The sequence below is a fragment of the Salinicola endophyticus genome, assembly GCF_040536835.1.
Classification (GTDB): domain Bacteria; phylum Pseudomonadota; class Gammaproteobacteria; order Pseudomonadales; family Halomonadaceae; genus Salinicola; species Salinicola endophyticus_A.
The window spans coordinates 2560513-2675363 of record NZ_CP159578.1 but is presented as its reverse complement, the minus strand read 5'-3'; the positions used below and the strand labels follow the sequence as shown (position 1 = coordinate 2675363).

The 114851-nt window shown below is 67.3% G+C and carries 99 protein-coding genes and 1 riboswitch (2 of these 100 only partly in view); of the genes, 67 read left to right on the top strand and 32 right to left on the bottom strand.

From position 1 onward, the window contains the following. Positions 1–1158: the 5' portion of a transglycosylase SLT domain-containing protein gene (locus ABV408_RS11955; RefSeq protein ID WP_353979176.1), read on the bottom strand. Its footprint begins 822 nt before the window's first position; the window shows 1158 of its 1980 coding nt (coding positions 1–1158); its start codon is at positions 1156–1158; the stop codon falls past the left edge of the window. Positions 1159–1351: 193 nt separating this feature from the next. Between ABV408_RS11955 and ABV408_RS11950 the strand changes: the two genes are divergently transcribed. The 18 genes from ABV408_RS11950 to ABV408_RS11865 all read left to right on the top strand — a co-directional run bounded on the left by ABV408_RS11950 (position 1352) and on the right by ABV408_RS11865 (position 24443). Then, a complete protein-coding gene (locus ABV408_RS11950) occupies positions 1352–1696 on the top strand; it encodes a DUF1232 domain-containing protein (RefSeq protein ID WP_353979175.1) in 345 nt (114 codons plus the stop codon). Positions 1697–1810: 114 nt separating this feature from the next. Then, positions 1811–3709 carry a molecular chaperone HtpG gene (htpG, locus tag ABV408_RS11945; protein ID WP_353979174.1) on the top strand — a complete coding sequence of 633 codons (1899 nt, stop codon included), beginning with the start codon at positions 1811–1813 and terminating at the stop codon, positions 3707–3709. A gap of 334 nt (positions 3710–4043) precedes the next feature. Beyond that, on the top strand, positions 4044–4910 hold the full coding sequence (locus ABV408_RS11940) for a glucosaminidase domain-containing protein (RefSeq protein WP_353979173.1): 867 nt from the start codon (positions 4044–4046) through the stop codon (positions 4908–4910). Positions 4911–5151: 241 nt separating this feature from the next. Continuing rightward, positions 5152–6612, top strand: a complete 1461-nt coding sequence (locus ABV408_RS11935; protein WP_353979172.1) for a protein adenylyltransferase SelO — start codon at positions 5152–5154, stop codon at positions 6610–6612. Positions 6613–7179: 567 nt separating this feature from the next. Further along, positions 7180–8751, top strand: coding sequence for a Re/Si-specific NAD(P)(+) transhydrogenase subunit alpha (locus tag ABV408_RS11930; RefSeq protein WP_353979171.1), 1572 nt, complete (start codon positions 7180–7182; stop codon positions 8749–8751). A 16-nt stretch (positions 8752–8767) separates the two neighbouring features. Beyond that, positions 8768–10210, top strand: a complete 1443-nt coding sequence (locus ABV408_RS11925) for an NAD(P)(+) transhydrogenase (Re/Si-specific) subunit beta (RefSeq protein WP_207037026.1) — start codon at positions 8768–8770, stop codon at positions 10208–10210. Between the two features lie 111 nt (positions 10211–10321). Next, positions 10322–11419: an NAD(P)H-dependent glycerol-3-phosphate dehydrogenase gene (locus tag ABV408_RS11920; RefSeq protein WP_353979170.1), complete on the top strand. Its 1098-nt coding sequence runs from the start codon at positions 10322–10324 to the stop codon at positions 11417–11419. After that, on the top strand, positions 11416–11889 hold the full coding sequence (gene sixA, locus ABV408_RS11915; protein ID WP_353979169.1) for a phosphohistidine phosphatase SixA: 474 nt from the start codon (positions 11416–11418) through the stop codon (positions 11887–11889). Before ABV408_RS11920 ends, sixA begins: the two co-directional genes overlap by 4 nt. Positions 11890–11904: 15 nt before the next feature. After that, on the top strand, positions 11905–12936 hold the full coding sequence (locus ABV408_RS11910) for a LacI family DNA-binding transcriptional regulator (protein ID WP_353979168.1): 1032 nt from the start codon (positions 11905–11907) through the stop codon (positions 12934–12936). 209 nt (positions 12937–13145) lie between these two features. Further along, positions 13146–14276, top strand: coding sequence for an L-talarate/galactarate dehydratase (locus tag ABV408_RS11905; protein WP_353979167.1), 1131 nt, complete (start codon positions 13146–13148; stop codon positions 14274–14276). A 59-nt stretch (positions 14277–14335) separates the two neighbouring features. After that, positions 14336–15664 carry an enolase C-terminal domain-like protein gene (locus ABV408_RS11900; RefSeq protein ID WP_353979166.1) on the top strand — a complete coding sequence of 443 codons (1329 nt, stop codon included), beginning with the start codon at positions 14336–14338 and terminating at the stop codon, positions 15662–15664. Between the two features lie 285 nt (positions 15665–15949). Continuing rightward, positions 15950–17890: a GGDEF domain-containing protein gene (locus tag ABV408_RS11895; protein WP_353979165.1), complete on the top strand. Its 1941-nt coding sequence runs from the start codon at positions 15950–15952 to the stop codon at positions 17888–17890. A gap of 213 nt (positions 17891–18103) precedes the next feature. Beyond that, on the top strand, positions 18104–19105 hold the full coding sequence (locus tag ABV408_RS11890) for a TRAP transporter substrate-binding protein (RefSeq protein WP_353979164.1): 1002 nt from the start codon (positions 18104–18106) through the stop codon (positions 19103–19105). Between the two features lie 85 nt (positions 19106–19190). Next, entirely contained in the window at positions 19191–19709 is a 519-nt protein-coding gene (locus tag ABV408_RS11885) for a TRAP transporter small permease (protein WP_353979163.1), read from the top strand. Positions 19710–19711: 2 nt separating this feature from the next. Next, a complete protein-coding gene (locus ABV408_RS11880) occupies positions 19712–20992 on the top strand; it encodes a TRAP transporter large permease (protein WP_207037038.1) in 1281 nt (426 codons plus the stop codon). Between the two features lie 59 nt (positions 20993–21051). Continuing rightward, entirely contained in the window at positions 21052–21852 is an 801-nt protein-coding gene (locus tag ABV408_RS11875; protein ID WP_353979162.1) for an NAD(P)-dependent oxidoreductase, read from the top strand. A gap of 138 nt (positions 21853–21990) precedes the next feature. Further along, complete coding sequence (locus ABV408_RS11870; protein ID WP_353979161.1) at positions 21991–22728, top strand: FadR/GntR family transcriptional regulator; 738 nt, start codon at positions 21991–21993, stop codon at positions 22726–22728. A gap of 134 nt (positions 22729–22862) precedes the next feature. Then, positions 22863–24443, top strand: a complete 1581-nt coding sequence (locus tag ABV408_RS11865) for an aldehyde dehydrogenase (NADP(+)) (protein WP_353979160.1) — start codon at positions 22863–22865, stop codon at positions 24441–24443. A 45-nt stretch (positions 24444–24488) separates the two neighbouring features. On the opposite strand, the gene ABV408_RS11860 is transcribed toward ABV408_RS11865, so the two are convergent. Further along, on the bottom strand, positions 24489–25436 hold the full coding sequence (locus tag ABV408_RS11860) for an AEC family transporter (RefSeq protein ID WP_353979159.1): 948 nt from the start codon (positions 25434–25436) through the stop codon (positions 24489–24491). Between the two features lie 302 nt (positions 25437–25738). Here ABV408_RS11860 and ABV408_RS11855 point away from each other — a divergent pair, with 302 nt between their 5' ends. The 3 genes from ABV408_RS11855 (at position 25739) to ABV408_RS11845 (ending at position 28612) form a co-directional block, all read left to right on the top strand. After that, positions 25739–26542 (top strand): alpha/beta hydrolase, encoded by an 804-nt coding sequence (locus tag ABV408_RS11855; RefSeq protein ID WP_353979158.1) that lies wholly within the window; start codon positions 25739–25741, stop codon positions 26540–26542. Next, the gene (locus ABV408_RS11850; RefSeq protein ID WP_353979157.1) at positions 26533–27438 is read left to right on the top strand and encodes an alpha/beta hydrolase; all 906 of its coding nucleotides are present in this window, start codon (positions 26533–26535) and stop codon (positions 27436–27438) included. Before ABV408_RS11855 ends, ABV408_RS11850 begins: the two co-directional genes overlap by 10 nt. 100 nt (positions 27439–27538) lie before the next feature. Continuing rightward, positions 27539–28612: a patatin-like phospholipase family protein gene (locus ABV408_RS11845; RefSeq protein WP_353979156.1), complete on the top strand. Its 1074-nt coding sequence runs from the start codon at positions 27539–27541 to the stop codon at positions 28610–28612. A 109-nt stretch (positions 28613–28721) separates the two neighbouring features. On the opposite strand, the gene ABV408_RS11840 is transcribed toward ABV408_RS11845, so the two are convergent. Continuing rightward, on the bottom strand, positions 28722–29318 hold the full coding sequence (locus ABV408_RS11840; RefSeq protein ID WP_353979155.1) for a Smr/MutS family protein: 597 nt from the start codon (positions 29316–29318) through the stop codon (positions 28722–28724). Between the two features lie 188 nt (positions 29319–29506). Between ABV408_RS11840 and prmB the strand changes: the two genes are divergently transcribed. Then, positions 29507–30451 carry a 50S ribosomal protein L3 N(5)-glutamine methyltransferase gene (gene prmB / locus ABV408_RS11835; RefSeq protein WP_353979154.1) on the top strand — a complete coding sequence of 315 codons (945 nt, stop codon included), beginning with the start codon at positions 29507–29509 and terminating at the stop codon, positions 30449–30451. Between the two features lie 38 nt (positions 30452–30489). Next, the gene (gene aroC / locus ABV408_RS11830) at positions 30490–31581 is read left to right on the top strand and encodes a chorismate synthase (protein WP_353979153.1); all 1092 of its coding nucleotides are present in this window, start codon (positions 30490–30492) and stop codon (positions 31579–31581) included. A gap of 153 nt (positions 31582–31734) precedes the next feature. On the opposite strand, the gene ABV408_RS11825 is transcribed toward aroC, so the two are convergent. Continuing rightward, positions 31735–33366 carry a hypothetical protein gene (locus tag ABV408_RS11825; protein ID WP_353979152.1) on the bottom strand — a complete coding sequence of 544 codons (1632 nt, stop codon included), beginning with the start codon at positions 33364–33366 and terminating at the stop codon, positions 31735–31737. 251 nt (positions 33367–33617) lie between these two features. Then, positions 33618–34517 carry a LysR family transcriptional regulator gene (locus ABV408_RS11820; RefSeq protein ID WP_353979151.1) on the bottom strand — a complete coding sequence of 300 codons (900 nt, stop codon included), beginning with the start codon at positions 34515–34517 and terminating at the stop codon, positions 33618–33620. Positions 34518–34717: 200 nt separating this feature from the next. On the opposite strand from ABV408_RS11820, the gene leuC reads away from it, so the two are divergent. The 17 genes from leuC (at position 34718) to ABV408_RS11735 (ending at position 53953) form a co-directional block, all read left to right on the top strand. Beyond that, the gene (gene leuC / locus ABV408_RS11815) at positions 34718–36178 is read left to right on the top strand and encodes a 3-isopropylmalate dehydratase large subunit (protein ID WP_353979150.1); all 1461 of its coding nucleotides are present in this window, start codon (positions 34718–34720) and stop codon (positions 36176–36178) included. A 31-nt stretch (positions 36179–36209) separates the two neighbouring features. Further along, positions 36210–36854, top strand: a complete 645-nt coding sequence (gene leuD, locus ABV408_RS11810) for a 3-isopropylmalate dehydratase small subunit (RefSeq protein WP_353979149.1) — start codon at positions 36210–36212, stop codon at positions 36852–36854. 54 nt (positions 36855–36908) lie between these two features. After that, positions 36909–37988: a 3-isopropylmalate dehydrogenase gene (leuB, locus tag ABV408_RS11805; RefSeq protein ID WP_353979148.1), complete on the top strand. Its 1080-nt coding sequence runs from the start codon at positions 36909–36911 to the stop codon at positions 37986–37988. A 222-nt stretch (positions 37989–38210) separates the two neighbouring features. Next, entirely contained in the window at positions 38211–39326 is a 1116-nt protein-coding gene (gene asd, locus ABV408_RS11800) for an aspartate-semialdehyde dehydrogenase (RefSeq protein WP_353979147.1), read from the top strand. 180 nt (positions 39327–39506) lie between these two features. Beyond that, a complete protein-coding gene (locus tag ABV408_RS11795) occupies positions 39507–42230 on the top strand; it encodes a hypothetical protein (RefSeq protein WP_353979146.1) in 2724 nt (907 codons plus the stop codon). A 23-nt stretch (positions 42231–42253) separates the two neighbouring features. Beyond that, a complete protein-coding gene (gene truA / locus ABV408_RS11790; protein ID WP_353979145.1) occupies positions 42254–43234 on the top strand; it encodes a tRNA pseudouridine(38-40) synthase TruA in 981 nt (326 codons plus the stop codon). 58 nt (positions 43235–43292) lie between these two features. After that, the gene (locus ABV408_RS11785; RefSeq protein ID WP_353979144.1) at positions 43293–43958 is read left to right on the top strand and encodes a phosphoribosylanthranilate isomerase; all 666 of its coding nucleotides are present in this window, start codon (positions 43293–43295) and stop codon (positions 43956–43958) included. Continuing rightward, positions 43912–45183, top strand: a complete 1272-nt coding sequence (trpB, locus tag ABV408_RS11780) for a tryptophan synthase subunit beta (RefSeq protein WP_353979143.1) — start codon at positions 43912–43914, stop codon at positions 45181–45183. Before ABV408_RS11785 ends, trpB begins: the two co-directional genes overlap by 47 nt. Positions 45184–45197: 14 nt before the next feature. After that, positions 45198–46025: a tryptophan synthase subunit alpha gene (gene trpA, locus ABV408_RS11775; RefSeq protein ID WP_353979142.1), complete on the top strand. Its 828-nt coding sequence runs from the start codon at positions 45198–45200 to the stop codon at positions 46023–46025. A gap of 106 nt (positions 46026–46131) precedes the next feature. Continuing rightward, entirely contained in the window at positions 46132–47061 is a 930-nt protein-coding gene (gene accD / locus ABV408_RS11770; protein ID WP_353979141.1) for an acetyl-CoA carboxylase, carboxyltransferase subunit beta, read from the top strand. Position 47062: 1 nt separating this feature from the next. After that, entirely contained in the window at positions 47063–48334 is a 1272-nt protein-coding gene (locus ABV408_RS11765; RefSeq protein ID WP_353979140.1) for a folylpolyglutamate synthase/dihydrofolate synthase family protein, read from the top strand. 85 nt (positions 48335–48419) lie between these two features. Continuing rightward, complete coding sequence (locus ABV408_RS11760; RefSeq protein WP_353979139.1) at positions 48420–49151, top strand: SPOR domain-containing protein; 732 nt, start codon at positions 48420–48422, stop codon at positions 49149–49151. Beyond that, positions 49151–49762, top strand: coding sequence for a CvpA family protein (locus ABV408_RS11755; RefSeq protein WP_207037077.1), 612 nt, complete (start codon positions 49151–49153; stop codon positions 49760–49762). The genes ABV408_RS11760 and ABV408_RS11755 overlap by 1 nt, the downstream gene beginning before the upstream one ends. Before the next feature lie 28 nt (positions 49763–49790). Next, entirely contained in the window at positions 49791–51320 is a 1530-nt protein-coding gene (gene purF, locus ABV408_RS11750) for an amidophosphoribosyltransferase (RefSeq protein WP_353979138.1), read from the top strand. Positions 51321–51389: 69 nt separating this feature from the next. Next, positions 51390–52592 carry an O-succinylhomoserine sulfhydrylase gene (locus tag ABV408_RS11745; RefSeq protein ID WP_353979137.1) on the top strand — a complete coding sequence of 401 codons (1203 nt, stop codon included), beginning with the start codon at positions 51390–51392 and terminating at the stop codon, positions 52590–52592. 151 nt (positions 52593–52743) lie between these two features. Then, positions 52744–53298, top strand: a complete 555-nt coding sequence (locus ABV408_RS11740; RefSeq protein ID WP_353979136.1) for a cytochrome b — start codon at positions 52744–52746, stop codon at positions 53296–53298. 73 nt (positions 53299–53371) lie between these two features. Continuing rightward, positions 53372–53953: a YceI family protein gene (locus tag ABV408_RS11735; RefSeq protein WP_353982234.1), complete on the top strand. Its 582-nt coding sequence runs from the start codon at positions 53372–53374 to the stop codon at positions 53951–53953. 124 nt (positions 53954–54077) lie between these two features. Here ABV408_RS11735 and ABV408_RS11730 read toward each other — a convergent pair whose 3' ends face one another. Continuing rightward, positions 54078–55199, bottom strand: a complete 1122-nt coding sequence (locus tag ABV408_RS11730) for an FAD-dependent oxidoreductase (RefSeq protein ID WP_353979135.1) — start codon at positions 55197–55199, stop codon at positions 54078–54080. Positions 55200–55325: 126 nt separating this feature from the next. Here ABV408_RS11730 and dkgB point away from each other — a divergent pair, with 126 nt between their 5' ends. Both dkgB and ABV408_RS11720 read left to right on the top strand, forming a co-directional pair. Further along, positions 55326–56138, top strand: coding sequence for a 2,5-didehydrogluconate reductase DkgB (dkgB, locus tag ABV408_RS11725; RefSeq protein WP_353979134.1), 813 nt, complete (start codon positions 55326–55328; stop codon positions 56136–56138). 113 nt (positions 56139–56251) lie between these two features. Then, positions 56252–56698: a hypothetical protein gene (locus tag ABV408_RS11720; protein WP_353979133.1), complete on the top strand. Its 447-nt coding sequence runs from the start codon at positions 56252–56254 to the stop codon at positions 56696–56698. A gap of 97 nt (positions 56699–56795) precedes the next feature. On the opposite strand, the gene ABV408_RS11715 is transcribed toward ABV408_RS11720, so the two are convergent. Both ABV408_RS11715 and ABV408_RS11710 read right to left on the bottom strand, forming a co-directional pair. After that, positions 56796–57986 carry an amino acid aminotransferase gene (locus ABV408_RS11715; protein WP_353979132.1) on the bottom strand — a complete coding sequence of 397 codons (1191 nt, stop codon included), beginning with the start codon at positions 57984–57986 and terminating at the stop codon, positions 56796–56798. A 191-nt stretch (positions 57987–58177) separates the two neighbouring features. Continuing rightward, positions 58178–59164, bottom strand: a complete 987-nt coding sequence (locus ABV408_RS11710; RefSeq protein ID WP_353979131.1) for an aldo/keto reductase — start codon at positions 59162–59164, stop codon at positions 58178–58180. 251 nt (positions 59165–59415) lie between these two features. Between ABV408_RS11710 and ABV408_RS11705 the strand changes: the two genes are divergently transcribed. From ABV408_RS11705 to ABV408_RS11685, 5 genes are all read left to right on the top strand, one after another. Then, entirely contained in the window at positions 59416–59676 is a 261-nt protein-coding gene (locus ABV408_RS11705) for a helix-turn-helix transcriptional regulator (protein ID WP_353979130.1), read from the top strand. Between the two features lie 54 nt (positions 59677–59730). Then, positions 59731–61416: a SulP family inorganic anion transporter gene (locus ABV408_RS11700; RefSeq protein WP_353979129.1), complete on the top strand. Its 1686-nt coding sequence runs from the start codon at positions 59731–59733 to the stop codon at positions 61414–61416. A gap of 29 nt (positions 61417–61445) precedes the next feature. Then, positions 61446–62144, top strand: a complete 699-nt coding sequence (locus tag ABV408_RS11695; protein WP_353979128.1) for a YafY family protein — start codon at positions 61446–61448, stop codon at positions 62142–62144. Between the two features lie 36 nt (positions 62145–62180). Further along, the gene (locus tag ABV408_RS11690) at positions 62181–62816 is read left to right on the top strand and encodes a glutathione S-transferase (protein WP_353979127.1); all 636 of its coding nucleotides are present in this window, start codon (positions 62181–62183) and stop codon (positions 62814–62816) included. 218 nt (positions 62817–63034) lie between these two features. Next, entirely contained in the window at positions 63035–63379 is a 345-nt protein-coding gene (locus ABV408_RS11685; protein ID WP_353979126.1) for a hypothetical protein, read from the top strand. A gap of 44 nt (positions 63380–63423) precedes the next feature. Here the strand turns inward: ABV408_RS11685 and ABV408_RS11680 are convergent, their stop codons facing one another. From ABV408_RS11680 to ABV408_RS11670, 3 genes are all read right to left on the bottom strand, one after another. Beyond that, entirely contained in the window at positions 63424–63693 is a 270-nt protein-coding gene (locus tag ABV408_RS11680; RefSeq protein ID WP_353979125.1) for a hypothetical protein, read from the bottom strand. Positions 63694–63832: 139 nt separating this feature from the next. Continuing rightward, positions 63833–64120 (bottom strand): hypothetical protein, encoded by a 288-nt coding sequence (locus ABV408_RS11675; RefSeq protein WP_353979124.1) that lies wholly within the window; start codon positions 64118–64120, stop codon positions 63833–63835. Continuing rightward, on the bottom strand, positions 64117–64449 hold the full coding sequence (locus tag ABV408_RS11670; protein ID WP_353979123.1) for a hypothetical protein: 333 nt from the start codon (positions 64447–64449) through the stop codon (positions 64117–64119). Before ABV408_RS11670 ends, ABV408_RS11675 begins: the two co-directional genes overlap by 4 nt. Before the next feature lie 813 nt (positions 64450–65262). On the opposite strand from ABV408_RS11670, the gene ABV408_RS11665 reads away from it, so the two are divergent. Genes ABV408_RS11665 through ABV408_RS11655 form a run of 3 tightly spaced genes read left to right on the top strand, consistent with a single transcriptional unit; the run spans position 65263 to position 72556 of the window. After that, positions 65263–66675, top strand: coding sequence for a hypothetical protein (locus ABV408_RS11665; RefSeq protein WP_353979122.1), 1413 nt, complete (start codon positions 65263–65265; stop codon positions 66673–66675). A gap of 2 nt (positions 66676–66677) precedes the next feature. Continuing rightward, a complete protein-coding gene (locus tag ABV408_RS11660) occupies positions 66678–67661 on the top strand; it encodes a hypothetical protein (RefSeq protein WP_353979121.1) in 984 nt (327 codons plus the stop codon). Beyond that, positions 67658–72556 carry a hypothetical protein gene (locus ABV408_RS11655; RefSeq protein ID WP_353979120.1) on the top strand — a complete coding sequence of 1633 codons (4899 nt, stop codon included), beginning with the start codon at positions 67658–67660 and terminating at the stop codon, positions 72554–72556. The genes ABV408_RS11660 and ABV408_RS11655 overlap by 4 nt, the downstream gene beginning before the upstream one ends. An 87-nt stretch (positions 72557–72643) precedes the next feature. Here the strand turns inward: ABV408_RS11655 and cfa are convergent, their stop codons facing one another. Beyond that, positions 72644–73795, bottom strand: coding sequence for a cyclopropane fatty acyl phospholipid synthase (gene cfa / locus ABV408_RS11650; protein WP_353979119.1), 1152 nt, complete (start codon positions 73793–73795; stop codon positions 72644–72646). 609 nt (positions 73796–74404) lie between these two features. Between cfa and ABV408_RS11645 the strand changes: the two genes are divergently transcribed. After that, complete coding sequence (locus tag ABV408_RS11645; RefSeq protein WP_353979118.1) at positions 74405–74725, top strand: MTH1187 family thiamine-binding protein; 321 nt, start codon at positions 74405–74407, stop codon at positions 74723–74725. Between the two features lie 141 nt (positions 74726–74866). On the opposite strand, the gene ABV408_RS11640 is transcribed toward ABV408_RS11645, so the two are convergent. Together ABV408_RS11640 and ABV408_RS11635 are read right to left on the bottom strand one after the other, a co-directional pair. After that, entirely contained in the window at positions 74867–75247 is a 381-nt protein-coding gene (locus ABV408_RS11640; protein ID WP_353979117.1) for a hypothetical protein, read from the bottom strand. Between the two features lie 172 nt (positions 75248–75419). Beyond that, positions 75420–76334: a LysR family transcriptional regulator ArgP gene (locus tag ABV408_RS11635; protein ID WP_353979116.1), complete on the bottom strand. Its 915-nt coding sequence runs from the start codon at positions 76332–76334 to the stop codon at positions 75420–75422. Positions 76335–76427: 93 nt separating this feature from the next. On the opposite strand from ABV408_RS11635, the gene ABV408_RS11630 reads away from it, so the two are divergent. Continuing rightward, a complete protein-coding gene (locus ABV408_RS11630; protein ID WP_353979115.1) occupies positions 76428–77078 on the top strand; it encodes a LysE/ArgO family amino acid transporter in 651 nt (216 codons plus the stop codon). Between the two features lie 52 nt (positions 77079–77130). On the opposite strand, the gene ABV408_RS11625 is transcribed toward ABV408_RS11630, so the two are convergent. Both ABV408_RS11625 and ABV408_RS11620 read right to left on the bottom strand, forming a co-directional pair. Then, positions 77131–78498: a TrkH family potassium uptake protein gene (locus tag ABV408_RS11625; RefSeq protein WP_353979114.1), complete on the bottom strand. Its 1368-nt coding sequence runs from the start codon at positions 78496–78498 to the stop codon at positions 77131–77133. Positions 78499–78541: 43 nt separating this feature from the next. Next, positions 78542–79198, bottom strand: coding sequence for a TrkA family potassium uptake protein (locus ABV408_RS11620; RefSeq protein WP_353979113.1), 657 nt, complete (start codon positions 79196–79198; stop codon positions 78542–78544). 236 nt (positions 79199–79434) lie between these two features. Here ABV408_RS11620 and ABV408_RS11615 point away from each other — a divergent pair, with 236 nt between their 5' ends. After that, on the top strand, positions 79435–80886 hold the full coding sequence (locus ABV408_RS11615) for a sodium-dependent transporter (protein ID WP_353979112.1): 1452 nt from the start codon (positions 79435–79437) through the stop codon (positions 80884–80886). A gap of 83 nt (positions 80887–80969) precedes the next feature. Here the strand turns inward: ABV408_RS11615 and ABV408_RS11610 are convergent, their stop codons facing one another. Further along, positions 80970–81773, bottom strand: coding sequence for an SIMPL domain-containing protein (locus ABV408_RS11610; RefSeq protein ID WP_353979111.1), 804 nt, complete (start codon positions 81771–81773; stop codon positions 80970–80972). A gap of 275 nt (positions 81774–82048) precedes the next feature. Between ABV408_RS11610 and ABV408_RS11605 the strand changes: the two genes are divergently transcribed. Continuing rightward, entirely contained in the window at positions 82049–82906 is an 858-nt protein-coding gene (locus ABV408_RS11605; RefSeq protein WP_353979110.1) for a cobalamin-binding protein, read from the top strand. A 62-nt stretch (positions 82907–82968) separates the two neighbouring features. On the opposite strand, the gene cobO is transcribed toward ABV408_RS11605, so the two are convergent. From cobO to ABV408_RS11585, 4 genes are all read right to left on the bottom strand, one after another. Then, entirely contained in the window at positions 82969–83568 is a 600-nt protein-coding gene (gene cobO, locus ABV408_RS11600; protein WP_353979109.1) for a cob(I)yrinic acid a,c-diamide adenosyltransferase, read from the bottom strand. Between the two features lie 57 nt (positions 83569–83625). Beyond that, a complete protein-coding gene (locus ABV408_RS11595) occupies positions 83626–83946 on the bottom strand; it encodes a winged helix-turn-helix domain-containing protein (protein WP_353979108.1) in 321 nt (106 codons plus the stop codon). A gap of 77 nt (positions 83947–84023) precedes the next feature. Next, positions 84024–85007 carry an SDR family NAD(P)-dependent oxidoreductase gene (locus ABV408_RS11590; protein ID WP_353979107.1) on the bottom strand — a complete coding sequence of 328 codons (984 nt, stop codon included), beginning with the start codon at positions 85005–85007 and terminating at the stop codon, positions 84024–84026. Positions 85008–85044: 37 nt separating this feature from the next. Continuing rightward, on the bottom strand, positions 85045–86673 hold the full coding sequence (locus ABV408_RS11585; protein WP_353979106.1) for a glycosyltransferase family 39 protein: 1629 nt from the start codon (positions 86671–86673) through the stop codon (positions 85045–85047). A gap of 264 nt (positions 86674–86937) precedes the next feature. Between ABV408_RS11585 and ABV408_RS11580 the strand changes: the two genes are divergently transcribed. Together ABV408_RS11580 and ABV408_RS11575 are read left to right on the top strand one after the other, a co-directional pair. Continuing rightward, positions 86938–87600, top strand: a complete 663-nt coding sequence (locus tag ABV408_RS11580; protein WP_353979105.1) for a response regulator — start codon at positions 86938–86940, stop codon at positions 87598–87600. Next, complete coding sequence (locus ABV408_RS11575; RefSeq protein WP_353979104.1) at positions 87597–89006, top strand: ATP-binding protein; 1410 nt, start codon at positions 87597–87599, stop codon at positions 89004–89006. Before ABV408_RS11580 ends, ABV408_RS11575 begins: the two co-directional genes overlap by 4 nt. A 23-nt stretch (positions 89007–89029) precedes the next feature. On the opposite strand, the gene ABV408_RS11570 is transcribed toward ABV408_RS11575, so the two are convergent. From ABV408_RS11570 to ABV408_RS11530, 9 genes are all read right to left on the bottom strand, one after another. Beyond that, complete coding sequence (locus ABV408_RS11570; protein ID WP_353979103.1) at positions 89030–89524, bottom strand: GNAT family N-acetyltransferase; 495 nt, start codon at positions 89522–89524, stop codon at positions 89030–89032. 219 nt (positions 89525–89743) lie between these two features. Beyond that, positions 89744–91477, bottom strand: a complete 1734-nt coding sequence (locus tag ABV408_RS11565) for a glycosyltransferase family 39 protein (RefSeq protein WP_353979102.1) — start codon at positions 91475–91477, stop codon at positions 89744–89746. Positions 91478–91493: 16 nt separating this feature from the next. Then, the gene (locus tag ABV408_RS11560) at positions 91494–91787 is read right to left on the bottom strand and encodes a lipid-A-disaccharide synthase N-terminal domain-containing protein (protein ID WP_353979101.1); all 294 of its coding nucleotides are present in this window, start codon (positions 91785–91787) and stop codon (positions 91494–91496) included. Further along, positions 91784–92563, bottom strand: coding sequence for a glycosyltransferase family 2 protein (locus ABV408_RS11555; RefSeq protein WP_353979100.1), 780 nt, complete (start codon positions 92561–92563; stop codon positions 91784–91786). The genes ABV408_RS11560 and ABV408_RS11555 overlap by 4 nt, the downstream gene beginning before the upstream one ends. Before the next feature lie 269 nt (positions 92564–92832). Next, entirely contained in the window at positions 92833–93930 is a 1098-nt protein-coding gene (locus ABV408_RS11550) for a PA0069 family radical SAM protein (protein ID WP_353979099.1), read from the bottom strand. 156 nt (positions 93931–94086) lie between these two features. After that, a complete protein-coding gene (locus ABV408_RS11545) occupies positions 94087–95931 on the bottom strand; it encodes a TonB-dependent receptor domain-containing protein (protein ID WP_353979098.1) in 1845 nt (614 codons plus the stop codon). A 439-nt stretch (positions 95932–96370) separates the two neighbouring features. Continuing rightward, positions 96371–96488: riboswitch (cobalamin riboswitch) on the bottom strand. A gap of 31 nt (positions 96489–96519) precedes the next feature. After that, complete coding sequence (locus ABV408_RS11540) at positions 96520–97368, bottom strand: OmpA family protein (protein ID WP_353979097.1); 849 nt, start codon at positions 97366–97368, stop codon at positions 96520–96522. Next, positions 97365–98183 carry a MotA/TolQ/ExbB proton channel family protein gene (locus ABV408_RS11535; protein WP_353979096.1) on the bottom strand — a complete coding sequence of 273 codons (819 nt, stop codon included), beginning with the start codon at positions 98181–98183 and terminating at the stop codon, positions 97365–97367. The genes ABV408_RS11540 and ABV408_RS11535 overlap by 4 nt, the downstream gene beginning before the upstream one ends. A gap of 105 nt (positions 98184–98288) precedes the next feature. Continuing rightward, positions 98289–99098, bottom strand: a complete 810-nt coding sequence (locus tag ABV408_RS11530) for a glycerophosphodiester phosphodiesterase family protein (RefSeq protein ID WP_353979095.1) — start codon at positions 99096–99098, stop codon at positions 98289–98291. Positions 99099–99397: 299 nt separating this feature from the next. On the opposite strand from ABV408_RS11530, the gene ABV408_RS11525 reads away from it, so the two are divergent. The 10 genes from ABV408_RS11525 to ABV408_RS11480 all read left to right on the top strand — a co-directional run bounded on the left by ABV408_RS11525 (position 99398) and on the right by ABV408_RS11480 (position 110680). Then, on the top strand, positions 99398–101530 hold the full coding sequence (locus ABV408_RS11525; RefSeq protein ID WP_353979094.1) for a TonB-dependent receptor: 2133 nt from the start codon (positions 99398–99400) through the stop codon (positions 101528–101530). A 52-nt stretch (positions 101531–101582) separates the two neighbouring features. Next, the gene (locus tag ABV408_RS11520; protein ID WP_353979093.1) at positions 101583–102500 is read left to right on the top strand and encodes an iron-siderophore ABC transporter substrate-binding protein; all 918 of its coding nucleotides are present in this window, start codon (positions 101583–101585) and stop codon (positions 102498–102500) included. After that, positions 102497–103483, top strand: coding sequence for an iron ABC transporter permease (locus tag ABV408_RS11515; protein WP_353979092.1), 987 nt, complete (start codon positions 102497–102499; stop codon positions 103481–103483). Before ABV408_RS11520 ends, ABV408_RS11515 begins: the two co-directional genes overlap by 4 nt. Next, positions 103476–104504, top strand: a complete 1029-nt coding sequence (locus ABV408_RS11510; RefSeq protein WP_353979091.1) for an iron ABC transporter permease — start codon at positions 103476–103478, stop codon at positions 104502–104504. The genes ABV408_RS11515 and ABV408_RS11510 overlap by 8 nt, the downstream gene beginning before the upstream one ends. A 4-nt stretch (positions 104505–104508) precedes the next feature. Further along, on the top strand, positions 104509–105297 hold the full coding sequence (locus ABV408_RS11505; RefSeq protein WP_353979090.1) for an ABC transporter ATP-binding protein: 789 nt from the start codon (positions 104509–104511) through the stop codon (positions 105295–105297). Further along, on the top strand, positions 105297–106115 hold the full coding sequence (locus ABV408_RS11500) for an IucA/IucC family C-terminal-domain containing protein (RefSeq protein ID WP_353979089.1): 819 nt from the start codon (positions 105297–105299) through the stop codon (positions 106113–106115). The genes ABV408_RS11505 and ABV408_RS11500 overlap by 1 nt, the downstream gene beginning before the upstream one ends. Positions 106116–106271: 156 nt before the next feature. Continuing rightward, the gene (locus ABV408_RS11495) at positions 106272–106847 is read left to right on the top strand and encodes a hypothetical protein (RefSeq protein WP_353979088.1); all 576 of its coding nucleotides are present in this window, start codon (positions 106272–106274) and stop codon (positions 106845–106847) included. A gap of 197 nt (positions 106848–107044) precedes the next feature. Then, a complete protein-coding gene (locus tag ABV408_RS11490) occupies positions 107045–108022 on the top strand; it encodes an NADPH:quinone reductase (protein ID WP_353979087.1) in 978 nt (325 codons plus the stop codon). A gap of 160 nt (positions 108023–108182) precedes the next feature. Further along, the gene (locus ABV408_RS11485) at positions 108183–109976 is read left to right on the top strand and encodes an SLC13 family permease (protein WP_353979086.1); all 1794 of its coding nucleotides are present in this window, start codon (positions 108183–108185) and stop codon (positions 109974–109976) included. 254 nt (positions 109977–110230) lie between these two features. Then, positions 110231–110680, top strand: a complete 450-nt coding sequence (locus ABV408_RS11480; RefSeq protein WP_353979085.1) for a septal ring lytic transglycosylase RlpA family protein — start codon at positions 110231–110233, stop codon at positions 110678–110680. Positions 110681–110810: 130 nt separating this feature from the next. Here ABV408_RS11480 and ABV408_RS11475 read toward each other — a convergent pair whose 3' ends face one another. Next, complete coding sequence (locus tag ABV408_RS11475) at positions 110811–113279, bottom strand: acyl-CoA dehydrogenase (RefSeq protein ID WP_353979084.1); 2469 nt, start codon at positions 113277–113279, stop codon at positions 110811–110813. 432 nt (positions 113280–113711) lie between these two features. Between ABV408_RS11475 and ABV408_RS11470 the strand changes: the two genes are divergently transcribed. Next, positions 113712–114761 carry a GGDEF domain-containing protein gene (locus ABV408_RS11470; RefSeq protein ID WP_353979083.1) on the top strand — a complete coding sequence of 350 codons (1050 nt, stop codon included), beginning with the start codon at positions 113712–113714 and terminating at the stop codon, positions 114759–114761. Between the two features lie 30 nt (positions 114762–114791). Here ABV408_RS11470 and ABV408_RS11465 read toward each other — a convergent pair whose 3' ends face one another. After that, a protein-coding gene (locus tag ABV408_RS11465; protein WP_353979082.1) for an efflux RND transporter permease subunit crosses the window boundary here: on the bottom strand, positions 114792–114851 show its 3' portion. 3033 nt of this gene lie beyond the right edge of the window; the window shows 60 of its 3093 coding nt (coding positions 3034–3093); its start codon lies beyond the right edge, outside the window; it ends in the stop codon at positions 114792–114794.

The window sequence follows — 114851 nt, the reverse complement described above, 5'->3', positions numbered from 1 at the left end:
GGCGGCGAAGCCGAAGAAGCTGCGCTCGTTGGCCGCGGTTGCGTAGGCGCGTCGCGCAGCCTCATCGTTGCCCAGTGCCGCCTGGGCGCGCCCCAGCCAGTACTGCCAGTGGGCGTCGCCGCGCGCCTCGGCGGGCAGCGCCTGGGTCCAGCGCACCACGTTCTGCCAATGGCCCGAGGTCACCGCATTGCGGATGCGCAGTTCGATCAGGTTGGCATCGGCGAGCCGCGGCAGGTTGGCGTCGACCCAGCCCTGGTTGTTGGCGACATCGCGGACCATGGAGTAGAACGCCAGGTCGCGCTCGATGCGCTGACGCTGGGTGTCGCTCAGCACGGCGTGCGGCGCGATCTTGCGCCACGCCTCCAGCGCGGCCTCGGTGTCGGCGCGGGTAAAAGCGTGCATGGTGGCAGCGGTCAGCGCGCCGGCGGCGCCTTTTCCGGGCCCCAGGTCCTGCGGGATCTGGGTGACCGCGGCATAGTTGGCGCTGACGCGCTCGAACTGGGTGATGGCGGGCTGCCAGGTATCTCCCAGGCTGCGCTCGAGGTAGCTCACCAGGCCGCTCTGGCCGTTTTCCCAGGCCAGCATCATGCGCTCCCAGGTGTCCTCGGCGGTGAGCACGCCACGCTGGGTCAGGGTGGCGAAAAGGGCATCGCAGGCGTCCGGTTGGGAGGCGCCGACATGCCACAGTGTCTCGCCGCCGGCTGCGGCGCGGGCGGGGTCACGGTCGAGCAGGGCGGTATAGTAGTAGCACTGGCGAATGGCGCCATCGGGCTCGCCGTCGCTGATCGCCAGCAGGTCGGCGAAGCGACCCTGCTGGCCGAAGCGCGTCTGCGCCGTGCCGCGCATCCATTCCGCCAGCGGCGAGTCGCCGTAGCGCGTGATGAAGGCGTTGACCTCGGCCGCGGAAGCGGTGCTCAGCCGTGCACGCAGGCGGTGGTACTCGACGTAGCCGGCGAGCACGTGATCCTGGATCGCGGCCTGGTCGATGGCGTCCCAGCGCTGGTCGCGCGCGGCGTCCAGGGCCTGCTTCATCACCAGGTCGTCGCTCGATGTGGCGGCCAGCGCCGGAGCGACCAGGGCCAGGCCCAGGGCACCGGCGAAACAGCGGCGCAGCCAGGGTTGGCGCTTGCCGAGACTACGCTGAAGAAATGCGGGCATCGCGAACTCTCTCGTCGGGTCGGTGCATCTCACGCCGGGGTAAATCGCCGGCATGGATGTCGTGCGCCGGGGGCGGTATGGCCGCGCCACCGTCCCCGGCGTTGAATCCAGGCACAATCGTAACCATCTATACCCTCAGGGCGCCATTGCCCATCGACCGATAAGCGTCGCTTTTCTCAAGGAGGCCGAGCGTATGACACCTTGGCGTTGGTTGACTCAACTCTCGCGGCTCAAGCAGCGCGGCGGCGCGCTGGCGCGCATCGGCCGGGCTTTTCGGGTATTCGGCCCGATGACCGCCGACGTGGTGCGCGGACGCTACCGCCCGGTGCCGTGGGCGGCCTTCGCCTGGATGGCCGCGGCGCTGGTCTATCTGGTCTCGCCGCTCGACCTGATTCCCGACTTCCTGATGGTGATCGGCCTGGTCGACGATGTCTTCATCGTCGGCTGGCTGCTCACCCGGGTCGATCACGCGCTCGACGGCTACCGGCGCTGGAAGGGCTGGGACGACGATCCCGCCGCGCCGCAGCGCGGTGCCTGAGAATCGCAGGGCCTGAAACGGCAGTGGTTGAAAAGCCACCGGCCACCCCCATATCGCTGATCGTCTTCATTTCCTTGGTCTTTTTACTTCGCAACCGTGTCAAGAGGCTCACCGATGACCACTGCCACTCAAGAAGAAACGCTCGGTTTCCAGACCGAGGTCAAGCAGCTGTTGCACTTGATGATCCACTCCCTGTACTCCAATCGGGAGATCTTCCTGCGTGAGCTGATCTCCAACGCCGCCGACGCCTGCGACAAGCTGCGTTACGAAGCGCTGGAGAACGACGCGCTCTACGGTCAGGACCCAGAACTCAGGATCGAGATCGAACATGACGCCGACGCCGGCACGGTTACCGTGCGCGATACCGGCATCGGCATGAGCCGCGATGAGGTGATCCAGAACCTCGGCACCATCGCCAAGAGCGGCACCGCCGAATTCCTCAAGCAGCTCTCCGGCGAGAAGCAGAAGGACGCCAAGCTGATCGGCCAGTTCGGGGTCGGTTTTTACTCCGGCTTCATCGTCGCCGATGAGATGGTGGTGCGTACCCGCCGTGCCGACAGCGAGCAGGGCGTGGAGTGGCGCTCCAAGGGCGAGGGCGAGTTCACCATTGCCGATATCGAGCGCCCCGAGCGCGGCACCGAGATCGTGCTGCACCTCAAGGAGGACGCCAAGGAGTTCGCCGACGACTTCCGCCTCAAGAATCTGGTGCGCAAGTACTCCGACCACATCGATGTGCCGGTGCGCATGCCCAAGGTCGAGAAGGCTCGTGACGAAGAGGGCAACGAGATCGAAGGCAGCGAGACCGTCAGCTGGGAGACGGTCAACGAGGCGACCGCGCTGTGGGTACGGCCCAAGGCCGAGATCAGTGACGACGAGTACAAGGCGTTCTACAAGCACATCGCGCATGACTTCAGCGACCCGCTGACCTGGAGCCACAACAAGGTCGAGGGCAAGCTCGAGTACACCAGCCTGCTCTATGTACCTGAGCGCGCGCCGTTCGACCTGTATCAGCGTGACGGCGTGCGCGGGCTCAAGCTCTACGTCCAGCGCGTCTTCATCATGGACGACGCCGAAGCCTTCCTGCCGCTCTACCTGCGTTTCGTCAAGGGCGTGCTCGATTCCAAGGATCTGCCGCTCAACGTCTCGCGCGAGCTGCTGCAGAAGTCGCCCCAGGTCGACTCGATGAAGTCGGCGCTGACCAAGCGCGCGCTGGACATGCTCAAGAAGCTGGCCAAGGACAAGGAGGCCTATCAGACCTTCTGGAACACCTTCGGCAGCGTGCTCAAGGAGGGCCCGGCGGAGGACTACGCCAACCGCGACAAGATCGCCGAGCTCCTGCGCTTCTCGACCACTCATACCGACAGCAGCGTGCAGGACCAGTCGCTGGCGGATTACGTCGAGCGCATGAAGGCAGGCCAGCAGAAGATCTACTACATCGTCGCCGACAGCTTCAACGCCGCGCGTCACAGCCCGCACCTGGAGATCTTCCGCAAGAAGGGCATCGAGGTGGTGCTGCTGCACGACCGCATCGACGAGTGGCTGATGAGCCATCTCACCGAGTTCGACGGCAAGTCGCTGGCCGATGTGGCCAAGGGCGACCTGGACCTCGACGACATGGCCGACGAAGCCGAGAAGCAGGCTCAGGAGGAAACCGCCAAGGCCAAGGAAGATCTGGTCAAGCGGGTCAAGGAGGCGCTGGGCGAGGATGTCCAGGAGGTCCGTGTGACGCATCGCCTGACCGACTCGCCGGCCTGCGTGGTGCTGCCCGAGCACGAGATGGGCTTCCAGATGCGCCGGCTGATGGAGGCCGCAGGCCAGACCCTGCCCGAGGTCAAGCCGATCCTCGAGCTCAATCCCGAGCATGCGCTGGTAGCGCGGCTGGAGTCTGCCGACGGCGAGCGCTTCAGCGATCTGTCGCGCATTCTGCTCGATCAGGCGGTGATCGCCGAGGGCGGTCATCTCGATGATCCGGCTGCCTACGTCAAGCGGCTCAATGCGCTGCTGAGCGCCTGACCGGCCCGGCGTCGACCTCGCTCGGCGCTACGTCCGCTGGCTCGGCCGGCCCCGTTTCGGGGCCGGCCGAGTGCTTTTCGGGGCCTGCGAAGGAAGTGCTGAATAAATCGCCGAACGAGATGAAGGGCAAGGCGCACGGAACGCAGAAGGCGAGACATAACATGGGGTTAGGCGAGCCTTCGAGTACCGCGCAACGCAGCCATTCGCTCGTGCAGGCATTTATGCAGTGGTTCCCGAATTCACGGCCTGTCCGAAGACTTTGCACGATATTTACTCAACTTGGCGGCGAATTGCTGTTAGCCTGCTGCCATCTTTCCATACGAGGAGCGCCACCATGTCGCGATCCTTTCCCCCGGCCGATGGGCGATCGACCCGTCGGCCGGGGCTCAGTCGTCGTACCACTGCTCTGGCCTTGACTGCCGTACTGACCCTGGCGCAAGCCCCGTTTCCGATGTCGGCTCAGGCCGAACCGGCATCCGAAACTGCGCCCACCCTCTACAGTAGCGTCACCCAGCCAGCCCTGGATCCGGTCAGCGAGCTGCCCGATCTGCGCGAGTACAAGGCCGGCGCCAAGCGCAAGGCGGCCTTCCTCGGACTGCTGGTGCCGCTGGTCCAGGCCGAGAATGCGCAGATCCAGCGCGACCGCAACTGGCTGTTCGCGATCAGCACCCGGGTCAATCCGCTGCGTGACGACGAGAAAGCGCGTCTGGCGCGGCTGTGCGACGCCTATGGGGTGAGCTGCAAACCGGGCCAGGTCAGCCCGGAGCTGCTCAGCCGGGTCAATACCATTCCGCTGGAGATGGTGGTGATCCAGGCCGTCGAAGAGTCCGGTTGGGGCACCTCGCGTATTGCCCGCGAGAGCAACAACCTGTTCGGCATGCGCTGTTTCTCGCCCGGCTGCGGTATTGCCCAGAACGGCACCTCGCGGCGTTTCCAGGTGTTCGACAGCGTGCGTGACGGCGTGCGCGCCTATCTGCACAATCTCAATACCCACCGCGCCTATTCCCAGCTGCGCCAGGAGCGCATGACGCTGGCCACGCGCGGACGCTCGATCTCGGCCGAGCGGCTGATCGGCAAGCTGCACAACTACTCCACCTCGCCCGACTATCAGCAGCAGCTGCTGGCACTCCTGCGCACCAATGGTGAGCTGATCCGCGATCACGGTCTGGATGCCAGCGACAGCGACGCCAGCCCCGCCTGATCTCGCCTTTCGCGCTTGCCCGGCCTTTTCCGCCTGATCCGGCCTTTACCACTGTGTCTTGCCACATCACCGTCTCGCCACGCCTCGCGCCTGTCCTCGGGCAGCGCCCGGCGGGGTCTGCCTGCGGTGCCGGCTGGTGGCAGGGCTGGCTGGTGTGCAGGACCGCGGGGTGAGGGTGTAAGCTAGAGCGTCATTCCCGCCACGATCTCGCCACTACCCACCCCGCTTCGAGGAGGACGGCATGACGGCTGACAACGGTCTCGACGCGCTGGTTTTCGATAACGTCTGGTCGCGCTTCCCGGAAGACTTCTTTACCCGGGTCACGCCCAGCGTATGGGCCGAGACGCGGGTGCTCGACCTGAGCCCCACCGCGGCGCTGCGCCTCGGCCTCGACCCCGAGGCGATCGACCACGACCAGCTCACCGCGCTGATGAGCGGTGCCACGCTGCTGCCGGGCATGGACTCGTTGGCACAGAAATACACCGGGCATCAGTTCGGCACCTACAATCCGGCGCTAGGCGACGGCCGCGGGCTATTGCTGGGCGAGGCACTGACCCCGCAGGGGCCGTGCGATCTGCATCTCAAGGGGGCCGGGCAGACGCCGTATTCACGCTTCGGTGACGGCCGCGCGGTGCTGCGCTCGTCGATCCGTGAATATCTCGCCGGTGAAGCGATGTCCGGTCTGCGCATTCCCACCACCCTGGCACTGGCGGTGGCGGTCAATGGCGAGAAGGTGATGCGCGAGCGGGTCGAGCCCGGCGCCACCCTGCTGCGGCTGGCCGAGAGTCACGTGCGCTTCGGCCACTTCGAGTGGCTCTACCAGCAGAAACGCAGCGATGATCTCGCGCGCCTGATGCACCACGTGATCGAGCGTCATCGGCCGCAGCTCGCGACCCAGCCGGCGCCGCTGGAGGCGCTCTATCAGGACGTGGTGACCCGCTCCGCGGAGCTGATCGCGCGCTGGCAGGCCTATGGCTTCGTGCACTCGGTGATGAACACCGACAACATGTCGATCCTGGGGCTGACGCTGGACTACGGCCCCTACGCCTTCATGGACCGCTACGACCCCCAGCTCACCCCCAACCACACCGACGCCAGCGGGCGTTACGCCTTCGACCAGCAGCCCGGCGTCGCGCTGTGGAATCTCACCGTACTGGCCCAGTGCCTGACGCCGCTGATCGCCCCCGAGCGCCTGCGCGAGATCCTCGACAGCTACGAGCCGACGCTGCAGGCGGCCTACGCCATCCTGATGCGCGCCCGGCTGGGGCTGGAGGTCGAGCGCGAGGAGGATGGGGCGCTGATCGACGACTGGCTGGAGATGCTGGGTCGGGCGGGCGCGGATTTTCACCGCAGCTTCCGCGCCCTGTCCGAGAGCGATGTCGCCGGGGGCCTGGTGCTCAGCGAAGAGGTCGCTGATGCCCAGCTCGATGAGTGGCTTGCGCGCTACCGGGCACGTCTCGCGCATGAATCTCGCGGCGAGACCGAGCGGCTGGCGGCGATGCGCCGGGTCAACCCGCTCTACGTGCTGCGCACCCACCTGGCGCAGCAGGTGATCGAAGCGGCCCAGGCCGGCGATGCCGAGCCGCTGCGCACCTTCCGCGAGCTGCTGGCGTCGCCGTTCGAGGCACGCCCCGGCATGGCCGCCTGGGCCGAAGCGCCGGCCGCCAGCGCGCCACCGGTGTGCCTCTCCTGCTCCTCCTGAGCCGATCGCGAGCGCTTCCTGAGTCTGTCTTTAGTCCGCCTGCGCCAGGTCCCGCCCGGGACCTGGCGCAGAGGCTTCCCGTACCGGTACTTCTCGCCTGACCCTTCCTCTCGGTGATGGCGGCGCGCAGAAAGCCGCCAATTGGGACGAATAAGGAATGCGTTATGGCATTGATAACTCATGCCCAAGGTCTGTTTTTTGTATTGTTAATCAATGGCTTGGGAAGGGTTTTAGGCATAACGATTCGGTTATGGTCACCATAAAATATTGAGCGGGTTGGTTTTTCTGCGTGCGTCTTGATCCCGCCGTCGGCTTTATCGAACACTTGGGCTCATTCAGGCGCTCTCCCTCGCGCGGGTGGCGCTGCCGGACGGCCGTTGATCGGCGTTCGGTGGCTCTGCTGGTGCCGGGGGAGGGCGCCCTTATCTCGACCCCACAGGAGAACCGACGCATGGCCGATCGAGCGATGCCGTGTCCGTTTTGGCGCTGCGCAGGGCTTGCCCCGCGCGGCCTGGCCGAATCCGACCTGAGCGGCGGCGTGGCGCCGTCGCTGCGCGAGGTGGCGGCATGAGAATTGGCGCCCCCAAAGAGATCGCCAAGGGCGAAGCGCGGGTCGCCCTGACCCCGGAGAGCGCGCAGCAGATCCAGAAGCTCGGGCACGAGTGCCTGCTCGAGCGCGGTGCGGGCGTCGCCGCCGGTTTCAGCGACGACGCCTATCAGGCGGCCGGGGTGACCCTGGTCGACGACGCCGAAGCGCTGTGGGAAACCGCCGAGGTGGTGATCAAGGTACGCGAACCCCTCGATGCCGAGATCGAGCGGCTGCGCGACGGGCAGACGTTGATCGCCTTCTTCTGGCCGGCGCAGAACGAGGCGCGCCTGGCGCGCTGCCGCGAGAAGGGCGCCACCGTGGTGGCGATGGACATGGTGCCGCGTATCTCGCGGGCGCAGAAGATGGATGCGCTCTCGAGCACCGCGAACATCGCCGGCTACCGCGCGGTGATCGAAGCCGGCAACCAGTTCGGGCGCTTCTTCACCGGCCAGGTCACCGCCGCCGGCAAGGTACCGCCGGCCAAGGTGCTGGTGCTCGGCGCCGGCGTGGCCGGGCTTGCCGCCATCGGTACCGCCACCAGCCTGGGGGCGGTGGTGCGCGCCTTCGATGTGCGCCCGGAGGTCGCCGAGCAGATCGAGTCGATGGGCGCCGAGTTCCTGTTCCTCGACTTCGAGGATAGCCAGGATGGTTCGGGCAGCGGCGGCTACGCCTCGCCCTCGAGCCCGGAGTTCCGCGAGAAGCAGCTGGCGCTGTTCCGCGAGCAGGCCCCTGAGGTCGATATCGTCATCACCACCGCGCTGATCCCCGGGCGCCCGGCGCCCAAGCTGTGGCTCGAGGAGATGGTGGCGGCGATGAAGCCTGGCTCGGTGATCGTCGATCTCGCCGCCGAGAAGGGCGGCAACTGTGATCTGACGGTGATGGACGAGCGGATCGTCACCGACAGCGGCGTGATCGTGGTGGGCTATACCGACTTTCCCTCGCGCATGGCGACCCAGGCATCCCTGCTCTACGCCACCAACATTCGCCACATGCTCACCGATCTGACGCCGGAGAAGGATGGCGTCATCGTCCATGACATGGAAGATGACGTGATCCGCGGCGCCACCGCCACGCATGCCGGCGAGATCACCTTCCCGCCGCCGCCGCCTAAGGTGAAGGCGATCGGTGCGGCCAAGCCCAAGGCCAAGCCCAAGGAGCCGACGCCGGAGGAGAAGCGCGCCGCCGAGCACGCAAGCTTCCTCGCCCAGACCAAGCGCCAGGTCGGCCTGCTGGCGGCCGGAGGCGTGCTGATGTGGTTGCTGGGCATGGTCGCGCCGGCCTCGTTCATGCAGCACTTCATCGTCTTCGCGCTGGCCTGCTTCGTCGGTTTCCAGGTGATCTGGAACGTCAGCCACTCGCTGCACACGCCGCTGATGGCGGTGACCAACGCCATCTCGGGGATCGTGATCCTCGGGGCGATCCTGCAGATCGGCTCGGGCAGCTGGCTGGTCGGGCTGCTCGCGGGCATTTCGGTGCTGATCGCCTCGATCAATATCGTCGGGGGCTTCCTGGTCACCCGACGCATGCTCGCCATGTTCCAGAAATCCTGACCCGCGGAGAGAGATGATGTTGCAACATGAGTTCGTTTCCGCCGCGGCGATCGCGGCGAGTGTTTTGTTCATCCTGTCGCTGGGCGGGCTGAGCAATCAGGAGAAAGCCAAGCGGGCGGTCTGGTATGGCATCGTGGGGATGGCGATCGCGGTGGTGTTCACCGCGCTCGGCCCCGGCGTCGGCGGGCTCGGCTGGCTGATTCCGCTGATGCTGATCGGCGGCCTGGCCGGCGCCTGGCTGGCGCGCCGGGTCGAAATGACCGAGATGCCGCAGCTGGTTGCCGCGCTGCACAGCGTGGTCGGCCTGGCGGCGGTGTTCATCGGCTTCAACGCCGAGATGGAGCGCGCTCGGGTGGTGGCTACCCGCGTCGCCGGGATCGATGTCGAAGGGTTCTCGGCGTTCGCCGCGACCCTGGCCCACAAGACCCCGCTGGAGCTGACCTTCCTGCAGATCGAGGTGGTGCTGGGTGTGTTCATCGGCGCGGTGACCTTCACCGGTTCGGTGGTGGCGTTCGGCAAGCTGGCCGGCAAGATCGGCGGCAAGCCGCACAAGCTGCCGGGCGGGCATCTGCTCAATGCCGGCGCCGCGCTGCTCTGCGTGCTGCTGGCGGTGGGCTACTTCAATGGTGCCGGTGCCTGGACCCTGGTGCTGCTGGCGCTGCTCGCCTTCTTCATCGGCTGGCACCTGATCATGGGGATCGGCGGCGCTGACATGCCGGTGGTGGTGTCGATGCTCAACAGCTACTCGGGCTGGGCCGCGGCGGCGATCGGCTTCACCCTCTCCAACGACCTGCTGATCGTCACCGGGGCGCTGGTCGGCTCCTCCGGTGCGATCCTCTCCTACATCATGTGCAAGGCGATGAACCGCAACTTCGTCAGCGTGATCCTGGGCGGCTTCGGTGCGACCCAGAGCGAGGCCGCGGAGATCGAGGGCGAGCAGGTGTCGATCGACACCGGTGGTGTCGCCAGTGCGCTCAACGACGCCGACAGTGTGATCATCGTGCCGGGCTACGGCATGGCGGTGGCCCAGGCCCAGAACGCGGTGAGCGAGCTGGTGCGCAAGCTGCGCGCCGCGGGCAAGAACGTGCGTTTCGGCATCCACCCGGTGGCGGGGCGCCTGCCCGGACACATGAACGTGCTGCTGGCGGAGGCGCGGGTGCCCTACGACATCGTCATGGAGATGGACGAGATCAACGACGACTTCGCCAGCACCGACGTGGTGATCGTCATCGGCTCCAACGATATCGTCAATCCCGCGGCGCAGGAGGATCCGGGCAGCCCGATCGCCGGCATGCCGGTACTCAAGGTGTGGGAAGCCAAGCAGGTGTTCGTGTGCAAGCGTGGCCAGGGTACCGGTTACTCGGGTATCGAGAACCCGCTGTTCTTCAAGGAGAACACGCGCATGCTCTACGGCGACGCCCGCGGCAGCATCGACGCCCTGGTGCCGATGATCGACTGAGGCGGCGCCACGCGCGACCCTGATCCGAGCGCATTTCGCCCCGCGACGGCACCCCCGTCCGGGGCGATTTTCGTTACACTGTCTGTATCGTTCAGTGGCCACGGATCGACCATGTCAGAATCCCCCTCGCAGTCAGCTTCCCGCTCTTCGGAGCCCATGCGGGTCGCCGTGCTCGGCGGCGGCAGTTTCGGTACCGCCATCGCCAGCATCGCTGCCGACAATGGCGCCACGGTACGCCAGTGGCTGCGCGATGCGGCGCTGGTCGACCAGATCAATCACGAGCACCGCAACGGCCGCTATCTGCCCGACTACCCGATCAACCCGGCGGTGGTGGCCTCCACTGATCTGGCCGCCACCGTGGCCGAGGCCATGGTGGTATTCATCGCCATCCCCTCCAAGGCGTTTCGCAGCGTGCTCGAGCAGGCGCGCGAGCACCTGCGCCCGGAGCAGATCCTGGTGACCACCACCAAGGGGATCCAGGCCGAAGGCTTCAAACTGATGAGCCAGTTGATCGAGGAGGCGACCGGCTCGTCGCACATCGGCGTGCTTTCGGGGCCCAACCTGGCCGCGGAGATCGCCCAGAAGCAGCTCACGGCGACGGTGATCGCCAGCGACGATGCGGTCACCCGGGCCTATGTCCAGGCCGCGCTGGGCTGCGGCTACTTCCGTGTCTATGCCGGCAACGACCGCTACGGCGCCGAGCTGGGCGGCTCGCTCAAGAACATCTATGCCATCGCCGCGGGCATGGCGGCGGCGCTGGGCATGGGCGAGAACACCCGCGCCATGCTGATGACCCGCGCGTTGGCCGAGATGAGCCGCTTCGCGGTGGCTCTGGGTGCCAATCCCATGACCTTTCTCGGGCTTTCCGGCGTCGGCGATCTGATCGTCACCTGCTCGTCCAAGCTCTCGCGCAATTACCGCGTCGGCTATGCGCTGGGCGAGGGCGCCACCCTCGACGACGCGATCGCGGCCCTGGGCCAGGTGGCCGAGGGCGTCAATACGGTCAAGCTGGTGTGTGCCAAGGCGCGTGAGGAGGGCATCTACATGCCGCTGGCCCAGGGGCTGCACCATGTGATGTTCGACGGCGTGCCGGCGCGTGACATGGCGCGGGCGCTGATGGAGAACGAACAGAGCAGCGACGTCGAGTTCATGCTCTCGCGCGAGGCGGTTTCGCAGGCCCATCAGTTGGCACCGGACGGTGACGCATGAGCTGGCTGGCGATCGTGCGCCACGGCGAGGCGGGGCCCGGCATACCCGATGCCGAACGTCGCCTGACCGCGCGTGGCGAAGGCGAGGCGCAGTCGGCGGCGCGCTGGCTTGCCAGCCGCCCGGAACTGGCGGCGGCGACCCTGTGGGCGAGCCCGTATCGGCGCGCGCAGCAGACTGCGCTGCCCATCGCCGCGGCGTTGGGCGTCTCCCTCGACACCTGCGACGGCATGACCCCGGAGGATGACGTCGACGCCCTGATCGAGCGCCTGAGCGCGCTGGGGGCGTCGCCGTCACCGCTGATCCTGGTCAGCCACATGCCGCTGGTCGGCACCCTGGCCGGACGTCTGGTCGATGGCGGGCCGCTCGCGGCCATGGGCTTTCCCACCGCCGGGGTGGCACTGCTCGAAGGCGAGGTGTGGGCGGCGGGCTGCGCCAGCCTCGGCGCCTTCGTCGCGCCACCCCATGGCTGAGGCGCCCGCCCCGCAGTGAGTGAGCATGATGCCAAGCCGCGCTCGGCCCGGGCCACCGGCAGCGCCCGTCTGACCGATGTGGCGCGGGTCGCCGGCGTGGCACCGATGACCGTGTCGCGGGCGCTCAATCGTCCCGAGCTGGTCAGCGAGGCGACCCGTGAGCGGGTGCGCCGCGCGGTCATCGAGACCGGCTACGTGCCCAATCAGGTCGCTGGCGCGCTGGCCTCCAGTCGCAGCCGTCTGGTGGCGCTCATGGTGCCGACGGTGGCCCACGCGCTGTTCGCCGAGGTGGTGCAGACGGTCACCGGCTTGCTGGTGCCGCGCGGCTACCAGGTGCTGTTGGGGCTGGTCGGCTATACCCCCGACGAAGAGGAGGGCGTGGTCGAGACGGTGCTCAGCCGCCGCCCCGACGGTATCGTGCTCACCGGTTGCCACCACTCGACCCTGACCCGGCAGCGGCTGGCGGCCAGCCGGGTGCCGCTGGTCGAGATCTGGGACATGAGCGACGACCCCATCGACATGCTGATCGGGTTCTCCCATCACGCCGTGGGGCGCGCCGTGGCCGATCACCTGCTGGCGCGGGGTTACCGCCGCCTCGGGGTGATCAGTGCCGATGACACCCGCGCCGAACGGCGTATCGATGGCCTGCGCGAGCGCCTGGCCGAGGCGGGGCAGCAGGCGCTGCCGCTGCGTCGGGTGGGAACCCCTTCGAGCATGCCCTGGGGGCGCGAGATGGCGGCCGAACTGCTCGATCACCATGCCCTCGAGGCGATCGTCTGCAGCTCCGATATCCTCGCCCTGGGGGTGATCGCCGAGGCCCAGAGTCGCGGCCTGGCGATCCCCGATGATCTGGCCATCATGGGCTTCGGCGACAGCAGCTATGCCGCGGCCAGCTTTCCCGCCCTGAGCACGGTGCGCATCGATGGGGCCACCATCGGCCGCCGCGCCGCCGAGCAGCTGCTCGAACGCATGGCGCGACCCCAGTTCGAGCGCAGCGGGGTGGTGGAGGATGTCGGTTTCAGCCTGGTCGACCGCGCTACCACCTGAGCTGTCGCAGTGTGCAAACCCTAGTGCTTTGGTCGTAATTTGCCTGTCAGCATCTTTGTCATACAAATGCTCCGCGCTACTATCCGTGTCCAACGACCTCTCTAGGGTGGCTGAATGATAGCGCAATCATTCACGTCGCCAACGAGCCCGAGAACGTCGCCGCGGCCAAATCTCTCCCCCTGCGACGACCCACGAGACAAGGTGACGCGATGAACAACGACGCCATCAGCTGGATCCGTTTCTCCCACGTGCTGTTGCCCCTGGCGACGCCGATCAGCGATGCCAAGGTGCTGACCGGACGCCAGAAACCGATGACCGAGGTGTCGTTTCTGTTCACCGAGATCGAGACGCGTGATGGTCATCGCGGCATCGGCTTCAGCTATTCCAAGCGTGCCGGGGGCTACGGCCAGTTCGCGCATGCCAAGGAGATCGCGCCGGCGATTCTCGGCGAGGACCCCAACGACACCGACAAGCTGTGGCACAAGCTGGTATGGGCCGGCGCTTCGGTGGGGCGCAGCGGGCTCTCGACCCAGACCATCGCCGCCGTCGACGTCGGCCTGTGGGATCTCAAGGCCAAGCGCGCGGGCCTGTCGCTGGCCAAGCTGATCGGTGCCCATCGCGACTCGGTACAGTGCTACAACACCTCCGGTGGCTTCCTGCATACGCCGATCGAGGAGGTCAAGGAGAACGCCACCCGCTCGCTGGAGAACGGTATCAAGGGGGTCAAGATCAAGGTCGGCCAGCCCGATATGAAGGCTGACCTGCAGCGCGTCGAGGCGGTGCGCCGCCACCTGGGTGACGACGTGCCGCTGATGATCGACGCCAACCAGCAGTGGGACCGTGCCACCGCGCTGCGATTCGGCCGCGCCATGGAGCCCTACCACCTGGTGTGGATCGAGGAGCCCCTCGACGCCTACGACGTCGAGGGGCACGCCGCACTGGCCAGCGCCCTGGATACGCCCATCGCCACCGGCGAGATGCTCGCCAGCGTCGCCGAGCACCGCGCGCTGATCGACCATCGCAGCGCCGATATCATCCAGCCGGATGCGCCGCGCATCGGCGGTATCACACCGTTTCTGAAGCTGGCCACCCTGGCCAGCAGCGCCGGCCTGCAGCTGGCACCGCACTTTGCCATGGAAATTCACCTGCACCTGGCGGCGACCTATCCCAGCGAACCCTGGGTCGAGCACTTCGACTGGCTGGAGCCGCTGTTCAACGAGCGTCTCGAGACCCGCGACGGGCGCATGCTGGTACCGGACCGCCCGGGGCTCGGCTTCACCCTGACCGAGCAGGCACGCCAGTGGACAGTGGATAGCGCCGAATTCGGCAAACGCGGCTAGGAAACACTGAATCAATGGCTGCAGCGTTCCCGCAACGATCAAATACCGAGGAGTGCGAGATGAGTTTCCCCAAGATCACCAAGATGTCGGTCGTGCCGGTGGCCGGCTACGACAGTTTCCTGCTCAATCTGAGCGGCGGTCATGCCCCCTGGTTCATTCGCTGCGTGCTGATCCTGGAGGATGACAGCGGGCAGCGCGGGGTGGGGGAGATTCCCTCCAGCGAGGGTATCCTGCGGGGGCTGGAGCAGTGCCGGGCGCTGGTCGAGGGGGCGCGTATCGACCAGGTCAAGCAGGTCCTCAACCGGGCGCGGCTGGCGCTGGCCGGCAACGGGCGCGAGGAGCGCGGCCAGCAGACCTTCGATCTGCGTGTGGCGGTGCATGTGCTGACCGCCATCGAGTCGGCGCTCTACGATCTCTACGGGCAGGCGCTGGGCCAGCCGGTGGCGGATCTGCTGGGGCGTTTCGGCCGCCAGCGCGACGAGGTCGAGGCGCTGGGCTATCTGTTCCTGCTCGGCGATCCGGCCAAGACCGATCTGCCCTACCCGAAAGCCGACAACCCGGTGGACGCCTGGGACGAAGTTCGACGTCGCCAGGCGCTCACGCCGGACGCGGTCGCCGAGCTGGCCAAGGCTGCCCATGCGCGCTATGGCTTCAAGGATTTCAAGCTCAAGGGGGGCGTGCTGCGCGGCGAGGAGGAGGCGGAGTGTATCCGCGCGCTGCACGACGCCTTCCCCGAGGCGCGCCTGACCCTGGACCCCAACGGTGCCTGGACGCTCGACGAGGCGGTGCGCGTGCTCGACCCGATCAAGCATCTGCTGAGCTATGCCGAAGATCCCTGTGGGCAGGAGGCGAGCTGGTCCGGGCGCGAGACGATGGCCGAGTTCAAGAAACGTACCGGCCTGAAGACCGCCACCAACATGATCGCCACCGACTTCAAGCAGTTGCAGTACGCGGTGGCGCTCAATGCGGTGGATATTCCGCTGGCGGATTGTCACTTCTGGACAATGCAGGGGGCGGTGATGGTCGGCGAGCTTTGCCATGAGTGGGGCATGACCTGGGGCTCGCACTCCAACAACCACTTCGATATCTCGCTGGCGATGATGACCCACGTCGCCGCCGCCTGCCCGGGGGAGATCACCGCCATCGACACCCACTGGATCTGGCAGGATGGCCAGCGCCTCACCCGCGAGCCGTTGGCGATCCGCGACGGCAAGCTGCGCGTGCCCACCACGCCCGGATTGGGCATCGAGCTGGACATGGCGCAGCTCGAACAGGCCCACGCGCTCTACCGCTCGCTCGATTTACGCAGCCGCAACGACGCCATGGCGATGCAGTATCTGATCGATGGCTGGCGCTTCGACCCCAAACGCCCGGCGCTGGTACGCTGAGCCGAACCGCGCAGCGGTAGTTGCACCCGCCGCGATACGCCGGTGGACGAGGAGGGGTAGGAGACAGCATGAGGCGGCATGGGGTGCCGGTGCCAGGCAGAGTCGTGGATAGGCTATAGAGAGATAGATGGTGAAGATAGGGGTAGGGGTAGGGATGGTGGCAGGGCTTGAGCGCCAGGACAGGACACCAGAGTGCAGGTGAGAGCCTAGTCAAATCACCTTTGGATACTTATCTTGACACTTGGTTTCATGACACTATGAGCTTCCTTGAGGGGGGAGCTCATCATGCGCGTAATCGGCGTCGTCACCGGCCTTTGCGTACTGCTGATCGGAATGTGGGTGGCCTGGAGCTGGGCCACGCGCGAGCCCCAGGGCGAGACGCCGAGCGTCGAGCCGAGCGGTTGGGAGTACCGCTGGGGCGACTCGCCGCGGGATGGCGCCGGGCTGCCGGCCTGGCTTCACGCTGACGACCGTGGCTGGCAGCCGATCGCCTTTCCCGCCAACCCGCCGCAGCGTGACGGCCGCGACAAGGTGTGGTTTCGCCTGCGTCTACCGCACAATCAATGGCACGACCCGGTGCTGTTCATCTCCAGCATCGATCTGATCGCGCAGGTTTATCTCGGCGACCAGCTGATCTACCAGCATGGCGACTTCACTGATGGCGACAGCATCGCCTTTGCCGGCTGGCCATGGCACATGATCGCGCTGCCCCACGGCTTTGGCGGGCAGACTCTCTGGGTGCGTGTCTTCTCCGACTACACCAGTATCGGCCTGTGGGGCCAGGTGTACCTGATGGAGCGCGGAGAGGCCTATCGTCAGATCATCCGGCGCTCGGCCTGGGACGTGGCGGTGAGCGCGCTGGCGCTGGCGCTGTCGGTATTCGCCGCGATCTTCGCCGTTAGTGGCGTCGAGCGGCGCAGTTTCGGCGCCATCGCGCTGTTCGCCGGCGCCTCGGGGCTGATGCTGCTGGCCGAGGCGCCGGCGCGGCAGTTGATCGCCGGCAACCCGCTGGGATGGGATCTGATCCGGGCCTTCAGTTACTACATGCTGCCGGTGGCGACCGGGCTGATCCTGGCCCATTGGCTCAAGGGGAGTGCGCGGCGCTGGATGCAGCGGCTATGGGCGCTGCATCTCGCCTACGTGGTGTTGGTGGTCGGGCTGGTCCAGGGCGGCGTGATCAACCTGTCGCTGACCTTTCCCATCTTCGACGTCCTGCTGGTGCTGACGCTGCCGACGATGCTGACACTGGCGCTGGGGCAATGGCGAGTGCTGGATGGCACCCAGCGCACCGTGGTGCTGAGCTTCGCAGTGTTCGCACCGCTGCTGCTGGCCGACATCCTGGTGGCCCACGGCTTCATCCCGTGGCAGCCGATACCGCTGAGCTTCGGCACGCTGGCCTTCTCCCTCTCCTGCGTGGCGATCTCGCTGCATCGCTACCATCGGGTCCATCGCGAACTGGCCCGCTCCCACGAGACGCTGGAGCAGCAGGTGACGGAGCGCACCGCGGAGCTGGCGGGCCTGGTCGAAGAGCTCGAAGGCTTGTCCTACCGCGACGCCCTGACCGGGCTCTACAACCGACGCCATTTCGACGCGGCCTACGCCCAGGCGTGCCGGCGGGCGGCGACGGGCGGTGGATGCCTGACCCTGGCGATCATCGATCTCGACCACTTCAAGCGCATCAACGACCGTTTCGGACACGATGCCGGCGATGGCGTGCTGGTCGAGGTGGCGACCCTGCTCAAGGCGAACAAGGAGGCCGGTGAGAGCGTCTGTCGCCTGGGCGGCGAGGAGTTCGCGCTGCTCTCCCACACCTCAGCGGGGGCGCTGGCCGTGCGTCTCGAGCGGCTGCTGGGGCGACTCTCATCGAGGCCGCTCAAGCGTGGCGACATGAGCCTTGGCCATGTCACCTTTTCTGCCGGTATCGCCAGCTTCCCGATGCACAGTGCAAGCCCTGACGGCCTGCTGCGGCTGGCCGACGAAGCGCTCTACTGCGCCAAGCGAGGAGGGCGCAGTACGGTGACGACCTACTCGGCATCGGCCGAGCCGTGTCTGCAGCGTGAAGATGGCGAGCAGAGCCGCGACAGCAAGTCCTGCCTGGCCAGCGGCGCTACTCAGCATCGGCACGCAGCGTCGGGGGAGCGTGACCAGACCGAGGGGGGAGCTTCGGCGGAAAAGAAGCCGGGGGCGGGCGCGAGAGACCCGGACTCGCGCCGACAGGGGCGCTGACGCCGGCGGCGCGATAGCGCCCAAGGGGGCAGCCATGTCGCCCACCGGGTAACGCGGCGAGAATCCCAAAGTCTAATATTTGAATAAGTATGATGTATGGCAATGTTGGCGGCGATGATAACAACATTGCGGCCTGTGCGGTGTCGCGATCGGTCTGGCGAAGACGCCGGACGGCGGCCTCGAAGGCTGCGCCCATTCGACATGGAGCGCGTCATGACCTCACTCTTCTCTGCGCGTGTCTCGCGTACCTGCCTCTCTCTCGCGGCCGCCGGCGTACTGCTGGGCGCCAGCCTGGGTGCCCAGGCGGCGACCTGGCGCGGTTGGAACGTGCACCCCGACGGCTACCCCAACTCGCTGGCGCTGAAGTCGTTCGCCGAGGAGGTGGCCAAGACCACCGACGGCCGCGTCGAGCCCAAGGTCTACAACAACGGCGTTCTCGGCGATCAGCCGGATGCGATCGAACAGGCCCGTAGCGGCGCGCTGGATTTCGGCAACTTCAACATGGGGCCGATGGGCCCGGTGGTGCCGGAGACCGATGTGCTCTCGCTGCCGTTTCTGTTCAAGGACGTCGAGCAGATGTATCGGGTCATGGATGGCGACATCGGCAAGCGCTTTGCCGCCGCCCTGGCCGAGAAGAATCTGATCGCGCTCTCCTGGTTCGGCTCCGGCGCGCGCAGCTTCTACGACACCAAGCGCCCGATCGAGACCCCCGACGACGTCAAGGGGCTCAAGCTGCGGGTGATGAACAACGATCTCTACGTGCAGATGGTCGATGCGCTGGGTGGCAACGCCACGCCGATGGCCTACAGCGAAGTGTTCCAGTCGCTCAAGACCGGGGTCATCGACGGTGCCGAGAACAACTTCCCCTCGTTCGAGTCGAGCAACCACTACGAAGTGGCCAAGTACTATTCGCTCACCGAGCACCTGATCATTCCCGAGTGCCTGTGCGTAGCCAAGTCGAGCTGGGAAGCGCTCTCCGACGCCGACCAGCGCGCCGTGCGCACCGCCGCCGAGCACGCCGCCCAGGCGCAGCGCCAGCTGTGGGCGGAGCGAGTGGCGAAGAGCCGCGCGATCGTCGAGAAGGCGGGGGTGAAGATCAATGAGGTGAAGGACAAGGCCGCCTTCCAGCAGCGTATGGAGCCGCTCTACCAGGCATTCACCGACAAGCACCCCGAGCTTGCTTCGTTGATCGACGAGATTCGTCAGACCCCCTGATCTCGCCCGTGGCGTCGGCGCGCCTCCGCGGTGAGGCGCGCTGCGTTTCTCGCTGTCGTTGACAGCACAGTGACAGGACACCTCCGTGAACGACTCCCAGCCGCCCGTGGCCGCTGGCACCTCGGCGTGTGACAAGGTGCTCGATACGCTGGCGCGACTCTGCCTGGTCGTCGCCGGCGTACTGCTGGTATTTCTGATCTTCTCCTTCGGCTGGCTGGTCTTCGGCCGCTATGTGCTCAACGACACCCCGACCTGGATCGAGCAGTCGTCGCTGTTGATCGTGGTCTACATCACCTGTCTGGGGGCTGCCGCCGGGGTCAGGTTCCATTCCCACCTGAGCATCGACTTCCTGCGCGAGGGCGCACCGCGCCCGCTGCGCCTGCTGATGCAGCTGATCGCCGACGCCTTCGTGATCGCCTTCGGCGGTGTCATGGCGTGGCAGGGGTGGCTGATGATGCTCAACAACGCCGACCGTCCGATCCCCATGCTGGGGCTGTCGGAGAGCTGGCGCTCGGCACCGCTGGTGGCTTGCGGAGTGCTGCTGGTGATCTTCACCGGGGCCGAGCTGATCCAGCGCGCGCTCTCGACACGCAAGGGGCACTGACCATGGGACTGATCATTCTGTTCGGGGTGTTCGCGCTGGGCCTGATCGTGGGCGCACCGATCGCCTTCGCGGTGGGGCTGTCGGCGGTGGTGACCTTTCTCTACGAGGGGCTGCCGCTGTTCGTCGGCTTTCAGCGCATCGTCTCGGGAATCTCGGTGTTCTCGCTGCTGGCGATCCCGTTCTTCATCTTCGCCGGCGAGCTGATGCTCCACGGCGGTATCTCGCGGCGGCTGGTACGTTTCGCCTCGGCGGCGGTAGGACGCATGCGCGGCGGCCTGGGTATGGTCAACGTCACCTCGTCGATGCTGTTCGGCGGCATCTCCGGCTCGGCGGTGGCGGATACCTCGGCGCTGGGCTCGATCCTGATTCCGGTGATGAAGGAGAAGGGCTACGACACCGACTACGCGGTCAATGTCACGGTCACCTCGTCGATCGCCGGGGTGGTGATCCCGCCCAGCCATAACATGATTCTCTATGCGGTGGCCGCAGGTGGCGGGATCTCGGTCACCCAGCTGTTCGTGGCCGGGATCGTGCCGGGCATTCTGATGTGTCTGGCGCTGGCGGTGGCGGCCTACGTGGTGGCGGTGAAGCGCGGTTACGGCGGCGAAACCTTTCCCGGCTGGGCGGCGCTGCTGATCAGCTTCTGCGCCTCGCTGCCGGGTCTGCTCACCGCGGTGATCATCGTCGGCGGCGTGCTCTCGGGTGTCCTCACGGTGACCGAGTCCGGCGCCTTCGGTGCGCTCTACGCCATCGTGGTCACCGGCCTGGTCTACCGCGAGCTGCGCTGGGCGGCGTTCAAGACCGCGGTCTATCAGGCGGTCAAGACCACCGCGCTGGTGATGATCCTGGTCGGTTGCGCCTCGGCGTTCTCCTATCTGCTGGCGCTCTACAGCGTGCCCGAGATGCTCGCCAACGGTCTGACCTCGGTCTCCGACAACCCGATCGTGGTGCTGCTGATGCTCAACCTGCTGCTGCTGGCGCTGGGCATGATCATGGACATGGCGCCACTCATCCTGATCTGTACCCCGATCTTTCTGCCGGTGGCGCAGCAGTTCGGCATGGACCCGACCCAGTTCGGCATCCTGATGATGATGAATCTGGGCATCGGGCTGTGTACGCCGCCGGTGGGGGGGTGCCTGTTCGTGGGCAGCGCGATCGGCGGGATCAAGATCGAACAGACGGTGAAGACGATCTGGCCATTCTACCTGGCGCTGTTCGCGGTGCTGATGCTGGTCACCTATGTACCGGCGATCTCGCTGACGCTGCCCCATCTGCTGCAGTGAGCCCGTGCCCGGTACGCCGGGCACTCTCCGCTTTGCCATCGAACATGAGGAAATTCGCGATGCTGAATCGATTACTGGTGACCGGTGCCGCCGGGGGCGTGGGGCAGGCGATTCGCCCCCATCTCGCGCGTCTGGCGCACCAGGTGCGGCTCTCCGATATCGTCGATCCGGGCGCGGCCGCCGCGCACGAGGAGATCGTCACCTGCGAGCTTGCGGATGCTGCGGCCGTGGCGGACCTGGTCGCGGGCTGCGACGGGGTGATCCACCTCGGCGGCATCTCGGTGGAGAAACCGTGGGCCGAGATCCTCCCGGCCAACATCGTCGGCGTCTACAACCTCTACGAAGCGGTGCGCCGCCACGGCCGGCCGCGGGTGGTCTTCGCCAGCTCCAACCACACCATCGGTTTCTATCCGCGCACCACGCGGCTCGACAGCCAGGTACCGCACCGGCCCGACTCGCTCTACGGCGTCTCCAAGTGTTTTGGCGAAGATCTCGCCAGCCTCTATCACGACAAGTTCGGCGTCGAGACGCTCAGCTTGCGTATCGGCTCCTGTTTTCCGCAGCCCAAGGACACCCGCATGCTGGCCACCTGGCTCGGGGTGGAAGATCTCGTCGACCTGCTGGCACGCGCCTTCGCCGCGCCGCAGTTGGGCCACACCGTGGTCTATGGCGCGTCCGACAACGCCGAGCAGTGGTGGGACAACCGCCATGCACAGTTCCTCGGCTGGCGCCCGCGCCAGAGTTCCGCGCCCTGGCGCGAGGCGGTCGAGGCCGCCGACGGCCACCTCGACACCGCTGATCCGGCAGTGCGCTTCCAGGGTGGCAAGTTCGTCGCCCAGGGCCACCCCGACGAGGGGTGAATGACGTGCTGTTCGGGCGAGCTGGTATGCTAGCGCTAATCGACAGCCAAGATGCGGCCACGCCCGCGGGTCACGCGGCGTAGATATCGGATGGCGACATTCGATGGCGTATCCGGCACAGCAGAGGTAGAGGAAACGATGGAGCAGACCCAGGCCTTCAGCGTGCAGCGCATCTCGATGCAGGAGAGTCTGTCGCGCCAGATCGCACGCCAGCTCGAGGCCCTGATCACCGAGGGCAAGATTCCGGTGGGCGACAAGCTGCCCACCGAGAGCCAGCTGTGCGACATGTTCGGGGTCAGCCGTACCGCGGTGCGCGAGGCGATCGCCCATCTCAAGTCGATGGGGCTGGTGGAGACTCGCCGCGGTATCGGTACCCGGGTGCTGCGCTCGGCGCCGGCCAGCGCCTTCCCGGCGCGCCGCATCAGTGCCACCACCGTAGAGGACATCCTCCACGTGCTCGAGTTGCGTCTGGCGCTGGATTCGCAGGCTGCGGCGCTGGCCGCGGAGCGTCGTGATGACGCTGACATCGAGGCGTTGACGCAGGCCCACGAGGCGCTGGTCGGCGCCAGCCGGGAGGGGAGTCAGGCGCGTCACGAGGATTATCGCTTCCACCGCGCCATCGTCGAAGCCAGCCACAATCCGTTCTTCGTCACCCTCTACGATCAGCTGCACGAGGGCGCCATCCCGCGCACCAAGCTGGTGGCGGTGGAACTCGACCCGGCGGCCATGACCCACTACCTTGAGCGAGTGGCGCGTGAGCACGCCGACGTGCTCGCGGCCATCGTGTCGGGCCAGCCGGAAGCGGCGCGCGACGCCATGCTGCGACATCTCCAGCGCGCGTACGACAACTACGCCGCCTATCAGGATCGCGGCTGACGCCACTTCGCCGCCTGCGCGGGCGCGGCATGACCCGTCTGCGGCCGACGATCCCCATCCACTCCGAGTCGGCGCCGCCTTTCCATGCGCGCCGCTCGGCGATATCGCATCCGACCATCGGTGCAGGAGGCAACGTGAAGTTGACTGGCGAATTGTTGATTGGGCAGCAGGCCGTCATGGGCAGTCGCGATCCCATCGTGGCCATCGACCCGGCCAGTGGCGAGCGCCTGCCGACCGAATTCCACGGTGGTAGCGTCGAGGACGTCGCTCGTGCCTGCGAGCTGGCCTGGGCGGCGTTCGACACCTATCGCGAGACCGGTAACGAGGCGCGCGCCGCTTTTCTGGAGGCGATCGCCGAGGAGATCGAAGCCATCGGCGAGCCGCTGATCGCCCGCGCAGTGGCCGAGAGCGGCCTGCCGCGGGCGCGCATCGAGGGCGAGCGTGGCCGCACCTGTGGTCAGTTGCGGCTGTTCGCGCGGGTGGTGCGCGACGGTGAGTGGCTGGACGTACGCGTCGACCCGGCGCTTCCTGAGCGCGAGCCGCTGCCGCGGGCCGATCTACGTCAGCGGCATATCGCACTGGGGCCGGTGGCGGTCTTCGGCGCCAGCAATTTCCCGCTGGCGTTCTCGGTGGCCGGCGGCGATACCGCATCGGCGCTCGCGGCCGGCTGCCCGGTGGTGGTCAAGGCGCACCCGGCTCACCCCGGCACCTGCGAGCTGGTAGGGCGTGCGCTGCAGGCGGCGGTGGCGCGTTGCGGCCTGCCCGAGGGCGTTTTCTCGCTGCTCCACGACTCGGGGCTGGAAGTGGGGCAGGCGCTGGTCGCCGACCCGCGTATCAAGGCTGGCGGCTTCACCGGCTCGCGCAAGGGCGGGCTGGCGCTCTGGCAGATTGCCCAGCAGCGCCCCGAGCCGATCCCGTTCTATGCCGAGATGAGCAGCACCAATCCGGTGTTCCTGCTGCCGGCGGCGCTCGCCGCCCGCGGCCGCGAGCTGGGCACGGCGTTCGTCGGCTCGCTCACCCTGGGGGCCGGGCAGTTCTGCACCAACCCCGGGCTGGTGATCGCGATCGAAGGACCCGAACTCGATGCCTTCGTCGAGGCGGCCGCCACGGCAGTCGAGGAGAGCCAGCCCCAGACCATGCTGACGCCGGGCATTCACGACGCCTACGCCCACGGCGTGGCGGCGCTCTCGGCGCATCCGCAGGTGCACGAGGTGGCGCGCGGGGCGGCTGCCGAGGGCCAGCCCAACCGCTGTATCAGCGGGCTCTTCATGACCCGTGGCGAAGCGCTGCTCGCCGACGCCACGCTACAGGACGAGATCTTCGGCGCCGCGGCACTGGTGGTCGCCTGCCGCGATGCCGCCGAGGTCAAGCGGGTCGCCGAGGCGCTGGAGGGGCAGCTCACCGCCACTCTGCAGATGGATGATGCCGATCTGGACGCGGCGCGTGCGCTGCTGCCGACGCTGGAGCGCAAGGTCGGGCGCATCCTGGCCAACGGCTGGCCCACCGGGGTCGAGGTGTGCGATGCGATGGTTCACGGCGGGCCGTTCCCTGCCACCTCGGACGCGCGCACCACCTCCGTGGGCAGCGCGGCGATCAAGCGCTTCCTGCGCCCGGTGTGCTATCAGAACCTGCCCGATGCGCTGCGCCCGCAGGCGCTCGAGGAGAGCAATCCGCTGGCGCTCAAGCGCCTGGTCGACGGTCAGCGCGAGCACTGAGCCCGAACAGCCCATTTCCAAACCCTTGGCGTTTCTGGTGTGGACCTAGACGAGCCCCAGCCACTTCAGCACGATCAACCCCAGACTCAGACTGAACATCGAGCCGAAGGTGGTGATCACGATGATATTGGCGGCCAGCTTGTCGTTGGCCTTGAACGCCTTGGCCATGACGAAGGAGGCCGCCGCGCCGGGGCTGCCCAGGAACAGGAACAGGATACCCAGGGCCGGCCCGCGGATGCCCAGTGCCAGGGCGCCGAGAACACCCAGCAGCGGGACCCACACCAGCTTCCACAGGCTGGCATCCAGGGCGATGGTGCTGCCGCGCTTGAACGCGGTGATCGAGAGCGTGCCACCGATGCAGATCAGGCCCAGCGGCAGCGACATCGAGCCCAGATAGCCGCCGGAGGTGAGCAGCCAGGCGGGTAGCTCCAGCCCCAGCAGCGCGACCGGGATCGCCAGCACCACGCTCAGGATCAGCGGGTTCTTGGCCAGATTGCGCGCCAGCGAACGCAGGTCGGTGGGCACGTCCTGACTGTAGACCGAGAGCACGATCACCGAGACCACGTTGTAGACCACGATCACCGCACCGGCCAGAATGCCGCCCACGGAGAGCCCGTAGTCACCGTACTGACTGGCCGCCAGGGCCAGGCCGACGATGCCGTTGTTGGCGCGGCAGGCGCCCTGGGTGAAGATTCCGCGTTCGATGTAGGGGTGGCGCCAGATTGCCCAGAGCCAGGCGAGGCAGAAGCTCGCCAGGGTGAAGCCGACGAAGTAGAGAATCAGCCGCGGCTGCAGGGCGCTGTCGAGATCCGCCTGGATGATGCTGAGGAACAGCAGCGTCGGCATGGTCACCCGGAACACCAGTGACGAGGCGGTATTGATGAAGGCGGCATCGATCCAGCCCAGGCGCTTGAGCCCCAGGCCGAGGAACACCATCAGAAAGACCGGCAGGGTGATTTCGAGGGTATGGGTGAATGCCGCCAGCAGGCCCATGGATCACTCTCCGCCGCGAACCAGCCAGAAGCCGACCACCAGGGCGGCGAGGATGACGGCCCAGAACAGCCGATTTCTCAGACGAGTGTCGCGGTGGGAACCTTTACGGGACACGTTACAATCCTTCTACGGTAGAGCGGGCACTCATGCCACATGAGTGCCCGTATGGACAACGTACGCACGCACGTCGGCGCGTCTCGGCGCGCGGGGAAAAGACGCCCGGAAAGCGCCCACCAGGGCGCCACCCCGACGCCGGTGACCATGCGACGAAAAGGCGACAGTTTACGGGAATTCGACGATCGATGCTGCCTCAACCCCTGGTCTTCGCGCACGCCAATGGCTTCACCGGCGCCAGCTATCGCACCCTGCTGGCGCCACTGGGTGAGCGCTTCGAGCTCCACCCCCTGGAGCGCCTGGCTCACCATCCCGACTTTCCGGTCGACCGCAACTGGCGCTCGCTGTGCGATGAGTATCTCGACGCGGTGCGCGCGGTGGGGCGCCCGGTGATCGCCGTGGGGCATTCGATGGGCGGGGTGCTCTCGATCATGGGCGCCTGTCGCGCGCCGGAGCACTTCCGGGCGGTGGTCGCGCTCGACCCGCCGCTGCTGATCGGGCGCGATGCCTTGTTGCTCAAGCTGGCCAAACTGACCGGATTCATCGACCGTATCACCCCGGCCGGCAAGACGCTCAAGCGTCGCGAGTACTGGCCGAGCCGCGAGGCGATGCGTCACTCGCTGCGTCAGCACACGCTGTTCAAGGGTTTCACCGAGGCGGCGCTGACCGACTATGTCAGCGGTGCCACTCGACTCGATGAGCAGGGGGCGACCCGCCTGCTGTTCGCACCGCGCCATGAAGCTGCGGTGTTTCGCCATCTCCCCGATCACCTCTCCGGTGTGCTCAAGCATCTCGAGGTGCCACTCACGGTGATCGCCGGTGAGGATTCGACCCTGCTCACCCAGACGCGCCGGCGCCAGCTGGCGCGGGCGGGGGTGGCGCTGGACTGTGTGCCCGGCGGCCATATGTTTCCGTTCGAGCATCCCGAGGCAACCCGCGCGGCGCTGCTCGCTACGCTCGAGCGGATGCTGGAGGGCGCGGCATGCCGTTGAGCCATAGCGCGAACGCGGGGCCGATAGAGACGACGCTGGGGGAGGCCGGCCTGGCGGCGCAGGTGTGGGGGGCGGCGGAAGCCCCGGTATGGCTGGCGCTGCATGGCTGGCTCGACAACGCGGCGACCTTCTCGCGTCTGGCCCCGCTGCTGGTCGAGGCGCTGGGTATTCGGGTGGTGGCGCTCGATCTTCCCGGCCACGGCCGCTCACCACATCGCGGTGACGGGGGCGACTACTCGCCCTGGGGCTATCTACCCGAGCTGGTCGAGGTGGTCGAGACGCTGGGCCCGGCGCCGCTGACGCTGCTCGGCCACTCCATGGGGGCGGGAGTGGCCAGCCTGCTCGCCGCCGCGCTGCCGGCGCGGGTGGCCCGGCTGGTGTTGATCGATGGCCTCGCGCCGCTGACCACCACCCCGGAGCAGGCGCCGGAGCAGCTGCGGCTGGGGCTGCGCGCACGTCGGCGGCCACGGCGCGGCGAGCACGGATATGCCACCCTGGAAGCGGCGCTCGAGGCCCGGGTCAACGGCGGCCGCACGCGCCTGGATGCCGATACCGCGCGCCCGATCGTCGAGCGCGGGCTGCGCCGTGGCGAGGATGGCTTGTTCTACTGGCGCAGCGACCGGCGTCTGATCTGGCCCTCGCTGCTGCGTCTGAGCCCGGAGCAGATGCTGGCCCTGCTCGGTGAGATCGTCGCGCCGACGTTGCTGATCCAGGCCACGGCCGGGGTGCTGGGCGAGCGCGAGCAGCTGGCCGAGAGCTGCCAGCGGGTGCGCCGGCTGCAGCGGCGGGTGGTGAGCGGCGGCCACCATCTGCATCTCGAGCGGACGCGGGTGGCGCAGGTGGCAGCGGAGGTCGTACGCTTTACCCGGGTGGGCGACGCCTCGGCGCTGGCGTGAGCGCCCGGCAAGTGGCAGTGGCCGTCCAGGAGCGGGCACCTGCGGTGAGCGAGGTCATGACGGAGATGGACGTGCAAGCGACAGGCAGGAGAAGGGGACGATGAAACCACGCGTGTCACTGGTGCTGGGCAGCGGCGGTGCCCGCGGCTATGCCCATATCGGCGTGATCGAAGAGCTCGAGGCGCGTGGCTACGAGATCGTTTCGATCTCCGGCTGCTCGATGGGCGCGCTGATCGGCGGCATCCACGCCGCCGGGCAGCTCGAGGGTTACCGCGACTGGGTGTGTCAGCTCGACTACTTCGACGTGCTGCGGCTGGTCGATATCACCTGGAGCGCGATGGGCGCGATGCGTGCCGGCAAGGTGATGACCAAATTGAAGTCGCTGGTCGGCGATATCCAGATCGAGGCGCTGCCGCTGCCGTTCACCGCGGTGGCCACCGACCTCACCCGCCAGCGCGAGGTGTGGTTCCAGAGCGGCTCGCTACTACGCGCGATCCGTGCCTCCATCGCCGTCCCCGGGATCATCACGCCGGTGCAGGAGCACGGCCAGGTGCTGGTCGACGGCGGGCTGCTCAACCCGCTGCCGATCATCCCCACGGTCTCGGTGTCGGCGGATATCGTGCTCGCGGTCAACGCCACCGCACAGACCCCTCGGCCGATCAGTCTGGAGGCGCTGCTGCCGGCCGAACGCGCCGCCGAGGAGGAGCAGCGCGAGCGCGAGCGCGAGGCCGCGGGCAAGAGTTTCAGCGGCTGGCTGGGGGGCGTGCGCAACCGCGTTCAGGGCATGATCTCCTCCTTCAGCGATGAGGAGGAGAGCCCCGGCGACACCTGGTCGAGCCAGACCGAGCGCGCCTGGAGCAAGCTCGACATGATGCTGGCGTCGTTCGATATCACCCAGGCGGCGCTGGCCAAGTACAAGATCGCCGGCTATCCGCCGGACGTGCTGATCGAGGTGCCCAAGAGCGTTTGCGGGGCCTACGAGTTCCACCGCGCCGAGGCGCTGATCGAACTCGGCCGCTATCTCGCCGCCCAGGCGCTCGACCGCTACGAGGCGCAGCGCGACCACACCTGGGCCAGCGGCGAGCCGGTCAATTCGCGCCGGCATCCGCGCAGCAGTGGGCTACCCCGAGTCGACATGCCGCTGCCGCTGTCGTCGCCCAAGCGCCAGGAGTGAGCTCCCGTGGAGCGAGCCCTCGTTAAAGAACGGCCTCGTTAAAGAGAACCTCCCCAGAGCGCGCTCGTAGACAGAGTTCTGGGCGCGAGTCAGGCGTGAACACCGGGGCTCACTCTGGCTCGCCACCGCGGGTGCGCAGCAGCACGTAGAGCGCGCCGGTGCCACCATCGATCTCGCTGGCGGAGCAGAAGGCGAGCACCCGTGACCAGTTCCTGAGCCAGGTGTTGACGTGGCTCTTGATCACCGGATAGGCAGTGCCGCCCGCGCTGGTGCTGCGTGCCTTGCCGTGGACCACCAGCACGCAGCGCAGGCGGTTGGCGATGGCGTCGTCGATGAACGACTCCAGTTCCAGACGCGCCTCGTCGAGGGTATAACCGTGCAGGTCGAGTCCGCCCTCCCACGGAATGCGTCCGCGCTTGAGCTGGGCGAAGGTGCGTGGCGGCAGATCGGGAATCGCGAAAGCCAGCGACTGATGCGGGGTGACCGCCTCGACGCCGCCGTCGGAGAGGGTGGAGAGCGCCTGCGGCGGCGCCTGTTCGGCGGCCTCGCGGCGTGCCGTGGCGTTGAGCGAGTGCCGGCGGCGGCGCCCGGTATCGGCGCGGTTGAGCTCGAGTTTCTTTACGCCGGCCGCCTCCAGCGCCTGACGAAAGGCGCCGAGATCGGCGTCGTCATCGCCTGACGGATCGTCGCCGGAAATCTGCGTCATGCCGCTCTGCCTCTGTCTGCTGTCTCGGTCGATGCCGGCCGGGGTTTGCCATCGGGCCGCACCTGGCGCGCTCGCTTCGCGGGCGCAAGGGTAAAGGATTGTCACCGCGGACGCATGCCCGGCTGTGAAGCGCCGACCCTTGCGGGTACAATCGTCGTCCGTTTTTCAGCCATTTGCGAGCCCGACCCATGTCCAGCCCGGCGACCACCCTGACGCTCACCGATCACGCCCTCGCCAGCGAGCTGATCAGCGTTCGCGACTGCCTGCGCTGGGCCACCAGTGAGTTTCTCACCCACCGCCTGCACTTCGGCCACGGGACCGACAGCGCCTGGGACGAAGCGGTGGCGCTGGTGCTCGGGGCGCTGCACCTGCCGTGGGACGCCGACCCGGCGGTGCTCGACGCGCGCCTGCTCGGCGTCGAGCGCGAACGCATCGTGGGCCTGGCACGGCAGCGTATCGAGACCCGACGGCCGTTGCCCTATCTGCTGGGGGAGGCGTTCTTCGCCGGCTACCCGTTCGAGGTCGACGAGCGCGTGCTGATTCCGCGCTCGCCCATCGCCGAGCTGATCGAGGCGGGCTTTGCGCCCTGGTTCGAGGCCATGCCGCCGGCGCGGGTGCTCGACCTGTGCACCGGGTCCGGCTGCATCGGCATCGCCACCGCGCTGACCCTGCCCACCTGTGCGGTGGATCTGGTCGACATCAGCCCCGACGCCCTGGCGGTGGCCAAGGCCAATATCGTGCGTCACGACGTGGGACGCCGGGTGCGCGCGGTGGCCTCCGACCTGTTCGAGGGCGTCGCCGGGCAGACCTACGATCTGATCGTCAGCAACCCGCCCTACGTCGACAGCCGCGACCTCGCGGCGATGCCGGCGGAGTATCGCCACGAGCCGGACCTGGCGCTGGGCGCGGGCAGCGACGGCCTCGATATCGTGCGCCGCATCCTGCGCGAGGCACGTGGCTATCTCAGCGACGACGGCACCCTGGTGGTCGAGGTCGGCAACTCCCAGCATCATCTCGAGGCCGCCTTCCCCGAGGTGCCGTTCCTGTGGCTCGACTTCGAGCGCGGCGGTGAGGGCGTCTTCGTACTCGATGCCGAGACCCTCGACGCCCATGCGGCCCAGTTCGCCGCCTGACCGATTCGCTTTCGCTCCCTTTTCTCCGAGGAACCCGCATGTCCGGCAATACCTTCGGCAAACTGTTCACCGTCACCACCTTCGGTGAGAGCCACGGCCCGGCGCTGGGCGCCATCGTCGATGGCTGCCCGCCGGGACTCGCGCTCAGCGAGGCGGAGCTGCAGCGCGATCTCGACCGTCGGCGTCCGGGTTCGTCGCGCCACACCACTCAGCGGCGCGAACCGGACCAGGTGAAGATACTCTCCGGGGTATTCGAGGGGCGCACCACCGGCACCCCGATCGGGCTGGCGATCGAGAACACCGACCAGCGCTCCAAGGACTACTCCAAGATCCAGGCGCAGTTCCGCCCCGCACATGCCGACTACACCTATCACCACAAGTACGGTATCCGCGACTATCGTGGCGGCGGCCGCTCCAGCGCCCGCGAGACCGCGATGCGCGTGGCCGCCGGGGCCATCGCCAAGGCCTGGCTGGCGCAGCAGGGCGTGCGCGTGCGCGGCTACATGAGCCAGCTCGGCCCGATCGAGATCGCGTTCAAGGGCTGGGAAGGCGTCGACGACAACCCGTTCTTCTGCCCCGATCCGGACAAGGTGCCCGAGCTCGAGGCCTACATGGATCAGCTGCGTCGCGACCAGGACAGCGTCGGCGCCAAGATCACGGTGGTGGCCGACGGCTTGCCGGTGGGGCTGGGCGAGCCGGTCTTCGACCGCCTGGACGCCGACCTGGCCCATGCCCTGATGGGCATCAATGCGGTCAAGGGGGTCGAGATCGGCGACGGTTTCGGCGTGGTCGCCAGCCGCGGCAGCGAGCATCGCGACGAGCTGACCCCGGAGGGCTTTCTCTCCAACCACGCCGGCGGCGTGCTCGGCGGTATCTCCACCGGCCAGCCCCTGGTGGCGCACCTGGCGCTCAAGCCGACCTCCAGCATTACCCAGCCCGGGCGCTCGATCGATGTCGACGGCGCGCCGGTGGAGGTGATCACCAAGGGGCGTCACGACCCCTGCGTGGGGATTCGCGCCACGCCGATCGCCGAGGCGATGATGGCGCTGACGCTGATGGATCACTGGCTGCGCCATCGTGGTCAGAATGCCGATGTGCGGGTAGGTACCCCGCGTCTGGGCCAACTCTAGGCACTGTCTGAAAAGTACTGCGCTCGCCCATGCGGCGTTAAAAATCGGCTCAAAATGCTCATTTACACCGCGTAAACTCCGCGCTTTCGCCGATTTTCGCCTTGCCTGGCCTTCGCTCGTCGACTTTTTAGCTGGATACGGCCGGGGCGGCGATCACTCGCCGCCCTGCGTTTCGCGACGATCGCGCCTGCGACCCGCGTCTTCACCACCCTCGCGCTCTTCCTCGGGCGCTTCACTCCCGCGGCCGCGGTTCTCTTCAGTGCCCGTTGTTTCCTCGCCATCGCGGTCGTTGCCTTGGTGGCCTTCCTCCTGCGCCTGCTGCTGGCGCGCCTTGACCTTGCGCTGGCGGAGCTGCTGGCGGTAGCCGTAGGTGGCGCCGCGGATGGTCTCGTCGCTCTCCAGGCTCGAGCCCAGGGCGCCGGCCACGGTGGCCACCGAGGTCGCCAGCCACGCCAGCGCAGGGAAGTTCCACCAGCTGATGGAGGACTCGACCGTGGCTTCGAGCAGGCTGGCGGGGACGAACAGGATCACCGCCACCAGAAACAGCGCGAAGAGAATGGCGTAATAGCAGAACACGCCCAGCAGCAGCGTCAGCAGCGTGGTCAGATTGTAGAGCCGGGTCAGGTGCGGCGAGCCGGTATAGCGCTGGGGCTCCCACAGGCCGTGATCGAGAATCAGCCAGATCACCATGGCGGCGATCGCGGCGACCATCAGCAGCACGAAGCGGTAGCCCTCGTAGGCGGCGCTGAGGCGCCACAGGGTAGGGAAGATCAGTCCGTAGGCGCCGGTAGCGAAGGCCACCGCCACGATACGCCGGAACGCGGGCAGAATGGTCCACGGCCGATTGGCGCGCACCATGCCCGCGAGCAGGCGCAGATGGCCGCGTACGGGGGCGGTGGAGACGAAGCGCACGTCGATCTCGGGCTGACGCCTATCGCGCTGGCTGCCGCTGTCGTCGTTTCTGTCGTTGCCTTCTCTACCGCCGCCGTGTCTATCGTTGTCGTTCCTGGCGCCCTCGGGGGAGGAGGTATCCGACGCCTCCCGCGGCCTGTAGTGCCGCTCCTCGGACGCTTGCTGACGCGTCCGCTCGCTCGACTCGTCGCGCTGCCCTCCCGGTTCTCCGTCGCAGGTGTGTCGCTGGCTGTCGTCCGGGGTGACCCGGCGGATCGGTGTCAGCCACTCGGCGAGGCGTGAGCCCATCAGCTGACGCGCGCTGGCGTTGCGGATGCCGTGGGCGCGGCGGGTGCGGCGGCTGCGGTCGACGTGCGCCTGCTGGCGTTCGCGATCGTCGGGGTCGCTGCCGTGGTGCATCTCGTTGATCAGGTGCAGCGTCGCCTCGCGCAGCCGGTCGTGCAGCGGCGAGGCGCCCAGGGCCGGCTGCGAGATCACCGCCACGCCGCACGCCTCACTGGCCTCGGCCACGATCAGTCGGCCGTCACGGAACAGCGGCAGATCGGTGATGCACAGTGCGTAGTCCCAGCCGTGCTCGCGCTTGAGCCTGGCGGCCTGCTGGATCAGCTCGGCACCGGTACCGTCGGCACCGATCAGCGGGTCGGTGACGCACTCGACCCGCCAGACGTGGCGGTCGTCGGTATGGCGCGCGAGCAGCGTCGGCAGCTCCTCGGCCAGCCCGGCGGCGATACGCTCGGGCAGCTCCGGGGCCGGAATCAGGCCCAGGCGCTGCGGCGGGCGGCTGGGTTCGCGCTCGCTCGCGCTGTCATCACGGCTTGCCCGCTCCGGCTCGATCACGCCGCTCCCGGGCGCGGATGACGCTGACGAGGCCATGGTCGGTGATTCCCCCTGATGTCTCAGTTCTTCGATGTATTAGGCACTGTCTGAAAAGTACTGTGCTCGCACATGCGGCGTTAAAAATCGGCTGGAGCGCCAGCCCGGTCAAAAATGCTCATTTACACCCCGTAAACTGGAGCGCCAGCCCGGTTCGTTTTCGCCGATTTTTGCCTTAGCTACGCGCCCCGGCCTGACCTTCGCTCGTTGACTTTTCAGGCAGCACCTAGCTCTTGGCGGTCCGCTGAAGCTTAGGTGCGATCGGGCGCCTCGGCGAGGTCGGAGCGTGCCGCCTCGAGCTGGGCGAGCATGGCGCGGCCGGCGTTGGAGAGGGTGCGTTCGCGATGTACCAGATAGCCCAGACGGCGCACCAGCGGCGGGTGGTCGACGTCCAGCACCGTCACCTCGGCGTCGATCATGCTCTCCGGCAGCACGCTCCAGCCCAGCCCGATGCCGGCCATCATCTTGAGTGTCTCCAGATAGTTGGTAGAGAGCGCCACGCTGATCGCGAGGCCGGCGTGGGAGAAGGCGTCGACCACAATGTCACGGGTAAAGGTGAGCGGGCCTGGCAGCACCGCCGGATGGTTGGCCAGCTCGCCTAGCGAGACGCGATCGGCCCCGGCCAGCGGGTGTTCGGGGGCGGCGACGAAGCGCAGGTGGTCGGTCCATACCGGTACCGACTCCACCTGCGGGTTGGGGCGTGGCGCCAGGGTCACCACCGCCAGTTCGATCGCCCCCGAGACCACTCCCTGGTAGGCCTGTTCGGAGTCGAGGAAGCGCAGATCGAGATCGACCCCCGGGTAGCGCCGGGTATAGGCCTTGAGCACCGGGGGCAGGCGGTGCAGCCCGACATGGTGGCTGGTGGCCAGGGTCAGACTGCCGGCGACCTGCCCGCTGAGGTCGTGCAGCTGGCGCCGGCTCTCCTCGACCAGCTGCAGGATACGGCGCGCCTGCGGCAGCAGCAGGCGACCCGCCTCGGTGAGGCTGACGCGACGGTTGATACGGTCGAACAGCTTGGCGTCGGTCTGCGCCTCGAGCGCGGCGATGCGCTTGCTGATCGCCGGCTGGGTCAGGTGCAGGCGCTCGCCGGCCAGCGAGAAGGAGGCGGTGTCGGCAACGGCGATGAAGGCCTGCAGGCTCTGGGTGTCCATGGTGTGGCCCTCGCGGCACGGCTGATGGATCCATCTATTCTGGTGTGGAATTCAAAGCATAATCAAGATGAATTGCTTTTATGCATGGCTCGGGCGTATCTTGGCTCTCCCAACCCCGAGCGGCCCGTGGCCGGGCCACTCGCGGCATACCGACAGCGTCGCGCAACCGCGTCGAGACGGGCGACGGAGGAGATCGAGACATGGCAGGCCAAACGCTCTACGACAAGCTGTGGGCGCAGCATCTGGTGACCAGCCGCGACGACGGCTCGGCGTTGATCTACATCGACCGTCATCTGCTGCACGAAGTCACCTCGCCGCAGGCGTTCGAGGGGCTGCGTCTGGCCGGGCGCAAGCCGTGGCGCCGTGACGCCAACCTGGCCACGCCGGACCACAACGTGCCGACCACGACCAAGGAGCGCAGCGCCGGCAACGCGGGGATCGTCGATGACGTCTCGCGCATCCAGGTCGAGACCCTGGATGCCAACTGCGAGAGCTTCGATATCGAGGAGTTCCGCATCAATGACGAGCGTCAGGGCATCGTTCACGTGGTGGGGCCGGAGCAGGGCGCCACGCTGCCCGGCATGACCGTGGTCTGCGGCGACTCGCACACCGCTACCCATGGCGCCTTCGCCGCGCTCTCCCACGGTATCGGCACCTCCGAGGTCGAGCACGTGCTCGCTACCCAGTGCCTGATCGCACAGAAGATGAAGAACATGCAGGTGCGCGTCGAGGGTCAGCTGGGGCTCGGCGTCACCGCCAAGGATATCGTGCTGGCGATCATCGGCCGTATCGGCACCGCCGGTGGCACCGGCTACGCCATCGAGTTCGCCGGCAGCGCGATTCGCGAACTGTCGATGGAAGGCCGCATGACCATCTGCAACATGGCGATCGAGGCCGGTGCCCGGGTCGGTCTGGTGGCGGTCGACGACCACACCATCGAGTACCTGCGCGGGCGCCCCTTCGCCCCCAGCGCCGAGCAGTGGCCGGCAGCGGTCGCGGCGTGGCGTGACCTGGTCTCCGACGCCGATGCCCATTTCGACAAGGTGGTCGAGCTCGACGCTGCCGCCATCGAGCCGCAGGTGACCTGGGGTACCAGCCCGGAGATGGTGGTCAACGTCTCCGCCGAGGTGCCCGATCCGGCCACCGCCGACGACGAGACGGTGGCGCGCGGCATGCAGCGCGCGCTCGAGTACATGGGGCTCGAGGCGGGGCAGAAGATTACCGATATCCGCCTCGACAAGGTGTTCATCGGCTCCTGTACCAACTCGCGTATCGAAGACCTGCGCGAAGCGGCCAAGGTGGCTCAGGGGCGCAAGGTCGCCGACAACATCCAGCTCGCCATGGTGGTGCCGGGTTCCGGTCTGGTGAAGCGTCTGGCCGAAGCCGAGGGGCTCGACAAGATCTTCATCGAGGCCGGCTTCGAATGGCGCGAGCCGGGCTGCTCCATGTGCCTGGCGATGAATGCCGACAAGCTGGGCGCCGGCGAGCGCTGTGCCTCGACCTCGAACCGCAACTTCGAGGGGCGCCAGGGCTACGGCGGGCGCACCCATCTGGTGAGCCCGGCGATGGCCGCCGCCGCCGCCATCGAAGGGCACTTCGTCGACGTGCGCGACTACGACCCCGGCAGCGCGCGGAATCGTGACGACGCGCTCAGCGCCTGAGACCCGGCCCCATTCACGAGGAGTGACGACGATGAAGAAATTCGAACACCTGCAGGGGTTGGTGGCGCCGCTCGATCGGGCCAACGTCGATACCGACCTGATCATTCCCAAGCAGTTCTTGAAATCGATCAAGCGCACCGGCTTCGGCCCCAACCTGTTCGACGAGCTGCGCTACCTCGACGAGGGCTATCCGGGCCAGGATGCCTCCAGCCGTCCGCTCAACCCCGATTTCGTTCTCAACCAGCCGCGCTACCGCGGTGCCCAGGTACTGCTGGCGCGGCGCAACTTCGGCTGCGGCAGCTCGCGTGAGCACGCGCCCTGGGCCCTGGACGACTTCGGCTTCCGCGTGGTGATCGCGCCCAGTTTCGCCGATATCTTCTACAACAACTCGTTCAAGAACGGCATCCTGCTGATCACCCTCGACGAGGAGACCGTCGAGCGCCTGTTCCAGGAGACCGAGGCGAGCGAAGGCTATCGCCTCGACGTCGATCTCGAACGCCAGCAGCTGACCACGCCGAGCGGCGAGACGATCGCCTTCGAGGTCGACCCGTTCCGCAAGCACTGCCTGCTGGAAGGGCTCGACGACATCGGCCTGACGCTGGAACAGGCGGGGGCGATCCGCGACTTCGAGCAGCGCCATCGCCAGGCGCAGCCGTGGCTGTTTCGCGACGCTTGATTGACTGACACCCGCATCGACACCGCTCTCCAGGCGGGTTTTCAAGGATTACGCATGAGCAAGAAGATTCTGGTATTGCCCGGTGACGGTATCGGGCCGGAAATCACCGCCGAAGCGGTCAAGGTGCTCGACGCCTGCCGGGTCGCCGGGCTCGACGCCGAGCTCGAACAGGGGCTGGTCGGCGGTGCCGGCTACGACGCCGAAGGGCATCCGCTGCCCGAGTCGACCCTGGTCAAGGCCAAGGCGGCCGACGCCATTCTGCTGGGCGCGGTGGGTGGCCCCAAGTGGGATGCACTCGAGGATCTCTCCAAGCGCCCCGAAAAGGGCCTGCTGGGGCTGCGCAAGAACCTCAACCTGTTCGCCAATCTGCGCCCGGCGCTGCTCTACCCGCAGCTCGCCGAGGCCTCGACGCTGAAGCCGGAGGTGGTCTCCGGGCTCGACATCATGATCGTGCGCGAGCTGACCGGGGGGATCTACTTCGGTCAGCCGCGGGGCATCGAGGCGCGCAACGGCGAGCGCGTGGGCTATAACACCTACGTCTATTCGGAGTCGGAGATCGAACGTATCGGCCGGGTCGCCTTCGAGATGGCGCAGAAGCGCGGTGGCAAGCTCTGCTCGGTGGACAAGGCCAACGTGCTAGAGGTCACCATCCTGTGGCGTGAGGTGATGAACCGCTTGGCACCCGAGTACCCGGACGTCGAGCTGTCGCACATGTACGTCGATAACGCCGCCATGCAACTGGTGCGCGCGCCCAAGCAGTTCGACGTGGTGGTCACCGGCAACATGTTCGGCGACATTCTCTCCGATGCGGCGGCAATGCTCACCGGCTCCATCGGCATGCTGCCCTCGGCGTCGCTCAACGAGCGCCAGCAGGGCATGTACGAACCGTGTCACGGCAGCGCGCCGGACATTGCCGGCCAAGGGCTGGCCAATCCGCTGGCGACGATTCTGTCGGTGGCCATGATGCTGCGCTACTCGCTCGGCGAGAGCGCGCTGGCCGAGCGCATCGAGCGCGCAGTGGGGCAGGTGCTGGATGCTGGCCTGCGCACCGCGGACATCGCCTATCCCGGTACCCGCCAGGTCTCCACCGTGGAGATGGGGGATGCCGTGGTGGCCGCGTTCGCCAACGCTTGATTCCACCGCGCCTGCGGCCCGCGCGCAGGCACGGTCGTCGTCTTCAGGCGCTTGGCGACTGCGGCGGATCGGCGCCGGGCCCGGCGGGCTGCTAGACTGAGACTCTTTTGAGGGGGCCGTGACGCGCGTCACGGCAGACGTTCATGGAAGCGGAGCCGTGTCGGCCGGGAGATAACCGCCGTGGTCGGTCGTGGCTCCCTCCGCCTTCGGGGTAACCAATCTATGTTGAAAGTCGGATTCGTCGGCTGGCGCGGTATGGTCGGTTCCGTGCTGATGCAGCGCATGCTGGATGACAACGATTTCGCCGGTCTCGAGCCGGTGTTCTTCTCCACCTCCCAGACCGGGCAGCCGGGGCCGGATATCGGCATGGAGGTGCCGGCACTCAAGGACGCCAACGATATCGCCGAACTCAAGGCGATGGACGTGATCGTGACCTGCCAGGGCGGTGACTACACCACTGCCGTCTACCAGCCGCTGCGCGAAGCGGGCTGGAAGGGCTACTGGATCGACGCCGCCAGCACCCTGCGCATGGCCGACGATTCGGTCATCGTACTCGACCCGGTCAACCGTCACGTGATCGACGCCCAGCTGGCCAAGGGCACCCGCACTTTCGTCGGTGGCAACTGTACCGTCAGCCTGATGCTGATGGGGCTGGGCGGGCTGTTCGAGGCCAATATGGTTGAGTGGATGACCTCCATGACCTATCAGGCGGCCTCCGGCTCCGGCGCCAAGCACATGCGCGAGCTGCTGGCCCAGATGGGGGCGCTCAACGGTGCCGTGGCCCAGGAGCTGGCGACGCCCTCCAGCGCCATTCTGGACATCGACCGCGAGGTCACCGCGACCCTGCGCAGCAGCGCCTTCCCCACCGACAACTTCGGCGCGCCGCTCGCCGGCAGCCTGCTGCCGTGGATCGACAAGGCAATGGAGAACGGGCAGAGCAAGGAAGAGTGGAAGGGCGGCGTGGAGACCAACAAGATCCTCGCCACCGGCAGTCAGCCGATCCCGATCGACGGCCTCTGCGTGCGTATCGGCGCCATGCGCTCGCACAGCCAGGCGTTCACCATCAAGCTGCGCCAGGACGTACCGCTCGACGAGATCGAGGATCGTCTGGCCAAGCACAACGAGTGGGTCAAGGTCGTACCCAATGACAAGGACCAGACGATCGAGCAGCTCACGCCGGCGGCGATCAGCGGCACGCTGACCATCCCGGTGGGGCGCCTGCGTAAGCTCGCCATGGGCGGCGAGTATCTGACCGCCTTCAGCGTCGGCGACCAGCTGCTGTGGGGGGCCGCCGAGCCGCTCAAGCGCATGCTGCGGATCGTGCGCGAACACGCCTGAATCGATGCGCTGACACGCGTCAGCCGCTTGCACCACGAGCCCCGTCAGCGTCTACGCTGGCGGGGTTTTTGTGTTCAGGCTCGCTGGATGTTGTGTTACGTGATGTTAAAGAATGTGTCTCTGTGGCCGATCATCCATGTGAACACTTGTCTTTGAAACCATCGCGCAGGCGGAGACAGCATGCGGTCATGGGTCACGCTCTTCATCGGCGGTTGCGGGCTGCTGCTGGCTACTCGAGTACAAGCCCTGGGCATCGGGGAGCCGTTGACGGTATCACCACTCAATCGGCCGCTGCATGCCGTGCTGCCGCTGACCGCGAGCGCCAGGCTGGAGCCCGCCCAGGTCACGGTGACGCTGGCCGACGCGGCGGCCTACCGGCGCGCTGGGTTGACGCCGGACGCCCTCGGCGATGGCATCACCGCGCGAGTCGAGAAGCGTGACGGCGGGCTCGCCATCGTGCTCGACAGTGATCAGCGCGTGCGCGAACCCTTTCTCGATCTGCTGCTGACCGTGAGCTGGCCCCAGGGGCAGTGGCAGCGCGACGTGTCGCTGCTTTTCGACCCGCCCGACTATGCCGCGGCACGGCCGCTACTGGCGGCTGCCGGCGCCGCGTCGCCGGAGATTAGCGCCGCCGGTTGGCCGCAGACGCTGACGGTCGCCCCCGGTGCCACGCTCTCGACCCTGGCGGCCGCGCTGCCACCGCACCAGGGGGTCTCCCTGGAGGCGGCCATGCTGGCGCTCTATCGTGCCAATCGCCGTGCTTTCGTGGGCGGGGATCTCGACCGGTTGCGTGCCGGCGTGAGCCTCGACGTGCCGCCGGTGGGTACGGTCGCGGCACTGACCGATCAGGCGCCGCAGGCGCTTCGGGCGTTGCGCGACGCTGCGGATGGCGCGGACGTCGGATCACAAGCGGAGTCTGAGAGCCTGGGGCAGCGGCGCCCGGCGCAGGTGTCAGGACCAGATGACACTGAGGCGCTGGCGCGCCAGGTCGCAGCGCTGACCCGGCAGCCCCAGCGACAGCTGGCGACCATCGCCGATCTCGAGCGCCAGCGCGAGCGTCTAACGATGGCGCTCGCCGCACGTGCCACGCCGCTCGAGACGGGCGAGGCTGCCGTGGTGGCGGCCAAGGGATTAGCGGTGCCAACCGGCGACGCCTCGGCTGACTCGGCCCCGGCTTCATCGACCTCGACGTTATCGACTTCGGCTGGGACAGCCGCCGATGCGTCTACCGTGGATGATGGCGTTGCGGCTTCCGGTTCGACGCCAACCGCTGGTGAGGCGGCGACTGACGATGCCGCCCCAGATGCTTCCTCGGCGGCTGCCACCTCGTCGCCTTCGCCGGCCAAGTCCACATCGTTGACCCCATCGGCGTCTTCGACGTCTCCGGCGGCCACGGCGTCAAACGCCAGCGCGGCTGCCCCGAGCCTATGGCAGCGTGCCGTCTCCTGGGCGCCGCTACTCGGTGCGCTGGCGATACTCGGACTGCTGTGGGCCCTGCTGTGGCAGCGGCGCCGCGCCCGGGCCCAGATAGCGCATAGGGGCGAAAACGAGATGAAAGGCAACGCTCCCGAGGCGCACGTCGAGCCCCCGGGGGCGCCCCGCCGCCGGGTGCCGGGTAAGTTGCTGGCGTGCATCAAGCGCGGCAGGAGGCGTCGCCGTGGGCATCACGACGGCGCCGAGACCGAGACGGGCGCCGCGGCGATCAGTCAGGCCGATATCTATATCGCCTACGGCCGTTTCGCCGCTGCCCGCGACTGGCTCGAACCGCGACTGACAGAAGATCCGCGCCATCGACTGAGCCTGATTCGCGCGCTGGGTGAGCTGCGTGAGATCGAGGCCATGGAGCGGGTGCTGGCCGGATTCGATGACAGCGCCAGCCGCGGGCAGCGGCGCACCGCGCAAGCGCTGGCCGCCGACTACCGCGCCCGCTATGTCGATGAGAGCTGCGCGGTGGCCACCGATCACGCACAGGCCGCAGCAGCCGATACCGCCGCCGCGAGCCTGCTGGCGGAGGACGAAGGAGCGCTTTCGCTGGCGCGGGTCGAGGATGTGGATGCGCTGTTCGACGCCGCGCTGGGCAGCGAGGCGTCGCCCGCGCCTGAGGCGCCATCTGTGCCCGAGAGGACGCCCTCCTCTGATTCGGCACCCATCGAGCGCGCATCGACGCCGCCTGGCTCGGAGGGTGCCGACGCGGAGAGCATCGAGACACGCCCCGACGCTGCGCCGACGCTGGCGCTCGAACCCTTGCCGCATGCGTTCGACGTGGCCCCGGAGACGCTTGGTGCGGCGCCGGCGCCCACGGTGGGTCCATCCGCAGCCGAGCCCGGCGAGCATCGCCTGGCCGGTGCGCAGGAGGGCGCAGTACAGGTTAGCGAGGGGCAGGTTGATGGGGCGCAGGGAGAGCAGGAGCCGTACGGCGAGAAGCCGGAGGGCGCTGCCGCCGCCAGCGAGGCGCCGCAAGAGCACCGCGCACGGCGCTGGGGAAGCGACGGCGACGCCACCTCTGCAACGCTGGCCTTTGGCGATGATCTGGCGCCCCAGGCGCTGCGCATCGACTACCAGCCACCGATACTGGAGCTCGATGACGCACCATCGCCACCACCAGCGCCGCCGAGCGACTCCGCGTCCGAGATCGAGATGCCGCCGCTCGCTCTCGATTCGCAGACCTGGCGCCCGATGGGCGAGCCGGCCTCTACCGAGACGTCCCCCCAGAGCGTCGACGCAGCCTCTCCTGGCAGCACGTCGTCTCGGGATACGTCCGCTGGCAACGCCCCGCCTCGCAACACCGCTCATCAACAGGGCGTATCCCCGGACGACACGTCGCTGCAGCGCGGAATACCCGTTGGCTGGGAGGTCGAGGAGGTGGAATTCGAGCCGTTGCATCGGGATAATGGTCGGCCCTAAGTTTTCCCGCGTTGCAGGTTTCGATGGCGTTTTTTACCCGGCAGGACGATACCCAGGTGCTGAGTGGCCGCCTGGCCCTCGGCGTGGAGTATGACGGCACCCGCTACTGCGGCTGGCAGCGGCTGAGCCACGCCGAGTCGGTCCAGGGCACTCTGGAGGCCGCGCTGTCGCGGATCGCCGCGGCCCCGGTCAAGGTGCTGTGCAGCGGCCGCACCGACAGCGGCGTGCATGCCACGCGCCAGATCGTGCACTTCGACGCGCCCACGCCGCGTACCCAGAAAGCGTGGCTGTTCGGCGCCAACGCCACCCTGCCGCGGGATATCGCGGTACGCTGGCTGGTGCCGGTGAACGACGATTTCCACGCCCGCTTCTCGGCGCTGGCCCGGCGCTATCGCTACGTCATCCTCAATCAGCCGACGCGCCCGGTGATGGAGCGCCACCAGGCCACCTGGTGTCGCGAGCCGCTGGATGCCGAGCGCATGCATTGCGCCGCCCAGGTGCTGGTGGGCGAACATGACTTCTCCAGCTACCGCGCTGCGGGGTGCCAGTCGAAGACGCCGATTCGCCATCTGCACGCCATCGAGGTTTGCCGCTACGGCACCCTGGTGGTGATCGACGTCCAGGCCAACGCCTTCTTGCACCATATGATTCGCAATATCGCCGGGGTACTGGTGGCGGTAGGGCGCGGCGAACAGCCCGAGTCCTATCCCGCCGAGCTGCTGGCGCTCAAGGATCGGACCCTGGGCAACGTTACTGCGCCGGCCTGTGGGCTGCATTTCGTCGACGTGCGCTTCGACGAGCGCTTCGCCCTGCCCGAAGAGCCGCTGGGCCCGCAGATGCTGGCATTCCGCGGTGACTGGACCGGCGACCGCGACCTGATTCCCGACACGCCGCTGATGCGTCGGCGGCGGGTGTGGCCGAAATGGATCGACGCCGAGGGTAACGTGGTCGATACCCATCCCGATGCCCTCGCGGCGACTTCCGCCGCCGAATCCGCACCGTGACGCGAGCGGCGCGGCCGGCCAGACACGCCCTCCCCGGGGCACCAGAAGGGATAAGCCCATGAGCCAGGTGAGAATCAAGATCTGCGGCATGACCCGGCGCGAGGATATCCACGCTGCGGTGGCGTGTGGCGCCGACGCCCTGGGCTTCGTGCTGTGGGCGGGCAGTGCCCGGGCCATCGACGCCTCGCGGCTGGCCGCGCTCAGCGCCGAGGTGGCGCCCTTCGTCACCCGGGTGGGGCTGTTCGTCGATGCCGACGCGGCCAGCGTCGAGGCGGCACTGCCTTATCTCGACCTGCTGCAGTTCCATGGCGACGAGCCGCCGGAGTTTTGCGCGCGCTTCGCCAAGCCCTGGATCAAGGCGCTGCGCATGCGCGACGATCTCGATCTGCGGCGCGCCGTCGCGACCTACGCCGGCGCCGGGGCGCTGCTGCTCGACGCCTACCGCCCCGGGGTACCGGGGGGCACCGGCGAGACCTTCGACTGGGCGCGCATTCCCGGTGATCTGGGCAAACCTGTTATCCTTGCCGGTGGTCTGACGCCGGACAACGTCGCCACCGCCATCGCCCGCGTCGCGCCCTATGCGGTGGACGTTTCCGGTGGCGTCGAGGCGCGCTCGGACACCGGTGCGCCGCGCCACGGCATCAAGGATGCCGCGCGCATGCACGCCTTCTGCCAGCATGTCCGCGCCGCCGGCGCGACCACCATCCACGCAGCGACACCATGAGGGTCCACTCGTGAGCCGATTCTTTGACCTGACGCAACTGCCCGATGCGAGCGGCCACTTCGGCCCTTACGGCGGGCGGTTCGTCTCCGAGACGCTGAGCTTCGCGCTGGAAGAGCTCGACAAGATCTATGCGAGCCTCAAGCACGACCCCGATTTCCAGGCCGAGTTCGACCGCGACCTGACCCACTACGTGGGCCGGCCGTCGCCGCTCTATCATGCCGAGCGCTGGTCACGCGAGATCGGCGGTGCCCAGATCTGGCTCAAGCGCGAGGATCTCAACCACACCGGCGCGCACAAGGTGAACAACACCATCGGCCAGGCGCTGCTGGCCAAGCGCTCGGGCAAGCCGCGGGTGATCGCCGAGACCGGTGCCGGCCAGCACGGCGTCGCCACTGCCACGGTGGCCGCGCGCCTGGGACTCGAGTGCGAGGTCTACATGGGCGCGGAGGACGTCGAGCGTCAGAAGCTCAACGTCTACCGCATGCGCCTGCTCGGGGCCAAGGTGGTGCCGGTGGAGTCCGGCTCGCGCACGCTCAAGGACGCCATGAACGAGGCGCTGCGCGACTGGGTCACCAACGTCGACAATACCTTCTACATCATCGGCACCGTGGCGGGTCCGCACCCTTATCCGATGCTGGTACGTGACTTCAACGCCGTGGCGGGCCGCGAAGCGCGGCGCCAGTCGCTGGAGCAGATCGGGCGCTTGCCGGATGCGCTCGTCGCCTGCGTCGGCGGCGGCTCCAACGCCATGGGCCTGTTCTATCCCTTCGTCGAAGACGAAGAGGTTGCCATGTACGGCGTCGAAGCCGGCGGCGATGGCCTCGCCACCGGCCGCCACGCTGCGCCGCTGACCGCCAACGCGCCGCGTGGCGTGCTGCACGGCAACCGCACCTATCTGATGTCCGACGAGGGCGGCCAGATCGCCGACACCCACTCGGTCTCGGCGGGTCTGGACTATCCCGGCGTGGGCCCTGAGCACGCGCTGTGGAAGGATGTCGGGCGGGTCGAGTACGTCGCCGCCGACGACCACGAGGTGCTCGCCGCCTTCCGCGAGCTGACCCGGGTCGAGGGCATCATGCCGGCGCTGGAGTCGGCCCACGCGCTGGCTCACGCCAAGAAGCTGGCCGCCAGCCTGCCGCAGGACAAGCACATCGTGGTCAACCTCTCCGGGCGCGGTGACAAGGACATCCATACCGTGGCCAAGATCGACGGCATCGAATTCTGACGGCGGGGACCGACATGAACCAACACGCGAATCGTATCGACCGGCGCTTCGCCGCGCTCAAGGCAGCGGGGCGCAAGGCGCTGATTCCCTACATCACCGCCGGCGACCCGGCTCCGGCGCACACCGTCGATTTCATGCACGCCTGCGTCGAGGCGGGGGCCGATGTGATCGAGCTGGGCGTACCGTTCTCCGACCCCATGGCCGACGGCCCGGTGATCCAGAAGGCGTGCGAGCGCGCGCTCCTCCACGGCACGCGGCTGAGCCACGTGCTGGAGATGGTGGCGGCGTTCCGTGAACGCGACAGCGAGACCCCGGTGGTGCTGATGGGCTACCTCAACCCGATCGAGCGCATGGGCTATGCGGCCTTCGCGCGTCAGGCTCGGGATGCCGGCGTCGACGGCGTGCTCGCGGTCGACATGCCGCCGGAGGAGATGGGCGAGAATGCGGCGCTGTTCGCCGACCACGGTCTGCAGTCGATCTTCCTGCTCGCGCCGACCACCTCCGAGCAGCGCGCGACGACGATCTGTCACCACGGCCAGGGCTATCTCTACTACGTGTCGCTCAAGGGCGTCACCGGTGCGGCGACCCTCGATGCCGAAGCCGTAGGGGCTCAGCTGGCGAGCCTGCGTGCGCTCACCGAGCTGCCGCTGTGCGTCGGCTTCGGCATCCGTGACGGCGCCACCGCGGCGGCTATCGGCCGCGTTGCCGACGGGGTCATCGTCGGCAGCGCCCTGGTTGGACGTATCGCCGAACGCGCCGATACCCCCGAGACGATCCCGCAGGCGCTGCGCGAGATCCTCGGCGAGATGCGCGAGGCGCTGGATCGCGACGCGCGCGCCTGAGCTGCGCAGGGCATTCTGGTATCATCTGCGCTTTCCGTGTCGCGCCGGCGTGTGGCTGACCGCCGGCGCGGACCCGTTTCCTTAAACTGATGGAATCTCTCCCGACATGAGCTGGCTAGACAAGATCGTCCCGTCGATGAGCCGCACCCAGCGTAACGACCGCCGCGCCAGCGTGCCCGACGGCCTGTGGCGCAAGTGCCCGAGTTGCGATTCGGTGCTCTATCTCCCCGAGCTGGAGAAACACCAGAACGTCTGCCCCAAGTGCCAGCACCACCTGCGACTCACGGCACGCAAGCGGCTCAACTGGTTCCTCGATGCCGAAGGGCGCGAGGAGATCGCCGCCGACCTGCAGCCGAGCGATCGGCTCAAGTTCCGCGATTCGAAGAAGTACAAGGATCGCCTCTCGGCGGCGCAGAAGGAGACCGACGAGAACGACGCCCTGATCGCCATGCGCGGTACCCTCGACGGTCTGCCGGTGGTTGCGGTGGCGTTCGAGTTCTCGTTCATGGGCGGTTCCATGGGCGCGATCGTCGGCGAAAAGTTCGTGCGCGCGGCGAGCCTGGCGCTGGAGCAGGAGATCCCGCTGGTGTGCTTCGCCGCTTCCGGCGGCGCGCGCATGCAGGAGGCGCTGTTCTCGCTGATGCAGATGGCCAAGACGTCTGCCGCACTGGAGAAGCTCAAGCAGGCCGGTGTGCCCTATATCTCGGTGCTGACCGATCCGGTGTTCGGTGGTGTCTCGGCGTCGCTGGCGATGCTCGGTGACCTCAACGTGGCCGAACCCAATGCGCTGATCGGCTTTGCCGGCCCGCGGGTGATCGAGCAGACCGTGCGCGAGAAGCTGCCGGAAGGGTTCCAGCGCAGCGAGTTCCTGCTCGAGCACGGCACCGTCGACATGATCGTTGCGCGCCCCGAGCTGCGGGCGCGGCTGGGCAACGTGCTGCGTATCCTCACCCACCAGCCGTCGCTGGGTGGTGAAACCGAGGCGGACTTCTCGCCGCTGCCGGACGAGGCCGACGTCTCCCAGGCGTCGCGCTGAGATGTCCGCGGCGCTGGATGCGTGGCTGGCGCGACTCGAGCGCCAGCATCCCGTCGCCATCGAGCTCGGCCTCGAGCGCGTCGCCACGGTGGCGGCGCGTCTGGGGCTGAACGAGCGGCCGCTGGCGGGGCAGGTGGTCACCGTGGCCGGTACCAATGGCAAGGGCTCGACGGTGGCGCTGCTCGAACGCCTGGCGGCGTGCCACGGCCTCTCCACCGCCTGCTACACCTCTCCCCATCTGCTGCGCTACAACGAGCGCCTGCGTCTCGACGGCGAGCCGGCGGACGATGCGCTGCTGGTCGCGGGCTTCGAGCGGGTCGAGGCTGCACGCCTGGCGGGTGAGGCGGTGAGTCTCACCTACTTCGAGGCGGGCACCCTGGCGGCGCTGTGGGCGATCGCCGAACGCCAGCCGCAGCTGGCGATCCTGGAGGTCGGTCTGGGCGGACGCCTCGACGCGGTCAATGTGGTCGACCCCGATATCGCGGTGATCACCACCATCGCCCACGACCACGCCGACTTCCTGGGTGACGATCTCGAGGGTATCGGCTTCGAGAAGGCCGGCATCCTGCGCCAGGGGCGCCCGGCGGTACTCGGCAGTCGCCAGCTGCCCGCCAGTGTCTCGGCCCGCCTCGACGCGCTGGCAGCGCCGGCCTACTGGCTGGGCCAGGCGTTCGCGCCCGACGCTCGGGATGACGGCTGGCAGTGGCAGGGCAGTGACGCCGAGGGCGGGCGCTATGAGTTCGATAGCTTGCCCGACCCGGGCCTGCCGCTGGACAATGCCGCGGTGGCGCTGCAGGTGCTGACGCTGCTCGGCGTCACCCCACGGGACGACGCCGTGCGCGAAGCGCTCGCCACGGTATCGCTGCCCGGGCGTCTGCAGTGGCTGGGCAACTGGTGTCTCGACGTGGCGCACAATCCCCACGCGGCGGCCTACGTGGCCGAGCGGTTGGCGGCGCGCCCGCGACCGACGCGGCGCATCGGGCTGCTCGGCGTGCTCGGCGACAAGGACGCCGAGGCGCTGATCGCGGCGCTCGGCCCGGCGGTCGACGCCTGGGTCGCGGTCGGGCTGGACGGCCCGCGCGGACGCTCGGCGGCCAAGCTGGGTGCAGCGATCGAGTCCGCCGGGGCGCCGCTGCTGGCCCGCTGTGACTCGCCGGCAGCCGGCGTGGCGTGGCTGCGCGAGCGGCTCGCCGCTGACGAGGAGGTGCTGGTGTGCGGCTCCTTCCTGACCGTGGCCGAAGCCCTCGGTGCGCTGACGGCGGCGACCGGCTGAGGGGCGCGGTGCACCGGATCGGCATTTTTCATCGCCCCGGCCAACGGATGACCGGGGTTCGAACAGGCCCGCTTGAGGAGGTCTTATGAAGTACGGATGGCGTGAACGGATCAGTGGTGCGGTCATTCTGGTGGCCCTGGGGGCGATCTTCGTGCCGATGCTGTTCGACGACCCGGAGCCGCGTCAGCAGGGCCCGGAGCCGGTGATGGTGATCGAGCAGCCGGTGGATGGGGGCGAGGCGCGCCAGCGCATCATCGAAGCGCCGCAGCCACCCGCCTCGGTGGCTCAGCGCGACAGCGGCGGCGACGCCAGCGCGGTACCCGAGCCCGACACCCGCGCCCAACTGGGCGGCGGCGCGGATAGCTTCGGACAGCGTGCGGACAACAGTGGGCAGAGCGGCGGCAGCGGCGCGGGTACCACGGGCGGTGGCTCGCAGGCGACCCAGCCGCGCACCGACCCGATCGCCGAGCTGGCTCAGTCGGACACCAGCCAGCCGGCCGAGCGCCAGGCGCCGGCCGCTCAGCCGGCGCCGGCCAAACCCGAACCGGCGCCCAGCACCCCTGCGCGTACCGCCGCCAGCAAGGATGGCGGCTGGGTGGTGCAGGTCGGCAGTTTCGGCCAGAAGGACAACGCCACGCGGCTCGCGGCCAAGCTCAAGGCGCAGGGCTTCGCCGCCTATTCGCAGCCGCGCGACAACAACCTGACCTCGGTCTATGTCGGGCCTTTCGCCTCCTCGGAGGCGGGCGAGAAGGCGCGCGCCGAACTCAAGCAGTCCGCCAACCTGTCGGGGCTGCTGATTCGCAAACCGGGTAGCTGATGACGCTCACCTGGCTCGACTACGCCTTCCTGCTGGTATTGACGATCTCGATGCTGGCAGGTTTCATGCGCGGCCTGGTACGCGAGGCGCTGGGCCTGGGGGCGTGGATCGTCGCACTGCTCGCGGCGCGGGTCTTCGCGCAGCCGCTGGGCGAGATGCTCGAGCCCTACATCTCACATCCGGACGCGCGTCTGGTCCTCGGCTTCGTCCTGGTGATCTTCGTCGTGGTGATGGTGTGTGGCTTCGTCATCCGCCTGCTCAATGCGGCGATCGAGTGGGTCGGGATGGGTTTTTTCAACCGGGTCGCCGGTGCCTGCTTCGGCCTGGCCCGGGGCGCGGCGATCCTGGTGATCGCCACCGTGGTGATCGGGCTGACGCCGTTGGCTCAGTTGAGTGCCTGGCAGCAGGCCCAGCTGCGTCCCGCGTTCGAATCGCTGCGGGCCTGGGCGGTGGTCCAGCTCGAGGGCTGGAACGTGGATGCGTCGCAGGCGGAGGACGCCATGCGGCGTCTGCCGTTGACGCTGCCCGGTACGACGACTTCGACAGTCGAGCAGAGCGGCCGTGCCGTGCCACCTCCGGGTGGTGCACCGGCCGCGCAACCGGCGCCCTGAGGGGCGCAATCAAGCGAGGTAAGGCGGCATGTGCGGTATCGTGGGCCTCATGGCCAATGAAGCGGTCAATCAGTCGATCTATGACGCGCTGACGGTTTTACAACACCGCGGACAGGACGCCGCCGGCATGATGACCTGGGATGACGGTCGGTTTCTGCTGCGCAAGAACAATGGGCTGGTGAGGGATGTCTTCCACACCCGCCACATGAAGCGTCTCCAGGGCAATCTGGGGATCGGCCACGTGCGCTACCCCACGGCGGGCTCGGCGAGCGAGGCGGAGTCGCAGCCGTTCTACGTCAACTCGCCCTACGGCATCACGCTGGCGCACAACGGCAACCTGACCAATTCGGACCAGCTCAAGCAGGAGCTGTTCTCCTCCGATCTGCGCCACATCAACACCAGCTCCGACTCCGAGGTGCTGCTCAACGTGTTCGCCCACGAGCTGGGCAAGCAGGGGCTCTACCTCACCCCCGAGGACATCTTCGATGCGGTGCGCCGGGTGCATCGCCGCTGCCGTGGCGGCTACGCAGCGGTCGCCATCATCAGCGGCTTCGGGCTGGTCGCCTTCCGCGACCCCCACGGTATCCGCCCGGTGGTCTACGGCACCCGCGAGGGCGTCGACGCCGAAGGGCGCCCGGCGCAGGAGGTGATGATCGCCTCCGAGTCGGTGGCGCTGGATGTCAGCGGCTTCGAGCTGGTGCGCGATCTGGCGCCGGGCGAGGCGATCTTCGTCGACATGCACAAGAATGTGCACACCCAGCAGTGCGCCGATCGCCCCCGGCTGACCTCGTGCATCTTCGAGCACGTCTATCTGGCGCGCCCGGATTCGAAGCTCGACGGTGCCTACGTCTACGGCACCCGCATGCAGATGGGGCGCAAGCTCGGCGACCGCATCCAGCGCGAATGGCCGGAGCACGACATCGACGTGGTGATCCCGATCCCCGACACCTCGCGCACCACCGCGCTGGAGCTGGCGCAGCACATCGGGGTGACCTTCCGTGAAGGGTTCATGAAGAACCACTACATCGGCCGCACCTTCATCATGCCGGGGCAGACCCAGCGCAAGAAGTCGGTGCGCCAGAAACTCAACGCCATCGGTAGCGAGTTCGCCGGCAAGAACGTGCTGCTGGTGGACGACTCGATCGTGCGTGGCACCACCTGCAAGCAGATCATCCAGATGGCTCGGGATGCCGGGGCCAACAAGGTCTACTTCGCCTCCGCCGCGCCGGCGGTGCGCTACCCCAACGTCTACGGCATCGACATGCCGGTGGCCTCCGAGCTGATCGCCCATGGCCGCAGCGACGCCGAGGTGGGTGAGCTGATCGGCGCCGACCGCCTGATCTATCAGGATCTGGAGGATCTCAAGGCGGCCTGCCGCGAGGTCAACCCGGCCCTCGACGACTTCGACTGCTCGGTGTTCGACGGCAGCTACGTCACTGGCGATATCGATGAGGCCTATCTCGCCGCGCTCGAGGCCGCCCGCAGCGACGCGGCCAAAGAGGGGCGCGAGCGGGTCAATGCCGTGGTCGATCTGCACAACGACAGCTCGGACGACTGAGCCGGTGAGCCCCGCCGCCGGCGGGGCTGTCTCAGTCAGGGTCCAGACGATATTCAGGAGTGTACCCGCATGCCCTTAGATGACGCCCCGGACGACGACCTCTCGCTCGGCCTCGAGACCCTGGCGATCCGTGCCGGCCATGAACGCACCCATGAGCAGGAGCACGGCGAGCCGATCTTCCCCACCTCCAGCTTCGTCTATGGCAGCGCCGCCGAGGCCGCCCGCAAGTTCAAGGGCGAGGAGCCCGGCAACGTCTACTCGCGCTTCACCAACCCCACCGTGCGCAACTTCGAGCAGCGCCTGGCGGCGCTCGAGGGCGGTGAGCGCTGCGTCGCCACCAGCTCGGGCATGGCGGCGATTCTCTCGACCGTGCTGGCGCTGTTGCAGGCCGGCGACGAGGTGATCGTGTCGCGCTCGGTATTCGGCTCGACCATCGCGCTGTTCGACAAGTACCTGGCCAAGTTCGGCGTGGTGCCGCGCTATGTGGAGCTCAACGATCTCGCCGGATGGGAAGCGGCGATCACGCCCAAGACCAAGCTGCTGTTCGCCGAGACGCCCTCCAACCCGCTCAACGAGCTGGTCGACATCGCCCAGCTGGCCGAGCTTGCCCATCGCCACGGAGCCTGGCTGGCGATCGACAACTGCTTCCTGACTCCGGCGCTGCAGCGTCCGCTGGAGTTGGGCGCGGATCTGGTGATCCACTCGGCGACCAAGTATCTCGATGGGCAGGGGCGGGCGATCGGCGGTGCCGTGGTCGGCCGCGACCAGGAGCTGGAGCAGCTGTTCGGTGTGGTGCGCACCTGCGGCCCGTGCATGAGCCCGTTCAACGCCTGGATCTTCCTCAAGGGGCTGGAGACGCTGAGCCTGCGCATGCACGCCCACAGTCGCAATGCGCAGGCCCTGGCCGAGTGGCTGGAGCAGCAGCCGGCGGTGGCGCGGGTCCACTACAGCGGTCTCGCCAGCCACCCCCAGCACGCCCTGGCCCAGCGCCAGCAGCTCGGCTTCGGCGCGGTCATGGGGGTCGAGATCGCGGGCGGGCGCGAGGCCGCCTGGCATGTGATCGACCACACGCGGGTGATGTCGATCACCGGCAACCTGGGCGACGTCAAGACCACCATCACCCATCCCGGGACGACTACCCACGGCCGTCTGAGCGACGCCCAGCGCGCTTCGGCGGGCATCAGCGATGGGCTGATCCGCCTCGCGGTGGGGCTGGAGACGCTGGAGGATCTGCAGGCGGATCTGGCTCGGGGGCTCGACTCTCTGAGTTGAGACCTCTGGAACGATTGACCGAAAGGCCCGCTACGGCGGGCTTTTTCGTATCTATCGTTTCCTTTTCGTCATCAATCGTTTTCCCCAGCTCTGGCTGTCGGCGTGCGTCATTCCCCGTATGCTGAGCTGAAACGCGGATGGGGGCAGAGTGATGTGGCGCAATTCTCACAGCGGTTGGGGCAGGATCAGCATCGCGCTGCACTGGCTCAGCGCGCTGGCGGTGCTCGGCCTGTTCGCGCTGGGCTGGTGGATGACCGGCCTGGGCTACTATGACACCTGGTACCATCTGGCGCCGTGGTGGCATAAATCGATCGGTATCCTGCTGCTGGCCGCGAGTCTTGCGCGGGTGGCGTGGCGCCTGACCCAGCCCACCCCGCGTGCCCACGGCAGTGTACTCGAGCGGCGTGCGGCTCACGTCGGGCATGGGCTACTCTATCTGCTGCTGTTCGTGGTGCTGTTCTCGGGCTATCTGATCTCCACCGCCGAGCGCCAGGGCATCAGCGTGTTCGGCTGGTTCAGCGTGCCGGCGCTGGTCTCGGGGCTGCCGGATCAGGCGGTGCTGGCAGGTAGCGTGCACTGGTACGCCGCCTGGGCGCTGGTGATTCTCGCCGTCGGCCATACCCTGGCCGCGCTCAAGCACCACTGGTTCGACCGCCAGGACACCTTGACCCGAATGCTGACGACGCGCGCCGCGCGGCGTCGCTGAGCGTTTCCGAGCGCTGGCCGTGCCGACGCTCGCTCCACCCCCCAAGAGCTCAATCCACGAGGAGTCTCGTATGCTGCTGAAGAAGACCGCTCTAGCCGCCCTGGTCGCCGCCGCGCTGCCGCTGGCCCAGGCCCAGGCCGCCGACTACAAGATCGACAGCGAAGGCCAGCACGCCTTCATCCAGTTCAAGATCAGCCACCTCGGCTACTCCTATATCCTGGGGGACTTCAAGCAGTTCAGTGGCGACTTCAGCTACGACCCCGAGGCGCCCGAGCAGTCCAGCGTGGCGGTCAAGGTCGACGTCGACAGCCTCGACAGCAATCACGCCGAGCGCGACAAGCATATCCTGAGCGGCGACTTCCTCGACGCCGGCAAGTATCCGCAGGCGAGCTTCAAGTCCACCGGCTTCCAGATCGACGACGATGGCGAAGAGGGCGAGATGACCGGGGAGCTGACCCTGCACGGGGTGACGCGCGAGGTGACCTTCGATGTCGATCACATCGGCGGCGGCGACGACCCCTGGGGTGGCTATCGCCAGGGCTTCGAGGCGACCACTACGCTGAATCTGGCCGACTTCGATATCGACATGAGCAAGTTCCCGGAGCCGATGCGCAGCGTGGATCTCTATGTGGTACTCGAAGGCATCCGCCAATAGGCGATAACGCTGGACCACCGCGCTAGGACGCGGTGGCTGTTCGCTGACGCGACTCCGGCCTGGTGCCGGGGTCGCGTTTTTGTGCCGCAATCAGCGTGGGTGTCGGCGCCCGGGCGTGATCGGCTCAGGTGTCGTCCAGGTAGCGCGCGACCTCGCGGCGGTCGCGGCGATGCTTGAGCCGCCGTACCCAGCGCCCGCGGCACCATAGCGAGCCGCGCCAGGCGATATCGCGCAGATCGCCCAGATTGAGTGCCTTCCACTGGCTGGCATGGGCCCGGGCCGGGGTGGGGGCATCGCCCAGCGCCAGCAGCGCCGCGAGCAGGCTAGCGCCACGTTCACGGGTGGCGCGACGAGTGGGCTCGCCGGGGGCGCTGGCCTGGTTGACGAACACCCGCGGATCTTCGCGGCTGCGCTGGCGCGGATCGACCTCCACCCGGCCCTGGGCGTCATGGGCCAGTCCGAAGACCTCGAACGCCGGCGGCGGGCGCAGCGCCTCGACCACCAGCAGCAGGTCGGCGTCGACGGCGGTACCGTCGTCGAGGATCAGGCTGTCACGCTCGTAGCGCGCGGCTGTGGCCACCAGCTCGAGGCGCAGGCCACGCCGCTGCAGGCGCCGGGTGAGCCAGCGGTTGGCGCGGCGGCAGGCGTCGGGCAGCGGCTGGCGCTCGTTGCCGATCAGCGCCACCGGCAGCGGGCGGCCGTAGCGCTCCCCCAACGCCAGCAGGTTGGCCGCCAGCTCCACCCCCAGGGCGCCGCCGCCCAGCACCGCCACACTGGGCAGGCGCCGGGCGGGGTCAGCCAGTTCGCTCTCGAGCTGCTGGCGCAGCGCCCAGAGGGAATCGGCGCTGGCGCCGTAGACGCCCTGGGCGGTGTAGAAGCCGGGAATGGCCTGGGCATCGACTACCGCGGGCAGATCGATCGACAGCCAGTCGTAGTCGAGGTGCTGACCGTCATCCAGGGTCACCCGGCGGTTGCCGCGGTCGGCGGCGACCACGCTGGCGGCGACATGGGTGGCGCCGTGGGCGGTGATGCGTGCCGCCGGCAGGCGCACGTCGTCGAGCTGCCATTCGCCGCCGAGCATGCCGCCCAGCCAGTCGGCGAAAGCGAACGGCTGTGGCGTGATCAGGGTGACGTCGATACCCGCCTGCGCCAGTTCGCGCGCGTGGCTGGCGACATGCAGATGGGCATCGCCATTGCCGACGAGAAGCAGCTGTTGGCGAGGAGAGGAGGGCGTGGCGTCTGACATGCCTCGATCCGGGCAGAAAACCGAACTTGAGTCTAGCATGGTCAGGCACGGTGCCCGAATGCGGGCGAGGCGGGCACCGCTTTTCGCTGGTTTTTTCACCCCCCGCACGATTCGAGGAGCAGCTTCATGTCACGTCATCTTCTGCCGCAGCCGGGTCTGGGAACCTATCGCCTCAAGGAGCAGGCGGTCATCGACTCGGTGACCTCGGCGCTCGACCTCGGTTATCGCCACCTCGATAGCGCCCAGATGTATGGCAACGAGGCGGCGGTGGGCAAGGCGGTGCGCCAGAGCGGCATCCCCCGCGACGAGCTCTTCATTACCACCAAGATCTGGTGGGATCAGCTCGAGCCGGCGGCGCTCACCGCCAGCCTGGAACAGAGTCTCGACGCCTTCGGCCTCGAACACGTCGATCTAGCCCTGATCCACTGGCCTTCGCCAGAAGATAAGGTGCCCATGGCGGACTATCTGGGCGCACTCGACGCCTGTCGCCAGCGCGGCCTGACCCGGCATATCGGGGTGTCCAATTTCACCATTGCGCAGATCGATCAGGCTTTGGCGCTGCCCGGCGGCGAGCATCTGGTGACCAACCAGATCGAAGTGCATCCGTTCCTGGCCAACCGTGCACTGGTCGAGCATTGTCAGGCCAAGGGGCTCGAGGTGACCGCCTACATGCCGCTGGCGGTGGGCCGGGTAATGGACAATGACGTACTCCAGCGCATCGCTGAGCGCCATGCGGTGACCCCGGCGCAGATCGCGCTGGCCTGGGTCGCCGCCCGCGATATCATCGTCATTCCGTCGTCGACCAAGCCAGAACACCAGAAGGCCAATCTCGAGGCGCTGGAGCTTCGCTTGAGCGATGCCGAGATCGCCGAGATCGATGGACTCGACCGCGGCGAGCGCATTGCCGATCCTGATTTTGCCCCGACCTGGGACGAGTAAGCTCGCCTCAAATAGTATCGCTTCCCTCGGGCCGCTAGGTCCGAGGGGGCCGAGGCGCGAATTTTTTTGCCCGGCAGAGGTCTCAAGAGGACATCGTCTTGAGAGGATCTGCCATGCGTTCTTGGACACGTCCCTGGGCTCTGCGTCTGGGTATCGGCTTGCTCGCCGCGGGCAGCGCGCTGCCCGCCCTGGCGCAAACGGGCAACGGCGCTGCGGGCGACGACTCGAGCCTGAGGGTGAAGGCCGACAGCGGTCAGCCGCAGCCGCCGGCCAACGCCTCTCAGGTCGACCGTGAGTCGATCGAGAAGTCAGGCGGGGTGGGGCGCGACAATGCCGCCTTCACCGATGGCGGTGCCCAGACGCCGGTGGATCAGCGTCCCAATGCGTTGAGCTTCGACCAGCTCGATGTCAACGACGATGGCGTCATCGACCGTGATGAAGCGGTCAGTGCCAATCAGCAGGCGCTGTTCGAGCGGCTCGCCGACCCCGAGGCCGGCGGCATCACCCACCAGCGCTTCCGCGAAGCGATGGGCTCGGATACCCTCGCGCCCACCGAGTGACCCGGCGCGGTTGCCGTATCGATAACGCAGAACGCCCGGCCAATGGCCGGGCGTTCTGCGTTGATGCGCTTTCGGTGCCGCTGCTGTCTCGGCCCCGTCAGTCGACCACGGCGGCGATCGCCTTGGCCACGTAGGGCAGGTTCTCGCTGGTGAAGCCGGCCACATTGGCGCGGCCAGAGCCGACCATGTAGATGCTGAACTCGTCGCGCAGGCGCTTGACCTGTTCGGTGCTCAGCCCGGTGTAGGAGAACATGCCGCGCTGGGCCGCGACGTGGGCGAAGCGCTTGTCGAGACCGTAGGGCTCGAGCGCGGCGACCAGGTCGCTACGCAGGCCGTTGATACGGTCGCACATCTCGGTCAACTCCTCGCGCCATACCCGCGCCAGCTCCGCCGACTCGAGAATCTCGGTGACCACGGCGGCACCGTGGGAGGGCGGGTTGGAGTAGTTCTCGCGCGCCACGATCGCCATCTGCGAGCGCACGTTCTGCATCTGCTCGGCATTCTTGGCGATCACGATCAGGCAGCCGGTGCGTTCGCGGTAGAGGCCGAAGTTCTTCGAGCAGGAGCTGGTGATCAGCACCTCGTCGAGGTTCTCGGCCATCAACCGCACGCCGTAGGCGTCTGCTTCCAGTCCCTCGCCGAAGCCCTGGTAGGCGAAGTCCACCAGCGGCAGCAGGCCGCGCGACTTGACCACTTCCAGCACCTGCTGCCACTGCTCGCGGTCGAGATCGAAGCCCGAGGGGTTGTGACAGCAGGCGTGCAGCAGCACCACGTCACCCTGCGGCACCTCCTTGAGCGTCGCCAGCATGGCGTCGAAGTCGAGGCGGTTGTCGGCACTGACATAGGGGTACTTGCGCATCTCGATGCCGGCGGCGTCGAAGATGCCCAGATGGTTGGGCCAGGTGGGGTCGGAGAGCCAGATGCGCTTGCCCGGCAGGTTCGACTTGATGAAGTCCGCCGCTAGCCGCAGTGCGCCGGTACCGCCCGGCGATTGCGTGGCGCTGGCACGGTCGGCCGCCAGCACGGGGGAGTCGGCGCCCAGCACCAGTGGCAGCAGCACCTTGCCGTAGCGCGGATCGCCGTGCGAGCCGATATAGCTCTTGGTCTGCTCGTGCTCCAGCAGATACGCCTCGGCCTGCTTCACGGCGCGCATGATCGGCGTGTGGCCGTGGGCATCGCGATAGACGCCGACGCCGAGATCGACCTTCTGCGGATTGCTATCCTGGTTGTAGGCTTCGATCAACCCGAGAATGGCATCCCCGGGAACGCGCTCGATCTTCTCAAACATTGGCGTGCACTACCTCGTCGATTCTGGCGGCCATGGTGGTAGGCCGGTAGCGTCACCGGCCTGGCGTGTCGTACAAATTCTGGTGTGGATCGGCGACCTCGCGGAGCGCCGAGTTTCATGATGCCACCGCGCCTGCGCCTGCGCCACTCGTGGCGGCCGCTGCCGGCAAGCCGTCGAGCGCTGAGCCCGGCTCAGCTGAAGCCGACCACCTCGTGGGGCACGTAGGGGGCCTCCAGCGCCGCGATCTCCTCTTCGCTCAGGGTGATATCGAGTGCGCCCAGCGCCTGATCGAGATGATGTGCCTTGCTCGCGCCGACGATCGGTGCGGTGATACCGGGCTTTTGCAACAGCCACGCCAGCGCGACCTGGGCCGGCGACACATTGCGCTGCGCGGCCACCTGGCCCAGCGCCTCGATCACCGGGGCGTCTCGATCCTGGCCCAGGTTCCAGGCACGCATCTGCTCGTCGCTACGTGCGCGGGTGGTGCTGCCCTCGCTGCCCACCGCCTTGCTGCCGGCGAGAATGCCGCGCGCCAGCGGGCTCCAGGGGATCACACCTACGCCCTGGTCGCGGCACAGCGGCAGCATCTCGCGCTCTTCCTCGCGGTAGATCAGATTGACCATCGGCTGCATGGTGACGAAGCGCGTCCAGCCGTTGCGCTCGGCGACGTGCTGCGCCTTGGCGAACTGCCAGGCGTGCATGCTGGAGGCGCCGATATAGCGGGCCTTGCCCGCCTTGACCACCTCGTGCAGCGCTTCCATGGTCTCCTCGATGGGGGTGTCGTAGTCCCAGCGATGGGTCTGGTAGAGATCGACGTACTCCATCCCCAACCGACCGAGCGAGGCGTCGATGGCGTGGTGAATATGCTTGCGCGAGAGCCCGCGTTCGTTGGGCGAGCGGTTGCCGGTGGGGTTGTAGACCTTGGTCGCCACCACGACCTCCTCGCGCCGGGCGAAGTCATTGAGCGCCTTGCCCACTACGCGCTCGGACTCGCCGTCGGAGTACATGTCGGCGGTATCGAAGAAGTTGATTCCGGCCTCCAGCGCCTGCTGGATGAAGGGCCGACTCTGGGCCTCGTCGAGGACCCAGTCGCGCCAGCGTGGCGTGCCGTAGGTCATGGTGCCGAGACACAGCGGAGAGACCTTGAGGCCGGTCTGGCCGAGACGACGGAATTGCATGATGGGACTCCCGAATGCATGTACACCTTCTAACCTAGCAGCCAGCGCCTGGAACGTAGTGCCAGACACGCTCGTCGGGGAGCGTCGGGGTCGTAAGGTGTCGGCCGGAAGGTGGTGTAGTAAATTCCAATTTTGATATTTGAAATATCAATAAGGATATTTAGAAATGGTTATCGATGCGCTAGACTCGGTGGATATCAATGATCAAATGCAGGTGAATGGGCGCTAATGCCGATCTGCGGGAGAGTGCGATGATCACCGGTCCTCAAATGCGTGCCGCCCGTGCCCTGCTGGGCATCGATCAGCGTGCCCTGGCGGCGCTGGCGGGGGTGTCGGTGCCCACCATCCAGCGCATGGAAGCCAGCCCCAGCACCGTGCGCGGCGTCATCGGCAGCCTGACCAAGGTGGTGGAGGCGCTGGAGCGCGCCGGTGTCGAGCTGATCGGCGATGAGGCGATCAGCCAGGCCACCGGGCGCGGTGTGCGTCTCAAGACCGCGCCCGGCGAGTCTTAACCCCTAATCCCACCGCTATCATCGCCCACGCTGGACTCGAGAGGCCTCGCCAACATGAAGCATGTCCGCACCGCCAGGTCGCCGGGTTTCGCGGCGCTCTTCACCCCCAAGCTGGTGACCGTCCTGCGCGAAGGGTATGGGCTCGCCAAGCTGCGCGCCGATCTGGTTGCCGGGCTGACCGTGGCCGTCGTCGCACTGCCGCTGTCGATGGCCATCGCCATGGCTTCCGGCGCCTCTCCTGCCCAGGGGCTCTACACCTCGATCGTCGGTGGTTTCATGGTCTCGCTGCTGGGCGGCAGCCGCTTTCAGATCGGCGGGCCGGCGGGCGCGTTCATCGTGCTGGTGGCGGCGACCGTACAGGCCCACGGCATGGCCGGGCTGCTGCTGGCCACGCTGCTGTCCGGGGTGATGCTGGCGATGATCGGCTGGCTGCGGCTGGGCAGTCTGATTCGCCTGATCCCCTATCCGGTCACGGTCGGTTTCACTGCCGGGATCGCGCTGATCATCTTCGCCAGCCAGCTCAAGCCGCTGCTGGGGCTGACCTTCGCCGGGCAGGAGCCCGGCCCGCTGCTGGAGAAGCTGCCGGCGATCTGGCAGGCGCTGCCCACGGCCAGCCCGATCACTCTGGTACTGGCGCTGGCGACCATCGCTATCATCGTCCTGATCAAACGCTGGCGACCGCGCTGGCCGGGTATGCTGGTGGCGATAGCGGTGTCGGCGGGGGCGGCGACGCTGCTGGATCTACCGGTGGCGACCATCGGCTCCGCCTTCGGCGGGATTCCGCAAACGCTGCCGATGCCGTCGCTGCCGGCATTCTCCTGGCATCAGGTGATCGAGATTCTGCCCAGCGCCGTGGCCTTCACGCTGCTGGGGGCGATCGAGTCGCTGCTCTCGGCGGTGGTGGCGGATGGCATGAGCGGGCGGCGTCATCGCGCCAACTGCGAGCTGGTGGCGCAGGGCGCGGCCAACGTCGCCTCGGCGCTGTTCGGCGGTATCTGTGTCACCGGCACCATCGCGCGCACGGCCACCAACGTGCGCGCCGGTGCCGTGAGCCCGCTCGCCGGCATGCTGCATGCGCTGTTGCTGCTGCTGTTCATTCTGGTGGCAGCGCCGCTGCTGAACTACGTGCCGCTGGCGAGCCTGGCCGGGGTGCTGGCGGTGGTGGCCTGGAACATGGTCGAGAAGCACGCTTTCGCCAGCCTGCTGCGAGCGTCGCGGGGGGATGCCGCGGTGCTGCTGATCACTCTGTCATTAACGGTCTTTCGCGATCTGATCGAGGGGATTCTGGCCGGCACGCTGCTGGGTGCGCTGCTGTTCATCCAGCGCATGTCGCACAGCGTGGGGGCGGCGCAGATGCCCTGGGTGCCGGAGGACGTGGCGGACGCGAGCCTGGATTATCATGACTCGGGGCTATCGCCCGCCGACCCCGAACTGGTGGTCTATCGGCTCTCCGGCGCCTGGTTCTTCGGCGCCGCCACCTCGATCGAGTCGATCCTTTCGCGGGTATCCGATCGCCACCGCGGGCTGATTCTCGATTTCAGCCAGGTGCCCTTCATCGATGTCAGCGCCGCCCGTACCCTGGAGGGCGTACTCGGTGCCTCGCGCCGTGCCGGTATCCGCATCGCCCTGACCGGGACCCGCAGTGACATGCGCCGGGTGCTGTTCGCCAACGGCGTGCGGCCACCGCTGGTGCGCTATGAACGCTCCATCGAGGCGGCGGTGAAGAAGCTGCGCGGCTGACGGCGCGCTTGTTCATCCTGGATGATGATATGTCCCGTTCCGAACGTCTGTTCGACCTGTTGCAGGTATTGCGTCGTCACCGTCGCCCGGTGAGCGCTAGCGTGCTGGCCGAGGCGACCGGTGTCAGCGTGCGTACGCTCTATCGAGATATCGCCAGTCTGCGCCAGCAGGGCGCGCCGATCGACGGTGAAGCGGGCGTGGGCTATGTGCTCAATCCTGGCTTCCTGCTACCGCCGCTGATGTTCTCGGCTGAGGAGATCGAAGCGCTGGCGCTGGGCCTCAAATGGGCCGGAGAGCGCACCGACGGGCCCATGGGGCAGGCGGCGCGGGAGGCCATGGCCAAGATCGAAGCGATTCTGCCCGCGGCATTGCGCTATCGCTTCGAGGACGATGCCCTGGTTATCGTCCCCAGCTGGGAGCCCACGACACGGGAAGACCTGCCCCTGATTCGTCAGGCCCTGAGCGAGGAGCGCAAGCTGGCGCTGGATTACACCGACCAGACAGGGGCGAGGACAGAACGGATCGTGTGGCCGGTGAACGTGGGTTTCTTCGATTCGATCCGGGTGCTGACCGCCTGGTGTGAGCTGCGTAATGCCTATCGTCACTTCCGCGTCGATCGCATCCTCGGCGCCAGCATATTGCCCGAGAGAACTCCCAGGCGCCGTCACCAGATGATGAAGGAGTGGCGCAAAACCCTACTGACAAAAACTGACAGTGGTGAGCGTTAGAGTCTCCTGACACCCACCAGACGCCAGGAGAACACCATGAGCCGGGAATTGATCTTCTACACCAACCCCCAGTCACGCGGTAATACGGTGCAATGGATGCTGGAGGAAGTTGGCCAGCCTTACGAGACCCGAGTGCTGAGTTTCGGTGCCCCCATGAAAGCGCCCGATTACCTGGCCATCAATCCTATGGGCAAGGTGCCCGCCATTCGTCACGGCAGTGTCGTGGTCACCGAAGCGGCGGCGATCTGCGCTTATCTGGCTGACGCCTTCCCCGAGGCTGGCCTGGCGCCGATACCGCCTGCGCGTGGCGACTATTACCGCTGGTTTTTCTTCACCGCTGCCTGTGCTGAACCGGCCATGTCCGACCATGCCGCCGGCTGGAAAGCCGATACCCCCGAGATGCAGCGACAGTCTGGCTACGGGTCGTTCGAGATGACCTATGACGCACTGGCATGCTGGTTGGCCGGACGCTCCTTTGTCGCGGGTGAGCGCTTCAGTGCGGCGGATGTCTATCTGGTTTCGTTGCTCAACTTCGGGATGACGTTCGACGCGATTCCGCGTCGGCCGGAATTCGACGCCTACGTCGCCCCGTTGCTGGAGCGTCCCGCCAAAAAGCGGGCCGAGGCGAGAATTGCCGAGTTGATGGCCGAGTCTGATCCGACAGCCCCGTAGAGATGCCGGGCCACTGCCTCAGTGGCCCCGCTCCCGACAGGCCTGGCGGCATAGCGTCCATCACCTCGGCTAGGCAGAGTCACCTGAGAGCGGCTGGCGGACTTCGGCCGCAGATTCGTCGCTGGCGATCCTGACGGCCAATGGGTTTGCGCCTACTACCTCGGCTAGGTGTAGGGGCTCGAATGTTCAGTTGACGAAGAGGGGGCGACAACTATTAAGTGTTTTTATGCGACGTATTACCCGTCGCGGCCATCACTCCCGTCCTTTCCACCATCGGGGCCGCCGGCGCCACCCTTGCCACCTTCCCCTCCCGGACCAGCATCACCGCCGTCACCTCCGTTACCGGAGCCACTGCCGTTACCGCCATTGCCTCCGTTGCCTCCCTGGCTGCCGCCGTTGCCGCCATCCCCTCCGTCGCCGTTGCTGCCGGCACCGGCGTCGCCACCATTGCCGCCATTGCCTTCACCGCTGGCATTGCCTCCATCGCCACAGTCGCTGGCTTGGGCCTGAACTCCATCGATACCCACGGCCACCGCCAAGAGAACGGGCGTAACATGCAATGACACGGCCAGCAGACCAGCTGACAAGAGTTGCTTTCTGGACATCCTCAGAGCCATGACTGCCGCCTCCCGCGATCACTGTTATCCGGTCGAGCTACTGCCGCTTCCGGCGTCACCACCATCGCCCCCACTGGATCCGTCTCCTGATCCACCGTCGCCTCCGTCACCACCGTCTGCACCATGGCCGGCATCGCCACCTGAGCTACCGGTCCCAGAGGCCCCGCTGTTTCCCCCATGGCCTCCATCGCCACCGTTCGAATGGTTTCCGGATCCGGCATCGCCACCATCACCACCTGCAGTACCTGTTCCCCCGTCACCACTATCACCACCATTGGCGGCCAGGGTATAGGTACTGTCTAGAGCCGAGCCTGCTTGCGAGACAGGAGATACCAGAGGGAAAACCACCAGGGGAATGATCAGCAATTCTTTCCAGGGGGGCTTTGGCGTGCTCATGATTTACCCATCCTTGCCATCAGCTCCAGGTGCACCGTTGCCACCGTCGCCGCCATCTCCACCGTTGGTGCCGTTGCCACCGTCGCCACCCTTGCCGCCATTCTGGCCTATCTTGCCGTTGCCACCATCGCCCCCGTTGGGGCAGTCGGCAGTGCCTTTGGCTCCATCCTGTCCCGCGGCTCCATCAAGCGAAGCACAGTCGGGACTGATTGGGTCGCTGGCCAAGGCAATACCCGAAGTGCCAATAATGAAGGTGGTCAGAGCAATCATGAGCGTCTTCGAAGGCTTCATCTGCTATCTCCTTTTCCGAGGCAAAAGATAGGATTAGCCAATCCCGTTGCCGTTGCCGTTGCCGTTACCGGTGCCGTTACCGTTGCCGGAACCATTGCCACTGCCATTGCCGGTGCCTCCATCGCTGTTGCCGTCGCCACCCGCGGAGCCATCACCACCGTCGCCGCCATCTGCACCATCACCACCGGCTCCGCCGGGTGAGCCATTACCGTCGCCACCGTCACCGCCATCTCCACCGGGTGAGCCATCTCCACCATCACCGCCATCACCGCCATCACCGCCATCACCGCCATCACCGCCATCACCGCCATCACCGCCATCACCGCCATCACTGGAAGCCACCAGAAGATGCCCAGGTGCCTGAGTAATACCCGGTCCACTGTAGTCTGGGGTTGAGAGAGATCCTTCACTAATGGAGATGCCGGCGTGGGCAAAACCCGCAAATCCGACAGAGAGAATGACAGCGGGCAAGCGGCACTTGAAGCGAATTTTTATGGCTAATTCCTCAAGTCTGTTTTAGATAACCTCCAAGTGCATTAAAGTCAGTCGTGAGGTAAAAGTGGCTGTAGGTTTGACAGGTTTTAATGGGTTGTCTGTTTTTTTATGTGGCCCTGGGACGGTTCGTCTGCAAGAAGTAACCCGCAGTGTTGTCGGCTTTACTGATAGTTACCTCTACTGCTACGGCATGTTTCTCCAGGATTGGCTGGATTTGGTGCTCTGTATGCTCAAGTTGTCTATAGGGATTATTTTCTACCGGCAGCAGAGAATTTTTATAGCACTTTATTCGGGAGCAGGTTCATGGACACCAAGCTGCATAAGCAAGCCGCGGCTACACCCAGGATTCGTGTTGAGATCCAGGCCGCCCCTGCCTGCATCTCGAACGCTGCATCAGCGTAGTGCTTGGGTGTTAGCGATATGACTTTCAGCCGTTGGCACCATCGAGAAGACATCCAAGATCCTCCCTCTACGCGTCCCGAGACGCTCTGGGCTGGTCGGCGAACTGGCGGCGCGCATCGAGTCGGTAAGCGCTCCGTTACCCGGATCGTCATGACCTGAAACCGTAACCTTGGCATAATGCGGCGCTTCACGAGCACCCGCGGCAGCGCCATGGGCGGGTGCGGTTTTTCCTGTCTGGAGTCGACATGACCGCCTGGAACAAGCTGCTGGTCGCGACGACGCGGCTGCTCGATCTGCATGACAGTGCCCACGAGCCGGGTTCGCCCTTCGTTCAGGTCACCCAGGAGCAGCGGCGCGGCCTGCGTGACGGCTACTGGCTCGACCTGGGCTGCCTGCTGCTCGACTACCTGCTCGAGGTGGATTTCGCCACCAACAGCGCTTTCGTCACCCAGCGCCGCTGCCTGGCGCATCTACGTGGCGAGTACCCGTCGCTGCCGGCGGACGATCTGAGTTTCGTGATCAATCTGCTCGCCACCCCCAGCGAGATCCACTATCGCGAATGGCAGGCCGGCCCCGCCGGCGACGAACTGGCCCCGGGCGAGCGCAGCGTGCGCAGTACCAAGCGCACCGCGCTGATCGAGAAGCAGGGACAGACCGGCCAGGTGCGCCTCACCCCGAGCGGGCGCCAGGCGGTGACCCTGGCCAGTCAGGTCGAGGATCTGCTCTATTCCGAGTATGACGCGGCCAAGGTGGTGGCGGCGCTGTCACGGGGTGACTATGCCCGGGTGCCCGATATCACCCAGCAGATCCTGATGGCGATCCGAGCGCTGACTCAGGAGCTGCGCCGGGTGCGCGAGAACCCCACCCACGAGGGCAAACTGGCGGCGCTGGAGGAGAACGAGCGCCACTACCACAACGCCCTGAGCACGATCCAGAACACCCTGCTGAGTGCCCGCGCCCAGCTCGCCGCTCCTGGCGTCGCCGAGCACTTCGCCCACTGGGCCGAGCAGCAGGAGACGGAGTGGGACCTGCGCATGCTCTCGGGGGCGATCGGCCGCGTGCTCAACGCCATCGAGAACCTCTCGCGGCGCCTCTCCGAGCTGCTCTCCGACATCGCCGAGGGGCGCATCCAGTCGATGGGCGTGATCGACTTCGCCGGGCTGGCCCAGCGTCTGCTGCTGGCGCCACCGCCGCAGCGTCTGCAGGACGCGGTGGTGGCGCGCATGATGCCGCTGGGTACGCAGGTGGCGATGCCCCGGGTGGAGACGCTGCTGCCGCTGGTGGAGACCCGCCGCGCCGAGCGCAGCGGTGCCGCGCTGGTGTTCGACGAGGCCGGCGACCGGCCCGGGGCCGATCCGCTGCTGGCGCGCTATCTCAAGGCGCGTGGCCCGGCACTGCGCCAGCGTCTGCGCCAGGCGCCGTTGTCGCTGCCTGAAGCGCTGCGTGAGGGGTGGCACCGCTTCGACGACGAAGCGCTCGACTGTCTGCCCCAGCTGCTCAACACCTTCGTCGATACCCAACTGCTCGACGATCATCTCAGCGTGGGGATCGACGACACGCCCTTCGCCATCGAATTGCCCGACGGGCGCCGGATCGAAGGCGCCGTCACACCGTCGCTGCGCGTACGCGAGACGACGATGCCAGACCAGGACGTTTGACTATGAACATGATGGAAATGGGCGAGGTGGTCGCCTATCTGCTGCGCTATCGCACCGCCGAACGCGTCCCCAGCGGCGGTCGCAAGCGGCGCGCTGCGCGCGAGGGTCAGCTCTCCGAGCGTGACGTCTGCGCGCTGATCGATGACGCCCAGGAGAGCGAGCGCGAGGCACTGCGCGACTTTCTTGCCGGCCAGGGCATGCGCCTCAAGGTGTTCGAGGCCGGTGACTATCCCGGTATCGCGCCGGGCTCGCGCTTCTTCGCGCTGCTGCCGGACCCGGAGCTGGAGCAGCCGCCGCTCTATACCCGCGATGCGGTGTTCGAGGCGCTCAAGCTGCGCCAGGAGAGCCGCGCCGAGCTGGCGCTGTGGTATCTGCAGCTGTGGCTGCTGCTGCACACCCTGATCTACACCCGACTCAACCGCGCGCTCTCGGATGTCAGCCGCTATCAGGAGGCGACTTTCGTCACCCGTGAGCTGGTCGAGCTGGTGCGCGATCAGCTCGAGATCCTGCGCGGGCTGGGCGAGAGCGCCCCGGAGAACAGCCGGGTGCTGCTCGACGAGCGCGGCGAGGATATCCCGCGCCGGGTCAAGGCGTTCATCGATCTGCTGGTACGCGCCGGGCATCTCGACCTGGTGCGCGAGTCCGGCGACGAGGACGTGTGGCAGCAGACCCTGCTGGGGGCACTCGAGGCCGAGCAGATCGGCGTGCACCACCTGACCCATCTGATCGAACTGACCGCCGCCGAGGGTAGCGACGGCGAGCGCTTGCTGGCGACGGCAGAGACGCCTGACACCGAGGCAGACGCTCAGTCGAGCGCCGCTGAAGTCCAGCCCGATTCCGCTGAAGCCCAGCCCGGTGTCGCTGAAGAGAGCGAGGCGAACGCGATGGCAGCGGACGAGCCCGTGGCCGAGGAAGACGAGGCCGCAGCCGCCGGGTCGGAAGACAAGGCCCCCGGTGGCCAGGAAGACGAGGAGCCGCGTCAATGAGCGTCATTCACCGCATCGAGATCGCCAACCTGCTCAACAAGCATGGTGATATCGCCTCGCCTTGGGAAGCCAAGATGCGCCACCTGCTGATCGATCTGCGCGGGCAGTCGAGCGCGATCAGCATGGAGAACGGTTTCGGCAAGACCACCATGGCCGAGGCGCTGATCGGCATGCTCTCGCGCGACCGCCAGCTGCTCACGCGCACGCGGCGCAAGTGCTCGCCCTCCAAGGTCGCCGGTGAAGCGCGCAGCTGGACCCATCTGCGGGTCGAGTTCCGCGCCCAGCAGGGCAGTACCCAGCAGGACGACATGCTCGCGGTGGCCGGCGAGGAGGTCTCCGGCGAGACCTTCGTCTTCGGCATGTACGGCTACAGCGACGGCAGCGGGCTGGTGTTCTACCACTATCCGGGTCAGCTCTCCGACGTGCCGGTTCACCATATCACCCGCGATGGCAAGCTGGCGCTCTACGCCAATGCCGATTTCCAGAGCCTGATGCGTGCCCATGGGGTCACCCGTGCCACCAACCGCGAAGAGTGGCTGGAGGCGGTCGGGGTGCACATCTCGCGGCGCGAGCTGGCCCAGCTGGCGGCGTTCCAGAAGGAGGGCGGTGCCGACAAGAGCCAGATCTTCAACGCGATCAAGCCGCGGGCCGGCGAGAAGGCCGATCAGGCATTCTTCTATGAAGTGCTGGCGCCGCAGATTCTCTCCGGGGCCACTCGCGGCGAGACCGACGAGGAAGAGGAGCTGATCGAGGACGTCATCCTAAACTCCGGCACCCGCATCACCGAGCTGCGCCACCGCCTGGCCGAAGCCGAGAGCGACCAGCAGCGCGCCGACGACAAGGTCGAGCGGCTCGCTACCCTCAACGAAGAGGGCGAGAGCCTGCTCGAGTCGCGGCGCCAGCTGGCCGCGCTGGACGCCTCACTGCTCGAGGCCGAGCGGCTGCTCGGCGGCCAGGCGTTGGCGCCGCTGCCGGGGCTGCCGGGGCAGCGCGACGCCGGTGAGACGCTGGAAGCCGGCGTCGCCGAGGCGGCGACCGGGCTGGCCTGGGCGATCGGCGACACCGAGCGTCCGCGGGTCTCCACCTGGCTGCTGGCCAAGCTGAGCCGGCAGGCCGAGCGCAACGTGCGCCTGGCGCTCTCCGAGCGCGGGGCGCGGGTCGACACCCACCGCCGCCTGGTGCATCTGCCCCAGGCGAGCTGGATCGTGGCGCGGGACATCGGCCATGTCGCCTTCGATCAGGCGCGCGCCTGGCTGGCCGACAGCCACGCCTTCGCCGATGACGCCGCCCGCTACCGCGCCCTGGGCGTGCTCGACGAGGCCGCCGAGGCGTTCGAAGGGCTCGACGGCAACCGCTTCCGTGAAGAGGTGATCGCCGACCGCGAATATCGCCGTTCGCTGCGGCTGGACGCCGAGCAGCTCGACGAGTCGCTGGAGCGCCTGGAGCAGGAGCGTGAGCAGCTGGAGTCGCGTCAGCGCGACTTCATCGACAACCAGAGCGTCTACACCCAGGCGCTCGCCGAGGGGCTGTTCAGCGAAGCCGAGCTGGAGACGCCCGAGGCGAGCCGCGAAGCCGCCCGCGAGGCGCTGGAACAGGCGCGCCGCGAGCATGCCGAACACCTCGGACGCATGGGCGAACTCAAGCAGCCGGCGCAGTGGTACGCGGCCTTCGAGCGCGAGCACCCTGACGCCACGCCGGAAGAGGTGCTGGCCCTCAAACAGGAGCGTCAGGAGACGCTGGAGGCGGAACTCGGTGAGTGGGACGCCCAGGCCGCCAATCTCAACGGTCAGCGTGAACGGGCCCGTGAAGCGCTGCAGGCGCGGCGCGAACAGCGCCAGCGACTCGAGGGTGAACTGGCGCCGCTGGCCGCCGGGCGTCAGGCGTGGCAGGCGTTCAATGAACAGTGGCCGGCGCACTCGGCGATCGGCTTCTGGGACGCGCGGCGCACGGCGCTGAGCGAGCATGAACAGATCCTGGCCGATGCGCGGCGCGAGCTGGCCGATATCGACGCCCGTCTCGAACGCCTGGCGCCGTTGGAAGATGCCGCCGAGCGCTACCGCCATTGGCATGCCGATGCCGCACCGGTACATCTGCGCGACACCCTCTACCGTCAGTCGCGGGAGTGTCAGGATCGGCTGCACGAACTGAGCCAGCAGCGCAGCGAGCTCGAACGCCTGGTGCAGGCGCAGACGGACTTCGACGACTGCAGCGAGCAGTCGCCGGAGGTGTGGCTCAAGGATGCCAAGGCGCGCTATCCACGGCTGCTGCGCGAGCGCGATGGCCTGGACGGGGCAATCGAGGCCCGTGAGCGCTATCTGCAGAGCCTGAGCGGCGATCCGCTGGCCCGGCTGGCGGCCGAGAGCGACGCGCAGCGCCTGCTCGAGGCGCGCGAGATCGATTTCCGCCCGCTGCACGAGGTGCTGGCCGCGGTCGAGGCTGACACCCAGGTACGCCGTGACTGGCTGGCCCAGGCCGCGGGGCAGCTGTTCGCGCCGGTGGTCGAGGGCGAGGACGCGGCGCGTGAGGCAGCGCAGTGCCTGATCGATGGCGGCTGCGGGGTGCCGGTACTCGAAGGCGAGCGGCTGCGCGCTACGCTGGCCCGCGGCGAGCTGCCACTGGGGGCGATCCAGGGCGTGGAGACGCTGGCGGTCAAAGCCGCGCTCGACCCGGCCTATCTCACCGCGCTGCGCGACGAGACCCAGCAGCGTCTCGAGATCGACCGCCAGCGCCTGGCGGCGCTGAGCGCCGAGATCGAGCGTCTCGACCCGCACGGCGAGCGCTTCGCCCTGGCGCTGCGCGCGGCCGAGGCCGTGAGACGCGAGGCAGCGGTGGAACTGGCGGCCCTGGAGGAGCGCCAGGCCCACCTCCTCGCTGAGCAGGAGGCGCTGACACCGCGCCTCGGCGAGGCCGCGCTGAAGGCGATCGACGACTACCAGCGCTTTCTCGAAGAGGGGGGCGAGGCGGCGCTCTCCGCGGCGCGCCAGGCGCGCGTCCAGGTCGAGCAGCGGCTCGCCGAGCACGCCCCCGAGCGGGAACGTCTGGCGCGGGAGTTCGAGACCCACGGCGAGGGCTGGCTGGCGGCGGAGCGCTTCGCCAGTGCCGGCGGCGTCGAGCGTTTGGAGGAGATCGACGCCAGCCTCGCTGCAGTGGCCGAGGAGTCGGCGGAACTCGAGGAGACCCTGGCCGAGCTGACGCTGGAGAGCGAGGCGCTGGACGCGCGACGCGACAGCCACCGCGAGCAGCTGCGCCAGCTGTTCGCCGACGGTGAGCGCGAGCGTCTGCGCCGGCTGGCGGCCTTCGTCGCCGAGGGTGGCCCGGACTTCATGCAGCAGGCCGAGCAGCGCGAGGCGGCGCTGCAGGCCGCCCTGACCGCCGCCAACCGGCGGGCCGACTTCGATTTCGAGCGCATTCGTGCCTTTCTCGATGTGCGCGACGAGAAGGGGGGCAACCGCACCCTGGAGCGCGATATCGGACGGCTCAAGCAGACGCTCAAGGAGACCCGCGACAAGCGCCGCCACAACGGCCGCGAGCAGGAGGCGCTGGAGAGCCGCCTGACGCGCCACCAGCAGGCGCTCAATATCACCGACCAGCTTGCCGTGGCCTGGCTCGAGGTGCTGCGCCAACTGCCCGAGGGCTGGGCCGAGCGCGCCCTGGCCGATGCCGGCGCCGGCTGGCCGCAGGACCACGCCGAAGCCGAACGCCTCGACGCCGCCCTGGCCGACTGGCGGCGCTGGGCGCATGCCTCACTCGACCCCGAAGATAGCGATGCCTTCGACCCGGCGGCGTTCGAGACCTGTCAGCAGACCCTGCTCGACGGGCTGGGAGGGCTCAATCTGGGTGAACGCGCGCGCAACCGCGAGCGCCAGGCCCGCGATGTCGGCGCCCGCGAGAAGGCGCTGGCGCTGTCGCTGGAAGCGGCCAGCGCCAGCCGGCTGTTCAACGAGTCCGAGCGCGCCCGTCTGGGCACCCTGGAAGGCGTCAGCCACGAGGCGCTGGAGTCGCTGCGCGGTCTTCACCGCCAGCTGCAGGGGCAGCTCGACGAGCACCGCACTCGGGTCGCCCGGCTGCACGCCTCGCGCGAGCAGATCGAGGACACTCTGGTCGAGCGTCTGAGTTCGATCATCATCGATGCCGCTGGCAATCTCGAGATCCTCAAGCGGGTGGCGAGCCGTTCGAGCGACGGCGGGGCCTACTTCGAGGTCAAGGCAGCGCTGATCGCCGACGACGCCGTGCGTGAACTGATTCAGCAGCTGCTGGCGGATATCGACGCCCATCTGGCGGTGCAGCGGCGGCGTCTGGAGCAGTCCGGCGAGGCCGCCCAGGGCAAGGGTGGGCGCGACGACGAGCTGACCCGTCAGATCCGTCGGCGCATCTATCGCGGCCTGTTCCAGGCGGTGAGCATCCGCATCAAGCACGATGCCATTCGTCCGCACGGGCGGCTGTTCTCGCTCAACGAGGACATGTCGGAAGGGCAGCGCGAGGCGGTGTCACTGATGTGGCTGGTCAAGCTCTCGGAGTTTGCCATCGAGCGCGAGCTGCGCGAACTGCCGGGGACCCAGAAGCGCCGCGCCCGGGCCAGCCGCGAGAGCGTGATTCTGCTCGATGGGCTGTTCTCCAAGCTCTCCCACCGGCGCCTGATCCAGGATTCGCTGGAGTCGCTGCGCAATACCCGCGGGCGCTTCCAGATGATCGGGCTGATCCACAACCCCAACTACGAGAACGATCCCAGCATCTTCCCCACCTATCTGGTGGGTAGCGTGATCGGGGGCCAGCAGGGGCAGGGCGGCCACGTCATCGTGCGCGACGGTCGCCAGGTCGCGCCCGAGGAGGCCGGGCGCGGTAGCGGCGAGGCGAGCCTGTTCGGCATCCACGTCACCCCGGCGACTGCCGAATAGCGCCGGGTGGCCTAAGCGCTGCGTGGCCTCGGCGAGAGGCCGCGCAGCGCGGCTCTCAGTTCAGCTCAGCGCAGCACCTGGTTCAGCTCAACGCGGAGCGTCGTAGCGGCCCTGGCGCGAGTGCGAGAACACCACCTGCCACAGCTGCAGCTCGCGGGCGCGGAAGGCCCCGGCGCAGGCGCCCAGATAGTAGAGGAACATGCGCTTGACGCGCTCGCTGTAGCGATCGGCGATCTCGTGCCAGTGGAGGAGCAGGTTCTCCTGCCACGCCATCAGGGTGGTGTCGTAGTCCGGGCCGAAGTTCTGCCAATCCTCCATGACCAGCTTGCCCTCGCTGGCATCACTGATCTGCTGCACCGAGGGCAGTACGCCGTTGGGGAAGATGTACTTGTTGATCCAAGGGTCGGCGCTCACCTCGTTGGTGTTGGAGCCGATGGTATGCAGCATGAACAGCCCGCCCGGCTTGAGCAGCCGCGTGACGGTGTCGAAGTAGGTGGCGTAGTTGCGCTGGCCGACATGCTCGAACATGCCGATCGAAACGATGCGGTCGAATTCGCCGTCGAGATCGCGGTAATCCTCCAGCAGGATCTCCACCGGCAGTGCCGCGCAGCGCTCGCGGGCGAGCTTGGCCTGCTCCTCGGAGATGGTGATGCCGGTCACCTCGACACCATAGTGGCGCGCGGCGTGCTCGGCGAAACTGCCCCAGCCGCAGCCGATGTCGAGCACTCGCATGCCGGGTTCGAGCGCCAGCTTGCGGCAGGCCAGGTCGAGCTTGGCCACCTGGGCCTGGTGCAGGGTGGTCGCCTGCTTCCAGTAGGCGCAGGAGTAGCACAGGGTGGCGTCGAGCATGCGCGTGAACAGGTCGTTGCCGAGGTCGTAATGCTCGCGGCCGACGATATAGGCGCGGGCCTTGCTCTGCAGGTTCATGAAGCTCGAGCGCAGGCGGTAGAGCAGTCTGCCGGCGGGGGTGTGGGCGGCACCGCCGAGCCCGTGGCGCAGCAGGCGGTGCATCATCTCGTCGATGCGTTCGCACTCCCACCAGCCATCCATGTAGGCCTCACCGAAACCGATCGAACCCTGGCGCACGATGCGTGAGAACAGGTCGGGGTGGTGGACGCGAATGTCCCAGGGCTGGCGGCCATTGAGGGTGACGCCGGAGCCTTCGAGCATCTTCTCGATGGTATGACGGGCGCGGGTATCGGGTAGCGCCGCGGGGGCTATGGGTGAATTGCTGGTCATGATCGTTCCTGGCATGGGGCGCGCTGCGCTTCCCGACCGCATGGCAATGCTAGGGCGTGCATGCGACGGAACCCGTGCGGGAAAGGCATGAGATGACGCGAGTGACGGCCTGTCCCGGTCGGCTTCCCGGTTCGCCTAAAACGACCCGAGCGATGAACGATGTCGGCGGAGCGCGGCGTGCCGCGGTCCCTGGTTCGCTAGGCGGTGTCTGAAACGTCGACGAGCGAAGGCCACATGAGGCAGAACCGGGCGCCAGGACGAGCCGTCCTGCGCACGTGCCGAATGCTGTTCGGTGAGCCCATGTTCGATGTCGTTACTGTTCAGGCGTGGCCTAGCGTTGACTCGTTGGCGAATGTTGCCATTGAGTAACTACATTGCATGCTAACGTCTTTGCCTCTCTTATCGTAGCGCGCCTGAGCGATTATTCCAGGCTCTGCGCTGCGCCTTTGTCGCGCCGTGCCTCTCGGATGGCAACAGCGTCATCAGCGGCGAGGAAACGGTGGCAGTGCTAGGCTCGTGCTGAGCGGCCGGTTGTGATCGGCGATATCAGCGCATTCGGATGAGCGACAAGCGATGAGCAGCGACGTGAACAACGAAATGAGAGTGCCCATGCAGGTGATCGTGGATCTCTGCGTGGTGCCCTTGGGTGTCGGGGTATCGGTATCCGAGTACGTGGCGGCGTGTCAGCGGGTGATCGACGACTCGGGTCTCGGCTATCGCATGCACGCCTACGGCACCAATATCGAAGGGCCGTGGGACGAGGTGATGGCGGTGGTCAAGGCGTGCCACGAGCGGGTCCATGCAATGGGCGCGCCGCGCATCACCACCACACTGAAGCTGGGTACCCGCACCGATCGCGAGCAAAGCATGGACGACAAGGTAGCGAGCGTCGAGACGCGCCTGCGCCCCCCCGACACCCCCGAAGAGTAGGGCCCGTTCACCGTTCGGCGGCGACCGCCGCGCTGGCTGCGGACAGAGGCTGGATTCGGGCAGTGACACAGGCGCAGACAAAAAGTCGGCCCCGGGCGAGCGCGCCGGGGCCTGAGTCCCTGAGTCTCAGGGGGCAGTCGCTCAGCGGCAGCGGATGGTCCAGGTCGCCTTGTAGCCGTCGCCTTCCTGGGTGGCTGCCTGTAGCTCGGTATCTTCGTTGACCGTGGCGCCTTCCATCTGGGCATTGACTTCTGCCGCCTTGCTGGCGTCGTCGTTGGGCCCGAGGATCTGCTGCTTGACGATCACGAACTCCTCACGATCTTCTGACTCGCACTGCTCCAGAGCACGCTCCTTGGCGTTCTCCAGCGCCTCGTCCTGGTCGTCGCCCAGGCCGGTGACCACGTACTGGGAGCTGTCCTTCTCCAGTGAGCTGCTGTCGCTGGCGCAACCGGCCAAAGCGGTCAGCGAGAGGCCGGCGGCGAGGGCGATCAGCAGACGTTTGTCGAGAGTTGGAAGGGACATATCACATTCTCCTTGTGCACAAAATGCGGTACCTCATCCGGGTACCGGTAGGGTTGAGTCTAGAAGCTCGTGCCGTCTTCGCAAGTCGTTGGAAAATCTCGGGAAAACGTTGCCAAATAGCGACACTCGAGGGGCGTTGCGCGCATCTCGCCCCTGACATGAGCCGCGCCAATCACGTGGGCGCGCCGGGGCCTGTCGACGCCTCCATGGGCAGCAGCCAGTCGTCGCTGGCGGAGAACAGGTGCACGGTGAGCGCGTCCAGCAGCTCACCGCCGTGGCGCCAGAAGTGCCAGTAGAGGGGCACGTCCAGCGGCCGGTCGGGATCGAGATCGACCAGCTCGCCGCGCGCGAGGGCGCTCTGCGCCTGGCACTCCGGAATCAGCGCATAGCCGATGCCCGCCAGCACCATGTGCAGTACCCCCTCCGACGACGGGCACAGATGGTGGGGGAACGGCTCCTTGAAGCCCTGGCTGTCGAGATAGCGCTGCTGCAGGCGGTCGTCGGGGCCATAGAGAATGGCCGGTGCCTGCGCCAGCGCCTGGGTCGAGACGCCCTCGGCGAAATGGCGCTCGGCGAAGCCGGGGCTGGCGGTGACCCGGTAGCGCATGAGACCCAGCGGGCGCGAACGGGCGCCCTGGACCGGACGCGCGGTGGCGCAGATGCAGCCGGCGACCTCGCCGTCGCGCATGCGCCGCAGGGCCACCTCCTGATCGTCGACTACCAGGTCGAGCAGCACCCCGCGGCGGTGGCAGAAGTCGCCGATGGTCGGCGCCCACCAGGTCGCCAGGCTGTCGGCGTTGATCGCCAGACGCAGACGCTGGGTACCCTCGCCGAGGGCGGGGATACGGTCGAGCAGGTCGTGCTCGAGCAGACGCACCTGCTGGGCGTGGTTGAGCAGCCGCTGGCCCAACGGGGTGGGCAACAGACGCGGCGTGCGCACCACCACCGGCTGTCCCAGGCGTGCCTCGAGCAGTTTGATGCGCTGCGACACCGCCGACTGGGTCAGGTTGAGCTGCTGCGCCCCGCGTTCGAACCCGCCCTGGTCGACGATCGCCGCGAGGGCTTCGAGTAGCTTGTAGTCGAGCATTAGCGTTCCTAATGATTCATTAGGGGTTTTAACTTCAATTAATAGAGCATAGCACGCCATCCTGCGACCCTCTGCCCATCCGAGGACCCTCGCATGAACCTCTCCGTCGAGGCTGGATTCGCTCCTGGGGCGCTTGCCGCGGCGCCGTTTGTCGTCTCACTGCTGCAGGGGCTGCTGATCGGGGCGGGTTTGATCGTGGCGATCGGCGCCCAGAATGCCTTCGTCCTGCGTCAGGGGCTGCGGCGGGAATACGCGCTGCGGGTGGCGGCGATCTGTGCGCTGTGCGACCTGGTGCTGATCGCCCTCGGCGTGGCGGGGTTCGCGCCGCTGCTGGCGTCTAGCCCGCTGTTGATGCAGCTGGCGCGCTGGGGCGGTGTGGTCTGGCTCGTGTGGCAGGCGTGGCTGGCGCTGGGGCGAGCGCGTCACCCGCAGGCGCTGTCCCCGACGGCAGGGGGCGTTACCAGTGCGCGCCGGGTGGTCCTGGCGACTCTCGGCGTGACCTTGCTGAATCCCCACGTCTACCTCGACACCCTGGTGATGCTGGGGCTGATCGGCAACCAGCAGGCGAGCCCGCCGGCCTTTGTCGCCGGCGCCGCGCTGGCCTCGCTGGTCTGGTTCTTCGGTCTGGTGGGGTTGGCCCAGTGGCTGGCGCCACGTCTGCGCGACCCGCGCTGGTGGCGTGGCATCGAGCTCGGCGTGGCGCTGGTGATGCTGTGGGTGGCGCTGCATCTGGCGCTGGGCTGACGGCGCGTCTGGCCGCGCGGCCCAGGGCCATGCCGTCCAGCGGCGCCTTAGCTCAACCGATCTGTATATCGCCGCGCGCATAGCGCACGCCGCGGGCCCGCCGTGTGGCCAGGAAGTAACCCACTGAGAGTGGCCCCACGCGCCCCAGCAGCATGGTCAGCCCGAGCAGGAACTGACCCGGCAGCGAGAGATCGCTGGTGACGCCGCGCGACAGCCCCACGGTGCCGAAGGCGGAGACGGTCTCGAAGGCGAGATCCAGAAACGGTTTGTCGGCGTCGGTGATAGTCAGCCCGAACAGTGCCAGCACCACCAGCAGGACGCCCGCCAGGGCCACGGTGATCGCCTTGATCACCGTCTCCTGGGGGATCGAGCGGCCGAACGCCGTGGGCTGCTCGGTGTTGCGGTAGAAGGCGCGGGCGGTCAGCAGCAGCACCACGAAGGTGGTGATCTTGATCCCGCTGGCGGTGGAGCTGGAGCCGGCACCGATGAACATCAGCACCATGATCAACAGGGTCGAGGCGTGGGTGAGCGACCCGGTATCGAGGGTATTGAAGCCCGCGGTACGCGGGGTGACCGCCTGGAACCAGGCAGCCTGTACCCGGCCGAAGATATCGCCGATAGCCCCCAGCGTCTTGGGGTTCGACCACTCCAACCCGAGCAGGATGGCGGTGGCGATCAGGTTGAGCCACAGCGTGGCCAGCAGTACCACCTTGGTCTGCATCGCCAGGCGCGACCAGCGGCGCTGACGATAGATGTCGCTGACCACCACGAAGCCCAGGCCGCCGACGATGAACAACAGTGTGATCACACCGTTGACCAGCGGATCGTCGACCTCGCCCATGAGGCTGTCGGACCAAGTCGAGAAGCCGGCGTTGTTGAACGCCGAGACGGCGTGGAACAGGCTGTTCCACAGGCCCAGGCGCCAGCCGTACTCGGGCACCCAGTGGGCCGCGAGTAGCGCGGTCCCCAGGCTCTCCACCAGCAGTGCGAACAGGATCACCAGACTGACCAGGTGGCGGACGTCGCTGAAGGCGATCTCGCCGAGGGCCTCGCGTACCAGGTTCTGCTGCTGGATCGGTAGGCGTGCGCCGATCAGCAGGACCGTCAGCGCGGCGAAGGTCATGAAACCGAGCCCGCCGATCTGGATCAGCACCAGCAGCACTGCCTGGCCGGTGAAGGTGAGATCGTGGCCGACGTCGATCACGCTGAGACCGGTCACGGTGACCGCCGAGGTCGCGGTGAACAGCGCCTCGTGCCAGGCCAACGGGCGCACCGCGCTGCCCGGTAGCCACAGCAGCAGCGCCCCCAGCGCGCACAGCAGGGCGAAGCCTATCAGCAGCACCTCGGGGGGTGACAGACGCAGGACGCGGCCGTGGGGTGCCCGCCGCAGCGGTCTCACTAAGCGTTGCCAGCGTCTCATCGGCGCACCTCCGTGTAGCGGGCGGCAGCCCGCGAGGCGCCGCTCATATCTGCTTGCCGATTTCGCGCAGGGCGTCGAGATCGCCCATCAGGACCAGGTTGTCGCCGGTCTGCAGCGTGGTGTCGTCGGCGGGGTTCTGGATCACCTCTTCGCCGCGCTTGATCGCCACCAGGAACAGCGAGTCACGGTCGATCGCCAGTTCGGCCACGCTCTTGCAGTTGTCGACCAGTCGTTCGGTGGTCTCTACCTCGACGATGAACTGGCGCTCGCCGAGGCGGATGAAGTCGACCATGGCGTGGTAGTTGAGGCTCTCCGCCACGCGCACGCCGGCGTCGTACTCGGGGTAGATGACGCGGTCGGCGCCGAGCCGCTTGAGCAGCTTGTAATGAGCATCGCTGTGCGCCTTGGCCCAGATCTCCTTGGCTCCCAGCTCCTTGACGTGCAGGGTACAGATCACGCTCGCCTCGAGGTTGCCGTCGACATCGATCACCACCGCGTCGTAGGCCTCCAGCGACAGCTCGGCGAGCGCCTTCTCGTCGGTGAGATCGGCGATCACGGCGTGGTCGAGCAGGTCCGAGAGGGCATCGACCCGCGACTCGTCGCGGTCGACGCCGAGAATCTGGTTCTGGTGACGCTTGAGCTCGCGGGCCACGGTACTGCCGAAATAGCCCAGGCCGAGAATGGCGAATTGCCGGGACATCGATCACTCCTCGTATCGCCCGCCACGGTGCGGACGCAGACCCGCAGCTTGGCACAAGCCGCGGCATCGGCCAAACCGTGGGGCGCACCGTCACCCACGGCATGCGCGGCTGTCGCATCGGCGCCGGGCCGACGGTACAATCCCCGCCGCATTTTCGCAGGCGCGGCCATCGGGACCGTGTCATCGCGCTCCATTCGCTGCCTGGTCCGTCAGGCGCGCTTTGCGTTCGAGGAATCATGACCGACACCGCACCCACCAAGACCCTCTGGCTCGGCCGCTGGGGTTTCGTGCTCGCCGCCACCGGCTCCTCCGTGGGCCTGGGCAATATCTGGAAATTCCCCTATATGACCGGCGAGTACGGCGGCGGCGCCTTCGTGCTGGTCTATCTGCTGTGCATCGCTGCCATCGGCGTGCCGGTGATGATGGCCGAGATCGCCCTCGGCCGCCGTGGCCGCGGCAGCCCGGTGGATGCGATCCGCCGGGTGGCCCGGGAGTCGGGGCGCAGCGGGCTGTGGTCGGCCTTCGGCTGGATGGCGATGCTGTGCGGTTTCATGGTGCTGTCGTTCTATGTGGTGGTCGCCGGCTGGTCGGTCTCCTATCTGTGGAAGGCGGTCACCGGCGAACTGCAGGCGGATAGCGTCGATGGCATGGCGGCGATCTTCACGCAGAACAACGCCAACCCCTGGAACCTGGGCTTCTGGAGTACCCTGGTGACGATCGCCACCATGGCGATCGTCGGCAAGGGCGTGCAGGCGGGGATCGAGCGCAGCGTGCGCTGGATGATGCCGGGGCTGGTGGTGATGCTGGCGATCATGATCGTCTATGCGCTGTTCAGCGGCGGCTTCGGCGCGGGCTTCCACTTCCTGTTCGCCTTCGACCCGCAGAAGCTGACCGGGCCTGCGGTGCTCGCGGCGATGGGGCATGCCTTCTTCACCCTGTCGCTGGCCTCCGGGGCGATCCTGACCTACGGCGCCTATCTCCCGGCGCAGCAGTCGATCGGCCGTACCACGCTGACGGTGGCGCTCTGCGACACGCTGGTCGCGCTGATGGCGGGGCTGGCGATCTTCCCGGTGATCTTCGCCAATGGCATGGATCCGGCCTCCGGCCCCGGACTGATCTTCATGAGCCTGCCGTTGGCCTTCGCGCAGATGCCTCTCGGCGGTGTGGTCGAGATAGTGTTCTTCCTGATGCTGGCGGTGGCGGCGTTGACCTCGGCGATCTCGATGATCGAGGCGACCGTGGCCTGGCTCAACCAGAGCCATGGTATCGCCCGGCGGCATGCCGCCTGGGGCGTGGGGATCGTGCTGTGGCTGGTGAGCACGCTGGCGATGCTGTCGTTCAACATCGGCGCCGACTGGACCTTGGCCGGCAAGACCGTGTTCGACTGGCTCGACTTCCTCACCTCACGGCTGATGATGCCGCTCGGCGGATTGGGCACGGCGCTGCTGGCCGGCTTCGTGCTGCGGCGTGAGGTGGTGCGCGAGGAGCTGGGGCTGCCCGGCGGCGTATTCGCGCTGTGGCAGTTCGTGATCCGCTATGTCAGCCCGCTGGCGATCCTGGTGGTGTTCCTGGATGCGCTGGGCTGGCTGGGCGCCGGCTTCGACCTGCGCTGGGTCGCGGCGATCCTGCTGCTGGCGCTGATCGGCGAGATCGCGCTGGGGCGCGCGACGCAGCGTCAGGCGTCGTAACACCCATCGAGTGAGGCAGATCTCTTGAGAAGCCCTCTGCGCCGCGGGGCTCGCGGCGCAGAGGGCGGGCTCGACCGGCAGTGTCAGTCGTCGATCGACCAGGTCACGTTGACCCCGGCATCGATGTCGATCTCGCCGCTGCGGTACTCCGCTGCGCTACCGGCGCTATCCTCGGCGGCGGCGCGCATCATCATCTGCGGCTTGAAGCTGGGCGCGGTGGTCTCCTCGACGCTGATCACGTCGCCGAGATCCACGTCCAGGGTCTTGGCCATCAGCTTGGCCTTGGCCCGGGCGCGTTCGAGCGCCTGAGCCAGTGCCCGGTCATCGGCGGCGTCGCTGTCCTTGAGCCCGTAGGTGACGCCATCGAGGGAATCGACGCCGGCCGTGGTGAGGGCATCGAGTACCCGCGGCAGCCGCTCCAGATCGTCCAGCGTGAGGGTGATCGGACGCTCCAGCTGGGTGCGCACCTGCGGCGGCTGAGTGTCGTCGCCACGCTGCGGTGACGGTACATAGTCAGGCCGCACGCTGAGCGATCCGGCGCGGATGGCGTCACGCGGAATGCCGGCCTTCTCCAGCGTGCGGATCAGCTCGCCGGTGCGCTGCTCGAGCCGCTCGCGGGCCTGCTTGAGCGCGGCGGCGTCGCCGCTGGTCTCGCTGCCCTGGGCCTGCGCCGGGGTGCGCTCCCACAACCGTGCATTGAGGGTCGCGGTATCGGGGGCGACGCTCAGGGTGGCGTTGGCCTGGACGCGCAGCTCATGCGGGGTCTTGTCGGCCAGTGCCGGGGTGGCCAGGCTCAGGCCCGCCAACAGGCCAACGGCACCCAGACCGAGGGTCCGCGGCAGACGGCGCGTGAGCGGGCGGGCGGCGTTGGAGCGGTAGCGAATCATGGCGTTTCCTTACTCGCGTTACTGACTTCCAGAGTTCACGGTGCCGGTGGCAGCAGAATGCCATCGCCGACGCACGGTGGGCTTAGCCTCTCATGCTATGCTCGCCGGCGCCCATGTCCCAAGCGAGAAGGGTCGCCATGCGCGCTTTTTCCCCAATCATTCGTCTTATCGCCAGACATCTGCCCTGGCATCTCGGCTTTTTTCAGGCGCAACGTCCCTGTCGGCCGCGATTTTCGTGGCTGGCCCATGGCTGGGGGGGCGTCCTGCTCGTTCTGTTGGCGTTTCCCGCGCAGGCGCAGATCCGGGTGGTCGACGATCAGGGTGACACGTTGACGCTGGCCGCGCCGGCCCAGCGTATCGTCGCGCTGGCGCCGCATCTGGTCGAGGATGCCTTTGCCGCCGGGGCCGGTGCCGAGCTGGTCGGGGTGATCGCCGGCAGCGACTATCCACCGGCGGCCCGCGAGCTGCCCCGGGTCGGCAGCTATCGCGGCATTCCGCTGGAGACGGTGGTCTCGGCGCAGCCGGATCTGGTGCTGGCGTGGGGCAGCGGCACCCCGGATGCGCTGGTGCGCAAGCTCCAGGCGCTGGGGATTCCGGTCTACCGCAGCGAGCCGCGGCGGCTTGCCGACATCGCCGGCAACCTGCGCGATATCGGCCTGCTGAGCGGCCATCCGGCGGTGGGGGAGCGCGCCGCCGCGCGCTTCGAGCGCGCCCTGCTGGAGAGTCGCCAGCGGCTGACGCCGGCGCCCCGGGTGTTCTATCAATTGGGGCAGGCGCCGCTGACCACCCTGGGCGATGGTCAGATCGTGACCCGAGTGATCCGCCACTGTGGCGGTGAGCCGCTGTTTGCCGATGCCCCGGTGCTGGTGCCGGAGATCGGCTGGGAGGCGCTGCTGCTGGCGCGCCCTGAGGTGATTGTCGCCGCCGCGCGGGACGACGCCTGGCAGGCGTTCTGGGCCGGGCACGAGGCGCTGCCGGCGGTGGCTGCCGGCACTCTTTACAGCCTCGACCCGGACGCGATCAGTCGTCCCGGGCCGCGGCTGGCGCAGGCCGCACGCCAACTCTGTGCGAACCTGGCCGATGCCGCCGCGCGGCTGGCATCCCTCAGCCCCGGTCAGCGGCAGGCCCAGTAGACGACACGCGCAGTCGTCGCGGGCTCAATGGTCGTCGTTGCGATCAATAGTCGTGGCTGGGGTCAATAGTCGATGCCGCGGCGGGCCTGGATGCCGGCATCGAAGGCGTGCTTGACGTCCTGCATCTCGCTCACCGTGTCCGCCATCTCGATCAGCTCACGATGGGCGTTGCGCCCGGTGACGATCACGCTCTGCTCCGGCGGCCTGGCGGCGATCGCCTGGCGCACCGTGTCGATATCGAGATAGCCGAACTTGAGCATGTAGGTGATCTCGTCGAGCACCACCAGATAGACCTCGGGATCGGCGAGCAGGCGCGCGGCGTCTTGCCACACCGCCTGGCAGGCGGCGGTATCGCTCTCCCGGTTCTGGGTCTCCCAGGTGAAGCCGGTGGCCATGATCGACACTTCGAGACGGGTGTCATCGGCCAGCCGCTCGCGCTCGCCGCACTCCCACAGCCCCTTGATGAACTGCACCACGCCGACGCGATAGCCGTAACCCAGGGCGCGGGTCACCGTGCCCCAGGCGGCGGTGGTCTTGCCCTTGCCGTTGCCGGTGAATACCAGCAGCAGGCCGCGCTGCTGGTCGGCGGCGGCGATCTTGTCGTCGACATGGGCCTTGAGTTTCTGCATCGCGCGCTGATGGCGCTGCTGCCGGTCGGTCATGCTGGCTCCTGTCTGGCGATTCCTGTCTGACGGTGAGATACGCGCGAGGGCATCGCGTTAGTCGGCGGGCGTGGCCGGCGGCGGCGGATAGCCCAGGGTCTGGGCCAGGGCGGCGGCGTGGGTGGCGATCCACCCGGCCGACAGCGGGCCCCAGTCGTGGATCACGTAGCGCCCGCTGAGGTGGCGTGCGCCGGGCGTCTGCTCGAACTCGCAGCGGATATCGAGCTCGCCCAGGGCGGCGAGGGTGTCCTGGGCGGTGCGCCGCGGCATGCCGGTGGCGGCCACCAGCGCCGGGACACTGGTGGCCAGCCCCGCGTCGATCAGGTAGGCGACGTAGAGACGGCGATAGAAGCTGGTGCGAGTCTTGCTGAGCGACATGCGCAGGGCTCTGGCTGCTGGCTGGGCGCTCATCCTACGATATGCGCGCAGCGACGACGAGCCCGCCGCGGCGGGGCTCAGCCTTCCATCACCTGCTGCATCAGCGGGCGCTGCTCGCGGTACCAGGCGGCGAAGCGCTCGATGCCGGTCTCCAGCGGCACCTGCGGCACATGGCCGGTGGCTTCGCGCAGGCGTGTGGTGTCGGCCCAGGTGCGTTCGATGTCGCCCGGCTGCATCGGCTGGAAATCGCGCGGTGCGCGGGCGTCCAGGGCGCTTTCCAGGGTGTCGATGAAGTCGAGCAGGGCCACCGGGTCGCCGCGGCCGACGTTGTAGAGCGCGTGCGGTGCGTCGGTGTCGCCGGCGGGGGCGTGTGGCAGCAGCCGCACCAGGCTCTCGACGATGTCGTCGATATAGGTGAAATCCCGCGCCATGCGGCCATGGTTGAACACCGCGATGGGGTCACCGCGCAGCAGGCGCTCGGCGAACAGGCAGGGCGCCATATCCGGGCGCCCCCAGGGGCCGTAGACGGTGAAGAAGCGCAGGCCGGTGGCGGGCAGGCGATGCAGGTCGGCATAGCTGTAGGCCATCATCTCGTTGGCGCGCTTGGTCGCGGCGTAGAGCGACGCTGGGGTATCGACCGTGTCGCTCTCGCAGAACGGCAGCCGCTGCTGGCGCCCGTAGACCGAGCTGGAAGACGCGTAGAGCAGATGCTCGACCGCATGGCGCTGGCACACGTCGAGCAGGTTGAGAAAGCCGGTGAGATTGCTGTGGCCGTACTGGTGCGGGTGACTGACCGAGTAGCGCACCCCGGCCTGGGCCGCCAGGTGCATCACGTGGGTGAAGCGCTCCCGCGCGAACAGTGCATCCAGCGCGGCGAGGTCGGCGATATCCTGGCGCACGAAGGGCACCTTGCCGAGGCGTTCGAGGCGCGCCTGCTTGAGCGCCACCGCGTAATAGTCGTTCAGGTTGTCCAGCGCGACGACGCTATGACCCTCGGCGGCGAGGCGCCGGGTGAGATGAAAGCCGATGAAGCCGGCGGCGCCGGTGACGAGAATTTTCATGCAGGATCCTGAGGAACGGGGCCGACCATGCCGGCGCTCAAGGCGCCGGCGTGGTGTTGCCGCAGAGCGCCGACTGGCCGGCGTGGAAGAGTGCGCGGGTGGGCAGGATATCGAGCTTGCCGCCGCGGTAGTCGAAGGTGTGCACCGCGCTGACGTCGGCGATGTAGCGCTGCCAGTCACGCTCGCGGCCGACGATCCAGGCGTCCGGGTGGGCCTGATGCAGGGCGCAGGCATCCTGGGGCGAGCCGAGGGTCGCCAGCGGCTGCGCCAGACGGCCGGCGAACTGGAAGGTGGCCTGATAGTTGCCGTCGAAGGCCACCGGTCTGCCTTCCAGTTGCAGTTGGGCGATCAGCTCGCCGGGGCGGGTCACGTCGTAGCGCTGCCATAGCGGCGCCAGCATCAGCTGCGCCAGGATCAGCAGCGCGATGCCGCTGCCCAGCGCCAGCCCGCGGGCGGCGATACTGCGCTTGGCGGGTCGCCAGCGCCACACGATCGCCCCCCAGGCGATCAACGCCAGGCTGCCGAACAGCGACAGCGTGGTGGCATCCAGCACGCCATGGCCGAACAGCGTAAGGCCCAGCCCCAGCGCCCCCAGGGCGATGATCGCCGCGGCTACCGCGCGCACCCGGCGCGGGCGCTCGTCCTCGGATTGCGCCAGCCGGTCCATCACCATCAGCGCCAGCGCCGGCAGCAGCGGCATCAAGTAGTGAATCTGCTTGCCGCTGATCAGCGAGAACAGCACGAAGGGCACCAGCGCCCAGATCCACATCAGCCGCTGGTGACGCTGGCGCGGCCGGCGCGGCCAGGCTGCCGGCCACAGCGACCACGGGAACAGCAGTACCGGCAGCCACGGCAGATACCACCACAGCGGCCGGGCATGGGCCATGGAGTCGTGCAGGCGATCGACGCTCTGACCCCACAGCAGCTCGCGGGCGTAGGCGTGCCCACCGATCACGGCGGCGCTCAGGGCCCAGGCGGCGAGCATGGCGATGCCCAGGGCCAGGGCCAGCAGCAGGCGCCGGCGCCCGCCGGGACCCAGCGGCTCGGCGCGCCACCAGCGCAGGCCGAGCAGGATCGGGCCGAAAGTGACGAACACCGCCGGGCCCTTGGCGAGCAGGGCCAGGCCCAGCCAGACGCCGCAGCGCAGCGCGCGCCGAGGCGTCAGGGCGCCGCTCACCAGCGGGCTGATCGCACCCAGCAGGCAGGCGGTGAGCAGGATGTCGAACATCAGCGCGCCGCTGTAGAGGTTCCACATCAGCATCGCCATCAGCACCAGCGGTGCCACGCGGGCGCGGCTGCCGGCATAGCCCAGTCGCCGGGCGATGCGATAGAGGTGCTGCATCGCCACCAGCGCCGCCAGCGGCGCGATCAGCTTGGGCCACCAGGCGTTGACGCCGAACACCCCCCAGCCGGCCTGGATCAGCCAGAACAGCAGCGGCGGCTTGTCCGAGTAGGGCTCAGCGTTCATCAACGGCAGCACCCAGGAGTGGGCGTGCCACATCTCCCAGGCGACCGAGACGTAGCGGGTCTCGTCGATCGGCATCAGCGGACGCGACAACGCGCCGATGACCGCCAGCGTCCATAGCAGGGCGATGGCCAGCGTATCGCGGTAGCGAGCGTCCCAGCACAGGGCGGGGAGGCTTAGGCTTTTCTTCAAGGTCGTCATCACGGCTCTGGGCTCTCTACCTGACTCGGCGGCTACTGTGTACGCTGAGTCTTAACGCAATATTACTGTCGAGAGGTTCCGGGGCGTGGACGGTGTCAGGCGTGCCGGGTCAGCGGCAGGCTAAGGAAGCGTTAAGCTGAGTGTGACTCAATGAGCGCGTGATAGCGTTGCCTGGAGTCGGTCATCGGCTCGCCGGCACGAGTTCGTACGGCACGCCGGGCGAACAATGCTCGCCAGATAACGAAAAGGAAGTGGACGACGACGATGCGCGTACTGTTGGTGGAGGACGATCCGCTGTTGGGGGACGGCATTCGCACGGCCCTGATTCGCGAAGGCTACGTCGTGGACTGGCTCACCCGCGGGCGCGAGGCACTGGAGGCAGTCAAGATCGAGCCGTTCTCGCTGGTGGTGCTCGATCTTGGCCTGCCGGATATCGATGGTCTGGCGGTGCTCAAGGAGATCCGCCGTCAATCCGCGCTGCCTGTTTTGATCCTGACCGCCCGGGATGCCGTCGAGCAGCGCATCGAGGGCCTCGATGCGGGCGCCGACGACTACGTGCTCAAGCCCTTCGATTTGCAGGAGCTACTCGCCCGTATGCGCGTGGTGACCCGGCGTGCCGAGGGACGTTCGACTCAGCTCTTGACCATCGGGCGGCTCTCCATCGACGAATCCCGGCATGAAGTCACCTGGAAGGGCGAACCCGTCATCCTGGGCCGTCGCGAGTTCGCGCTGCTGCTCGAACTGGCGCGCCATCGCGACAAGGTAATGGCCCGACCCAAGCTCGAAAGCCTGCTCTACGGTTGGGGAGAAGAGGTCGGCTCCAATGCGCTGGAGGTGCATGTGCACCACCTGCGGCGCAAGCTCGACAAGCAGCTGATCACCACCGTGCGCGGCATCGGCTATCGGTTGGACAGCCGCGTGGCATGACCTCGATTCGACGTTATCTGAATTGGGCGCTGGCCACGCTGCTGCTGGTGGTGATGTCGCTGGCGGTGACCGCGGCCTACTTCGTCACCCGCCACGAGATGGAAGAGATCTTCGACGCTCAGCTGAGTCTGCAGGGGCGTATCGTCGCCGGCCTGGTGACCGAGCGCACCACCTCGGACGAGTACGCCAAGATCGCCGCGCAGCTCTCCCAGCCGGGCCACTTCGCACGCTGGTACGGCAGCACCGGCAATCTGCTCACCGACCTGGCCGCGCCCGCGCTCTACGACCACGAAGAGAAGATGCTCTCGCTGGGGGTGTGGAGCGACAGCGGCCGGCCCATTCTGATGGGCGCGCGCTGGCACGACGATGCCGATGGCACCAGCTTCCCTGCGCCCCGCCACGAAGGCCACCGCTGGGTCAGCTATCAGGGGCATCGCTGGCGCACCTTCAGCATGCCGATCGCAGGCGGACGCTGGCTCAGTATCGGCCTGCGCGATGCCTTCCAGAGCGAGCTGTTCAACAAGGTCGCCCTGGGCAATTTCGTGCCGCTGCTGCTGACGCTGCCGATCCTGTTGTGGCTGATGGCGCGTCTGATCCGGCGCGGCCTGGCGCCGATCGAGGAGCTCTCGCGTCAGGTCGAGGCGCGTGACGAAAAGGACCTGCGCCCGATTCGGGTCGCGGTGCCCCAGGAGCTACAGGCGCTACGCGGCGCGCTCAACGACTTCATCGACCGGCTGGGGCAGACCCTGGAGCGCGAGCGCCGCTTCACCGCGGACGCGGCCCACGAACTGCGCACGCCGCTGGCGGCGCTGAAGATTCATCTCGATAACGCGCGTTTCGGCGAACCCAGCGCGCTGGACAAGGCCTACAACGGGATCGAGCGGCTGCAGCGGGTGGTCGAACAGCTGCTGCTGCTGGCGCGCCTGGAGTTGGATGATCAGGGCGCGGTGCCAGAGACGGTGGAACTGTCGGCGCTGGTGCTCGATCTGGCCGCCGAACTGTGGCCGCTGGCGGAGTCGCAGCAGCAGACGCTGGAGATCGCCGAGACCCCGGCGCTGAGTATCGAGGGCAATGCCACCGAGCTGGGCATTCTCATCCGTAATCTGCTCGACAATGCGCTGCGCTATACCCCGGAGGGGGGGCGGGTCGAAGTGGCCATGGGCCAGACTGCGGACCGGCGGCCGTGGTTGTCGATCCGCGATAGCGGTCCGGGGATCCCCGAGGCGCTGCTCGAGGCGGTGACCCAGCGCTTCCAGCGTGCCGCCGACCAGCGCATCAGCGGTAGCGGCCTGGGGCTCTCCATCGCGGTCGAGATCGCCGAGCGTCAGCAGTTGACTATGAGGCTGTCCAACCGGCCCGAGGGCGGCCTGGAAGTGCGGCTGTTGTGGCAACGCCCCATGGCATGACGTCGACGGCGAGCATTCGCCATTCAGTCTTTCAGTCTAGCCATATAGTAAGCATCGATCATTTCCCCATCACGCATGGCGTAGCGCTTGGCGGTGCCCTCGATGTCGAAACCGAACCGCTGGTAGAGACCAATCGCCTTGTGATTATCGACGAACACCGTCAATTCAATTCGCGTGATCTGCAGCCAGTTATCACACAGGTCGATCATGGCGGCCATCAGCGCCTTGCCAATGCCCCGTCGATGAAATGCCGGATCGACGCCCATGCCGATGGTCGCGCCATGCCGGCGCCGCGCCACGGTGAAGCCGTCCAGCGTGAGTTGCCCCACCACGCGGGTCTCGATACAGGCCACCAGAATCACAAGGCTGGGGCGCGTCTCCGTTAGCCGTTGTTGCCAAAGGGTGGGTGACTGATAAGGCAGATGGAGTGTATCTGATTGAGTTTCTGGCTGACTGTAGAGTTGCGTCAGCGCGGCAGCATCGTCTGGTGTCGCGTGGCGGATCGTGACCTGGCTCATGAATCGGTTCTCGGGCAAAAGCGAATAACGTCGGAACAACTCAGATCGAAGGCTGAACCCTATGGGCGAGGAGGTGCGCGCTAGGCCGAGCAGAGACGTCACTCCCTTCTTCCGTTTTCTCAGAAATCGCCGGATCTGCCAATCCTTCGGGATACTGCGACGAGAGAACGTCTGGGACACGAAAAGTGCTTCCCCGGCCCTCGGGCCGGGGAGCGGAGCTCACAAGCGCGGGGCCTTGCCGTCAGGGTCGGGCAGGGTGGTGGGGGCGACGAACAGCGGGGCGGCGTTGGGGTCGCCCTGGCACTGGGATGCGGCGCGAGCCGGGATCAGCCACCAGTCGTCACCGTTCTGCACACCCATGTCTGTGATCTGATCGCGCGCGATACACGGATAGTCCTTGGCTTGACGCTCCATCGCGAACAGCCAGCGGTCATCGCCCTGCTTGAGCCAGGCGAAGGCGCGCTGGAACTGCTGGCTGGCCTGGGTCTTGTCACCGAACTGGACGCTGGGCTGGCGCGCCTGGAGCAGGAACTCCTCGTCGAAGTCGGGCAGCGCCAGCCACGCCTGGGGCCCGGTGGTCGCGGCAACCTGGGTCATCATGTCGCGCGGTGAGCGGGCGTGATCCTGCAGCGCATAGCCCCAGGTGGACCAGCTGAGCCAGAACAGCGCCAGCCAGCCGCCCAGTGCCCACAGCCCGCGCGCCGGGCGGGTCCAGGCCAGCAGGCCGACCCCCAGCGCGCCGATCACGATCCACCACGCCCAGGGGTCGACCTGATGACGCTCGGCCACTCGTGCCAGCGCCGGCAGACCGAATGCGCCGAGCATCCCGGCGAGCAGCAGTAGACCGGCGAGCAGCGCCAGCACCACGAAGGCGGCGCGATGCAGGCCGCGACGCCGGATCAGCCCGGGCAGCAGCGGCGCCAGCGCCATCACCAGCAGCGGCAGCGTGGGCAGCATGTAGACGCCGCGCTTGCCCGGCGAGAGCGAGAAGAACACCACGATAAGGACGACCGCGCTGAGCGGCATCCAGACCCGCGCATCGCTGCGCTTGAGGCGATGCCACCACGCCGGCAGCGCCCACGGCAGTGCCAGCACCAGCGGCATCCAGGCCCACGGCAGCACTTTGACGACGTAGTAGTACCACGGCTCCAGATGGGTCCAGGAGTCGGCGTAGCGCTGTCCGGTCTGCTTGAACAGGATATTGTCGCGGTAGGCGGCGAGCGCCGGGTCGCCGCTGAAGCTGGCCATCAGCATCATGGGGATGGCCCAGGCGGCGATGCAGGCGAGCATCACCCCCGGCCCCAGCAGCAGTTCCTTGATGCTCAGGCGCACCGCGCGGCCGCGATAGCCGAACCACAGCCATGCCGGCAGCAGCGCCAGCGGCAGGATACCCACGCCCTTGGTGATCACCCCGATACCCATCGCCGCCCAGCCGATCAACCACCAGCGCCGGGCCGGGCCGAGCAGGGCGTGGCGCAGCAGCCCGTAGGCGCCCAGGGTGGTGAAGAAGGTCAGCATCATGTCGATCTGCGCGGTCTTGGCCTGCAGCACGAACTGGAATGCAGTCAGCAGGGCCAGGCCCGACAGCAGTGCGACACGCCGCCCATGCAGGCGCCGGCCGAGGTCGACCACCAGCAGTAGGGCCCCCAGGGCGCTGAGTGCGGTGGGAATCAGAAAACCCAGGCGTACCGAGCCGGTCAACCAGATCGAGAGTGCCGAGGCCCACATGAATACCGGGGGCTTGTCGGGGTAGAGCTCGCCGCCGCGATGGGGGAACCAGAACTGGCCGGTACGCAGCATCTCCAGCGCGTTGAGGGCGAAGCGCGGCTCGTCGGCGGGCCAGGGATCGCGCAGCCCGATACCGATACCCAGCAGCACGATCGCCAGCAGTAACAGCAGCAGCCAGGCGCGCCGATAGTGCGCCTGGGTGGGGTCGTCGAGAAAAGATCGCATGGTCTTGGGCATCCGCTCAGGACGAGGATTGGCTGGGTGCGGCGCTTTCGCGCTTCTCGCGGCGAATCAGCATCAGATTGCGGACATAGATGATCAGCCCGGCGCCCTGGCCGGCAATGAACACCGGATCGCGGCGATAGAGGGCATAGGCGAGCAGCGTGGCGCCGCCGCCCAGACTGAAGAACCAGAAGGCGACCGGCACGATACTGCGCCGGGCGCGCTCGCTGGCCAGCCACTGGACGATGAAGCGCGCCGAAAACAGCGCCTGACCGACGAACCCGATCGCTACCCAAATCCACTCGGCACTCATGCGCGGGCCTCCCCGTCGAGCTGTTCGGGTGCCACCGTCGCGGCCGGGCGCTCGGTCATTGCCAGCGGCTCGATCGCCGCCGGCAGGCGGCTGCGCCGGCGCAGCCACATCACCCCGACCATGTCGACAAGACCGACCCACAGGCGGTTATTGAGACCGTAGTGCGAGGCCCCGGTGCCGCGCGGGCGGTGGTTGACCGGCAGCGACACGCACTCGCCGCCCTGGGCCCGCACCAGGGCGGGCAGGAAACGGTGCATATGGTCGAAGTAGGGCAGGTTGAGGAAGGCGTCGCGGCGCACGATCTTCAGCCCGCAGCCGGTATCCGGGGTGGCATCGTTGAGCAGCGCCGAGCGAACCCGGTTGGCGACCTTCGACGAGACTCGCTTGAGCCAGTCGTCACGGCGATTGGTGCGATGGCCGGCGACCATCACCACGTCGCCCCGGCAGGCGCGCTCGAACAGTCGCGGCAGGTCGGCGGGGTCATTCTGGCCGTCGCCGTCGAGGGTCGCCAGCCAGGTGCCGCGGGCGGCCCAGGCCGCCTGCCACACCGAGGTGCTCTGGCCGGCGCTTCGCGCATGGCGCAGCGGGCGCAGGCGGGAATCGGCGGCAGCGCGGCGCGTCAGCATCTCCCAGGAGCCGTCGCTGGAGGCGTCGTCGACCACGATCACTTCGTGCGCTATCTCCTGCAGGGCACGGGAGATTTCGTCGAGTAGCCCCGGCAGATTGCCGACTTCGTCCTTGGCGGGAATGAGAATCGAGAGCTGTGGAGAATGCATTGACGCTGAGTTCCTGGCGATGGGACTTTTATTGGACGCTCCGCCACGCCGCCCTTGCCGCTCCTGGCAAGAGGGCGCGCCGGCCGTGCGCTGGAGACCCGCCCTTTATGAAAGGAGAGTGCGCAAAAGGCAAACGATGGCACATCTTTTGCGACCATCGAATGCGAATGTCGCCATGATCGAGGCCATGACTTAAAGGAATCTTAAGAACGCGGATTCTCAGGAACGCGGAACCCTTATCGTGCCACGATGGTAGCTCGAGCAGAAGCTCAACTGAACAGATCCTGCTGGCGGTGAGGCGGGCGAAAATGGCGGGTGTCGAGCCCCTGGTCAGGGCGCCGCTGCAGGCCCAAGCGGCCGGCGGCCCGGCGAAAGCGCTGATCGATCATGTCGACGAAGATCCCCTCGCCGCGCATACGGTGGCCGAAGCGGCTGTCGTTGCTCGCGCCGCCACGCGACTGGCGGATCAGACTCATCACCTTGCCGGCGCGCTCGGGGTAGTGGGCTTCCAGCCAAGCCTCGAACAGCGGGGCCACCTCCCGCGGCAGTCGCAACAGGGTCCAGCTGGCGCTGGTAGCGCCGGCCTCGGCAGCGCGTTCGAGCAGTGTCTCTATCTCGTGGTCGTTGATCGCCGGAATCACCGGCGCCAGCAGGGCGCCCACCGGGATACCCGCGGCAGCGAGCTCGCCCAGTGTCTTGAGCCGGGCCGCCGGCGAGGCGGTGCGCGGCTCCAGCGTGCGCTTGAGCTCGTTGTCCAGGCTAGTGAGGCTGATGAAGACGCGCACCAAGCGCTGCTCGGCGAGTGCGGCCAGCAGGTCGCGATCTCGCAGTATCAGGGCGCTCTTGGTCACCAGGGTGACCGGATGACGGCACTCGAGCAGCAGCGTCAGCAGCTCGCGGGTGGTGCCGTATTCGGCTTCGATCGGCTGGTAGCAGTCGGTATTGCCGGAGAGGTTGATCGGCTGGCAGCGGTAGCCGGGCTTGCACAGCTCCTCGCGCAGCCGCGCCGCCATCCCCTGCTTGGCGATCAGCCGGGTCTCGAAGTCGATGCCCGGTGAGAGATCCCAGTAGGCGTGGCTGGGGCGGGCATAGCAGTAGATGCAGCCGTGCTCGCAGCCGCGATAGGGGTTGAGCGAGCGGTCGAAGCCCAGGTCCGGGGAGTGATTCCAGGAGAGTGCGCTGCGCGGCGTCTCGTGTTGGATCTGGGTGGGTATACGCTGGGGTAGCGCTTCCTGCCACCAGCCATCGTCGAAGGCTTCGGTATGGCTCGGCTGAAAGCGGTTATGCGGATTGAAGGTCGCGCCGCGGCCCTTGAGCGGGCCCGGTGACGCGGCGTAGGGATCGCGCGGTGGGGTGGGAGACGACATGACGACTCCGTGATCGAGTGCTGTTCAAACATACAGTATCACGGGGTCGTCACCACGCAAAGTGCCGGTCGCGGAGGCATGGCGCCGCTCGTGGCGTCAGCACACCCTCACCCGGCGTTGGCCGCCAATGGATGAGGGCGCCATCGGGATGGACAGTTACAGCGTCAGTTTGACGCCGGCCTCGACGTAGCGGCCCTGGGTGTTGTAGCCCTCGGCCAGGGTGTAGTCGCGGTCGAAGGCGTTATCCAGCTTGGCCGACAGTTCGACCTGCGGCGTCACCTGCCATGCCGTGCGCAGATCCACGATGCCGTAGCCGCTGACGGTGGTGTCGCCGTAAGGAGCGGTGTAGCGGGTGTCGCGGCGGTCGCCGGCGGCGCGCAGGGTGGCGCCGTAGCGCCAGTCGCCCAGGGCGTAGTCGGCGTCCAGACGGCCGAAGGTTCTGGCTCGGCGCTTCAGCCGCTCGCCGCTGTCGCGGTCTTCCGGATCCTGATGGGTCAGGCTGGCGCGCAGCGAGAGGCCGGCGTATTGCCAACCACCGCTCAGCTCGACACCGCGGATACGCGCGCGGTCGACGTTGTAGGGCACGAAGGCCGGGTCGAAGGCGATCAGATCGTCGATCCGGTTCTCGAAGGCGCTGACGCGCGCATTCCAGGCGTCATGCTCGATGGCCCAGAACGCCTCCAGGTTGCGCGAGGTTTCGGCGTCGAGGTCGGGGTTGCTGCCGTAGGGTCCGTAGAGGTCGATCAGGTTGGGCGCCTTGAACGCGGTCGAGTAGACCAGCCCGAGGCGCTGTGCCGGTGTCAGACGGTAGGCGTAACCGGCACTGCCGGTGGTCTCGTCGCCGAAGCGCGAATCGTCGTCGTAGCGCAGCGAGCCGCTCAGCTCATGGCGCCCGTACTCGCGCTGCAGCATGCCGTAGAGGCCGTAGTTCTCGCGGCTATCCTTGGCGTAGCGCCCGGTGAACGGGTTGGCCGAGTCGAAGTCGACATGCTCCTGGCGGTAGTCCACCCCCAGGGTATCGACGCCGTTGGCGCGGGTGAAGCTGTGCTGGATGCCCAGCTCGTTGCGGTGCGATTCGGTGACGCTGTAGCGCTCGCCGGCATAGCGCTCCTCGCGGCGCTCGTCGAAGTGTCCGGCGGTGATTGCCATGTCCCAGTCGGGGGCCAGGGCCAGATCGTAGCGGCCGCCGAAGGTCTGCAGATAGCCGTCGGTGCGGCAGTCGTTGCTGGCGGCGCTGGCATTGAGCGGGTAGCAGTCGTCGTAGTCGGCGTCGGTATCCTGGCGCAGCGCATTCAGGCTCAGGCTGGCGTTGGCGCCGAAGCGGTGCGACAGCCCTAGCTGAGCCCCGCCGCGCTTGAAGCCATCGCGCTCGCCGCTGGCGTCGCTGGCAAGGGCGTTGAAGCCGTCGCCGTCGCGCCGGAACAGACTGGCGTTGAGGCGGGTAGCGGTATCGCCGGTGGAGACGAACAGGTTCTGTTTCTGCGTGTGCTGGTCGCCCGCACGCAGCGACAAGGCGGCCTGGGTCCCTTCGCCGCCACGCCGGGTGAAGATCTGAATCACGCCGCCGATGGCATCGGCGCCGTAGGCGGCAGCGCGCGGGCCGCGCACGATCTCGATGCGCTGGATCGCTTCGACCGGCAGGAACTCCAGGCTGGCGCCGCCGCTGGTGGCGGCATTGATGCGTACGCCGTCGACCAGCACCAGGGTATGGTCGGATTCGGTGCCGCGCATGAACAGGCTGGTGACGGTGCCGTGTGCGCCGTTCTGCGTGATTTCGATGCCGGCGCGGTTCTGCAGCAGGTCGATCACGCTGTCGGCCTGGCTGCGTTCGATCTCCGCGCGGTCGATGATGGTGGTACTGGCGAGCACGTCGGCCTGCGACTGCGGCAGCCGGTTGGCGGTGACCTGCACGTCTTCGAGCTGCTGGGCTGCGGCGCCGAGGCTTTGCAGCAGCAGGGCCATGGCGACGCCGTGGGCCATGGCGGTAGGACGGTAACCCATGAAAGATGATCCCCAAACGCGTATCGGAACCGTTCTCGTGCGCGGCGCAGTGGCGCTGCGGGCGGTTCCTTGTGTTGCGATGACGCGATGGGAGGGAACGGCGTGACGAAATACGCCGGCCAACGCCTCCTGGGCGGCCGACGTGCGATGTCGTCACTGGTTTGAGCCCTCCGCATCAACCAGTGAAGAGAACGACGCCGGTCTCCGGACTCACGCGCGGTGATCTTCGATCACCCGACACCGGGCCTTCCCATGAGTGGATGGCGCGCCGCAAAGGAGGGCGCCGATGCTCACAGTGGCTGGACGTAGGCTTTGCACGAAAACTACCTGCGCTCGGCAATACTGCGTTAAAAATCGGCTCAAATGCTCATTTACACTGCGTAAACTCCGCGTTTTCGCCGATTTTTGCCTTGTCTTGCCTTCGCTCGCTGACTTTTCGTACAAACCCTAGAAAGTCCACCGGTGTCTGACACGATTACCGTTGCGGGGGCAGTACGGGGCTCTCACCCGTTTCCCGAACACGTCGCTCTCGACGCGCGGATTGTCGCAGCTTCTCGCCGGCCAGGGAAATGGCGCGCCGCGCACGGCTCACGAGCCGTCGCTACCGGTCTCTTGCAGTACCAGCTCCACCCGGCGGTTGCGTGCCCGGCCCGCGGGGGTGTCGTTGTCGGCCAGCGGCTCGGTGGAGGCATAGCCGATAGCGCGCAGGCGACCGCCATCAATGCCATCCAGGCGCAGCGCGCGTACCACGGCAGCGGCACGGGCCGCGGAGAGCTCCCAGTTGGAGGGGAACTGCTGGGTCGAGATCGGCACGCTGTCGGTATGCCCTTCGACCGAGATGGTGCCCTGGAACTCTTGCAGCAGCGGGATCATCTTCTGCAGCAGCGCGCGGCCCTTGTCGCTGACACCGACGGCGCTGGAGTCGAACAGCAGATGATCCTGGATGCGCAGATTGAAGCCGTGCGGAATCGCGGTCACCTGGACGCCGTCGATCTGCGGCAGTGTCTCGTCTACCGGGTCGGGCAGATCGAACAGCGGCACCGCGAACAGCAGGGGTGTCATTGGCACCAGCGGCGGAGGGGCCGGTCGCGGCGCGTAGAAGCCGACATCGCTGGCCACCGGGGCGGCCGTCAGTTGGCGCGGCGGATGATAGAAACCGCGTTGAGCGGCGCTTGGGGCGGCCTTGGGGGGTATGGGTGCCGGCACCTTGAGCGCCAGTGCGACCTTGGGCGCCGTGGGTTGCTCGGGGGAGGCGAGCTGGCCGCCGTAGAGCGCCAGCATCAGCACAAAGAAGGTGACCAGCAGCAGCAGCAGGTCGAGGTAACTCATCAGCCAGGAGTCGCTCTCGCTGCCACGCCCACCCTCGGCCAGGGCGTCGTCGTCGAACAGCAGTTCGGCGAAGGGGCCCCGCGCGGCGTAGTCCGTGCTGCCACTCATGAGGTCGGGGACGAGAGATCCGTGGCCGCGGCCTGGCGCGGATCACGCATCTCGTCGCGATGTTCGACGCGGTAGGTGTTGAGCGCCTCTTCGATGAACGCGGGCAGACGGCGCTTGCTCACCATCATGATGCCTTCGAGGATCATCGTCATCGCCATCAGTCGTGCCTCGGTGCGCCGCTCCAGCTTCACCGCGATCGGCTTGAACACCAGGTTGGCGAGCAGGATGCCGTAGAAGGTGGACATCAGCGCCACCGCCAGACGCGGTCCGATGATCGTCAGATCGCCGGCCTGGATCACCTCGAGCATGTTGATCAGCCCGACCAGGGTGCCGAGCATGCCGAATGCCGGGGCGTAGATCGCCATGGTGCGCAGGATCTGCGCCTCGGTGCGCTCGCGCGCCTTCACCCGCACCATGCGCCAGCGCAGCATCTCGCGGATCTCCTCCTCGCGGCTGTTGGCGATCACCATCTGCATGCCGGTTCGCAGGAAGGGATTGGTGACGCCTTCCAGCGCGCTCTCGATGGCGCGGATGTTGCCGCGGCTCCAGTGGCGCGACATCTCGACCAGCTGGTCGAGATCGGCGTCGAGCTCGCTCTGCTGGGATTCGCGCCGGAATACCACCGCGATCTGGCGGCACAGGCGCTGCATCTCGGCGAGCGGATAGCTGATGAAGCTGGCGGCCAGGGTGCCGGTGAGCACGATCGCCAACCCCGGCAGATTGAAGAAACTGCTCGGGGCCTGAGCGGTGAAGAGCACGACGGTCATCAGCAGTAGCGCACTGGCGACCATGCCGATGAGGGTGGAGGGATTCATGGACGGCTCGCAACCTGGAAACGGGCAGATTGGCATCATAGCCCGTGTCGGTCGCCGTCAAAGACGCTAACTGACGCGACTAACGGGCGCTTTTCGTACGCTGTGTCAGGCGCTGGCGCGGCTCTGGTCGGTCTCGCCCTGCTGCTGGCCGGCATGTTCGATGAAGCGTACCGGATCGTCGCTGATCACGCCGTCCACGCCCCACTCCCACAGCTTGTCGAAGGCGACGGGGTCGTTGGCGGTGTAGCAGAACAGCTTGATCTCTTCGTCGGCGATCTCGCGGGCGCGCTTGACCTTCAGCTTGCGCCAGTCCAGATGCAGGCTGTAGGCGGAGAGCCGCTCGGTCTCGCGCCACCAGCGCTTGGGGGCCTTGTCGTCGAGCACGCCCAGGCGCAGCCGATCCGGGTTCGACTCCAGCGCCCGTGCCGCGGTGAGGGCGTGGCGGTCGAACGAGGAGACGATCAGCTTCTCCGGTGCCAGGGCTTCCAGGGTCGGCGGCAGTGCCGCCTTGACCAGCTCGATCGCATTGCGCCCGCGGGTCACCTTGAGCTCTAGATTGAGCCCCATGTCGAGACGCTTGAGCAGCGCCAGCATCGCCTCGAGCGTGGCCATGCGTTCGCCGCGGAACTGCTCGCCGAACCAGGCGCCCACGTCGAGCCGCGCGGCGCTGGCGGCGTCGAAGCGGAACAGCTTGCCGCGCCCGTTGGAGCAGCGCTTGACCCCGGCGTCGTGCCACAGCACCGGGGTGCCGTCGCCGAGCAGTTGAACGTCCAGCTCTACCCACCGGCATCCGGCCGCATGCGCGGCTTGCACCGCCGCCAGCGTATTCTCCGGCGCGCGCGCGGAGAGACCACGGTGCGCGATATAGCGGGGTCCATCGCCCGGGGTGGGCTGAGGGGACGAACTCTGTGTCATGCGTCTCGAGTCTCCGGTGGGAGGTAAGCGGTGGCTGGCCGGCGGGGAGCGGCGGCCCCGAAATCAGGCTTGACCTTCGTCCACGTCGCGGTCGGCGTCAAGACGGGGCGAGGATTATTTGCGGGCACCCCCTCGTGTTGCTTGCTCAGGCGGCCGAAGAGGGCAATGTTGACTCATTCAAAAACAAACGATTCTCATTCGTTGATAATTATGCATTTCATTTGCAATAATCCACCGGCGTTCGCGGCGGTGGCTGGGGCGCGTGACGACTCGACAAAATCGAAAACAAGAGGCGAGACATGGGATCAAAGGGAACCGTCATGACCTGGGGCGCACTAGCGACACTGGCGGCGTCGCCGGGGGTGATGGCAGACAGTACCGATCAGGAGCCGATGGTGATCACGGCGACGCGCTCGGGTGCCGAACAGCAGGACGCTGCGCAGGTGATTCGGGTGATCACGCGGCAGGAGCTGGATCAGCAGCGGCGCATCACTTCCGACTCTTCCGAGATACTCAGCAACCTGCTGCCGGACTATTCACCGCCACGCCAGAAGATGAGCGGAAGTGGCGAGACCCTGCGCGGGCGTACGCCGCTGGTGATGATCGATGGTATCCCGCAGTCCAATCCGCTGCGGCCCACGGGGCGCGAGCTGCATACCATCGACTTCTCGATGATCGATCATATCGAGGTGATCAAAGGAGCCAACGCCACCAACGGACTCGGAGCCGCCGGCGGGGTGATCAACCTGATCACCAAACGCCCCGAGCCGGGCTCGCTCAATCAGCATTTCGAGGCCCAGCTCACCACGCCGACCTCCAAGCTGGATGGCGATACCAACAGTTACCGCACCAACTACGCTGTCAGCGGCAATCGCGGGCCGGTCGATTACCTGTTCTCGTTGAGCTACGAGGATCAGGGGCTGTTCCTGGACGGAGAGGGGGACGCCATTGGCGTCGACAATACGCAGGGCGACCTGATGAACTCCCGTGCCTACGATGTCTTCGGGAAGATCGCCTACTGGTTCGACGACGACCGGCGCCTGCAGTTGAGTGTCAATCGCTATCGTATCGAGGGGCAGAACGATTACGTCAGCGTGCTTGGCGATCGTGAAGCCGATGTCCCGACCACCTCGCGTCGCGGCGAGCCGGAAGGTTCGGCGCCCTTCAATAGTGTCTGGACCACCGGCATCACCTGGGACGACTACGATCTCGCCGGCATGCATCTCAATGTGCTGGGCTTCTATCAGGATTACGAATCACTGTTCGGGGCGACCAATTCCGGCACCTTCCAGGATCCTTCGATCGCGCCGGTCGGGACGCTCTACGATCAGACCATGGCCGAGACCCGCAAGTACGGTATCAAGACCTCGCTGACCAAGGAGGGGTTGTGGGATGACCGGGTCAAGCTGACCTTTGGCTTCGACGCCATGCGCGACGATACCGAGCAGTATCTGTGGGGCACCGATCGCACTTACGTGCCCAAGGTGAAATACACCGATCTGTCTCCGTTCGCCCAGGTCGACTTCAGCCCGATCGAGGCGCTGACCTTCTCGGCGGGGGTGCGTTATGAATACGCCAAACTCGATGTCGACAGTTACCGCACGGTGGCCGCCAACAATGGCGTGCCGGTGGACGGTGGATCCCCCGATTTCGACGAGACCCTCTACAACGCCGGTGTGGTATGGCGACCGGTGAAACACTGGAGCCTGTTCACCAGCTATTCCGAAGGGTTTGCCATTCCCGATGTCGGGCGCGTGCTGCGTGGTATCGACACGCCCGGACAGTCGGTCGACAGCTTCGAGAATCTGCGTCCCATCGTGACCGACAATATCGAAACCGGAGTGCGCTATGACGATGGCCGCTTCAACGCTGAGCTGAGCTATTACGTGTCGTCTTCCGACTATGGCACGCGTCTGACGACCCGTAACGACGCTTTCGTGATGCAGCGAGAGAAGACCGAGATCGAAGGCATCGAGGCGTCCGTCGGCTATCGATTCAACGACCGGCACAGCGCCCGGCTTGGCTACTCCCACATGAAGGGACGTTATGACAGTGACGACAATGGCACCCTGGATGCCAAGCTGAACGGGCTCAACGTGGCGCCGGACCGGCTGGTCGCGAGCTGGAGTGCCCGGTGGTCGCCGCGCTGGACATCGTTCGTGCAGGTCAATCACGCCTTTGACAAGGATTTCGACGACAGCAGCAATGGCTGGGACAACGACTTCGATGGTTACACCCTGGTCGATGCCGCAGTCGGCTATCGTTTGCCGGTAGGGCAGTTGAATCTTGCCGTGGCCAACCTGTTCGACAAGCAGTACATCACCTACTACTCGCAGAGCGCGCTGGACAGTCCCAATGCGGACTACATGAACGAACGCTACTTCGCCGGACGCGGTCGGACTCTGACTCTGGGCTATAGCGTGGACTTTTGATGTCGCCATATACCTGTCACGGTCGGGTGCCGAGTGCGCCAGCGGAGCCGCGATGAAGCGTCGTGAGTTGATCGCCCGGGCACTCGCACTGGCCGCCATGCCGGCGCTGGCGGGTGCCGGCATGGTACGCCAGGACGAGGCACGAGCGCCGCGCCGGACACTGAGGGTCGTTACACTGTTCCAGGGCGCGACTGACACTGCAGTGGCGCTCGGGGTGGCGCCGGTCGGGGTGGTACTGTCATGGCAAGACCAGCCGATCTACCCCTACCTGCGCTCGGCACTGGCCCATGCTTCGCTCCTGGGACTGGAGACACAGCCGAACCTGGAACGCATCGCGCTGCTGGAGCCGGATCTGATCGTCGCGTCGCGTTTTCGTCATCAACGTATCGCGCCGCTGTTGTCGGCGTTGGCCCCGCTGATGCTGCTGGACGATGTCTATCACTATCGACATACCCTCGAGGCGATGGCGCAGGCACTCGACCGCCGGGCCCGCGCCGTGCACCTGCGACGTTCACTGGCATCGCGCATGGCGTCACTGCGTGCGCGTCTGCGGCAGCGTTTCGGCGCACGCTGGCCGTTGACGGTGGCGCTGCTCGATATCAGAGCGGGCGAGATTCGCAGCTATCTGGCGCCCAGCTTTGGCGGCTCGGTGCTGACACGGCTCGGCTTCAGCTGGCCCCGGCAGATCGAGAGGCAGCCCGGGGTACTGCTGACACTGAGCGGGGTCGAGAGCCTGCCGGCGCTCGATGCCGATGTCTTCTTTCTGCTGCAGCCGCGCGACCGGGCCGCGCGCGAGCATGCGTCACGCCTGCGCGCGCATCCACTCTGGCAGCGACTGGCGGCGGTGCGCCAGGGACGGGTCTGGCAGGTCGACCCGGTGGCCTGGAGTCTCTCCGGGGGCGTCCTGGGCGTCTTCGGCATGCTCGATGATCTGGATGCCTGGCTGGATACCCGCGAGGCGTCGGCATGAGTGTGCGCACGACTCTGGCGATCGCCGGCCTGGCCATCGCCGTGGTGGTGAGCCTGATGGCGGGTGGACACTGGTCCAGTCCGGCGCAGGTATGGCATGCGCTGTGGTCGCCGTCGCCGACCGGTGTCGATGACCTGCTCATTCGCACCACCCGCATGTCCCGTACTCTGATGGCACTCACGGTGGGGGCGGGGTTGGGCGTGGCCGGCGGTATCATGCAGACCCTGACCCGCAATCCGTTGGCATCGCCTGGGCTGCTCGGGGTCAACGCAGGTGCGCTGCTGGCGGTGGTCTGTCTGGTCACCCTGGGGCGCGGCTTGCCAGGGTGGCTGGCGAGCGGCGGTGCCTTCGCGGGCGCGACCCTGGCGGCGCTGATGGTCTGGGCGATCGCCATGCGTCCCGGCGTCCCGGGTGGGCCGCTGCGCCTGATCCTGGTCGGTGCCGCGCTGAGTGCGCTGTTCCATGCCTTCAGTCAGGCGCTGCTGGTGATCGATCAGCAGGGGCTGGACGCCATGCTGTTCTGGCTGGCGGGCTCGGTCTCGGCCCGGCCGCTGACGCAGGTCTGGCCGCTGATGCTGGTCACGCTGGCGGTGATGCTGGCGTGCTGGCCCTGTCTGCGGCAATGGAACGTGCTGGCGGCGGGCGAGGCGGTGGCGGTGGGTGCCGGGATTTCGGTGCGACGCCTGCAGATGATCTCGGTCGTGTATGTGGTGCTGCTGGCGGGCGCGGCGGTGGCGATGGCAGGCAACATCGTCTTCATCGGGTTGATCGTGCCGCACCTGGCGCGACGCCTGGCCGGATCGGATCATCGCTACTGGCTGCCACTGGCGGCACTGCTTGGCGCCGCGCTGCTGCTCATCGCGGACGTGATGGCGCGGACTCTGATTCCGCCCCGGGAGGTGCCCATCGGCGTGATGACGGCATTGCTCGGGGCGCCGGTGTTCATGGCACTGGTGCGGCGCCAGGGAGGGCGCCATGGATGAGGCTCGCGCGCTGCGTCTCGGCCGCTTCTCGCGGGTCGTCGCTTGGCGACCGTGGCGTCGGGTGGCGGCTGCACTGCTCGTGGCGCTGCTGATTCTGCTGACCTCGCTCGGCCTCGGAGAGGCCGCCATGTCGGCGCCGCAGTGGCTGGCTGCAGTGCGCTCGCCGGACAGCGGTGCGGGCTTGATCCTGTGGCAGTTGCGCCTGCCACGAACGCTGCTGGGGGCGCTGGTGGGCGCGGCGCTGGCACTCTCCGGCTGGTTGCTGCAACAAGTCATGCGCAACCCGCTGGCCTCGCCGGATACGCTGGGCGTGACCGCCGGCGCCGCTACCCTGGCGGTCGGCTATCTGGCATTCCTGGCGTCCGATATCGGCAGCGCCTGGATGCCGCTGGCGGCCGCCATGGGTGCGCTGCTCGCCGTGCTGCTGGTGATGCTGGCGGCCTGGCGCGGGGGGACCACGCCGCTGCGACTGGTGCTGATGGGCATCGGCCTATCGACGCTGCTGAGCGCCGTGACTACCTTCGTGATGGTGTCCAGTCCGCTCACCACCACGCTGTCGGCCTACGTCTGGCTCACCGGCAGCGTTTATGGTGGCAACTGGTCCGACGTCGGGTGGCTTGCGGCTGGCTTCGGCGTGGCGCTCGCTGCGCTGGCCCCGCTGGTGCGGCTTGCCTTGCTGGCACCGTTGGACGACGGTCTGGCAGTGGGGATCGGAGTGCGGGTCCAGCGGACACGCACGCTGTTGATTCTGCTCGCGGCAGGGTTGGCGGGCATGGCGGTGGCCTGGGGCGGAGCGATGGCTTTCGTCGGACTGGTGGCACCGCATGTGGCGAGACGTCTGGTGCGCCCGCCGGGCGCGGCGCAAATCACCATGGCAATCCTGGTCGGCGCGGGTATGACGATGGCGGCAGATCTTGCCGGGCGGGTGCTGTTTCCGCCGCTGGATCTGCCGGCGGGACTCTTCGTGGCGGCCATCGGGGCGCCGTTCTTTCTGGGGTTGATGATGAAGCAGGCACGCTGACGCCATGGCCACCATCTCTGCGAACCGGCTCACCTTGGGCTACCAGCGGCAGGCCATCCTGCGGGAGCTGTCGCTCGAGCTGCCCGAAGGGCGCATATCGGTGCTGGTCGGCAGCAACGGCTGCGGCAAGAGCACGCTATTGAAAGCGCTGGCTCGGCTATTGACGCCGTGGCAGGGCCAGGTCGATCTCGATGGCGAGGATATCCGGCAGCAGCCGACCAGGGCGGTGGCCAGGACGCTGTCGCTGCTGCCCCAGCACCCGGTGGCACCGGAGGGCATCAGCGTGCGTCAACTGGTGGGGCTGGGCCGCCATCCGCATCAGAGCTGGCTGGCCCAGTGGTCCGCGGACGATGAACGCGCCGTGGCGCAGGCGCTTTTGAGAACCGGCCTTCACGACCTTTCCGAGCAGCGCGTCGAGACGCTCTCCGGTGGGCAGCGTCAGCGTGCGTGGATAGCCATGGCGGTGGCTCAGGACACGCCGCTGATGCTGCTCGATGAGCCCACCTCGTTCCTCGATCTGACCCATCAGATGGAGGTGCTCGAGTTACTCGTCAGTCTCAACCGCGATGCCGGCAAGACCATTGTCATGGTCTTGCACGATCTCAACCTGGCGTGCCGCTATGCCGACCATATCGTGGCGATTCGCGAGGGTCGTGTTCATGCCCAGGGGCGGCCTCAGGCGGTGATCACCCGTGAACGGGTAAAGGAGATATTCCAGCTCGAATGCCGGGTGATCGAGGATCCGTTCTTCCATACGCCGCTGTGCATCCCTTTCGGCAAGGGGGCGGCGTGATGATGCCGGCAGCGGCGCGGGAACCTCTGGGTCACCTGGAATACGCATCGGTGGCGGTGGCGCACCGCCGCTATCTGCATGAGTCCCTGTGCCTCGAGTCTGCCCAGACCGCGGGGGCCGCGGTACTGTCGATGACGGCGTTCCGCGACCCCCGGCGCTGCGCTGAACTGCTGGCCCGTCTGGGGCCGGTTCTCGGCTCGCCCGACCGGCGCACCACCGCCTCGCTGCTGTCGAAGCGTCTGGGCTTTCTGCTCACCGGCGTGCCGCTCTATCTGCTCTCGGTGTGCGATCGCGGGCTCGATCTGGCGCCGGGCAACTGCCTGATCGATCTCCGCCACGATGGCCAGGCGTGGCGTTCGACGCTGCCACTGCGCTCGCTACGACTGCAGCGCTGGGCGCCGGCGGCGCGGGAGCGCGCACGTCACGATTTGTTGAAGCAGCTGTTCGCCGGGCTGATCACACCGTTGTGGCAGACCCTGCGCGAGGTGGGCGGCGTGCCGCCGCGCATGCTGTGGGAGAATCTGGCAGTGCGGGTCTATTCACTCTACGAGCGCCGCCTGGCCGAGCTCGAGGGCGGGCTGGTCGATGCTGCCGCGCGCCGGCGCTGCGAGGCGGACTACCGCTTCCTGCTCGAGGCCGAGCCCGAGCTGTTCGGACTCGAGGCCAATCCGCTGGCGCGCTTCCATCACGCCAAGACCCGCCGCGCCGATGGCGTCGAGGTGCGCTACCGACGCAGCTGCTGCCTCTATTATCGTGCCGCGTGCCCGGTGGCCTACTGCCAGTCCTGTCCGCTGAGCCGATCCCGAACCGAGGCGTGATGCCGGCACGCCGGCCCCCGCGCCCGGTGGCGCGCTCGCGGCGATGGAATATGCTAGGCTGCGCGCTTTTGCCTGCCCGCGTCCGGCGGCACGCCAACAGCGTGCGTCCTCGATCGTCAGCGCGGGCGGGCCGAGTCGATGCGTGCGGAGAGTCCGATGAAAGTCGTTCATGTAAAGAATCCCGAGAGCCGCGAGGCGTGCCTGGCCCAGCTGTGCGCCAATGTCTATGGCCGTGAGGCGGGGCTGGCACCGCTGGTCACCTTTGCCGGGACCCTGGGCGTGCTGTTCGAGCAGGAGGCTGCACGTCTGTTCGCCCTGACCGACGATGACCGCCAGGTGCTGAGTCTGGCGCTGGTCTCCGCCGACGTCGAGGGGCGCAGCATGGAGCTGGCGATGGTCTCGACACCCCAGGGCGATGGCCACAGCGAGCACAGCGCGCGCTTGATCCGTCTGCTCGCCGAGAAAGCGCCGCTGCGCGTGCTCGCCAATGACGCCGAGGCACAGCGCTTCTTCCGCGACTGCGGCATCACCCGCTGGATCGATGCCGAGGGCGGCATGCTTGTCGGTCTTGCGCCGCGTCATCCCGAGCCCAGGGGCGGGAAGCTGCCCGGCGTGGTGCGCTTCGACGGCGACGGCATCGTCAAGACCTTCAAGGCCGACCCGGAGACCTTCGAGTCCTACAAGCAGCGCTTCGTCGCCGCGCTGGAGCGCTTTCCCCACAGCGTGATCTGACCCCCTCGAGCGGGCCGAGCATCCGGGCGCCGGGCGGGCCCGTTCGCGGCGTGTGGCTTGACCCGGCTGGCGAATGGCGCTTGGATGAGGTATTGGACAAGGCTGAAGTATCGGATAGGGCTTCGGTTCGTTTCGTCCGATACCACGACGCACGCCAAGCAAGCCAAGCTCAACCCGTTTCCCCACAAGGACAGTTCATGGTCAAGCGCATTCAGTTTTCTCGCACCGGCGGCCCCGAGGTGCTCGAGTATGTCGACTTCGAACCGGCAGCGCCCCAGGCGGGCGAAGTGCGCATCGAGAACCGTGCCATCGGCCTCAACTTCATCGATATCTACTTCCGCACCGGGCTCTATCCGGCGCCGTCGCTGCCGTCGGGGCTGGGTACCGAAGGGGCCGGGGTGGTCGAGGCGGTGGGCGAAGGTGTGACCCACCTCGCTGTCGGTGACCGCGTCGCTTATGCCCAGGGGCCCCTGGGCGCCTACTCGCAGCTGCACGTGCTGCCGGCGGAGAAAGTGGTCAAGCTGCCCGAGGACATCTCCTTCGAGATCGCCGCCGCCTCGATGCTCAAGGGGCTGACGGTGCAGTACCTGCTGCGCCAGACCTTTCCGCTGGAGGGTGGCGAGACGATCCTGTTCCATGCCGCGGCCGGCGGTGTGGGCTCGATCGCCTGCCAGTGGGCCAAGGCGCTCGACGTCAAGGTGATCGGCACCGTGGGCTCTGACGAGAAGGCCGAGCTGGCCAAGCGCAACGGCGCCTGGGCGACGATCAACTACCGCAATGAGAACGTCGCCGAGCGGGTACGCGAGCTGACTGGTGGTGCCATGGTGCCGGTGGTCTACGACTCGGTGGGCAAGGACACCTTCACCACCTCGCTCGACTGTCTCGCCCCACGCGGGCTGATGGTGAGCTTCGGCAACGCCTCCGGCGCGGTAGAGGGGGTCAATATCGGCATTCTCAACCAGAAGGGCTCGCTCTATCTGACCCGTCCCAGTCTCAATGGCTACGCCGACACGCCTGAACGGCTGGATGAGATGAGCCTGGATCTGTTCGATCTGCTCGAGAGTGGCAAGGTCAAGATGGATATCGCCCAGCGTTTCGATCTGGCTGACGCGGGCAAGGCGCAGGAGGCGCTGGCCGCGCGGCGCACCACCGGATCGACGATTCTGATTCCCTGAGCCGCGCCCGTGAGCGCCGGCGCACGGGCGCCAGCGTGACAATGACCTATGCTGCAAAAGCCGGCAACGCCTATCGGGCGCTGCCGGCTTTTTCGCTGCTGCGGGCAGGGTTTTCTGACCAAGCAGGGCGGGTGGCAGCGCTCGACAAGGAGTCATACCCATGCAGGATGCTTACTGGGTCTTCGCGGTACTCTTTCTGACCCTGGTCGCCTTCGTCTGGGGGCGCTTTCGTTACGACATGGTGGCCATGGCGGCGCTACTGGCGAGCGTGCTGCTGGGGCTGGTGCCCGCCGATCAGGCGTTTTCCGGTTTCGGCCACCCGGCGGTGATCACTGTCGCCGCGGTGTTGATCCTGAGTCGTGGCTTCGAGCACGCCGGCGTGGTCGACTGGATCGCCGAGAAGACGCTCAAGGCCGGCAGCCGGCCGATCTGGCAGCTCACGGTGCTCACGGCGACGGTGATCCTACTCTCGGCGATGATGAACAACGTCGGTGCGTTGGCGCTGCTGCTGCCGGTGGCGGTGCGTGTCGCCCGCGAGCACGACACCTCACCCTCGCTGCTGTTGATGCCGCTGGCTTTCGGCTCGCTGCTGGGCGGGCTGATCACGCTCATCGGCACGCCGCCCAATATCATCATCAGCGCGTTCCGCGCCGGGCAGGGCGAGGGGCCGTTCAGCATGTTCGACTTCGCTCCGGTAGGCGGTGCGGTGGCGCTGGTGGGGCTCGCCTTCATGATCCTGCTGGGCGGGCGGCTGACGCCGCAGCGCCAGGGGCAGGCGTCTGCCGACGAGCTGTTCGAGACCTCGGCCTATCTCAGCGAGCTGCACGTCAACGAGGACGCCAAGGCGGTGGGCTGGGGCCTGCGCGAGTTGCGCGAGGTGTGCGGCGATCCGGTGCCGGTACTGGCCGTGCTGCGTGGTGAAGAGCGTTATTCCGGCCACCGCTTCTTCGGCCCCCTGGCTGCCGGCGACATCCTGCTGCTGGAGGCGGGCCCGGAGGATCTCAAGCTGCTCGAGGACAAGGCCGGACTGAGCATCAGCGCCAGCGGCGAGGATGACGAGGATAGCGATGCCGCGCGGCCCCGGCTCGATGCCGATGAGCTGCAACTGGTCGAGGTGGTGGTGCGCAACGATTCGATGATGATCAACCGCACCGTTTCCCAATTGCGCCTGTTGAATCAGCACGGCCTGCATCTGGTGGCGGTCTCCCGCGATGGCACCCGCCTCAAGCAGCGCCTGCGCGAGGTGCGCTTCCAGCCCGGCGATGTCCTGCTGCTGCAGGGCGACGAGAACAACCTGAGCGAGAGCCTGTCGACCCTGGGCTGTCTGCCGCTGGCCAGCCGCAAGCTGGCGCTGGGGCAGCCGCGCCAGCTGTGGCTGTCGGTGGGCATCTTCGCGTTGGCGATCGCCGCCATGGTGTTCGACCTGCTGCCCGCGGCCATCGCCATGTCGCTGGCGGCGCTGATCACCCTGGCCCTGGGCGTGCTGCCACTGCGGGAGGGATATGACGCGATCGAGGGCTCGGTGATCGTGCTGCTGGCGGCGATGCTGCCGGTGGGCAAGGCGCTGGAGACCAGCGGTGGGGCGCAGATGATCGCCGACAGCATGATGTCGGCGGGCAGCGGCTGGCCGCCGGTGGTCACCCTGACGGCGCTGTTCGTGCTCACGCTGCTGCTCTCCAACGTCATCAACAATGCCGCCGCGGCGCTATTGATGGCGCCGATCGCAGCCAATCTGGCCAGCGGCATGCAGGTCTCGCTCGATCCGTTTCTGATGGCGGTGGCGGTGAGCGCCTCCTGCGCCTTCCTCACCCCGATCGGGCATCAGTCCAATACCTTGGTGATGGGGCCGGGGGGCTATCGTTTCCGCGATTACTGGAAGCTGGGGCTGCCGCTGTCGGCGGTGGTCACGCTCACCGCGATTCCTCTCATCTTGCTCATTTGGCCGTTATCATGAGCGCAGCTTCCGTCAGCCGTGATGTCCCGCGATTCGCCATCGCGCCCCGCTTGCCGAGAGACCTGCAACTTATGGCCACCATCGATGTTTCCACGCTCGATGTTTCCACACTCGATGTTTCCACGCCGCCTGCCCGGGCTGGCGCCGTCGTTCGCGACCACCTGCCCGGTGCCGATTCATCCCGCTCTGATCCGCCACCGGTGCAGCCTGGGCGTGCCGCACTCGGGTGGCGAGCGCTGCTCTCCGCGCTCGCCATGGGGCTGCTACTGGCCGGCTGTGCCACGCCCCAGGCCACCCAGCCGGACGCCCCGCCGGCCGCGACCAGCGCCACCGGCAAGGCTGCCGGCAAGCGCAAGGGGCCGGGGCCAGTGGTGGCGCATACGCGCGAGCCGCGCCCGGTGCCCAATCAGCGCCGCCGGGTCGGCGAAGCGACCTATTACGCGCCCTATTTCGAAGGGCGGCTGACCGCCAGCGGTGAACCCTACGATGGCCGGGCGATGACCGCAGCGCACAAGACGCTGCCGTTCGGTACCCGGGTCAAGGTGACGCATCTGAGTACCGGGGACAGCGCCATCGTGCGAATCAACGATCGCGGGCCCTTCGTCCCCGGGCGCATCATCGATCTGTCGCAGCGGGCTGCCGAGAAGCTGGGGCTGATCGACGACGGCACCGCCGACGTCCAGCTGCAGGTGCTGGAGCAGTAGCCGGATTGTCATTCGCTGCCAGCCCGAGCCTTTAAGCGCCCCGGGTGCGCAAAAAAATGCGGCCCCGTTCGAGAACGGGGCCGCGGCTGTTGGGGAGAGAGAGGCCGGGGGCGACGCCCCCGGCCGCTGTTCACGCCGGCGTGGTGTGGTTCTGGCGCTCGTGGTTGGCACTCGGCTGCTGGCTGGTGAAGGCGTCGAAGTCGAAGTCGTCGACCGTCAGCATGTCCAGCACCTCGGCTTCGTGGGCGCGCATGAAAGCGGCGTCCTCTTCGCTCAGCAAGCCCGCCTCGAGACCCGCTTCGATCCACTGCTCGGGGTGCAGCGCCGCTTCCGGCAGTTCGCGCTTGGCGCGCGCCTTGGCCAGCGTGCGATAGATCTTCTCGGCGCGCTCGGCGTTGGCCAACAGGGCGTTGTAGCGCACCAGCGGGTTCTCCTGCTGACCCTCTTCCCAGCTGTCCCAGGTATTGCGGGTGAGCTTGTGACGCAGGGCGGTATCGGTGGAGATCGCCTTGGCGATATCGCGGGTCAGGCTGTCCTGCGGCTTGTGCCAGCGGCGTCCCAGCGGCATCGTCACGCCGGCGAGCAGATGAGCCAGGGCACGGTTGGGCAGGTTCTCATAGAGCTCCACCAGCGCCTGCTCGGCGCGGTTGAGCAGGAAGCGGCAGCTGTAGTGGAACAGCGCGGCTTCACCGTCGACCCGGTCACTGTCGTGCCACTGTTTGAGCACCATCGACAGCAGATAGAGGTTGGAGAGCACGTCACCCAGACGCGCCGAGATCATCTCGCGCTGCTTGAGCTTGGCGCCCAGGCTGGCCATGGCGGCGTCGGCGCACAGCCCGAATGCGGAGGAGAGGCGTGCCACCTCCTGCGCATAGGGCTTGGCCAGGGAGTCGAACGGTACCTCGGCGCGGCCCAGTCCCAGTGCCTGGGTGAAGGCGCGCGCGGCGTTGCCGAAGATCAGCCCGGTATGGCGGAAGAAGAGCTTGTCGAACGCCGCGAAGTCATTGCTGTCCTTGGCCGCCAGCTCGTCGAGCACGTAGGGATGGCAGCGGATCGCGCCCTGGCCGAAGATCATCAGGTTGCGGGTCATGATGTTGGCGCCCTCGACGGTGATCGACACCGGCGTGGCACTGAAACCGATCCCCAGATAGTTGCGCGGCCCCAGGGTCACGGTACGCCCACCGTGTACGTCCATGGCATCGACCATGATCTCGCGCTGGAATTCGGTCAGCTGGCTCTTGAGGATCGCCGAGGGCACCGCCGGCTTGACCCCATGGTCGATGGTGTTGGCGGTCTGCATCACTGCGGCCTGGGCGATGTAGGCCTTGGCGGCGAGACGCGCCAGCGGCTCCTGCACCCCCTCCATGTCGGCCACGGCGATGTTGAACTGGCGCCGGATACGCGCGAAGCCGCCGGTCCAGCCCACCGCGTAGCGCCCGGTGCCGGCGGCGCCGGAGGGCAGGGTGATGCAACGGCCCACCGAGAGGCACTCGACCAGCATGCGCCAGCCCTGGCCGGCCATCTCCAGCCCGCCGATCAGATAGTCGAGCGGGATGAACACGTCCTTGCCGCGAATCGGGCCGTTCATGAACGGGCTGCCGATCGGATGGTGGCGGCGGCCGATCTGCATGCCTTCGGTATCACGCGGGATCAGCGCGCAGCTGATGCCGATATCGCTCTCGCCGCGTTCGAGCAGGTTGTCCGGGTCGAACATCCGGAAGGCCAGACCGACCACGGTGGCGATCGGCGCCAGGGTGATCCAGCGCTTCTCGAAGGTGAGCTTGAGGCCGAGCACTTCCTTGCCTTCGTGCATGCCGCGGCAGACGATACCCACATCGGGGATCGAGGTCGCGTCGCTGCCGGCGCGCGGGCCGGTCAGCGCGAAGCAGGGAATGTCGCGGCCATCGGCCAGGCGCGGCAGATAGTGGTTTTTCTGTTCTTCGGTGCCGTACTTGAGCAGCAGTTCACCCGGACCGAGCGAGTTGGGCACGCCCACGGTACTCATCAGGGTCTCGTTGAAGGCGAGCTTCTGTAGTACCGTCGACTGCGCCTTGGCGGAGAATTCGAGGCCGCCGTAGGCCTTGGGAATGATCATGCCGAAGAAGCGCTCTTTCTTCAGATAGTCCCACAGCTCGGGGGGCATGTCGGCGCGCTCGCGCGCGATCTCCCAGGCGTTGCACATGCCGGCGGCGACCGCGCACTGGTGATCGACGAAGGCTTGCTCCTCGTCGCTCAGCCCAGGGTTGTCGAACGCCAGCAGGCGTTTCCAGTCGGGGCGACCGCTGAACAGCTCGCCATCCCAGGCGACGGTGCCGGCGTCCAGCGCCACGCGCTCGGTCTCGGAGACCTTGGGCGCGATCTTCTTGAACACCTTGAACAGACGCGGCGACAGCCACAGCCGACGCAGCGGCTTGAGCCCGCATATGGCGACGCCGGCGGCGCCGATCAGCAGCAGGACGCCGATGATCTCGGCATCCAGAACCAGTCCCAGTACGCCGAGAACGGCGAGTACCGCGACGGCCGGCAGGGCGCCGGCCTCGCGGCGCATGACGACCAGACAGCCGACGATGGCGGCGACGAGAAGCAGCAGTGTGATCATGGCGAACTCCGCAGGAGAAGACGTCGGGAGTGCCGGCCGCAGACACCGCTGCGGGGGACGCTCCCACAAATTCAGACGAGCGTTTGAATTTGGTTTTCAGACTAGCGGATCCCAGGCCGGCTGGCTAGCGTCGTGGCTCTTATCCTTTTGGGCTAGTCGAGCCCGCTTCAGCACGCCTGGCCGCCTGCCGATAGGCCTCTAGACGAGACAAGGGCACACTGGGGGGCGCAGAGACACACGCCGTGATGGCCGTCATCGATCACTGGTCACCATCAATATGATCGCGCGCGATCTCCAACGGAAGCCTGAATGAAACTCTTTCTGCGTCTCGTGACCCTTGGCCGGCGCGCGCACAGCGTGAAGCACGCCTTGCCCCGGTATCGATTCCTGCGTTGGCTCAGCGGCTGTGACCGTACGCTGCCGGAAGAGGTGATGACACGACTCAGCGGCGGCGCCATCATGCACCTGCCGCTGCTGTTGGCGGGAATGACGTGTACGTTGATGGCCGGCGTGGCCCTGCTGATCGAAACGGCCTCGCCGTTCATGCTGGCCTGGGTGACGCTCAACCTCGGGCTGATGGCCGGCCGAGTCCTGGAGTACCGCTGGCGCCAGCGGCGCGCGCAGCGTGGCCAGAGCACGCCGGTGGACGGGGTTCTCATTCTCGCGCTGCTATGGGCGCTGACGCTCGGCGGGCTCGGCGCCTATGCCCTCATTGCGGCGCCACCGTCGCTGAAGCTGGTCGCCATCGGTACCTTGCTGGTGGTGTCCAGCTCATTCCCCGCTCTGTGCATTGGCCGGCCGCGGCTGTCGGTCCTGCTCGTGCTGCTCGCCGATGTGCCACTCAAGCTGGCGGTGCCGTTCCAGGCGGAGAGTGCTTACTGGATCTTCGTCGCCCAGGGGCCGATCTACTGGCTGGCCACGCTATGGTTCAGCTGCTATCTCAATGGCTTCGCCGAGCGGGCCCTGTTGGGCGAGAGTCGCAGCCGCTTCCAGGCGGAACACGATCATCTGACCGGCCTCCACAATCGTCCCGGCTTCTATCGCCGGCTCGATGACTTGCGCCGAAGTATCGCGGGGACGCTGCCGGCGACGCTTTACTATATCGATCTCGACGGCTTCAAGCAGATCAATGACCGCCAGGGCCACGAGGCCGGTGACGCCCTGCTGGTTGACGTGGCGGCGCTACTGCAGCAGGTGCTGCGACAGAAGGATATCGTCGTGCGCTGGGGTGGGGACGAGTTCCTGCTGCTGCTGGCCGGCGCCAGCGAGTTCCTGGCGTCGGATATCGCCGAGCGCCTATTGGTGGCCGCCAAGGCGCTCGACAAGATCTATCCCGGGGTGGGGATGAGCATTGGCATTGCGCGCGAGGCCGATCTCCGTCAGTTGGACGCCGAGCATCTGGTGAAGCTGATCGATCGCGCCGATGCCGCCCTCTATCAGGCCAAGCGGGCGGGCAAGGGGCGCTATCGTCACGCCGGTTGAGCGCGGCGAGCCTTACTCCTCGCTAGGCGCTCAGTCAGCGAGTTCGGTGGCCAGGCGTCGCGGGCGCAGGCGACGATGCAGACGGTCGAG

Coding starts and splice junctions, on each gene's coding strand:
- ABV408_RS11895 (WP_353979165.1), top strand. CDS start 15,950: ATGCGCGTAATCGGCGTCGTCACCGGCCTTTGCGTACTGCTGATCGGA.
- ABV408_RS11850 (WP_353979157.1), top strand. CDS start 26,533: ATGCCGTTGAGCCATAGCGCGAACGCGGGGCCGATAGAGACGACGCTG.
- ABV408_RS11495 (WP_353979088.1), top strand. CDS start 106,272: ATGAAAGTCGTTCATGTAAAGAATCCCGAGAGCCGCGAGGCGTGCCTG.
- ABV408_RS11585 (WP_353979106.1), bottom strand. CDS start 86,673: ATGACGACCTTGAAGAAAAGCCTAAGCCTCCCCGCCCTGTGCTGGGAC.
- ABV408_RS11500 (WP_353979089.1), top strand. CDS start 105,297: ATGATGCCGGCAGCGGCGCGGGAACCTCTGGGTCACCTGGAATACGCA.
- ABV408_RS11785 (WP_353979144.1), top strand. CDS start 43,293: ATGAGCCAGGTGAGAATCAAGATCTGCGGCATGACCCGGCGCGAGGAT.
- leuC (WP_353979150.1), top strand. CDS start 34,718: ATGGCAGGCCAAACGCTCTACGACAAGCTGTGGGCGCAGCATCTGGTG.
- sixA (WP_353979169.1), top strand. CDS start 11,416: ATGAGCTGGCTGGCGATCGTGCGCCACGGCGAGGCGGGGCCCGGCATA.
- ABV408_RS11925 (WP_207037026.1), top strand. CDS start 8,768: ATGTTGCAACATGAGTTCGTTTCCGCCGCGGCGATCGCGGCGAGTGTT.
- ABV408_RS11595 (WP_353979108.1), bottom strand. CDS start 83,946: ATGTCGCTCAGCAAGACTCGCACCAGCTTCTATCGCCGTCTCTACGTC.
- cobO (WP_353979109.1), bottom strand. CDS start 83,568: ATGACCGACCGGCAGCAGCGCCATCAGCGCGCGATGCAGAAACTCAAG.
- ABV408_RS11645 (WP_353979118.1), top strand. CDS start 74,405: ATGCAGGTGATCGTGGATCTCTGCGTGGTGCCCTTGGGTGTCGGGGTA.
- ABV408_RS11900 (WP_353979166.1), top strand. CDS start 14,336: ATGAGTTTCCCCAAGATCACCAAGATGTCGGTCGTGCCGGTGGCCGGC.
- leuD (WP_353979149.1), top strand. CDS start 36,210: ATGAAGAAATTCGAACACCTGCAGGGGTTGGTGGCGCCGCTCGATCGG.
- ABV408_RS11700 (WP_353979129.1), top strand. CDS start 59,731: ATGAAGCATGTCCGCACCGCCAGGTCGCCGGGTTTCGCGGCGCTCTTC.
- ABV408_RS11905 (WP_353979167.1), top strand. CDS start 13,146: ATGAACAACGACGCCATCAGCTGGATCCGTTTCTCCCACGTGCTGTTG.
- ABV408_RS11880 (WP_207037038.1), top strand. CDS start 19,712: ATGGGACTGATCATTCTGTTCGGGGTGTTCGCGCTGGGCCTGATCGTG.
- ABV408_RS11485 (WP_353979086.1), top strand. CDS start 108,183: ATGCAGGATGCTTACTGGGTCTTCGCGGTACTCTTTCTGACCCTGGTC.
- ABV408_RS11765 (WP_353979140.1), top strand. CDS start 47,063: ATGTCCGCGGCGCTGGATGCGTGGCTGGCGCGACTCGAGCGCCAGCAT.
- ABV408_RS11730 (WP_353979135.1), bottom strand. CDS start 55,199: ATGTCAGACGCCACGCCCTCCTCTCCTCGCCAACAGCTGCTTCTCGTC.
- ABV408_RS11920 (WP_353979170.1), top strand. CDS start 10,322: ATGTCAGAATCCCCCTCGCAGTCAGCTTCCCGCTCTTCGGAGCCCATG.
- dkgB (WP_353979134.1), top strand. CDS start 55,326: ATGTCACGTCATCTTCTGCCGCAGCCGGGTCTGGGAACCTATCGCCTC.
- ABV408_RS11550 (WP_353979099.1), bottom strand. CDS start 93,930: ATGTCGTCTCCCACCCCACCGCGCGATCCCTACGCCGCGTCACCGGGC.
- ABV408_RS11555 (WP_353979100.1), bottom strand. CDS start 92,563: ATGCATTCTCCACAGCTCTCGATTCTCATTCCCGCCAAGGACGAAGTC.
- ABV408_RS11740 (WP_353979136.1), top strand. CDS start 52,744: ATGTGGCGCAATTCTCACAGCGGTTGGGGCAGGATCAGCATCGCGCTG.
- ABV408_RS11675 (WP_353979124.1), bottom strand. CDS start 64,120: ATGAAGCCTTCGAAGACGCTCATGATTGCTCTGACCACCTTCATTATT.
- ABV408_RS11515 (WP_353979092.1), top strand. CDS start 102,497: ATGAGTGTGCGCACGACTCTGGCGATCGCCGGCCTGGCCATCGCCGTG.
- ABV408_RS11820 (WP_353979151.1), bottom strand. CDS start 34,517: ATGGACACCCAGAGCCTGCAGGCCTTCATCGCCGTTGCCGACACCGCC.
- ABV408_RS11760 (WP_353979139.1), top strand. CDS start 48,420: ATGAAGTACGGATGGCGTGAACGGATCAGTGGTGCGGTCATTCTGGTG.
- ABV408_RS11935 (WP_353979172.1), top strand. CDS start 5,152: ATGACGGCTGACAACGGTCTCGACGCGCTGGTTTTCGATAACGTCTGG.
- ABV408_RS11840 (WP_353979155.1), bottom strand. CDS start 29,318: ATGACGCAGATTTCCGGCGACGATCCGTCAGGCGATGACGACGCCGAT.
- ABV408_RS11505 (WP_353979090.1), top strand. CDS start 104,509: ATGGCCACCATCTCTGCGAACCGGCTCACCTTGGGCTACCAGCGGCAG.
- purF (WP_353979138.1), top strand. CDS start 49,791: ATGTGCGGTATCGTGGGCCTCATGGCCAATGAAGCGGTCAATCAGTCG.
- ABV408_RS11870 (WP_353979161.1), top strand. CDS start 21,991: ATGGAGCAGACCCAGGCCTTCAGCGTGCAGCGCATCTCGATGCAGGAG.
- ABV408_RS11545 (WP_353979098.1), bottom strand. CDS start 95,931: ATGGGTTACCGTCCTACCGCCATGGCCCACGGCGTCGCCATGGCCCTG.
- ABV408_RS11660 (WP_353979121.1), top strand. CDS start 66,678: ATGAACATGATGGAAATGGGCGAGGTGGTCGCCTATCTGCTGCGCTAT.
- ABV408_RS11755 (WP_207037077.1), top strand. CDS start 49,151: ATGACGCTCACCTGGCTCGACTACGCCTTCCTGCTGGTATTGACGATC.
- ABV408_RS11845 (WP_353979156.1), top strand. CDS start 27,539: ATGAAACCACGCGTGTCACTGGTGCTGGGCAGCGGCGGTGCCCGCGGC.
- ABV408_RS11640 (WP_353979117.1), bottom strand. CDS start 75,247: ATGTCCCTTCCAACTCTCGACAAACGTCTGCTGATCGCCCTCGCCGCC.
- ABV408_RS11530 (WP_353979095.1), bottom strand. CDS start 99,098: ATGACACAGAGTTCGTCCCCTCAGCCCACCCCGGGCGATGGACCCCGC.
- ABV408_RS11670 (WP_353979123.1), bottom strand. CDS start 64,449: ATGGCGGTGATGGCGGTGATGGCGGTGATGGCGGTGATGGCGGTGATG.
- ABV408_RS11625 (WP_353979114.1), bottom strand. CDS start 78,498: ATGAGACGCTGGCAACGCTTAGTGAGACCGCTGCGGCGGGCACCCCAC.
- ABV408_RS11575 (WP_353979104.1), top strand. CDS start 87,597: ATGACCTCGATTCGACGTTATCTGAATTGGGCGCTGGCCACGCTGCTG.
- ABV408_RS11875 (WP_353979162.1), top strand. CDS start 21,052: ATGCTGAATCGATTACTGGTGACCGGTGCCGCCGGGGGCGTGGGGCAG.
- ABV408_RS11570 (WP_353979103.1), bottom strand. CDS start 89,524: ATGAGCCAGGTCACGATCCGCCACGCGACACCAGACGATGCTGCCGCG.
- ABV408_RS11535 (WP_353979096.1), bottom strand. CDS start 98,183: ATGAATCCCTCCACCCTCATCGGCATGGTCGCCAGTGCGCTACTGCTG.
- ABV408_RS11520 (WP_353979093.1), top strand. CDS start 101,583: ATGAAGCGTCGTGAGTTGATCGCCCGGGCACTCGCACTGGCCGCCATG.
- ABV408_RS11860 (WP_353979159.1), bottom strand. CDS start 25,436: ATGGGCCTGCTGGCGGCATTCACCCATACCCTCGAAATCACCCTGCCG.
- ABV408_RS11475 (WP_353979084.1), bottom strand. CDS start 113,279: ATGATCACACTGCTGCTTCTCGTCGCCGCCATCGTCGGCTGTCTGGTC.
- ABV408_RS11665 (WP_353979122.1), top strand. CDS start 65,263: ATGACCGCCTGGAACAAGCTGCTGGTCGCGACGACGCGGCTGCTCGAT.
- ABV408_RS11745 (WP_353979137.1), top strand. CDS start 51,390: ATGCCCTTAGATGACGCCCCGGACGACGACCTCTCGCTCGGCCTCGAG.
- cfa (WP_353979119.1), bottom strand. CDS start 73,795: ATGACCAGCAATTCACCCATAGCCCCCGCGGCGCTACCCGATACCCGC.
- ABV408_RS11615 (WP_353979112.1), top strand. CDS start 79,435: ATGACCGACACCGCACCCACCAAGACCCTCTGGCTCGGCCGCTGGGGT.
- ABV408_RS11560 (WP_353979101.1), bottom strand. CDS start 91,787: ATGAGTGCCGAGTGGATTTGGGTAGCGATCGGGTTCGTCGGTCAGGCG.
- ABV408_RS11480 (WP_353979085.1), top strand. CDS start 110,231: ATGGGGCTGCTACTGGCCGGCTGTGCCACGCCCCAGGCCACCCAGCCG.
- ABV408_RS11940 (WP_353979173.1), top strand. CDS start 4,044: ATGTCGCGATCCTTTCCCCCGGCCGATGGGCGATCGACCCGTCGGCCG.
- aroC (WP_353979153.1), top strand. CDS start 30,490: ATGTCCGGCAATACCTTCGGCAAACTGTTCACCGTCACCACCTTCGGT.
- ABV408_RS11580 (WP_353979105.1), top strand. CDS start 86,938: ATGCGCGTACTGTTGGTGGAGGACGATCCGCTGTTGGGGGACGGCATT.
- ABV408_RS11620 (WP_353979113.1), bottom strand. CDS start 79,198: ATGTCCCGGCAATTCGCCATTCTCGGCCTGGGCTATTTCGGCAGTACC.
- accD (WP_353979141.1), top strand. CDS start 46,132: ATGAGCTGGCTAGACAAGATCGTCCCGTCGATGAGCCGCACCCAGCGT.
- ABV408_RS11710 (WP_353979131.1), bottom strand. CDS start 59,164: ATGCAATTCCGTCGTCTCGGCCAGACCGGCCTCAAGGTCTCTCCGCTG.
- ABV408_RS11930 (WP_353979171.1), top strand. CDS start 7,180: ATGAGAATTGGCGCCCCCAAAGAGATCGCCAAGGGCGAAGCGCGGGTC.
- ABV408_RS11855 (WP_353979158.1), top strand. CDS start 25,739: ATGCTGCCTCAACCCCTGGTCTTCGCGCACGCCAATGGCTTCACCGGC.
- ABV408_RS11610 (WP_353979111.1), bottom strand. CDS start 81,773: ATGATTCGCTACCGCTCCAACGCCGCCCGCCCGCTCACGCGCCGTCTG.
- ABV408_RS11635 (WP_353979116.1), bottom strand. CDS start 76,334: ATGCTCGACTACAAGCTACTCGAAGCCCTCGCGGCGATCGTCGACCAG.
- asd (WP_353979147.1), top strand. CDS start 38,211: ATGTTGAAAGTCGGATTCGTCGGCTGGCGCGGTATGGTCGGTTCCGTG.
- ABV408_RS11510 (WP_353979091.1), top strand. CDS start 103,476: ATGGATGAGGCTCGCGCGCTGCGTCTCGGCCGCTTCTCGCGGGTCGTC.
- ABV408_RS11950 (WP_353979175.1), top strand. CDS start 1,352: ATGACACCTTGGCGTTGGTTGACTCAACTCTCGCGGCTCAAGCAGCGC.
- ABV408_RS11720 (WP_353979133.1), top strand. CDS start 56,252: ATGCGTTCTTGGACACGTCCCTGGGCTCTGCGTCTGGGTATCGGCTTG.
- prmB (WP_353979154.1), top strand. CDS start 29,507: ATGTCCAGCCCGGCGACCACCCTGACGCTCACCGATCACGCCCTCGCC.
- ABV408_RS11490 (WP_353979087.1), top strand. CDS start 107,045: ATGGTCAAGCGCATTCAGTTTTCTCGCACCGGCGGCCCCGAGGTGCTC.
- trpA (WP_353979142.1), top strand. CDS start 45,198: ATGAACCAACACGCGAATCGTATCGACCGGCGCTTCGCCGCGCTCAAG.
- leuB (WP_353979148.1), top strand. CDS start 36,909: ATGAGCAAGAAGATTCTGGTATTGCCCGGTGACGGTATCGGGCCGGAA.
- truA (WP_353979145.1), top strand. CDS start 42,254: ATGGCGTTTTTTACCCGGCAGGACGATACCCAGGTGCTGAGTGGCCGC.
- ABV408_RS11715 (WP_353979132.1), bottom strand. CDS start 57,986: ATGTTTGAGAAGATCGAGCGCGTTCCCGGGGATGCCATTCTCGGGTTG.
- ABV408_RS11825 (WP_353979152.1), bottom strand. CDS start 33,366: ATGGCCTCGTCAGCGTCATCCGCGCCCGGGAGCGGCGTGATCGAGCCG.
- htpG (WP_353979174.1), top strand. CDS start 1,811: ATGACCACTGCCACTCAAGAAGAAACGCTCGGTTTCCAGACCGAGGTC.
- ABV408_RS11890 (WP_353979164.1), top strand. CDS start 18,104: ATGACCTCACTCTTCTCTGCGCGTGTCTCGCGTACCTGCCTCTCTCTC.
- ABV408_RS11470 (WP_353979083.1), top strand. CDS start 113,712: ATGACACGACTCAGCGGCGGCGCCATCATGCACCTGCCGCTGCTGTTG.
- ABV408_RS11540 (WP_353979097.1), bottom strand. CDS start 97,368: ATGAGTGGCAGCACGGACTACGCCGCGCGGGGCCCCTTCGCCGAACTG.
- ABV408_RS11565 (WP_353979102.1), bottom strand. CDS start 91,477: ATGCGATCTTTTCTCGACGACCCCACCCAGGCGCACTATCGGCGCGCC.
- ABV408_RS11695 (WP_353979128.1), top strand. CDS start 61,446: ATGTCCCGTTCCGAACGTCTGTTCGACCTGTTGCAGGTATTGCGTCGT.
- ABV408_RS11655 (WP_353979120.1), top strand. CDS start 67,658: ATGAGCGTCATTCACCGCATCGAGATCGCCAACCTGCTCAACAAGCAT.
- ABV408_RS11795 (WP_353979146.1), top strand. CDS start 39,507: ATGCGGTCATGGGTCACGCTCTTCATCGGCGGTTGCGGGCTGCTGCTG.
- trpB (WP_353979143.1), top strand. CDS start 43,912: ATGTCCGCGCCGCCGGCGCGACCACCATCCACGCAGCGACACCATGAG.
- ABV408_RS11630 (WP_353979115.1), top strand. CDS start 76,428: ATGAACCTCTCCGTCGAGGCTGGATTCGCTCCTGGGGCGCTTGCCGCG.
- ABV408_RS11705 (WP_353979130.1), top strand. CDS start 59,416: ATGATCACCGGTCCTCAAATGCGTGCCGCCCGTGCCCTGCTGGGCATC.
- ABV408_RS11590 (WP_353979107.1), bottom strand. CDS start 85,007: ATGAAAATTCTCGTCACCGGCGCCGCCGGCTTCATCGGCTTTCATCTC.
- ABV408_RS11690 (WP_353979127.1), top strand. CDS start 62,181: ATGAGCCGGGAATTGATCTTCTACACCAACCCCCAGTCACGCGGTAAT.
- ABV408_RS11525 (WP_353979094.1), top strand. CDS start 99,398: ATGGGATCAAAGGGAACCGTCATGACCTGGGGCGCACTAGCGACACTG.